Below are 115,343 nucleotides of genomic sequence, written 5' to 3' on the forward strand. Positions count from 1 at the left end.
CTTTAAAAGGTATCTTACTTGGAATCGGTTTTGACGGGGTGATCACTGATGATGAAGTAAAGGAACTCGATAACTGGTGTAGCCTGCACCATGAACTGATCAACCGCAACCCGTTTCAGGAATTTATGGTTACGATCAAAGAAGCTTTAACACAAACAGACCATAGAACGGAACTGATCAGCGACCTGTTCTGGCTATGCCAGAAATACGAATCAGATAGTTACTATTATAACCCCGCTACAGCAGATCTTCAAACGTTACAGGGGATTTGCCACGGTATTCTTGCTGACGGCATAGTCGAGGATAAAGAAGTTATCGCATTAAAGAAATGGTTTTATAACAATGGTCACCTTGCTTCTTATTATCCCTACGATGAGATCAGGAGTTTGGTCGCTTCTGTGTTAGCTGATGGAGTAATCGATGAAATAGAACGCAGGCAGTTGAAGGCTTACTTCAGCGAATTTGTTAAACTGACCGATACTGCCTTAACGGCAAAGATCAAAGCGGATACAGAAGGGGTCATGATCAGTGGTATTTGCTCCCACGATCCCGTTCTTGAATTTCCGGGAAAATATTTTTGCTTTACGGGTGTTTCGGTAAAAGCCAAGCGGTCTGATATTGAAAAACAGATCAAAATAATGGGCGGAAGCTTTAATGGTTCCGTTACAAAATCTACTGATTACTTGATCATCGGTGATGGCGGCAACCCCTGCTGGGCATACGCCTGTTACGGGAGAAAAGTAGAATCTGCCATTGACCTACGTAAACAAGGGCATAAAATATTATTGGTCAACGAAAACGATTTTTGGAAAGCAGTAAACTATTAATTTAAGCATGGGTGCATTTTCATTTTATTATTGTCCCCTTTCATAAAGTAAATGATATATTAGATTTCTTAAGGAATTGATGAGCCAGGAGTTGCATACAGATAACAATACTTTTGATGGAAATGGAACCGATGATAGCATCATAGACATTACGGGCCAGTCCACTGCGATCATTTACGGCCAGGGGGATTCGGGCGTTGTCAGGTATCCTCCGGGTGTTCCCGCCTGGAAACACCAATATATTTATTCGGCAAGGGAACTGGATGCGGCAACGCCCGAACAAACAGATTTCTACCGTCATTTTAAAAAATGCTTCCTGTTGCATACCGCGCTTGATCTCGAAGGCAACACCAATTATGCTTTTATCTTATTATTCGACCTGCTTGCTGATTTCAAAAGCCATCATGAGCTGCCAAAACTGGAGAAACAGCTCGTTAGCCTGGCCGTAAACTATCCAAAAACGCGGCCTTATGGGCTTTCGATGCTCGGTCTGGCCATGCAAGAGGCAGGTGATGTAACAGGTATAGAACGTATCCGGGATTTTCAGCAGAACCCGGCAGGCGACTATAGCCTGAAATTAGGGGATAAATTTAGAAAAAAGCTCTTGTTAAAAGACAGGGAGGTAGAACTGCTCAACAGGATATGGTACCCGGACAACAATTTTTGCAGCATGGATTTTTGCCTGCTGGAAACCGTTAAGCTTTATCTGCTGGTCATTGACGCGCTGGAACACCGGTATAGAAAGGAGGGTACGGTGGCAGCTGTGGAATATAATACGCTGGCAGATTTCATTACCATGCGAAAGATTGGGAACGCTATCAATGATTATAATTACAAGTATACCATTCTGTCTTCCCTAAACGATATTTATACCTTGATCTTTAGGTACGCCGAAAACACGCTTCGGGAAGCTTATGGCCATACAAGGAAGCTGAACACCGAGCTGCATGATAAGGATACCGAGATTGCAGAGCTGTATGAGCAAAAATTACTAAGTAAACTGAGGCTGCTTTTGCCGGTTTGGGTATTGCGTGTGGAGCAGCCGGATGAAGCGACAGAAATAGCCCTTTTTAGCCGTAATACCGCCCGTTGGAAAACAAATTTTGAGCTGATTGCCAAAAAACACGGGCATGACCATGATAAATTTTACCAGGACATCCGGGAACTTGCCCGGCTGAACCTGCAGAATCCTTCCGTGGAAATGATCTGGTTTGAAGCTGCCCGTTTCATCGCGAAACAAGACAAAATCACATCTTTAAGACTTTATATTCAATATATTTACCAAGACCTCAATTCCGAAACTTTTGATAACAGGAAGCTGAATAAGACGATACAAAAAAACTTATTCAGCACCACCACTCAATTAGAAGAATTCGAGGCCATCATTACGGAACTGGTCATGGCAAAAGACCTGGATAAGGCCATGGACGCAGCGACCCATTTATACCAGCCCAAACGCAAAAAGATCACCCTTGACCGGAATGCGATCAGTGAGATCAGCGAAAAACATTCCGGTACCGTGGAGCTATTGAACCGCTACCTCGAAGATGAAACGGATGCTTTAGTAACGCAGTCCCTGCCGGACGAAGAGATCGTGATAAAGATCAATTCCCCCGAACCGGCCGTACAAGTAAAAATTTATTTTGATACGCTTGCATTTACGGAAGTGCAATTAGAAATACTCAACCTGTTCCGCAAGGCTAATTTAACTCTGCCCATCGTTGAGCTGGAAGCCTTCGCGAAGGAACATGGGGTATTTAAAAATCAGCTGGTCGACTGTATCAATGAACTTTGTTACGAGCTGCTGGATGACATCCTCATTGAAGAAGAAGAAGATAACTATATCATAAACGAAGACTATTATAAAAACATATTGATCAAATGATTACAAATATTAAACCTAAAGAAGCTACGTCCATTATCAATTCGCTCATTGGCGGTGTCGTACCGAAGATCGGGGTCCAGCATATTACCGTTGGCCGTTCCGATGAGATCAACGCGGTCGTTGCCGCTTTGGAGGATGTAAAGAACGGTCATAGTATGGTGAAGTTCTGGATCGGTGATTTTGGATCGGGTAAATCATTTATCCTGCATCTGCTGAACACCGTGGCACTCAAGCAAAAATTCGTGGTGGCAAATGCCGATTTTACGCCCGATAACAGGCTGTACTCTTCTGATGGAAAAGGTACTGCGCTCTATTCCGCCATTATCGATAATATAGCTATCCAGACAAAGCCGGAGGGAGGGGCCCTGCCCACGCTCATGGAAAAATGGATGGAGCAGGTCATTATGAAAACTGCCGAGGAAAACAACATCCCCCTGACGGCTATCCGTGATGCGCAATGCATGCAGCTGATCCAGTCCAATATTATGAAAACGATCAATGCGATCACCGATGTTGGCGGGTTCGATTTTGGTACGGTAGTCATGAAATATTATGAAGGTTTTATAAAAGATGATGAAGGCTTGCGCCGTAATGCGCTGAAGTGGCTGAAAGGAGAATATACGACCAAGACCGAGGCCAGGCAGGACCTTGGCGTACGGGAGATCATCAATGACCTGAATTACTATGACATGCTGAAGAACTTCTGTAAGCTGTTCGTAAGTATGGGTTACAGTGGTTTTGTGATCAATCTCGATGAAGCGATTAACCTTTACAAGATATCAACCGCGGTCATGCGGGAAAAGAACTATGAAAAGATCCTGAGCATTTATAATGACTGTTTCCAGGGCAAGGTGGAAAACCTATACATCAATTTCGCGGGCACAAGAGAATTCCTGGAAAATGAACGCCGGGGATTGTTCAGTTACCAGGCATTGAAAACCCGGCTGGAAACCAATAAATATGAAACAGCAGGGGTGAGGGATTTTGCACAGCCGGTGATCCGGCTTTTACCGATCACCAATGAAGAGATTTTTGTGTTGCTGAAAAAGCTTAAAGAGATTTTCGATCTGAATTACAAAACCGAGATCAATTTTGACGATGACGATATGGCCATGTTCATGGAAGAGATCTTCAATAAACCGGGCGCGGACGAGTTCCTGACACCGAGGGAGGTGATCCGCGATTTTTTAAATATCCTGAATATCCTCCGGCAAAACCCAGGATTTGACAAAGGTAAACTGCTCGGCGAGATCCAGATCGCAGACGAAAGGCCTGATGATCAGCTATTGGAAGGAATAGAGGAGCTATAATGTCATTTGACCTGTTATCCGTTCCGATCCGAAAATACATCCGCGAAAAACGCTGGGAACAGTTACGTCCGATCCAGACAGCGGCCATCGCCCGGATCATGACCACCGATGATAATTTTATACTGGCCTCCAGAACGGCGTCCGGTAAAACAGAAGCAGCGTTTTTGCCGATCCTGTCTAAGGTGGATTTCAATAGCCGGGGTGTTGCGGTGCTTTATATATCTCCCCTGATCGCACTTATTAATGACCAGTTCGAACGTATTGAAAAGTTATGCCAGAACTTGGAGGTGACCGTAACCAAGTGGCACGGAGAAGCCAACCGGACGCTCAAGGAAAAACTGATCAAGGAACCACAGGGGATCGTGCTGATCACACCGGAGTCGATCGAAGCCATGTTTGTGAACCGGCCCCCTCATGTGAAACTGCTTTTTTCCAATTTGCAATATGTCGTGATCGACGAGATCCATGCTTTCGTCGGTACCGATCGCGGGGTACAGCTGAAGTCGCTGTTGTCCCGCTTACAGGATGTACGTGCCGGCCAGCCTTTTAAGATCGTTGGCCTTTCTGCTACGCTGGGAGATTTTAATGAGGCCAAAAGATTTACCGGGGACGAAGCGCGTACCAAAGTGCTGATTGATAAATCGCCGAAAGAAATAGACGCTCACTTTCGTTTTTTTGAAGCGGAGACCGCCGAATTACCATTGGCCTTACTCAAAGATTTATACAAGGAAACGAGGGACGCAAAAGTGCTGATCTTTCCCAACAGCAGGGGAAAGGCAGAAGAAGTAGCTGTTAAGTTGCTGAAGATCTCCGAAAGGGTAGGTGGGCATAAAAATTATTTTTCGCATCATTCTTCCGTTGATAAACAGGTCAGGGAGTACGTGGAGGAGTTTGCTAAAAGCAGCACCCTGCAGCACTTTTCCATCGCCTGCACTTCCACGCTTGAACTCGGAATTGACATCGGCTCCGTTGATGAAGTGGTACAAATCGATGCAACCCATAGTATCGCATCCCTGATCCAGCGTATCGGAAGGAGCGGCCGTAAGGATGGTGTGACAAGCAAGCTTTTTTTGTATGCGACCGAACCATGGAGTCTGTTGCAATCCCTTGCTTGCTGGCTGCTTTACAAAGAAGGGTTTATCGAGCCACCGGCCAATAGTGATCTTTCCTATGATATTTTACTACACCAGGCCTTGTCGATCGTCAAGGGCAGGTCGGGCATCGTTAAGGATGACCTGCAAACACAGCTGCTGCACAATTTTGCGTTCTCCGCAATCGGGACGGACGATATCGATGCAGTTATCGGGCACTTAATAAACCTGGACCTGTTGGAGCAGGTCGGGAGAGAACTGATCATTGGCGTGGAAGGCGAAAAGATCGTCAACCGCCGTGACTTCTACAGCGCTTTCAAGACCGAAACTTTCTTTAAAGTGGTCAACGCCGGCAATACCATCGGCGAACTGCCCTACAGCCCGGGAATCATCGAAGATGAAAATATATTGCTGGCCGCAAAAATGTGGAAGATCATTTTCGTGGATTTTGACGCCAAAAAGATAGAGGTCAAAAAAGCGATTGACGGTAAACCGCCGGTGTTTTTTGGAGGAGGCGGCAATATACATCACCAGATCCGTCGGAAAATGTACGAGATCGCCTACGGTCAAGAGCAATACGTGATCCTGGATGAGCCTTGTGCGCTGGAGCTAAAGAAGTTACGGAGTTTCTTTGCCTCCTTCGCCATAAAGGATGTGGACAGGCAACAGCCCTTGTTCCAGGAAAAAAAACAGCTTTCCTTATTTACATTCAGCGGATCCCGTTTGAATAAGACCATTAGCCTGTTGCTGGACATCAACGGGTTACAGCATACATTCAGCGATCATGACAGCTGTTTTCACTTTAATATCACCGGGCAGGAACTTCGGGAAAACTGGAAAAAGTTTACCGCGTTCCCTGGCTACATAGATGTTTTCCTTCAGCAACAATTGGAAGAGAAACCCGCCCTGCTGGATTTTTCCAAATGGGGCGTTTATTTACCGGATTACCTGAAGATCCGCTTGCTGAAACAAAAATATTATGACTTGGATGCCGTGAAACAGGTTAATGACTGGATACTTGTTGAAAACCTGGAGGTCAGCTGATGAAACATACTTTTACAGCCATCGATTTTGAAACGGCACAAAGTAAGCGTTGGAGCATCTGCCAGGTGGGGCTGGTAAGGGTGGAAGGCCGGCAGGTCATTGAAAAGCTCAACCTGCTTGTCTGCCCGCCGGGTAATATATACCACCCCATGAATACACAGATACACGGGATAGAGGCCAGGCACACCGCAAGGGCGCCGAGTTTTGCATCGGTATGGCCACAGATCCGGCACTTTATTGACGGGCAAACAGTAGTTGCGCATAACGGGGCATTTGATTTCAGCTGTCTGTCACAAACACTCAGTTTTTATGATATCCTTCCTCCCCTGTATGAACGGCAATGTACCTATAAAATATTTGGCAAAGGTCTAGCCGCCTGCTGTATAGAGCACCGGATTGCGCTTAAGCATCATGATGCTCTGTCTGACGCGATGGCTTGTGCAAATCTTTACGTGATCCATTTGGACAGAACAAGTTAGCAGCAGGAATAACGAATAATATATACCTATTAAAATAATAAAATGATCGGTTGGTCGATATTCTTTTTCTGTGTGTTGCTTCTCCACCTGACCCGGCGAAAACCGAAGGTGAAAGGAAAACAAGCGTCGTCAAAGTCGACAGCCTTCAAGACACAACAGCGGCAATCAAAAGCGAAGATCACTATAGAGCGATCCGGAAAAACTGAACCGAATTACGAGCAGTTGTCCGTTTTACAACGTCCTTCGCAGGAGCAAATCGCTCCGCCGGTAATTTACACTTCCATAGCGGTCGCGCCGATCAAGGCAGATCCTCCAGGCAGTGACGTCAAGGCTTCTGTCCCTGCGGATAGAGGTATCGCGATAGATCAGGTTATTAATGACTCATTGGTTGACCGGCTCATAAAAAGTGGTGTTATGGCTCCAGATCCGAATGATGAGCCACACAGGGTTGTTACCGCTTTTCTGAAACCAACAGCCGAGGAGGTCATTCCACCTCCGGAGGAAAAAGTAGTGGCTGAAAGGGCGCAGGTATTGATACCCCCTACTTCAGGTATTCCACCCTGGGGCCACACTTATATTTATTCACGTGATGAACTTCGGTCAGCAAAGCCGGATCAAAAAAAATTTTATCAGTATTATAAGAATCGCTTTTACGCCGGTGAATTTATCGAAGTTGGTGAGGATACCAATTATGGCTTTATTCTATATTTTGACCTGATCCATGAATATAAGACTCATCTTGATCTTGACCTGCTGGAGAAGCAATTCGGGCAGTTGGACAAAAGTTGCCCGAAGACGCATAGTTATAGCCAAAGTTTCCTCATTGCGAAGATGCGCGAATTCGGGGATGAAGAGGGGCTGGCACGCCTTGGTTATGTCGAGCATTGGCGGACCCGCTACGAAAAACAGCTTAAACTGAGCAAAAGCGACCAGAAGTATTATGATGCCATTTACCTTTCCGGTAATAGCTTTATTAATATCGACCAATGCGGACTTGAAACGTTGCGCCTTTACATCAGGTCCATCGGCATATTAAAGGCACAATATAAATTGGCCGGAGCAACAATGGGTGATAGCTTTCACCTCATCCTTGACCTGATTGCCCGTAAGGAGAATCGTTACCACCTGAACAGCCCAAACTATAAGTATACCGTCGAAAAATCAAACCAGCTTTACCAGATTATACTGCACTATTGCGAAAACCAGCTCCGGGATATTTATCGTCATAAAAGAAAGATAAACCTAGTCAGTGATTACCATCATAAAGAAGTCATTGACTTCATAAACGATCACCTGATCAGGTACCTGGAATCCGGTAAACTGGAACTGATCAAAGACATTCCGGCTCCTCTTGAAGCGACTATCATCGCCTTAAATGCGGTCAATATTACCCGCTGGAAAGAGCACATTGAATTAACAGAAGCACATTTTACCAGCGTCGGTAAAACTGCTTTTCTGCAACAGGTCGAACAGGTGATCATGGAGAACAGGGATAACCCATCCCTGGAAACAATATTCCTGGAGTTGTCCAAATTTCTGGCACCTTTGGATAAAATAACTCGTCTGCAATACCACCTCCGCTATGTGCTGCAAAACGCACTGGCCAAAAAGCTGGTACTCAAGCCAGTATCCAAGCTTGTACAAAAAACTGTTTTTGAAACAGCAACGCAATACCAGCGCTTTGAAGCCATTGTAAAAAAACTGGGGGAAACCATGGACCTGGATACAGCAATGGTAGCTGTATCAGCCATTTATACGCCTGTAAGAAAAAAGATCCTGCTGGATACCGAAGCCATTAGGCAAGTGGTCGCAGAGCATTCAGAAACCGTCGAGGTCCTGAATGAATATCTGAAAGACGAGGAGGATGTTATACAAGCACAGACTGTCCCGCATTTAACCGGCCCTGGTTCTATTGAAACCAAAAAGATCGGAACAGAAAAAACCGAAACAGAAAAAACGGATACACCAGCCTATAAACAGGAAGTAATTGCCTCCCTGAATCAAACCGGATTACAATTACTGGAACTTTTCAGGTCTAATAACCTGCAATTGAGTGCGATACGTATTAATGATTTTTGCCGGGACAACGGCTTAATGAAAGGCGCGTTGATCGACTCGGTAAATGAACAGTTGTATGAACTGATCGATGATGTATTGATTGATGAAACTATGGATGAAGGATACGCAGTTAACCCGGAATATTTTCAACTGCTGGTCATCTGAAAGTGAGTTTATCCTGACTTTAAAGGTCTGAAATATTCTTTGTTTTCCAAGGTTGGGCTTTGTTAATTTATCTTTTTAAGTATTAACTTTAACTAATGAAACTCCAAAGGCCTGCTATAGGTGATAAAATTGCTCAAATAACCCTTTACCAACAAAAATCACTTGATGAACTCCGAATGATAAAACCCCTTTGGGCGTATGGGGAAAATGCTGATAAAATGTTAGATTATGCCCTACATCCCAAAAATCAGGAATATGTTATATTTCATGTCTATCCTTCCGAATTAGTGAGAAGCACGGAATTTTATGAAGTGAGTATCGATAAATTATTTACTGGGGTATTACTAAATGATAGCCGGGTTGCCGGAATATTAAACCGCTGGGATTGGGATGAATTTGTAGATCCACCCACTGTTGATTTTTGTGTAAATTTTAAGGGTAAGCTGTCATTATCCGACGGAAGGCATCGGACGAAAATAACTTTCCTCCTCGGACACATAGAGATGCCCATTGCAATACACAATACCGAAATTGAGCAAATTTCAAATATTATAAACCTCAACAAAATAGAAGGCTGAATAAAAAAAAGCATGGTCTACAATTTTAGTCTTACTTCTGCTTAATCAGTATGTGTAATCCTCCTTATGCGCTTAGCTAAAGCAACCAGCGCCAGTGTTAACGTGCTCTTTTTCCCTCATACCATTCGAAAAAGCGAAAGGTCTCGGCCCTTGGGTAATGCTCGTCCCGATCCGCCCTGTCGGTCTCCAGTGACCGCGCATTGATGATCGCCTGCGGGATATTCTCCCGTAAATTGGCATATAGCCTCGCCGCCGCCTGGAAACGCTGGCTTTTATCATAACCTGGAATATACCGCTCCAATTGCTCACTCACCTCATCACAGTCGCCAAAGTGCTGGCCGGTAGGGCGGAAGTGCAGCAGCAACCACATTTCAAAGCAAGGATTATTTTCTAAAACGATCACCCCTTTACGCTCTGCGGCAATTTTTAGCCGCTGGTAAACCGCCTGCTGGCCCTGGGCAATGATCGCATCCATATCGATCAAGGCGTAAACCCGGCTATAATCCTGTTTTAAGCTGATCCCACGCTCCAGTACCCCCTTGAAACTTCCCGCCTTACGCGGATAATCGGGCTTGATATCAAGCCCTTCCGGCCGGTCGGTATCCTTGAGGTCGCTGAAATAGATCTTTTCCGTAAAGCCGTCACCCACCAGTGCTACCGTGGACCTGCCGGACCTTTTTTTGATTGGTCTACCCATATTATTTATTCATCAATGGGCTGCCCAGGTTCGGTTTTGCGCCTAACCGCCCCGCGCGGTAAGCATTGATCAGGCTCGCTCCTTTACGTAGAGTCGCACTATCGAAATCAGCCGCGGAATACAGATCAGCGGATCCATCGTCCTTTTTTTCAATAAACCATAGCGCGTCCCGGCGGATGAAATCCTCTTCTTCCAGTAAGGCGATATTATGTGTAGTGATCAGCAGCTGTGAAAAAGTCGCATTAGCCAAAAAGGTTTGCAGGAAATGTTTCATCAGGTCCGGGTGCAGCGAACTTTCCAATTCATCAATGAGCAATAAAGCCTCATCATGGATCAGACGGTACATCGGGCCACCCAAGGCGAAATAACGCTGGGTGCCACGGCTCTCCGCACTTAGCGGCAGTTCAAAATTCCCGGTACCCGTTTCATGGGTAAAAGCCACCTTACGTTTAAAATCGGAAAGGTCTAAACCGGAAAGGATACCATCTCTTTTTTTTGTCGAGAACGGCGTATTGACATGAGCCGGATACAGATGCTCATAGACAAAATTAGGCCGGAGTCTAGGCTGGTAACTTTTTTCCGGATCGGCAGCAACCTTGCTGATCTGGCGGTCGGCCTTACGCATAAACGCCGCTATCCATTCCGCGGCAGCCGGGTTATCCACGATCATATCCGCGGTTGTTTCTGCTAAATCCGTGTCGCTCGTGATCATACCCAGGAAAAAACGTTTCATCCAGGTTTGCAAGGTATTCAATTCCGGTATATCCACATTGGTCTTGGTAAATGCACCCATGACACTGTTATTGTACAAGGTATTGCTTTCCAGGCGGTCACGTTCACGGGCGGGAACACCGATCTGGCTACCGAACTGTAGTTTTACCACCTGTTTTTCCGCATCCGTTTCCCGGCTGAACAGCAAGGTTGGTTTCGCCGAATGGAAAAAAACGAGCCGTTCACTGCGAATCATCGTCTTTGTAAATTCAAGCGTATAAATATGCCGGATATTATTCGCGTAAAAAGCCAGTTCCAGTGAAGAGGTTTGCTCCAGGGGGGCCTCACAAAATAAGAAAGGCTCAAAATCAAGTTCTTCCGATTTATTAAAAAAGGGCTCCAGCCAAAGCAGGCGGATAAATTCGAACACCTGCAATACCGTTGTCTTACCCGAAGCATTCGCACCGTAGATATACAACAGCTTCAATAGCCGCCTGTCATCCGGCATAACGGTCACATAAGCCTCATCCGTATCGTCCTTCGGCAATGCTGATTCAAAATTAAGTTCCACTTCGTCTCGTATCGGTCCGAAATTTCTTATTTTGATATGGTTAATCATTATTTCACTTGTTTTTGCAATTTATATTCAAATATATAAAAAATATATTTGCCAATATCAATTATTAAAGATGGTTGCTCTATTGCTAAGATGTTGGGCATATTGTAGGTTTTGTGCTTAGTCAAGGAGAGGGAGAGTTCAGAACCTCATTGTTTACTAACTGACTATTGATAGATTGCGTTTGCAATCTGTTAACGCTCTACGAATGACGATAGAACAGTTTTGAAATCTTCTATCATAACGTTTAATCGGCTTAGATTAAACAATTTAAAAGAAATCAGCAAGCCGTGTTTTGGTTGAACCAAAACGGCTTGCTGGGTAAACCCGGGAGCGCTGCTTCACTTCGTTCAAACAGTTTAAAAAAGAAAAACACCCTGTCAGGTGCTTTCTGTTTAATTGCTAATTGGAAATATATTCCTGTATCAGCGGGTAATCCCTTTCCAGGTTGAATGAATAACTGATGCCCTTTAGGTCGTCCTTCCTTAAACCCTCAAATTTTACCATACCGATTTGCTGCTCGTTTTTAAAAGGTGCAAGCCAACAATCAAAACCACTTTTACTCTGCTTGCTTTGGGATTCATAGTGGCTAAATACAAGGTAAAGATTACCCTTGACATTCTTGTAGTAAAGCGGGCAGCCTGTATTGATCGTGCCCTTAATATCTTCAGTTTTTTTGAATCCCCATATGTTAAGCTTTGTTAGCATTTGATTCATCTCATAAGTATGACGGTAGTGTACATCATCAGCCATTTTGTATTGGTGAATCTCATCCTCGGTCAGAGTATCTTTCAGGTAATGCCGGAATAATCCGTTTTGCTTAAGTGGCGACATCCTGTAATACCATTCCAGCAAATCGTGCCTGCCAACGCCCTCGGGCCAATCGTTGAACTGAGCCGTTTCAAGAAAATCTTGAAAGTGATGTTTCATCACAATAACGGAGGTTGGTTCAATCTTATCGTTGTTCCTTTTGAACATGACTGTTTTGCTACCAATTGTACTTATTCCGAATCCTCCCTCTTTTAGCCATTGGTAGATATAAGCTTCCTGAGACGGACTGCACTTTGCGTCTGCCCGGAAGTTTCTACCCTTTCTTAAAGTAACAAAGTCTGATAGGTTGTGATGGTTTGCCATAGGTTTTATATATGATGCCTGTACTAAAGTAACTTGCTTGACGCAATATTCCCAATGGTGTTGAAAACAACATGGCCTTTTTGCTTATAGTTATTATTCGGTAGTACCGATACACTTGTCTAAAAGACGGAATAACAAAAAAGACCTTTAGCGTGGCGATTAATTTTGCCGGGAGGGTTTGTATGGCAAGACCAAGGTTAGCATAGGACATTAAATTATCAAAGCGGTTTACATTCCGTTTATCTGAAGCGGAACTTCTACGTATTAACCGGGCCGCCGAAATTTGCGGTAAATCCCCAGGAACAGTAATCCGTGAAAAACTTTTAAAAGGGGGGGCTTAGATTTACTAATAATCAAAATGTAAAAGCAATGATGGCGGGTCGAGTACGTTTTGCTTTAGCTTGAAATGAATATATTTTTAAAAATCCATCAAGTCTTTAAGCGGTATTTCTAATCCTATCGACAATTCAATAAGCGAATTAAAAGACATATTAATGGCACCCTTTTCATATTGCTGGATGTCAGCGTGGTCGATATTACATTTTGCTGCAAGCTTTCTTAATGACAGGCCTTTACTTTTGCGGAGTGATTGCAAATGAATACCGAATTTAATTAAATGAGCTTTATAATTTTCACTTGCCATTGCAGATCGGGAGAACTGCGGAAAGTTGGCTGTTTTAATAAAAAATAGTGTTGGGTTTCAACCCAACACGCGTTAACTTTGCATACAAAGTTTATTATGTCACTTTATTATTAAATTGAAAAAGAGCCAATTGTATTTTGCCATAGCTTTGATATTTTTATGGCTATTAATTTATGCCTCGATTAAATTAGGCATAAATATTTATTGAAATTTAAAGTCCAGAAGTTCTTTTGGTTGCAAATCTAAACCCTTTGCCAATTCAAATATTGTAGAAAGCTGAATATTTGTTTTACCGTTTTCAATTTTTGAAATTTGACTATCGTCAAGGTTGCATCTCATAGCCAACGATCTAAGTGAAAGAGCTTTAGCTTCACGTAGTCGTTTTAAATGTTCACCAAAAGTTAATTGTAAATCTTCGTAATTGCCTTTCAAGTCCTTTATTTAATGATTTTCTAAATTTCCTTGAATAAAAATCAAAAATTGCGGATTTAAAATACCGCAAATCATTCTTTTTATTATATTTGTTTTGCGATACTTCTATAAAATTTGAAGCATCGCTTTTGTCTCGTTTTAGAAACGTCGGAAATTTCATACCCACGAGACGTAAGTGAATGCCCATATCTATAGCCATAGGTGTGGGCTCGCTTATCGTGGGGTGGCCTCCGACGGCCTCTAAACGCGCTAAGTTGAGTCCAGCCTATGGTTTTTTGCGTTTGACTGGCACACCTAATTTTAAGAATATGGAAGCGGTCATTATAAAACCAAAATTTAGCTCAAGCCTCACTTTCAAACAAGTGATGGAAAGATTTTTCAAGGTGCATACGCCTGAAGAAATCCAGTTGCTTTTCTGGAAATTTTTTCAATGCTGGGTAACCCGGGATTGCAATATCAAAGCGAACCTATCTGATGAGGAAGTAGCTCAGTTCTATGATCAATTGATGGAGCTGATCACTGCCACTCATAAATTATATGAAGCGAATGTGGCCATGCCAAGGCCACAGGAAGGAGAGGATCGTGAATAACCATGCTGTTCAATCATGGGTTCTGCTGATCTCACCAGCTGAGTAAAGCAAACCGCTCCAAGCCTTATCAGGCAAACTAATAATCTAATTATTTAATCACCATAAAATTGAAGCTAAAAACCAGCTTCCGGGCTTTCTATTGCCTTTTCTAAAGCGATTAAAACCTGAAATGAGATCAGTTAATTCAGATAAGATCACTGGCCGAACTTTTCGGCCATGGCTTTATGAAACGCCTGGTTGCTGGTTTCTTGCTGATTATTAACCTTAAACGTATTCAATGAAAAAGTATATCATTTTGTCAGCCATTAACTTGTTTTGTGGATTGATCAAAGCCCAAACTAATATGCCACCTCCTGCCGGTTTAAAAGTCGGCGATCAGGTTCCCGATTTTACTATAAATGTTATAAATCAAAAAGGCCCCTCTCCAAAATTATCGGACTTCAGGGGTAAACTCGTGATACTGGATTTTTGGGCGACCTGGTGCTCACCATGTGTCGGTATGATTTCCAAAATGGATTCGCTGCAAACAAAATTCGCGGGTAGTATCCAGTTTATACCAGTCACTTCACAATCTGAAAAGATCGTCACTTCTTTTATGGCTCGTTACCGAAAAAATAAAGCTCTAAAAAACGATCTTCCTGAAGTTGCCGGAGATCAGGAGATTCGAAAATTGTTTCCTCACTTCGCATTACCTCACTATGTATGGATAAACGGGGACGGCATTGTCGCTGCGATAACTGACGACAGAAATATTAACGCTGAGAATATTAGTAATCTGCTGTCCAAAAAACATGTTGAGCTGTCTGTAAAAACTGACATCAGGATCCCGTATAACAGGGACAAACCATTATTCATTAACACGAATGGAGGTAATGGCTCCGCGTTTATTTATCACTCTATGTTTGCCGGTTACTCCCCGGGGCTTCCTTTAGGCTGGTACATCCCGCTGCCCGATAGTAATAAAATGGAAAAGGTAACCATGATCAACGGAGAGCCTTTGACATTATTTCAGCTTGCATACCGGGATAGGAGTAGGTTCAACCGCAACCGGGTACAGTTACTTTCCAAAGACTCTATGATCATTATGTGCCATTCCAATGAGCCGGTCATGGATTGGTTCCAGAAGCATAGTTATTGCTACGATTTGTATTTGCCTGCAAAATTGGCTAAAAACAAGTTCGCAATTTTTAAGGAAGACCTCAGGCGATTCTTTCCTGACTATGAAGCGAAAATTGAAAGGCAGAATAGAAAATACCTTGCCCTGCAGCGCACCTCTGCTGTAGACAAACTAAAATCAACAGGCGGCGAACAGGTATGGACACAAGATCAGTTCGGGATGACACTGCATTATCAAAATTTCACCAGGTTCTACTGGGAACTTGATAACTATTTTTTTTCCTTATCTCCTTTGCCCCTGGTAGATGAAACCGGTATCAAAGGCGCAATTGATATTCGGCTCGAGGCAAACATGAGCAATGTGGTTTCCTTGAATAAGGCACTCGCAAATTATGATTTGCGGATTGTCGAAAAAACCGGTGACATCGACATCCTTGTGATCAGGGATAAGGCCCGGTTATCCGAGTAAGTAACCAATCAATTTAAACCTTAAAAAATTAATAATGAAAATACTTATAATCGCTTTTATACTCGCTTTTACCTTTTTTGAAATTCGGGCGCAATCTCCGGTATTTGGTAAAGTGGTTGACAGTGAAAGTCGTCAACCGCTTGCTGGCGCCACAATAAAAGTCAGCAAAGCCAACCTTTCTCTAACGACTGACAAGAATGGCAATTTTCAGTTTACACCCGGCAGCGGTGAATTAAAGATTGCTGTCAGTTATATCGGATATGCACCTTCAACCATAACAGTTAACCGCGAAGGGCAAGATTCTATTATTATCCGATTGCAAAAGACGAACAATGAACTGAAAGAAGTCGTCGTTTCGACCGGTTATCAAAATATCCCAAAAGAGCGGGCAACCGGTTCATTCGAAAAGGTTAATAACGAATTGATTAACCGCAGGGTTAGTACCGATATCATCAGCAGGCTGGAAGATGCCGTCCCGGGTTTGGTGTTCAATCGTTCGACAAGCAATGCATCTTACCAAACACAAATTAGCATACGCGGGCAAAGTACCATCTTTGGCAAAGCTGATCCGCTTATTGTCATTGACAATTTTCCTTACGATGGGAATATTAACAATATCAATCCCAATGATGTTGAAAGTATAACTATTCTGAAAGATGCTGCCGCGGCCTCAATTTGGGGTGCAAAAGCCGGAAATGGCGTTATCGTAATCACCACCAAAAAAGGCAGGTACAGCCAGGCTCCGAAAGTATCGTTCAACAGCAACGTGACCATCGGGGAAAAACCGGACTTGTTTTACCAGTCCAGAATATCCACTCAGGCATACATTGAACAGGAAAAACTACTCTTTGGCAAAGGATTTTATAAACGGGATGAAACTTCAGCCAATAAAAACCCTCTTACTCCGGTCGTGGAATTATTGATCGCAGCACGGGACGGGAAAATATCCGCGGCGGAAGCAAATGCACAAATTGAATCACTGAAGGGCCTGGACGTTAGAAATGACTATAAAAAGTATTTGTTCCAACAGAGCGTACAACAACAATATAGCGTAAATCTGTCTGGCGGGACTACTAATCAAAGCTACTATGTATCGGCCGGTTACGATAAAAACATCGCTAACCTGGTAAATAATCAGTATAACAGGGTTTCAGTCAATGCCAACCATACTTACAACTTCTTTAACAACCATCTGGACGTAGGTACTGGAATCTCCTACATTCAAAGCGACAATATTGTAAACAATCAGGGAACAACCGGTATATACTTTTCATCTGCAAGCGGATCGCCATTGTATCCTTATGCGAAGCTTGCCGATCAATCGGGCAATCTGTTACCCGTAACCCATGATTACCGGTCATCTTTTATCACAACCGCAAATAAAGCAGGGCTGTTAAACTGGGAATATAACCCGGTTCAGGAAGTGAGAATTGCTGATAACCATGCCAAAACAACCGACTACAGGTTCAATTTAGATCTCGTATATAAGATCATACCCGGGCTAAATGCAAGCGCTCTTTATTATTATGGCCGGACTACCGGAATTAACAGTACGATTAATAGCCAGGATAGCTATTTCACGCGTGATCTCATCAACAAATTTTCCAGGGTAACCGGAACCGGGTCAATTATTTATCCCGTGCCATTAGGCGGCATAGCCAATTTTGGCAATTCTATTGCTATTGCACAAAATTTTAGGGGGCAGGTCAACTATGCGAAAAACTGGAATGGCAAAAGCGACTTAACCGCTATTGCAGGTTATGAGATTCGTGACACCCATACATCGAACGATCAGCATCGCGAATACGGTTATGATCCGGAACATGCGACAATCGGTAAAGTTGACTATGTAAACTTTTACCCGCTTTATTACAATGGCGGCTCCGCCCTGCAGATTCCAAATGGTGATTTCCTGTCAGATCTTACAGACCGTTACCGCTCTTATTATGCAAACATGGCTTACAATTATGATAACAGGTATACGGTATCTGCAAGTGGCCGGATTGATCAATCAAATTTATTTGGAGTAAAAACAAATCAAAAAGGAGTTCCGCTTTGGTCTGCAGGTGTCGCATGGAACATCTCCAATGAATCATTTTATCATGTTGGTTGGCTGTCTGTGCTGAAACTTCGCGCAACTTATGGTTACAACGGCAACGTTAACAAATCGGTTACCGCTTACACAACAGCCCGTTACAACAGCGGCATCGATAACCTTTCGGGGTTGCCCTACGCAACGATCACAAACCCGCCCAACCAGGACCTTGTATGGGAAAGAGTCAAGGTCATCAACCTGGGTGTGGATTTCCAGGCACTAAACAGGCGAATAAGCGGAACGCTGGAATATTACCACAAAAATGGCATTGACCTCATTGGCAATGCACCTTTTGCGCCATCGACAGGTATTACCGAATTCCGTGGAAATGTATCAAACAATAGCGGGTATGGATATGATGTTTCGATCCAAAGCCGAAATCTGACCGGTGGTTTTAAATGGACGACAAATTTTTTGTTTAGTAAAGCTGCAGATAAAGTAACTAACTATAAGATCAAGGCCGATGCATTAACATTTTTACAATTAGTATATCCATTCGAAGGAAAACCGCTCTACGGAATTTACAGTTTCAAAACAGCCGGGCTTGATCCTGCAACAGGAGATCCGCAAGGTTACCTTAGCGGTAAAGTGAGTAAAGATTACACGGCAATAATCAATGCGACAACACCGGATAGTTTGAAATTTAACGGACCTGCAAGGCCCACGATTTTCGGTAGCTTAAGAAATGCTTTCAGCTATAAAGGTTTTACACTTTCTGCAAATATAAGTTATCGATTTGGTTACTACTTCAGGCGCAGTTCCGTGAATTACGCAACTATACTTACCGGCCAGGGGGGACATGGTGATTTTGAAAAACGATGGATGAAACCCGGAGATGAAGCTTTCACGCAAATACCTTCCATGCCGGCTACAAACAACGGCAACCGGAATAATTTTTATATGTATTCATCCTCGCTGATTGAAAAAGCCGATCATATCCGTTTACAGGATATTAATCTGAGTTATTCCCTTAGCAAAGAAAAGTTCAAATGGCTTCCGGTAACAAACATTCAGGTATATGCTTACGCTAACAACCTGGGCATTTTATGGAAAGCGACAAAAACGTCACTCGACCCGGACTATCCTATCGCCCAGTTTCCTCCAGTGAAAACATATGCTTTCGGAATTAGAGCTGATTTATAAATCATAAAACACGATCATCATGAAACTTAAATATAATAAAAGGTCGGTAAGCATCATTTGCTATATAATACCAATCATACTATGCACACTTTTGATATCCTGCAAAAAAGATTTTCTGGACAAAAAACCCGATAAGGCTTTGCTGGTGCCCACTACTTTGCAAGACTTTCAAGCCCTGCTAAACAACCTCACTATTATGAATGCGGCTCCGTCTTTGAACATGATAGCAGGTGACGAATTTCTCCTGCCTGACGAAAATTTAGAATACCTCGATATCTCCGAAGTAAACAGCTATTCCTGGAATCCATATTTAGGCGCGCGGCTATTGGACTGGGAAACACCTTATCAGCAGGTTTTTTATGCAAACGTCATACTGGAAGGAGTGGAAAAACTCTCGCCCGATCAGTCATCACAACAGCAAAGAGATCAGATAAAAGGAAATGCTTTGTTCTTCAGGGCGAGAGCCTTTTATAACCTGGCACAGGAATTCGCAAAACCATACATTAAAGCTTCTGCTTCAACTGATCCGGGAATCCCATTACGACTAAAAAGCGATGTAAATGAGAAGTCAGTCAGGGCAAGTGTTCAGCAAACTTATGATCAAATTATCACAGATCTCAATGCTGCAAAAAACCTGCTTCCACAAAAACCAGCGCTGAACACTATGGCATCACAACTAGCAGTGAATGCATTGTTATCAAGGATGTATCTAAGCATGAATGATTACACGAATGCAAAAAAAGCGGCCGATGATTATCTCGCCGTGAATAATCAACTTATAAACTACAACACATTAACAGCGGCCGGCATCAACCCTTTTCCACAATCCATAAAAGATGGAAATCAAGAGGTCGTTTTTTACGGAGATTTGATTAGTGCGCTTTTTAACTTTTTCTCTCCTTACATCAATCCTGATCTTTACAATTCTTACGATCAAAACGACCTTAGAAAATCGCTTTTGTTTGCTGATGATGGTACAGGGAAGTATTCATTCGTCGGTGATTATACCGGGTTTGCATACCGGTTATTTGGAGGACTGTCCACCGATGAAGTTTACCTGAACCGGGCAGAATGTTTGGCGAGAAACAACGATTTAAATGCTGCGCTCAAAGACTTAAACTTCCTGTTGATTAACAGATATAAAACCGGAACGTTTACTCCGATAATGTCAACCAACGCTGACGAAGTCATTTCAATTATATTGAAAGAACGGCGTAAAGAATTAACAGCAAGGGGGATTCGCTGGTCGGACCTTAGGCGCTTAAACCTGGAAGATAAATATAAAACCACATTATCACGTATGATAAATGGTAGGCTTTTGTCATTGCCGCCGAACGATAATAAATATGTATTCCCTATACCTGACAATGAGATAGCCGGTAGCGGCATACCGCAAAATCCACGATAAAATAAAAGGGAGGCAATTGCCTCCCTTTTATTTTTTTAAGGCACCTGTACAAATGTGCCTGGTGTTGTGCTAATCGGATCAGATGGATCCATATTCGGGTTTTGGCCTTCCGGGTATTCGGCTTTACAAACAGGCGGCGTAAGGTTGTTACATAAATCGTTGCTATCAGCAATAACATAAGTACCATTTGCACGTTTCCCCCAAAAAACAGTGGCATCTTTGTGGAAATTTGTAGCGTAAGCTGCACCGGTACCTAATAAAATAGCGATAACAGCCAGATTGATTTTTAATCTTTTCATTTTGAAAGGACATTTTTATAAATCAAAAAACATCAAAAAACTTTAGTTGAAAATGTGATTACTGCCTACTCTATTTTACGGGTTTTCGGCATCTCCTGGTTGATCGTGCACGACCTTGCCGGCACGATCCATGGTTACCATTCATTAGTTTAATTGTCACCAGTTCTCCTTTCTTTAGTGAATAATTTTATCGCGATTGAAATCAAGGCCAAAACAGAAATATTAAAAATTAAGTGGGTCTTCCACCCCATGTGCTTAAGTATTCCGCCACAAGAGCAAGGGAATCTTTCCCAATAACCAAGGAGTACAAGGGAAATATAACCTGTAAAAAGCGCCATTAAGATGAATGAAATGATTAAACCGGCAAGTCTCGTTTTATCAAAAACAAGACTTGCAGCGGCAATTAACTCTACCTCTGGCAACGCGTAAATCAGCGTGTTGGCAACCCATAGAGGAAATGTTTGGTTATGCATTTGACCTTTGAATTCTTCAAATGTTAGCAATTTGCTTAATGCTGCATAAACCCACAGCAAAATCAAAAAAAACTCAATTACTGCCAGCCATTTGGAGTTTTGGAATATCATAAAACAAAGGTGTAGGAGCAATAATGACATAGAATGTCACTCGGGATTTTTTATGATATATTTTTTTTGAAGACGGTCATAAGTGATTTCATGACCCTGATCGCGGAGATGTGCAATCATTCTTTTAACCGTACGGACACTACAGCTGAAACGGTCCGCCGTAACCTCGAGCGAACGGAACCTATTCTTCCGTATCTGTTCTAATATATATGCTAATCGCTGTTCGTAGGTCCTGTAGTCCATTTTTCATGCTGCCGGTTTACAGTATGAAATTGCCTGTTTTACAGGAAGTAAGCTATTAGTTAAACTTATAAATTATTCGATATTTAGCTTTTCAATGTCACTGTTGTAGACATTGATATGTTCCGGGAGGTTCTCTTTTTTCCTTTTGATCGCGTCAGACCAGAATCGCCCGATCTTCCTGATCGTAAGCATAAAATTGTGATAATTGATGTAGGTACCAAACTTCGGCTTTGGCAGTAAAATAAAAGGAGAGATCTCAAGAATCTCGGCAATTTCATAGATCCTCTTAATCGTCAGGTCGGTTTCATTCCGCTCAAGATTGGAATAGGCAGCCTGTGATATATCCAGCATAAAAGACATATACTGCTGGCTGTAGTTCTTTGTTAAGCGCTGTATCCGTATTTTTTCTCCAATCGAATCCATATAAAAGTTTGCCAGGGTTTCCTATAAGCTAAGGTAATAAAATACAAGTTAACCTTTTAGCTATCGGTATTGCATTACGACAATTTCGTGTAATTCATAATACTGTGAAGAAACACAATTGTTTTACAATGGAAGACTTAACAGACAACATTGCGTCAGAGTTAAAAGGAGGGGCCAGTCAGTGCGCTTATAACATCGCAGTTTCCGCTTCAGTCGGAGGCCTTTTCGGCGGCGTTGGCGCTGCAGTAGGCGCGATCGCCGCGGCAACAGGCCCGTCCTGCCTCGGCTGGTGGTAAATCAGGTGCCGGGGCCAAACCCGGCACTTTCATGCCTTAAAAACCAAAGCGCACACCATACCTCCAAGCGCTCCATAAAAATGCACTTCATTGTTCACAAGCGGGTTGGCCGCTTTTATCTGGTAAAGAATTAAAAACACAATATAAATGAGTGCGGCGTACATATTTATCACACCCCCAATCAGCGGCATATAAAATGCGATGTGATAAGGTTGCAATATCATAAAACTCATCATACAGCCAAGAACGCTGCCAGAGGCCCCCGCACTTGAAAATTCGATATCATTTCTGTGCCTGAGAAAGGTAAAAAATGTCCCGCAGACACAGCTGCATAGATAAATAACAGCGAACCAAAAGCTCCCCATTGTATTTACGCTTCTCAAGTATTCTTCCAATTGGGATCCAACGGCAAACAAGGCGAATACATTGACGAAAAGATGCACCACATCATTGTGTATCAGATCTGAACTAAAGAGCCTGTAGTATTCTTTTTTCCTATTTACAGTAACTGGGTGCAAAATCGCTGCAAAAAACAAACGCTGATTTTTTAGTGCTAACAAGCTGCATGCAGTCATCGTGGCGATTAATAAAAGGCAAACAGGAGATTCCTGCGGATTGAAATTATTTGAACGGGTCATAGGTTCTCCCAAGTTAATTCACAATTACTTTAACTAATAACTTATCATTTCAACTTATAGGTAGTTGCACGATGGCAGCAGAATTTTACCAAAAATTCTATTGTATGAAAATCTGGAACAACTACCTGTTTAATTTTATTGTGCTATGCCTTCTTTCCTGCATACTCATCTGGCTTACAGATAAATTTATTTTAACCAGTGAATTTTTCAGCCGTAATGGCCAATATCTATCGGGCTCACCTGATCAGGAATTAATGGTGTATAACCTTTTACAAAAATGGATCTATGCATCAGCAATAACCTACCTCGCAGTGAGGATCATAGCAGTCAGTTTAATTCTTTATACGGCGCTCTACCTTTTAGAGGTTTCTGTTTCTTTTCAACAAGTGCTACGGATAGTAACGCTTTCTGAGTACGTCTTTTTATTACCCGCCGCTACAAAGTTCCTTCATTTTTATTTTTTAGAACCAGTATTTACACTGGAAGACTGGCACCGGTATTACGCGCTCTCCGCCCTGATGCTGGTGAGTGAAATTCCGGCAGACTGGCATTATGCACTGCAGGCTATCAATATTTTTGAAGTTGCATATTGGTTTTTACTTGCAGCAGGTATCCATAAGGAGACCGGTATGAACTACGACTCCAGCCTTAAAGTTGTAATTCGATTTTATCTCCCTGCCTTTCTGATCTGGATCTGCCTGCTGACATTTTCAGCGGTCATCTATTTTCCGGCGACATCTTAACATTCATCCAAATACCATTTACTATGAAGAATATCGGTTTTTACCAAAGCTGTTATGTCAGGCAGTCAAACGAAAACAATTGCGGGTTAGCCTGCATGGCGATGATTTTCCGGTTTACAGGGGAATATGAAGTATCTCATGAATTGGTAAAATTGATGGACACCAATTTTTCAGAATTGTCACTCCTGGAACTAAAAACATTAATGGAGAGATATAATCGCAAAAGCAGATGCGTCCGCATTGAAGCGGCCAATTTTAGATGTATTACCTCACCGGTAATACTACATACCGTAAATCCATATGGCGCATTTCACTTCGTTACCTTGTTCGTGGCCAAAAAACTGAATGGCCAATATTTTTACGTGATCGGTGACCCCGGGACCGACATTAAAATCATAGATGAATCGCACCTGTTATCCATCTGCGTTTCGAGGTCGGCGTTATACATTGTAGATATTGATCAAAGACATCAAAAAGGTGATTTCTTTTTATGGCGGAAAGCCTTCAATTGGAATTTGATCCCCAAACCCCTATGGTTCTTCATTCCCCTCATCCATCTTTTAAGTTTCATAATGGGCATAAGTTTATCAGCATTGCTTCAGCAACTGTTAACCGGCAAGGAAACCATCAGACAGCTCGGCTTCAGAATCGCGATCTTAACTCTTCTTGCCATTAGCATAGTATGCAAAGGGATTCTCAACCATATCAAGCAACAACTCCTAATCAGGGTGAACAAGATCATCAACTTGCAGCTAATAAATAAATTCGCGTCGTTACCCGTTCATCACAGTAACATTTCAAGACCCGTTGATAAAAGCATTCAAAAACATCTGATCATCATCTCCAAATATCAGCTTTCTATAAATGGCGTATTTTCAATCGCCCTTTCTGAAGGTCTATTGTTGGTTACATTGTTGGGCTGCCTGTTATATCTTGATCTGCTGGCTGCGTCTGTGACGCTGTTTTTTTCGGCATTTGCCTTATGTGTGGCCATAAAACGACTTCCTGATGACCTGCTTTTTGCCAAATATTTAAGTGACCTTCATGCTGAGTCGGAACAAGTTTTAATGAATTCCAACGCATTTCCGAAACGGGGGGCGCCTCATGACAGCCATCGGTTCGATACATTTTATGAAAGGTATATTAATGAAGCAGCAGCAAATGCCCGTCAGTTAAGTAGAACGATGTTTAACAATGAGGTTCTCGGCGGGATTAATATTATTGTTCTTATAGCCCTTGGATTTTTCACCGGCGATCATTCAGCACCCTTTATCGTCGGCTTAACCATTCTCGGGTACCTTGTTTTGATAATACTGCAACGTATAATCACTTCTTTACCCGTCATTTTTGATGGCGCACAGGCTGCGCATTCTTTGCAGCAATTATAGAACAGCTTACTCCAATAACAGCCCGTCTTAATCGGGACGGGACTGCTATGCCTATTCAATTCTATTATTTAATCATATAAATCATTGCTATGAAAACTGAATTCAATAAAATAAAATCGGAGCTCGAAGACGCACTGCTTGATGATAATGCATTCACAAACTCGGCAGATAAGCTTCATAAAGGTACTTCATTAATTCAGGAAGCCCTATTTACAATCAAGTTCAATATTTCGGAAGATGGCTTTGAAAGCCAGGACGATGAAATTGAATTCTTTAAAAATTTTAAGCCCGCGATTCTGTCGCTAAAGATCGGGCTAATATACCGGTACAACCTGAAATTGAATGAACCGGTCGGAACATCCGGAACTATTATAAAATATTACGAATCCGAAATAAAAAGCATCCAAAGCTTTTTTAGGATTAACTCATTCCATTACCAGTACTATAAGAACGATCTGACCCATATGGATTCCACTTATTTCCTCCGGAATAAAGGTCCTCTTGATTTGCCAACGGATGATATCAATGATCTTGATCCAAATTTCAGTACACCAATGAGTTTACTTTTTTCAAAATTCAAAGGTTATGAATCAATCCAGCAATTTGCCCTTGATCAAATAGCACGTGCAAGTGATGAGCCGACAAAGAAAGGTTCGGGAGAAAGTCTTAAATGGACAGGCGATTCAATCAATATTGTTGAATTAGCATATGGCTTATACCTCACGGGGCAACTCAACAATGGCAATGCAAGTTTAAATCAGATCGTGCGATGGCTGGAAGAAAACCTGCAAATTAAAATAGGCGTTATTCAGCGGCGATTTACCGAAATCGGTAGGAGAAAGCGCCTTAGTCAAACCAAATATATAGATCAGATGAAGGAAAAAATAGAGGAAAAAATAGATCAGGGCAATTCATAAGGATGAATTGAGATGTTTTTCAGATACACAGCGATTCGCTGTGTTTTTTTTATCGGTAGTACCGAAAAGCTACTGTAGTTGCCGTTTTTTCTACCCCCACATTTGTATCAACGAAACCATAAGGCTCAGGCCTTATACGGTTCTTTGACATTGGGGGACAAAGCATTATTCCGGGAGAAACGGAAAATTCTGCGAAGGTGAGATCATATCAAAATTCCGAAAACGCATAGGCAGGCGAGAGCCCGGCATGTAGATGCCGACGTGAGTAGTCCCGAAATATATTACCGGCAGAAGTGAATTACACGGGACCGATACCCGCTGCCGGTACAAAAGCTAACTGTAGCTAAGGCACTTTCGTCAATGAACAGGTGCCATTTTATTATTGCCGGATACCGGCTATCTGTTTAACTCAAATTTATTTTTTATGTCAAAGTTATTAACTGCCAGGGAGCTGAAGGAACAAGCCTCGTTGGTAGACCTCCTAAGCCGTTTAGGGTATCAGCCAGTCCCCAAACGAGGCCGTGAAAAAATGTACGTCAGTATGCTCCGGGATAGTGATACCAACCCCTCCTTTAGTGTGAATGACGATCTCGGTGTTTGGTTCGACCATGGTGCCGGGAAAGGAGGGACTATTATTGATTTCGGATTGGCTTATTGGAAGCATTTAAGCTTTAACGAGGTTGTAAAAAAGATCCAGGACGTTTGTGCCATCGAAATAGCGGAGCCAAGGGTTCGGCGGCCGAGAAAACCTGTAAAGGTCCAGCATGTTGTTGAAAAGGTACGGCCATTGGGTGCCCATCCGGCGATCACTGATTACCTGAAAAGTCGCGGCGTATTCGAGGTCGCCAGGTTTTACCTCAGCGAGGTCTATTACTTTATAGAGGATGAAAATGATGTACGCAAACATTATTTCGCTGCGGGTTGGCTGAATGAGCATAATTCCTGGGAAGTCCGTAACCGTTATTTTAAAGGATGTATGGGGCACAAAGGGATTACCGTTATTCCGGGGCATCCTAAAAAAGCAGCTTTATTTGAAGGTTTCCTGGACTTTTTAAGCTGGCGATATGATAACCCGGAGGCCGACCACACAATTATCGTATTAAATACCCTGACATTATTGCACCAGGGTATTAATAAGGCAAAGGCCTATTCCTCATTGGATATCTACTTTGACCGTGATAAAGCAGGTAAAGGTGCCAGCAGGGATTTTATAAAAGCATTACCCTATGCAACAGACCGGTCAGCTATATACGAAGGGTTTAATGATTATAACGATAAATTAAAAGCGCAGTTAAAAACTGTGGCCACCGAGCAAGAAACTAAAACGAATTTCTTTGCCAATGTCCGGGTTCCATTTGTGAGGTAACTATTGGCGGCAGTGCCGCCACTCAACTTCATAATTGGTGGGTAAATCCCAAATTTATAATCAGGATTTCCGTTGCTTTTGCAACGGCAAGATGTCTTTTTGTTTCACAAAAAGTCTCTTGCCCTTCCAGGGGGGAGATAAAAAAACTTCGCAACTCGTTTTTTCATGGAGCGTCTTAAAAAACTGAATGGGAGGCCCAAATTAGCGGGAGGTAAGCGGACTAAATTTATCAATGTCAGGTTCACTGAAGTGGAATATAAAGACGTTGCTGAATTGGAAAAGGAATTGGGTATTAACAAAACTGACCTGATCAGGATGCGGATTTTATCCGATGCGAAGAAAACGGTCATTAACTCGAAAGAACTGATCCGTCACCTGGATAAGGTGGGCGCCGAATTGGGCAGGATTGGTAATAATATCAACCAGTTAGCCAAACACGCCAATGTGCTGAGATTAAAGGGAGGGCTAAATCCTGGGATAATCCTGAAATTCAATGAACTGCTTGAGGATTATATCAAAGTCCAGCAACTGTTGGAGATTTCACTTCGCAAGATCATCAGGGCTATGGGCCTTTAAATCCCGTCCGGTTCTGTTTTTATAGCTATTACCACGTATGGTAATGGCCTGGAATCCCACTCTTTCCCTTTTTATGATTCCTATCGATCATATCCGTTGCCCTTTGCATCGTTACACCTTTTCAGTAAAGCCAATTCGTAATTGGGTGGAACGCACCTGCGAGGGGAACGTTCTAAATCTTTTTGCGGGCAACACCCGGTTAGCGGTAAACGAAACAAGGAACGACCTTGATCCGGCTATGCCTGCTGATTACCATCTCGATGCTTTGGACTTTCTCCGAAGCTGGACGGGACCGAAATTTCAAACAGTTTTGTTAGACCCGCCTTATGCCTACCGCAAAAGCATGGAACTCTATAAGGGAATCGTATGTAGCCCCTTTAGGCAACTAAAGGACGCCATCGGGGATTGCCTGCAGCCTGAAGGAATCGTTATCACATTTGGGTACCATTCTGTAGTTATGGGGAAAGGCCGGGGATATCAGATCGAACGGTTAGCGCTTTTTAGCCATGGAGGCGCAATTCATGATACGATTGCAAGTGTCGAAAGATTATTACCGGTTTCCGGGCCAGGTTAATTCAGAGCTTCAGAGCTATAAAGATATGCTGATAGGCTGATCCAAAGATATGCTGATCTCCAGCTATAAAGGTATCCTGCTCTAAAGCTACATTGTTCCAGCGATCACCTGATCTAATGATCGGTTGCTATAGCGATAGGTTGATACTTTGATCGGTGGCTACATTGTTACAGGGATCACCTGTTCTAACGATATACTGCTCTTAAGCTTTATAGCTCGCGAGATCTGTAGTTATACTGCTACACCGATAGTTAGATATACATCTTTTCATATCCCCCTCCTTTATGATCGCCCATATTCTTGAGAAACCCTCCAGGTCATTTGCCGGCGTTAAATACAATACGGATAAGGTTGATCGTAATACCGGCGAACTCATGCTGATCGCCAATTTTGGAGCCTTACAGGCCCTGGCAAATCCGCGCCTCCAGGATTTGGTGAATTACCTGTTAATGGTATCAGCCCAGAACAAGGTGATTAAAAATACCCAGTTCCATGCCGTGGTATCGGCGTCCGGCCGCAATTATAACAAGCAGGAACTCACAAAAGCCGCAGTCATGTGGATGAAGGAAATGAAATACGGGCTTCAGCCGTACCTCATCGTTTTTCATAAAGACACGGAGAACAACCATATACATATCGTAAGTTCAAGGGTAGGTAAGGACGGTAAACAGATCGACCGCGATTATGAACAGGTTCGGGCGGTAAAAAATATCAACAAAGTTTTAGGCTACGACTTTGCCATGCAATACCGGTTCAGTACCAAAGCCCAGTTTTACCTGATCCTGGAAAATCAGGGCTTTCTTGGCCGTGATTACCTGAATGAAAAAAAACTTCAGAAAAGGATCAATGCTTATAAACCGGATAAAGGCAGGATAGCAGAACTAAAAGAATTGTTCATTAAACACAAGGCTACCACGGCATTTGTAACTATGATGCAGGCACAATATAAGATAGATCTTGTATTCCATGGCTCCGAAGGGAAAAAGCCATATGGTTATACGGTGATCGACCACGCTACCAAACAGGTATTTAAAGGCAGTGAGATCCTTAATCTGAAACATTTGCTGGATGAGAGCGTCCATTATGATTTACCTGAAAAGCCGGCCGATACAGGTCTCCAGGGCTATTTGAGTCGGGAAGCTATTACTTACTATTCTGAATATACCCCGGAACCGTTGCACATCAGCCCGGTGATGATCTCCAATGATGTGGACGACCAGCAGGTATACGGCATGAAACGCCGCAGGCAAAGAAAGGCAAGAACTAATACCCGATAAGGGACAAAACCATGAAAATTTATGATCTGTTTATTTGGCAACCAAAAGGGTGGCGTTGGAAAAAGTACGCTCACCGTCCTATCAGGGAATTACCTGAGCCTAGCTAAAGACTGGCCCGTAACCATCATTGATATGGATTACCAGCAATCCATTTCGCAGAAATTTGAAAAGGCGAAAGTGCTGGAAAATCAAGAACCATATGATGTATTGCCGGCAAATCTGGAAAGCTTCCCGCCGTTAATTCCGGTGCTCACCAAAAATAAAAAGGATACGGTACTGATCGACCTGCCGGGTAAACTGGATGATGACGGCCTGATCCCGGTTTTTAGATCCGCTGACCTTGTGGTTTGCCCGTTTGCCTATGATGAATTCACTTTTGAATCCACCGTTTTATTTACCGTCGTCCTTAAAAAGGTAAACCCCAGTGTGGAGGTCGTATTTATTCCTAACCGTATCAAGGCCAACGTAAAGTTTGAGATCATGACGGAAGTGAATGAGCAGCTTTCCAGGTTCGGAAAGATCACCGCGATGTTACCTGACCGGATCGATTTTCAACGCATCACCACCTTTCAGACACCCCTGTCCCTGTATGGGATCATCACCCCGGTTTTTGAAGAAATATTTGCCGACCGCTTATGGAAAAAATGAAATCATTAGCCGACCAGCTGCGCGAACAAATGGTTAAGCCCGGCGAAAAACCGAAAGAAGTTAAACCGAAGAAAGCCGACGGAAAAAGCGATGAACCCAGGAAGAAAATAACCAAAGTTATTGATTCAGCCATACTGAAAGCCCTGAGCGAGTATGACAATTCTGATCATAAAACCCTGGTGCATTTCCGGTTTAATAAGCCGACTGTCGATTTCCTGAATCAATTTAAAATCGCAACGGGTATTGACGCCACCAAATTTGCGGCCTTTTCCGTCCGGCACCTCATAGAAACCAACCCGGAACTCAAAACAATTATCAAACAATTTATACAAAACTCAGAATTATGACTTGGTTAAAATTTGCCCTCTGGCTGCTTAGTATCTACTCGATATATTATGTCGCGCTCATCTTTTGGGACAAGCTGCAAACTAAACGCGGGGAAACCGGGAGTGACAAACATGAACTCACCTTTGTTGAGGAAATTAACCCTATTCAATCACTTGTAGAAGAATTAACCGGTTCCGGAAAGGAATCTTCCGTTGCTTTTTCAGGTGGCGTAAGCCTTAAACAGCTTTTCAATCTCGCCCGTGAGGAATCGGTCGAGTACATCAAATCCGTTAGCTTCTAATGAATGAAATTTTTCCTGTTAGCATGTTGCTGCTTTTTAAGCGCAGTGGCATTCGCTCAACCCGGCATCGCCGAGATGCAACAGGCTAAACAGGATCTATCATCATCCTTTTTTTCTGCCATTGATTTTTGTTTGGTCCTGGCCTGTTTATTCGGCCTGTTTGGCGGCCTTCGAATATACCATAACTGGCAGATGGGTAAGGATCGGATAGATTCGGCCGTTGCCGCATGGTTTTTTGCATCATTTTTTATGGTCCTGTCGGGCCCTTTTTTACGCGCATTGTTCGGGATCTGAATGCCTGTTTTTCCAAAATGCTTCATCCCACGAAGCACTAAAAGATTCCTGTCTATAAATCTTCAGAATTCAGATTCAATATGGATCTGTCCGGCAGTGTTTATCCTGCCGTCCCTATCGGGTGAAATTACCGGGGCGTTGTTCGTGATCTGAACGCTTTTTTAATATAACCGGCCTGCTCCCAGCTGGCTCTAAAAGATCTCCGCCTTTATTTTTTCTCCATTTTAATGTCCTCAAAAACAAAAAAGTTATGGGCTTCAGCCGTTTTGCTGGCCCTATCCATTCCCGTGTTCGCTCAAAGCGGCGTTAACGGCCTGAACACTGCAACCACTACCCTGAAAACTTACGTTGCACCCGTAACCAATATTACTTTGGTGATCGGCGGTATCGTCGGTATTGTGGGTGCCATCCGTGTCTACTCCAAGTGGAATTCGGGCGACCAGGACATCAACAAGGAGTTGATGGGCTGGGGAGGCAGTTGTGTCTTTCTCGTTGTGTCTGCTTTGGTGATCAAAGCTTTCTTCGGCTTGTAATCATGGCCAGGAAGTATCCTGTTTATAAGGGGCTGCAACGGCCCCTTATATTCAAGGGCTTCAAAGGCAAGTTTATTTATTGGGGAATCGCCTCCCTGCTGACCGGGCTTGTTTTTGGTGCTTTAACCATGTCACTGGTCAATATGTGGCTTGGCGCCATGGTACTGATCGGGTTTGTTGTCGGCGGATTGCTCTTTACTGCCAGCAAACAAAAAGGCGGCCTTCACTCTAAAAGCCGCTCTTCAAACATCTACATCCTTAATCATTATGGCCGTAAAAACCTTGTTTAACATCCCCTATGCGGGGGTGGATAAAGATGGGGAATACGATTTGCTCATTGGCCTTAACGGCGAATGCTCCGTTGTCATTCAACTGGTGAACCCCGTGATCCGTTACTCCGCTTATCCGGCAGGTTACGAGGAATTTCACCACCTGCTCATTAATGTCGTAAAAATATTAGGCGATGGCTACCTGCTGCAAAAGCAGGACATCATCAGCCGGTCCCCCTATAAAGGCCCACCTGCCGCGGAATACCTGCAGAAAAAGTACAACGCTCATTTTAACGGGCGGGAATGTATGCAGGTAGCTACTTACCTAACCATCACGCGCCAGGTAAAAAAAGGCGCGTTTTATGTTTATGATGGCCGCGTACTGCGGGACTTCAGGCAGGCCATCGGCAAAGTACTGGATGTGCTGCCATCAGCCAATGCGCTTAACGAGGGGCAATTAAACCAGTTGGTCTTACAGGTGCTGAGCATGGACTTTGGCAGCCCCAATATTGTCCTTGATAATCTTGCCCCATCTGAAACTGAGATCAGGATGGGCGACAGATCGGTCCGCTGTATCAGCCTGGTCAACATTGACAGTATAGATTTACCATCAGATGTTTCCTCACATATTGAGTTAAACGATAAGGAAAGTATGCGCGGGTTTCCCGTCGATTTCCTTTCATTCCTTTTTAAGGTGCCCGGCGTGGATGTAATCGTTTACAACCAGGTCATCGAAATACCAAACCAGGCGGTAACGCTCCGGAAACTGGAGCAAAAAAAGAAAAGGCACGCCGGGATTCCCGACCCGGCAAATCAATTATGCGTAGAGGACATCGATCTCCTGCTGAATGATGTGGCCCGCGAAAGCCAGCTGCTGGTCAATTGCCATTTTAATATCGTGGTGGCAGCTCCCGTTACCGCCATTCAAAAGGCGATCAATTTTATTGAAAGCTCGCTTTTTCAATTAGGGATCATCCCCAGTAAAAATGCCTATAACCAGCTGGAACTATTCCGGACTGCTCTGCCGGGAAACAGCGTAGAGTTAAAGGAATATGATTGGTTTCTCACAACCTGCGATGCAGCTGTCTGCTTTTTCTTTAAGGAATCCCTGCCGAGGGATGAACCATCTGATTTTTTGATCAGGTTCACTGACCGGCAGGGGATACCTGTTGGTATAGACCCTTCAGACTTACCAATGCGCTCCGGAAGGATCAATAACAGGAACCGGTTTTGCCTCGGCCCCAGTGGCTCCGGCAAGTCTTTTTTCATGAATTCACTCATCGAGCAATACATGCTTTATAACATGGATATGGTCATCGTGGATACCGGCCACTCTTATTCGGGCCTGTGTTCCTATTACAAGGGGAAATATATCACCTATACAGATAAGAATCCAATAACCATGAACCCGTTCCGCATCAGCGAGGCGGAATATAACATAGAAAAGAAGGATTTCCTTTGTACCCTGATCGGGGTAACCTGGAAGGGTGCCGAAGGAACTTTAAGCCCGGTGGAACGCGATGTGATCGCCAACGTAATATCAGCTTATTATAGTCAGTTCTTTACTGATAATGGCGATTTAAGTTTCAATACCTTTTATGAGTTTGCTCTTGAAAAGATCCCGCAGATCAAAACCGAAGAGAAGATCGTGTTTGATTTTGACGAGTTTAAATATGTCCTTAAAAAATTCTATAAGGGCGGTGAGTTTGCCCGGTTGCTGAATGAGGACACTGATAAATCACTGTTTACCGAACGATTCATTGTCTACGAAATTGATTCGATCAAGGAGAACAAGACCCTCTTTCCACTCGTCACGTTATCGATCATGGATGTATTCATCCAGAAGATGCGGTACCGGTCGAACAGGCGAAAGGCTTTGGTGGTCGAGGAAGCATGGAAGGCCATCGCCAGCCCGCTAATGGCAGGCTATCTCCTGTACCTCTACAAAACTGTCCGGAAATTCTGGGGCGAAGCCATAGTCGTTACGCAGGAACTGGGTGATATTATCGGCAATGCCGTAGTAAAAGATAGTATCATCAACAATTCCGATACCATCTGCTTGCTGGACCAAACCAAGTTCAGGGATAATTACAATGATATCGCTGCCTTGCTTTCTATTAATGAAACCGAAAGGCGAAAGATATTTACCATTAACCAGCTTGACAATACCGAAAATCGTGGCCGGTTCAAGGAAGTCTATATCCGGCGAGGTGCAGTCGGCGAGGTGTACGGCGTAGAAGTGTCCTTGCATCAGTATCTTACCTATACGACAGAAAAGCCGGAAAAGTCAGCCGTAGAGAGCTACACCAGCCGATTCGATTCTTATCCTGATGGCCTTGATGTCTTTATCAGCGATTTTAAAGAAAGCGGGAAATCCTTACCTGCCTTCATCTCACAGGTTAACCAAAAACAGCAACCATGAAAATCAACTTATTTAAACATTCAATTTTAACTATTATCGTTTGCTCGGGTTTTTGTATCGCCCATGCGCAGACCCTGACGATTGACCCTGCCGTATCCGCTGCCATCGCGGTTAATGCAGGTGTGATCAACGGGCAGCTGAATACCACAAATAATAAACTTGATCTCATCCAGAAAGGCCAGCTGGCCGTAACCGGTCAGTTGGTGGTCGTTAACGACCTGCAAAATAAGATCTATCAGGGGCTGAGCCAGGTAGCCTCGGTCATTAATAACCTGGCCACCATTAAAGAGATCGCGGAATGCGGTACCGACATTATTAAGGATGTGGAGGCCTCTATTAGATTGGCTAAATCGGACCCGGTATTATTGCTTTTTGCCGAACAGGGTGCCCGTGATTTCAAAACGCGGGCAACCATACTTGCCGGAGATGTCAGCGCCTTTGTTCTTAAAGGCGGCAATAACCTGATGGACTCCGGCGAGCGCGGCAGAATGCTTAACCACATCGCCGATGAAATGCGCATCCTGCGTGGTATTGCCTATGGTATGGACAGGGCCATGTATTGGGCTAAGATCAACGGCATATTTCGTTCACTCAACCCATGGTCAGAATGGCAAAACCAGGATGTGAGGATTGCCAATGACGTATTAACAAACGCTAAATACCTTAAACAAATCAAATAGTGTCATGAAGACTGTAATCTTGTTATTTACTACTTTGCTTTTGGGTGCGGCTACCGCCTTTGCACAGCATAAAATACTGAACATTCCCGCCCTGCATCAGCTGGTTAATGAATCTGAATCCGAAAACAAACTGCAGGTAAAAGCTAAGAACCAACAGGCGCTGGCGACCGCCAACGAACAGGCCAACCTTATCTTATTAACGAAAACGAAAAACATGTACCGCACTTTGCAACAGCGGTATAATACACTCGGCACCGCAATAAATATCGCGGACATCGGTATTTATGCAACACCAATGGTAAGCCGCATCATTAACAACCAGGCGCAGATTATCCGCTTAGTTCAGCAAAATCCAGCGTTAATAGCTATCGGTTACCAATCCGCCCTTCAATTTACCAGCCAGGCACGGAGCCTGGTTGCCTACGTGACCGGGCTCACCCTGGCGATTGGCGATGTTAATCAAATGAAAGCAGCCGACCGGAAGATGCTCTTTGATTATGTGATCTCCGAACTAAGCAATATCCAGGATCTGTCAGGCAATATGTTGAATATGATGCAGTATTCCAGCCTCGCCTTGCTGTTAAGGGCTGCAAACCCTTTTCAGAATTTCATTGATGCCGATAAGTCTATTAGCCGCGAGATCATTCAAAATGCCAAATACCTCAAATGAAAAACTTATCTATATCCGGCTTGATGCTATTGTGTTTTCATTGGGTACAGGCCCAGGAATATGTGATCGATTACCGGCACCTTGTTGCCGTTTCTCAAAATGCTTCGGTCAGAAGTGGTGCAGAGTTTACCCATGACCAGTACCTCGGCAAGATCAATAACAATATCAACGATCTCAATGCCAATGTTGGCTCCGTGGTACTGGCGCAATCCATGATCTATCAGGGACTTTCCAATGTTAATTCCGCCTTAAAAGATGGACTTGCCGTTAAAAACATAGCGGTGATCATTGCGGATATGACCGGTTATATCAACCAGGCCTTGCAAATGGCACGAACCGAACCCCATCTGTTAATCTTTGCCGGGAACATGGCTGCAGAAATGCGAACGAGGTCCCTGGCTTTAGTGACGGATGTTTCGGGTTATGTGCTCAAGGAGGGCAATAATGTTTTGGCAGACTATAACGCCCGTGACCAGTTATTACGTAAGGTAATCACCCAGCTGCAAATATTGGATGGCTTAGCCTATGGTACCTGGAAAGCCATGTATTGGGCGAAGGAACGGGGTGTTATCGCGTCTTTAAACCCATTTGCCAATTTTATCAGTCAGGATATCCGGATCGTTGATCAGATTATTCAAAACGCAAAATACTTAAGGCAATGATTATCAACTCGGAATACCCTTGTGTTTCTTAATTGCCGTTTAAAATCATCATTATTATGAAAAACTTCTTAATACCACTACCATTTATACTTTTTTCGCTGATACGGCATTGTTCCGGGCAGGTGCCCGCGCAGGATAAGGCCGTACGTTACCAGCAGGAACGCATGGTTTACCTGCAATGGGACAAAAATAAATTTGAACCTAAGGCGGGCTTTCTCAGTCTCAACCCATATTACTGGCTGACCTGGGGCTTGTTTCATCCGAGTTATCATAAAAAGGATTTGCGTCCGCTCAGTGCTACCGGCCCGCAAACCCAGCGCCTGGCGTTAGTTGGCGCTATGACCACCACGGATAATAAATATAAACTGCAGTCCGATACCGTGCGGAATACGGCCTTATCTGAAATTGCCAATCAAACCGGCCTTGTTTCGGATGTCGATCCCTTATGGCAATTGTACTACAAAAATGAACTGAAACCGGTGCTGAATAATTCAATGGCTTCCATTTTAGCCGGCCTTTCCCCTCAGGTCAGTACCAAATTGGTTGCTGAAGGTTTATATGGCTGGTACAAAAATGAACTGGATATGCTGAAAGAACGGGTCGATGCCGCACATTTAACCACTATGGATCGTGGCGCGCGCATTCTGGCTTATCACCGGTACCTGATGGAATACCGCAGGCTTGCCGGCGTCTGGGCCATCCGTACTTCATCCGCGCAAACCACCATAAATATGGCCGCACAGCAGCAAAAGCTACAAGCCGGTCAGGTGGCAGTCAGCAACTGGACGCCGCAAACGGACATCCAGATCGCCAAACAAGTTTTACAACACCTGCAATGAAAAAGAAAATATCCTTAGCTATTCTGCTCTGTCTCTGTACAACAGTTTTGTTCGCCCAATCCACCCCCAATCCGGATAATACCAAAACCCTGCAGTTCCTACAGGGTGACGGTGTTTACGAGGCCGGGATCATGGTGTTTTTAAAAGGCCTGAAAGACTCCGTATGGACACATTTTGACCTCTTTATTACCGATGCTAAAGCGCTTGCCGCCATTTTTATGATCATTTTTTTTGCGATCAAATCCTATGAAATGATGGTAGGTGACAAGCAACTGGAGATCATGCCCCTTATGCGACCGTTTGGTTTGGCCATGATCATTTTGTGGTGGGGCCCATTCGTTAAAATGATCGCTTTTCCAACTGAATTAGTGACCAATCAGACGGAACAAATGTTTAACAGTGAGCAAACGATCGTCAATAATTTAAGGTTGAACCGATCCAGCCTGATGCTCGCCGTTGCCAACTCCCTTTATATCTACCAGGCGCAAACCGAAGTGGCTGAAAAAGAAAGCGACACGTGGTACGGGCAGGCCTGGGATTCCGTAACCAGCACCGTCAAGGAAGGCATCAGCAGCGTGGTTTCCCCCTTATTGGAATTAAAGAACCGGCTTACCGTAGGCATGCAATTACTCTTTACCCAGTTGCTGGAACTGCTTGGAATATGGATCTTGCGTTTGGCGGTGTATATCATCTTTATGATACAGATCATTTATTCCTCCATCCTTATTATCCTGGGCCCGTTTGCCGTAGCCGTAAGTATACTGCCGGCCTTCCGCGATAGTTTCAGCACATGGATCGCCCGTTTCATATCTGTCAACTTATACAGCGGCATCGGCTACCTGATCATGTACCTGACGGGACTGATGCAGGAATATGCACTGACCTCGGAAATCAGTAAATACAAAGAGTTGGTCGGCGAAAACGGGATGAGTGCTAACCTGGAAAAAATGGCATGGTTTGCCGGAAACGGTATCCTTTCATTTGGAACGGTGATCATTGTATTCCTGATCGGCGCGATCTGTATGTCCACCGTTCCCAGTATCTCCACGTGGATCATCTCTACCTCCGGTATCAGCTCGGCCACATCCACTTTTGGCCGTAGCGCGGGAACTGTTGCGAGTATGGCCCGCAAAGCCACCGGTAGTTTTTTCTAACAGGTTCTTTTTCTCCTTTTCCTCTAATGTCAGGCTGACCCGCAAATGCGGGCCGGCCTTTTTATTTAACGTCATTTCTTATGATCATTAAAAATATTGAAGCCAAAATCAGGCTGGCGACATTCATCGCGGCCGGCAGCCTGCTTACCTCACTGGTCATTGTCGGTATGAATTGCCTTTATGCCTATAAGATGGTTTCCAATGCACAAAAAAGCATTTATATCCTGGATAACAATATCCCCATTCTGGCCAAACAAACTGATGTACAGATGAACCGCCCTGCTGAATACAGGGCAGATGTTGACCTTTTTCATTCCCTTTTCTTTTCCTTAACACCGGATGATAATTATATGGAATACCAAATGAAAAAGGCCATGTACCTCGTAGATGAATCGGGGATGCAGCAGTATAATAATCTGAAGGAGAATGGGTTTTTCAACTCGATCCTTTCTTCCAGCTCTGTACTGACCTTACAAACGGATTCCATCTCGGTGGATATGCCCAGGCACTATTTCCGGTATTATGGTAAACTTAAAATTGACCGCCGAAGCTCCACGGTTGTTCGTTCGCTGATTACTGAAGGTTACCTGAAAGATATTCCGCGAAGTGATAATAATCCCCACGGCGTATTGATCCTGAACTGGAAAACCCTTGAAAATAAAGACCTGCAAGATGTGGAAAAGAATACATTCTAACAGGGATCCCAGGGATACCCTGTACAGCGAAATACATAAGGAATTTGGCACTTATTTCGCGATTGCCGGGAACGCGGCCAAAAGGCTGGTGGCTGCCTATCCAAAGTTTTTTTGGGGCTGCATGATCTTCCTTTTGGCTTTATCATTTGTGTTGTCATTTACCATCTTTCGGAAACCCGAAAAAGGCAGGGTAACAGTAGTTAAAAAAGTCAACCCTGTGGAGGATGGATTTAGCCAGATCTCACAGGCCACCGGGAATATCCGCGAAACCATGAACCTTAAAAAGCTGGTGGATAGCCTGACCGCTAAAAGCCAGCTTTCTGCCCATGATAGCACCTTACTGGATAGCGCTCTTTCCCGCCTGTCCAAAATTCACCAATCACTAAAATAGAACTTATGAAAATTGATTTTAAGCAGCCCAAATATGTGCTGCCGCTCGTCTTTTTGCCCTTTTTGTGCCTTTTCTTTTATGTCTGGAACAGTGGTTTTTCAAAACCAAAGGCCACCATTAAAGAAACCATAGGGCTGAACGGGTCTGTAGGCCAGGTTTCGGCTGATGTGCGCAAAAAGCAGTTAGCGGATAAACTCGATGCTTATCGCAGTACCTACAAAGAAGCCGATGGCCTGACAGCCGTAAACGTGATCCCCCGTGAGACTTCAAGTAACCCCGCATTTAACAACGATTATTCGGACCGGCAAAAAAATAAGCTGGATTCCATTCAGCAAGCCATGAAATTAAAATTTGGCAACGGGAACCATCCCAATAGCAGACAGGAATCAATAACCGGCTTATCCCAGGACCGGCAGGTTGCCAAAGCGATCGAGTCCATGAACAGGAGACAGGCCAATCCGCCTCATCAGGTAGCTCCTGTTGTTAAAGAAAAAGATCCGATGGATGTTTTCAGGGCACAAATGGCCATTATGGATAGCATCAATAAACAAAATGATCCCGCATACAAGGAGGAACTAAAGAAAAAACAAGCCGCTGATATCGTTGCAAAGACTAAACAAAACCAGGTCAAACTTTCGGTTGCAAAAGCCGACGCGGTTTCCGCAGACTTTAATACCGTTTTACCCGAAAAGGAACCCGCATTTATTAGCGCGGTGATCGATGAAAATGTAACCGGGTTTGCAGGGTCACGCTTACGGCTGAAACTATTGGAAGATATTAAGGCAGGAAATAACCTGATCAAAAAAGGCACTTACCTTTTCGCGCAGATCAATGGATTTACCGGGCAGCGGGTAACGCTCAACATTACTTCCATCTTATATGATGGGAAGATCCTTCCGGTTAAGCTGGATATTTATGACATGGACGGGTTGCCCGGCCTGTACGTGCCGTCATCCGCATTCCGGGATTTCACGAAAGACCTGGGCAGTAATTCCATGCAGGGTGTAACCATAGACGGCAGTTCAGGGAACAGCCAGTTTATCATGAGCTCGCTAAGCAAGGTCTTTCAATCAACCTCATCGGCCATCGCAGACCTCATCCGCAAAAATAAGGCAAAGCTTAAATACAATTCATACCTCTATCTCATTGACCCCGATGCTTTGCAAAACGCGCAGAGCGGAGAGGCACAATTGAGCGGTGAACAAAAATAAAACGTTTCACAGCGCCCAGTTAAAACGCGGCATTTAGGCCTGCCGGATTTCAATAATTAAAAACTAATAAACATGAAAAAGATCTTATGCTATCTATTGGTGCTCTGCGCCCCATCCCTTTATGCCCAGGAAAAAATGCCCGTAGTTTACCTGCCGGAAAACCTGACCATACACTTTGTCTCGCCTGAGCCTATTCAATATGTGGATATTTCCACCAAAGACCTCGTTGGCGACCTGCCGCTTAAAAACGTATTACGTTTAAAACTACGGGATTCCCTCAAAACCTATTTAGGGTCGGTGGTTACAATTGCTGGTGAAAAGTTCATTGCGCAATACCATCTGTTACCGGGTTTTCCGGGTGTACCTACGGAGATCAATATCGTTCCTGATGACATGCACCCGCTGGACATTTCCGGAATCGGCCTGTCCCAAAATCAACTGAAAGGTTTGGCCCTTAGCCTCATCGCCAAAAGCCCGGATAAACGTATGGAAAAGGTTAAAGCCTTCGGTATTAAAGGACAGCTGAATCATGTATATACTGTTGGTGACTATATTTTTCTTGATATCAGCTATCACAATAAAACAAACCTGAAATATGACATTGCAGATTTCCGGTTTAAGGTGGATGATAAGAAAGTCACCAAAGCGGCCAATAACCAGTCTGTTGAAATTAAACCGGTGTTTGTACTGTTGAGCCCGCCAACCTTTACCAAAAATTACCGGAACATCTTTGTCTTTAAAAAGATGTCCTTTCCGGGTAATAAGGTACTTCATGCAGAGCTAAGCGAAAAGCAGCTTTCCGGCCGCATCGTTACCCTGAGTATTTCCTACCAGGACATACTGGATGCGGATACGCTCCCAAACTAATCCTATTATCATTATCATGACTGATTCCATAGCCTACGATTACGTAAAGCTTGTGTTGGAAGAAGAATTTTACAGGGCCTACCTGCGCTTTTCCAACAACGGGATTCTCCACTACGAGCTTACGAATATCCTCGAAGTCTGTGCGCCCCTCATCCTGGGCCTCGACGAGGACGACCGCTTCTTAAAATATGAAGTGATCGGCACCATCGCAAATTATTTACAGGAGGTTTAGTATGGCATTTAATCCGGTAAGGAAGATGGCAGATAATATATCGGCCATCCGAATCGCGCTGGATTTTTCCGGCCAGCAGCTCTCCGAAACAGAATTAGAAACCCTGAAGAAATATGCCGGTTTCGGCGGTCTCAAAGCGGTCCTTTTTCCTCCCGGGGACATTTGGACCTGGGGAAATTTGGGAGCATCAAAGGCCGACCTTAAGCTCTACCCGCAAGTGATGGAACTCCATGGCCTTTTGCAGGAAAAACTGACATCAAAGGATTACAAATCCGCTATTGATGCACTTAAAAGCAGTTCACAAACGGCTTATTATACGCCCGATTATATCCCTAGGGCGATCTATGCCGCTATAAAGGAGGCCCGTATTTTACCAAAACGATTATATGAACCAAGCGCCGGGGCGGGCGTATTCATAGAGGAAGCAGTGGCTGCATTTGAAGGATTGGAGCAGGTCAACGCGGTCGAAAAGGATATCCTCACCGGTAAGATCCTGGCCGCCTTATGTTCGGTATCTCCCGTACCCGTAGCCGTTCAGATCAAAAAGCTTGAAGAAACTGCTGCGACAGAAAAAGCGCAATTCGATGTGGTTATCAGCAATATTCCTTTTGGTAAGATCGCGGTTCATGACCCGGCCTATAATAAAAGCGGCATTTCATCAAAGGTGCATACTTATTTCTTCGCCAAGGGGTTGGATAAAATTAAGGATGGTGGCATTTTAGCCTATATTGTTACAGAGGCATTCCTCAATAATCCATCTAATGAAACGGCCCGTAAATACCTGTTTACCTCCGCCGACCTTTTAAGCGTAGCTGTGCTGCCTGCCAACCTGATGAAGGAAAATGCCAATGTCGAAGTTGGCATGCACCTGATCCTGGTACAAAAGAATGACCTAAAGGAAACCCTCACCGAAGCAGAAAGCCTGCTGATTGATACTATAGAAGTGGAAAACGCTTTTGGTAAATATCACCTGAATGCCTGGTTAGCCGATAAGAATGAATTGGTGTATGCCGACGAAATTATTGAGGGCACCAACGCACGGGGTAAAGCCTCCAGGGTCGCCTGGCAAAATGGCGAAATGCAGGATATCGTTCCTGCCCTTCAGGAGCAATTGGTAGCCGGCTTTGCCAATTTTGATTACGCCAGGTGGGAATCAATTTCTTTTGAGCATAAGGCAACGCAGCTTAAACAGTTTACCTTTTTACCGGTACCGCAACCGCCAAAATCAGTCGATACAAAAAGTTTGAGTTTTGGCCAGTTAGGTTTATTCGACGCACCACTTCAAACAGAGCAGGATAATAAAGCTATTGCTTATCTGGATGATCTGGATAAACAATTTGTGGATGCCGCTACCGTTCGCCAGATCAGCGTGATCCGCACCACTGCCAAACCCCTGCATGATAGTATTGTATTATTGACCGCGCGTGCCAAAACAAATAACAGGTATGCCTATAAGCTGTACAGCAACCTGTCGGAGATCTCTTTTCCCGGAAAATGGATGACGAGTGTTACCCTTGGACAGGAACTGGATGCGCTATCGGTGAAGCTGAAACATTTTGGCCATGATTACCGCTATGAAGGGGATACCAGTCTGGAACCGGCTTTTAAATTACAATCTGACAAACCCAAAGCTTTCACAGACCTGAAACCCTTTTATATCAAGGATACGCTGGTCATTTTTAACGGCAAGCTGGGCCTGATCGGGGAGCCTCAAAACTTCGAGGCAAAATTCACCGCCCTTGACCCGCAGCCCGAATTACCTTTTTACGAGGACTACCTGACTCTGCGGGATATATACCTGGAATTATCCGGGTATGAAAATGAGCATGAGATCCAGTTTCCCGAACTGCGTAAATCCCTCAATTTTTATTATGAGGGTTTTGTAGCCAAATACGGTGAACTGAATAAAAATGCCAACCTGAACCGCATCCTAAATGATGCGGCATTAGGCTTCAAGGTACTGTCCTCCCTGGAAGTCAGGGAGAATGAACAATTTGTTCGCTCCGATATCTTTTATGGGCCGCTTTTTCAGCAAAAAGAAATGCTGAAGACCGATGATCCTACCGAGGCGCTGGCTCGCTGCCTCAACGACACCGGCCGTGTTGATCTGACTATCATCGGGCAGATCACTGGTTTAACCGTGGATGAGATCATCCTGCAACTGGATAAGCAGATCCTGCAAAACCCGGAAACACTGAACTGGGAAACAACGGACAACTACCTTTCAGGTAACGTTGTGTTGAAACTTCAGGCGGCAGAAAGGCTGGCCGAAGAAGAACCGCAGAACTTACAGTATGCCAGGAGCCTTGCCGCTATCCGGCGTGTACAGCCGGAACGCATACCATTTGAAAGGCTTGATTTTAACCTTGGGGAACGCTGGGTGCCCGTAGCGTATTACCAGCGTTTTGCCACCGATCTATTTAAACTCGATACCAAAATTTCTTACCTGGCATCCATTGACGACTATAAGGTCAGCTATGCCAAAAAAGGCAATACGATCACCAATGAAGAGTTTTCGGTCACCCCGAAGGAAAGCAACAAGATCACCGGCCGGACTTTGCTGGAATATGCACTGCTCAATACGAATCCTCATTTTACCTACCCGGTGGAACAGTATGGCAAATTGGTACGGGTACCGGACACCGAAGCCATACAAAATGCGCACAGGAAAGTCGATAACATCAGGGCACGGTACCTGCTTTGGTTGCTCGAACTGCCGAATGAGGACAAGAAGTACTTAGAGACGTTATACAATGACACGTATAACTGTTATGCGCTGCGTGAGTATGACGGCAGCCACCTGACCTTTCCGGGCCTTGATTTCAAGACTTTAAAGATCTTAGACCTTTATCCCTCACAGCGAAATGCTGCCTGGCGGGTTATTCAAAACAATGGTGGGTTGATCGACCATGAAGTTGGGCTCGGTAAGACCCTGACCATGATCATCGCCGCCATGGAAATGAAACGGCTGGGGATCGTTCATAAACCGATGATATTGGCTTTAAAGGCTAATGTACAGCAGATCACGGACACGTTCCGGCTGGCTTATCCAAAAGCCAAAATATTGGCACCGGGCGAAAATGATTTTGAGCCGGCAAAACGTAAACGCATCTTTCACGAGATCAAAAACAACAATTGGGACTGCATCATTTTAACCCACGACCAGTTTGGCAAAATCCCGCAGGATCCTGCAATTCAGCGGCAGATCTTAGAGATCGAGCTGGACAATACGGAACTTGATCTATTGGCCATGCAAAGCGGCGGTGAAGAGATCACCAAAGAGAAGCTGAAAGGCTTAGAAATCAGGAAGGAAAACCTGGAGGCCAAGCTGAAAAGCGTGATCGATGCCATCGAAAACCGAAAGGATACCGGTATCAATTTCCGGGAAATGGCTATCGATCATCTATTCATTGATGAATCCCATAAGTTTAAGAACCTCACGTTTACCACCAGGCATACTAAAGTTGCAGGTTTGGGGAACATGGCAGGCAGTCAGAAAGCGCTTAACATGCTCTTTGCCATCCGTACCTTACAGGATCGTTTTAATACTGATCTGTGCGCGACTTTTCTTTCCGGTACTCCGATTTCCAACAGTCTGACGGAAATGTATTTGATCTTCAAATACCTCCGCCCGAGGGAATTGGAACGACAACGGATTTCTAATTTTGACGCCTGGGCCGCGGTTTATGCGCGAAAAACAGTAGATTTTGAATTTACGGTTACCAATGAGATCAGGGCGAAGGAACGTTTTCGCCATTTTATCAAAGTCCCGGAGCTCGCGCTTTTTTATAACCAGATCACCGATTATAAAACGGCCAAACATATCAATCTCGATAAACCCGAAATTGAAGAAACACTGGTCAATATCAAACCAACGCCTGACCAGCAGGACTTCATCAAGCGCCTGATGCAGTTTGCCAAAACGGGTGACGCCACCATTATTGGCAGGCATCCCCTGACAAAGGATGAGGACAAGGGGCGGATGTTGATCGCCACCAATTACGCCAAGAAAATGGCCGTAGATATGCGGCTGGTTAACCCGGATAAGTACGGCGACCATCCTGGCAACAAGGTCAATGTTTGCGCCCGGAATGTAGCAGATATCTATCATGAAAGCACGCCGCATAAAGGGACGCAGATCATTTTCAGCGATATCGGCACACCGAAGCCCGATGAATTTAATGTATATGATGCCCTGAGGGATAAGCTGGCTGGTGATTTCAACATCCCGGCTAACCAGATCACCTTTATACATAACTGGGCAACTGATAAACAGCGTAAAGAGCTGTTTAAAAAAATGAACGCCGGGGAGATCAGGATCCTCATTGGCAGCACCGAAAAAGCCGGAACAGGCCTGAATGTTCAGGAACGCATCGTTGCCATGCACCATTTGGATATCCCCTGGAAACCTTCTGAACTCGAACAACGCGATGGCCGTGGTGCCCGCCAGGGGAACTGGTTAGCCAAGATGTTTTATGGCAATAAGGTTAGAAATTTCATTTACGCGGTAGAGCAATCACTGGATAATTACAAATTCAACCTGCTGAAGAATAAACAGATCTTCATCAGCCAGATGAAAAACAATGAATTGTCCGTGCGCACATTGGATGAAGGGGCCATGGATGAACAGAGCGGCATGAGTTTTTCAGAGTATATCGCCATTTTATCAGGTGATACCTCGCTCTTGGAAAAGACCCGCCTCGAAAAAAAGGTAGCCGAACTTGAAGGTTATAAAGGTGCCCACTTCAAGGAAGTGTCCCGCAGCCGCTACCTGTTGGAAGACCTGGAAAAGAAAAGCCAGGAAACCCGATCCACTTTGGAGCTGGTTCGTAAGGATGAGGTGAGCTACAAGAAAGTCCTGAAACTCGACGAGGACGGCACCAAGCAGAACCCGCTTAAATTAAAAGATACCGAATTAGCAGATCCGGTTGCCATCGGTAATCACCTGATCGGCTTGTATAAAAACTGGTCGCCTGCTGATTATAGCCAGCCTGATCTTCATTTAGGAGAATTGTACAGTTTTGATCTTTTTATCAGGCGTAAGCTGCAAACTGTTGAAGAAGGTTTCTCCAGCAGGATCACTCATGTTACCTCCCTCTATGCAGAGAGTCGGTCAACAGGCATTAAATATATGCAAAATGGCGGTGCACCAAATATTGATAACCCTAAACACGCGGCAAGGTATTTTTTGGATGCGATCAACAGGGTGGTTGGCATGGCGGAGCGTTACGAAAAGGAATTGGATGGGATCAACAAACAGATTCCTGAAGTACGCGAGCTGTCGCTAAGGCCTTTTGACCAGGAATATGAACTGGCTTCTTTAAAAAAAGAAGTTGAAAAACTGGACATGGAGATCAACCAAAACATAGCCGAAAGGGAAAAACAGGCACAGGCCGCACAGCTTTCCATTGTAGATGCGGACGAACCCGTGGAGGAAGTTTCGGTAGGAATTAAACGTTAACACATCCTTAAAACTTTTTTATGAAAAAGATCAGAGCTTACACCAGACCTCGCCCCGTGATCCAATTGGGTGACACACTGTTTTTTGTTGACGCGCAATGGCTTTATTTTATCGAAGTCGCCAATCCGGAAAATAAGATCGATATGGGGGAGGCCCGTTCTTTTAAAGACCACATCGAATTATGGTATGATCCATTGATTAAGAATTGCTATAACGGCCCAATTGTCGAGACACCTCCCGAAAACATCCTTGTCTATTGGTTTCACTCCTTTAGCGCTTTAGACCCTGTGGGTGAGGCCGCAAAGCTCGATGAACTCAATCCGCAATGGCGGGTGAAATCAGACATCAAGCTGCCTTTAGCTGAAATAGCAGGCAGGTATTTTTTTGTAGATAAAAAGTATAGTTGCTTTTATGAAGTAAATAACTGCTGGAACTCAATTAGTTTCCAGGAGATTACTTGCCGTAAAAAAGCCAAGGGCTTCTTTATCAATCAGACTTACCAGAATACCGCTTTTCCACACGAAATGGCTGCTGCATCGAAGGCACCGATATGGCCGGAGCATATCGTTTTTGCTCCGATCAACGGAGGGGCTAAAGTGCATAAAATAGTAAACCGCTATTTACGGCGCAATCATAAGAATCGCTAACAGCATACTGCTGTAGCTAAGCTCTACAAGCCACCCACAAAAGCCGGTGGCATTTTTCATTTTAAAAACTTCATTTATGGAAGAAACCAGAGAGCAGCAAAAACTCCATGGGTTTCTGCAATGCGCCATCTATATATCCATAGGCTTGGAAGCTGCCATTTTTATTTACCACGATGCCCCTTTCTGGGGCATTTTTTTTACGCCACTGGATAAGATCAGCCACCTGGTCATTTACTCCGCCCTGGTTTATAGCAAGCTAACCACGTTTGGCCTCATCTGCCTGGTCAGCATCGGTACGCTGGCAAAAAAGAAAACAGACCTCGACCCTAAAAAGCATATCATCTATCCGCTTGCAATCGGTCTGTTTTTATTCTTCGGCAGCCTTGTTTTTGCGGGTCGTGCCTCCCCGGTGGCATTTGCCTATACCAGCTGGTATAACCTGCTTTACCTCGCTTGCTCTTTTGCCGGGGCGCTTATGGTGAGCATGTCTATGGACAACATCTCCAAGTTTATCAAATCAGGCCTGGGCAAGGATAAATGGAACACGGAAGCAGAAAGCTTCATGCAGCCGGTCAAGCGGGTGGATACCCCTTATTCGGTCAATATCCCCATGCTTTTCTATTACAAGGGAAAGGTGCGAAACGGCTGGATCAATATCTGTAATGTTTTTCGCGGTACCATGGTGATCGGCACACCCGGCTCAGGTAAATCGTTTAGCATTGTCAATCCCTTTATCCGTCAGCTCATCGCTAAAGAGTTCGCGGTATGTCTCTATGATTTCAAATTCCCCGATCTCGGGCATATCGCTTATTACCATTACCTGCTGGCCAAGCAGAACGGTAAACTGAAAGGCTTTGCCTTTCATGTTGTCAATCTCAACGATATCGAAAGAAGCCGAAGGATCAACCCCTGGCGGGCGGATTATATCCGCTCACTGGCCGATGCGGCAGAAACGGCCGAGGCATTGGTAGAGGCATTGAAAAAAGGCGACCGTTCCGGTGGCAGCGACCAGTTTTTCACGCAGTCTGCCATTAATTTCTTAGCATCCTGTGTTTATTTCATGAGCAAATACAAAGGCGGTATCTATTCCAGCTTCCCTCATGTATTGGCTTTGCTGAACCGCTCTTACGAGGAAATATTTAATGCGCTGACCTCCGAGCCGGAACTGCGTTCCCTGCTATCCCCATTTATGACAGCATATAACGCTAAGGCCTTCGACCAGTTGGAGGGTCAGATCGGTACACTGAAGATCTTTATCAGCCGTTTGGCGACAAAGGAAACCTATTGGGTATTCTCCGGCAATGACTTTGACCTGAAAATATCCGAGAAGGAAAATCCGGGGATGCTGGTACTGGCTAACGACCCGAATACCCAGAACATCAACTCGGCCTGCTATTCAATTATCATCAACCGCCTGACTAAGCTGATCAATACCAAAGGCAATTTGCCATCTGCACTGATCATAGATGAGGTACCTACTTTATTCGTTCACCGGGTGGAAAACCTCATTGCAACCGCCAGGTCGAATAAGGTAGCCGTATTGATGGGTTTGCAGGAATTGCCGCAGTTCAATCAGCAATATGGGAAAGATACTGCGGCGACCATAACAGCTGTTGTGGGTACCGTGCTTTCCGGCTCTGTCAGGAATAAGGACACTTTGGAATGGCTCGAACGCCTCTTTGGTAAATCCAAACAGATCGGGGAAGGCCTGTCCATCGACCGCAATAAAACTTCTACTTCCCTGAACGAAAAGCTCGAAGCCCTGATCCCGGCAGGAAAGATCGCATCGCTTAATTCCGGGGAAATGGTTGGCGTGATCGCCGCCGATGCACAGGAAAAGTTTACCGGGCAGTTTGAAACCTCCGCTGTAAACTGCCGGATCAATCTCGATATGGAGGTCATCAAACGGGAAGAAAAAGGCTATAAGCCCTTGCCGTCCTTTTATGATTTCGGCGGGAAGCTCGATGAAAAACTCCGGCAGAACTTTAACCATATCAGCCAGGAAATACAGGAAATGGTACTGGCATTCAAGCCCCCGGCACCAATTACACCCGCTAAAGCCACCATGAGAAAATGAAAGAAGAACCAAAGCAAATGCAGTTACCCCACTATTTGTTGGTACACCCTGACCTGAAAGATGACCCGGTAAATAAACAGAACGAGATCGGTTTTATTACGGCCGCCATCCTCAACACCGATGAATTTTATGTGGGTTTTGACGACCATCAGGTTGGATTCTACAGCGCTGATGCCCTGCTCACCTTCAAAGAGCCCGGCAACATCTATGATTTCCTGCATGAAAACGCGCTGACGCTATCCGTTGACGATTTTAAAGACTTGAAAAACATCGCGCTCTTATTAGATCATGGAACGGAAAAACATATTCGAACCGCAATGGAGCTGGTGAAAAAGAACGGTAACATTCACGATGCCGTGACCATTGGCTTAGACCGGTTTCTCGGAATAGATCAAACATGGGGCCTTAAAAGATAGGCCTTTACTGGCCGACCGGCCACCTGCAAAATCAAACAAACATTTAAAGCAATGAACATGAAACAGGAAGAAATCATGGGATTAATGGTCATGGTCAGCCCGGTACTCTGGACTTCTGACCACGCCGGCAAGATCGGCATTATTGAATATACAGACTTTGAAGCAGATAAAATAGGAGTAGGGTTTGAGGACGGGGAAGTAGATTTCTTCAGCGCTAAAACACTGTTTGTCCTGAAAACTACCGAAGAGTTAAAGTCATTGGCGGAAAAATACAAGTCCCTGCAATGGCCCCCGGTAGCTCAAAATCTGCAAACGCTGGCTTTGCTGCAGGCATCCGGATCGCCCGAACAACTGAAAAAAGCTTACATACTCATTCAGGACGACCCGGAACTCCATCGGGAGGCAACGATCCGCCTGAACGAGGCCATTGACCTCGCCCAAAGCCGAAAAACAGGCAGATAAATCTTAAACATTTTAATATTATGGAAAATCAAACTTTAGCCGGCACGCTCGTTTTGGTAAAGCCGGATTTGGAAATTGACCCTGGCGCGAAGCGGGGCCAGATCGGCGTATTAACCTATGCCAGGTCTGAAACAGAAAATTATGTACGGTTCCCCCGGGGCGGGGAAGCATTTTACCCTGCCGCGCAGGTCATGATGCTTAAAGATAAACAGGAGATCTTTAATGACCTGACCAGCAACGGCTCGTCCATGCCACTCGATGATTTTAAGGCGATGTACAAGATCATGCTGTTGCAGGACAGGGGCACATCCCAGGCCTTGTACGCTGCTTTAGCCATCGCCAGCGATCATCCCGGTTTACAGGAAAAAGTGTTGGATTCCATCAGCCCTGCTCAAAAACAGAAATTGGCGAAATCTTATAGCAGATGAAACTACTGATCAGCTTTTGCCTGGTCTGCCTACCCCTTAAACACCTTAAAATAAATTCCGAATACGGTTACCGTATTCATCCGCTTACCGGCAAATACGCCATGCATGCGGGTGTTGACCTCAAAGCCCAGCATGATACCGTTTATGCGATCCTTAGTGGTCTTGTCAGATCCTCCGGCTACGATAATGGCCTTGGCATAAACATCCGGCTGGATCATGGCGCGGTCGAATCCATTTACGGTCACCTCAGCCAAATTTTTGTAACACCCGCCGATAGTGTAACCGCTGGTGAGCCTATCGGCATCACCGGCGCTACCGGGCACGTGACCGGCGAGCACCTGCACTTCAGCATTTGCTACAGGCATCAATACATCAATCCAATTAAATTTTTATACAAACTGCTAAAAAAACAAGAAAATGAGCAAAACTTTCAAAGCACTGCCGATCCAGCTTTCAGACAAGCTGATCGGTGAAATCAAAGAGGGTAATTCCCTGTTTCAAAAACCGGTTAAAGAAAACGGCATGCCTGCCTTTGTTAAACCGATCAATCCCACCACCGGAAAAAGCTACAGCGCCATGAATGCGCTAATTCTCGGTATGCAGCGCCATGACGATCCCCGCTGGATGTCCGCAGATGCCGCGCGATATGCCGGCACCTGGGTAAAAGAAGGGGAGAAGGGGACATTGATCGAGTTTCCAAAGACCAGTGATATCCAGGCCATTCGCACCGCGGACGGTCAGCGAATTAAAAACGAAGAAGGCATAACCCAAACCAAAACCGTTGAATTTGACAAACCACAGCGTGGCCAGGCTTTCCTTTTCAATGGGAGCCAGTTAAAGGATATGCAGCCCCTGGAAGAATTTCTGGCTAAGCAAGATGAGGGGCAAACGCTGTCACCAAACGAGCGTGGGGCAAAGCTGATCGAAGACAGCAAAGCGGTGATCATCCACGGTGGTCAGGAGGCTTACTATGACAAGCATCGGGACGCCCTCATTATGCCCGAGCCGGAACATTTTGAGAACGAAACCAAATACCTGCAGGCGGCTATCCATCAGCTGGCGCATTGGAGCGGACATGAAGACCGTCTGAACCGCCCGATGGAAGGCAAATTTGGTTCCCTGGATTACGCCCGCGAGGAAATGCGTGCCGCAATTGCCGGCATCCTGATCGGCGGGGAACTAAAGATCGGCCATAACTTTGGCCAGCAGGCTGCCTATATGAGCACCTTTGCGAAGATCTTAAAGGATGAGCCTTTTGAAATTGTCAAAGCGACAAGGGACGCACAAAAGATTGCCAATCTTTTATTAGGTACCAGCCAAAAGCGCGAACAAAAACAAAGCTCGGAACCGGGGTTTAAAAAAGGTGACGAGATCGCCTACATGGACACCACTTATAAAGTCCTCGAAACCTATAAAACCAAAAGCATCAAAGTGGAAGATGCCGATGGCACCCGCAAGGTTTTAAAGCCGGATTATGGCCTTTATAAATCCCTGTTGGAGGCCAAAACCAACCCTCGTGAGCCGGAAATGGTAATAGAGGAAGAACAGGGTCAGTCCGAGGAACAGGGTCAGCAACATAAAATAGGCCGTTAAATGAACCCGATAATGTTTAAAGAAAATGATCTCCCGGTCAGGGACCTGGAGACTATCGGGCTGGCCTCAGGCGGTCAGCTCCTGTTAAATGTCGATGACCTGAAAGCTTTGCTTTCAGGTCATCGGACAAGCTTAATGGAATTGCATGACCTGGAAGCCGATAATATCAAGATCAAATCTATTAATGCCAAAATATCACTGAAGCCAAACGAAAAGGGCCAGCTTGACCTTTTGATCCACCCGATTTACCGCGATGCGGAAATCCCTGACCTGCTGACTAATGATGAAGCGCTCGGGCTACAAAAAGGTGAAGTCGGCAGCGTACTTCGGATCGCTCTCGACAACCACGGCCATAAAAAAGAAATGCTGATCGAGTTTGACCCGGAAACAAAGGAGTTTATCGTTTCGGATACGGAGAAGATCCTCGCCCCGGATATGGTCAATAATGAATTTCTTACACAGGCACAAAAAGAGAATTACAGGAAGGGCAGGGAAGTGCAGATACCGGACGGCACCCGTTTCAGCTATTCGGCCACTGATAAACACGGCATCCGGTCCAATAAACTGGCCCTGGTGGCATCTATCCTGATGGACGGTGGCTTATCCTATATGGTATTTAAAGGGCTGAATGCCTTATTCAACAAGAAGCGCGACCAAGCGGCGGCTGAGAAATTAAGCCCCGGGTATTACCAGGCGATCAAGGATATCGAGAACCAGCATGGGTTTAAGCCGCACGAGTTTGAACGTTCCCAATCCGGTAAAGGACGGTAAGGACAATGAATCATCTTTTAACAGGGCTGGGCATTCCTTCGGAAATTCAAACCTTTTTTGATGGAGCGGCCAATCTTTCCTTTAGTTACGGTGATCAGTTTGAACGTTATGGTTCAGGTTTTCATATTGTGCCCTCCACCCAAAATCTCTGGGTTGCCGGGCTGCCTAATGCAACCCATTTGATCATTACTTATTCAGTTATGGAAGCGATGGCGTTTATCACGCTTAACCGCCATCGTTTTCCACGGCTGGAGGCACTGGCATTTGTGGCTATCGGCAACAGGCTGCATGTAGAACAGGGGGATTGGATCAGGCAGAATTTTCCTGTGCGGACAGTTACCCTGGTTTTCGGCAAAGACCTGGTCGGGCATATCACCGATATCAAATTAGCAGCCGCAATTAAGAATATCCCGATTCGGATACGCTATAAGGACAACGAAATTCATGTTTACCGTGATCAGCAGTTAAGGGTTTTCAATCAGGAGCAGATTTCACTTCATGCCTTCCAGGATGCCTTCGGTATTCGTCCGCGTTTCCGAACCGGCAAACCGGCCCGATCATTAACCTTTTTAGACCAATTAAAACATGACGCAGAACGATGATATTCTATTAAGGCCGGCCATGCTGTACGCTTTTTTCAAAGTGCTTCCGCTGGTCATGCTGGCCCTGACGTTTCTCCTGCTGGCCTGGTACCTCTCGCCTTATTTTATTTTGTTTAGCCTTGCCATATGCGGCGTGGCCTGGTACCGGCTGCTTTATATTCGTAGTTTTAAATATTTGGTTAGCGCAGAGTATATCCTGATCACTAAGGGGATATTCTTTAAACGCATTGACCAGGTAGAGATGTTTCGGGTGAAGGATTATATTATTACACAGCCTTTTATTTTACAAATGTTTAAGCTGATGTACCTGACCTTAAAAAGCACGGATGAAGAAAACAAAGTTATCCGCTTTGAGGGTATCCCGGAATCCGGGATACTTGATACCATTCGCCAAAGGGTTTTGGCGGCCCGTAAAAACAACAATATTTACGAATTAAATTGATTAAACGCTTGTAAATTACTAATCCAATTAGTAATTTTAATTAATAAATTAATGTCATGAAAGCCATTGTCCGTAATATCTTATTAGCCTGTATCATTTCAACGTTCGCCTTTTTCGGGGCTGTTGGAAGGAAACATACCAGGGATAAAATGACTGATGCTCAAAAGGCGGAGGCGAGGAAGGAAACATTAACCTGCCTGGCAGTTGCTTTCATAGCTTGCGGTGCCTGTGCATGGAGGTGTAACGTTCTTTATAAAAGGTTAAATGAAGAGCGGGAGTACCGGCGCAGGTTTATTGATTATAGTCGTAACACCGCGTACAACAGGCATTATTAAATTTAATTATTAATTTGGCAACATCTTAAAAGCCGGCAACCCTGCTGCGCAATTGTGATAAGGTTTAGGTTGAAAGTCCCCGGCAGCGAGTGTTGGGGACTTTTATTTTTTACAGTTCACATAAATATAGTCCCTGTCGTTTCCGGCAGGGATTTTTTTGTTAGTGAAAAATCACTTTTCCGCAATGAAATTAAAGGTCAGCATTGCGGTCCGAACTTTAATACCATTTTTATGGCCAATAAAACAGTCAAAAAATCAACCACACAAAACAATGAGGTAAAAAAAAAGAAGTTCCCGAAATTGTCACTCGATGAACAAATAAGTGAAAATAATTCTGAGAATGATAGGGAAAGAAAGTTAAAATTGCTAAATTTAATAGCAGAAATAATAGTTGAGGCAACACTAAGAGATTTGTATGAAACGAGCAATTAGATACCTGAGATTCAGTAATCTTGGACAAAGTAATGGATCAATTGAGCGTCAGGAACTTTACACTGACCAATATATTGAATATAATGGAATTTTATTAGTTGATACATTTATCGACCGGGGGCATAGTGCAAAAACGTTTGATCGTCCCGATTTTAATAAATTAACGCAATTTATAAATAAACATCAGAAGGATGTGGATTATTTGATTGTCGATCAATTGGATAGATTCAGCCGCGATGCCGGTGAAGCCATGACCCTTGTCAAAAAGCTTCAGCGTAAATACAGTATCCAAATTGTGAGCGTTACGGAGGGAATTATTTTTGATTATGATACGCCCGGTAGTTACTTCCGAACTGGCCTTCAGCTCTTACTTGCTGAAGAGGATAATATTAATCGAAGTATAAAAATTCGTGGGGGTAATTACACCGCCCGTGCGAAAGAGGGTAGGTTTTTAAGTAATCTTCCACCATTCGGTTACAAAAAAGTTGGTGAAGGTAAAGAGCGGACACTGGAAATCGTAGAGGAACAGGCTAAAGTCGTACTCTTTATTTTTCAGAATTTTCTTCGGAATGTTCCTTTAAACATCATAAAGGAACAAGTATTTGAAATGGGCTTCAATCGCAAAGGCAATATGGCAATTGAACGGGTCCTTTCAAACCCTGCCTATGCGGGTTTGGTTAAGGTAAAACCGTTTAAGGAGTACCCCGGTGGAATTTTTCCGGCAAGACATGAACCTATTATCGATAAGTTGACCTGGGACACCGTTCAGAAAAAAATGGAAAAACCGGACAGAAGTAAAAAAACTCTTGATGATGAAATTCCACTGAGAGGTGTGTTAAAATGCCACTGTGGTCAGCCTTTGACCGGAGCCCCATCCCGAAACAGAAAAAATCATTGGTACTATTATTATAAATGTAAGTTTTCCAAGCACCTTAATCTCAGCGCCGTAAAGGCACATGATCAACTTCTTCAAATTTACGAACTCATGAGTTTGCCAATGAATGACATCCGGTTTATTAAAGAAAGCGCAGAAGCCTCTTTGAACAATAAATTTCGAGAGAATCAGGAGGCCGCTAAGCAAAAAAAGGGAGATTTGGAGCGGGTACAGGAGAAGCTTTATGCATTGGAGGAAAAGTGGATTAGTAACGAAATTGGTCGTGACACCTATGAACGTTGGTCATCAACTTACAATGGCGAAATATTCACCCTACGGGCCATCATTGAACGATTGAGCATAAATATGTCTGAAGGATTTAAATTGTTCCAGGACCATATCCACAAACTTAATGACATGAAGGGTATTTATGAATTATCGGATACAATTAAAAAACGCGCATTGGTTTCCACCGTGTTCGACAGCAATTTGTACTACCAAAATGGTATCTATCGAACACCGTCTATGCTCCCCGGATTGGATCATAACTGCCTGATAATGAAACAGAAAGGACTGCTTGAGATTGAAAAAAAAAGGGATAATCTGACGATTATCCCTTCGGGTGGAGCCGGAGGGATTCGAACCCTCGTCCAAACATGGTATAAGATAAGCTTTCTACATGCTTAGCTGTTATTTAATTGTAGGGATTATGGAAGGTTAACCGCTTACCTGTACCTTAATCCTTAGGTGCTTTGTTTCGCTTGCTTACCACACCTTTAAGCAGGCTATTTCCGTTTTTCGATGCCCCGGTTGCCGATCCAACAGAACAGAAAACCGGCGGGACAAAAGCTATGCTAATTCTAAATTAGGCAGCTAAGGCGTAGTTATTTTCGCCATTTGTAAGTTTGAGCGTTCAGATTTAAGCGCTAATTCACCCAACGCGCTGCATGCTTACTTATTTATCTCCATCCTGTCAATTCCGGTCGACCCCATTTTTTGATTTGGCAGTTTTTAGTTACCAGTTTGCAGATAATACAAAGGTACGATTTTTAGTTTGGAGTATCCAGTTTATAGGTTAACAAATTCCCTGCCAAAGGCTTTATCTGCCTTCTGCAAACTGTACACTGTCAACTGTACGGCCCGGATACACTTTCAACCCTTCTGCCAAACAAATCATTGCTTTGTTAAGGTCGTCGTTATTTAATACGTAGGCCATGCGTACTTCATTAAAACCAGCGCCTGGTGTGCTATAAAAACCTGTGGCGGGTGCCATCATAACTGTTTGGTTCTCGTAGCTAAAACTTTCCAGCATCCATTGGCAAAACTTGTCGGCATTATCTATCGGGAATTTGGCCACAACGTAAAATGCGCCACCTGGGTTAGGGCAGTAAACGCCGTCAATCTTATTAAGCGCACTTACTAAAGTATTGCGTCGTTTAGTGTATTCTTTATTAACGGTTTCAAAATATTCATCGGGTGTATCAACCGCGGCTTCACCTGCAATCTGCTCAACCATACCTGCAGATAATCTTGCCTGCGCAAATTTTAACCCGGCGGCCAGTACAGCTTTGTTTTTGGTTATCAGGCAGCCTAAACGGGCGCCGCATGCGCTGTAACGCTTACTCACAGTATCCATCACAATCACATTTTCATCCAGCCCAGCCAAATGCATTGGCGATATGAATGTACGCCCATCATAACAAAATTCGCGGTATGCCTCGTCAGAGAATAAGTACAGATCGTATTTTAATACCAATGCTTTTAAGGCATCCAGTTCTTGCTGCGAGTACAGATAACCTGTAGGGTTATTAGGGTTACATATAATTATAGCCTTTGTTTTTGGAGTGATCAGCTTTTCAAACTCGCTGATAGGAGGCAGGGCAAAGCCGTTATCTATGTATGATAATATTGGCTTAACTACAATATCGCTTTGGTTAGCAAAACCATTGTAGTTAGCATAAAAAGGCTCAGGAATAATTACCTCGTCGCCCGGGTCAAGGCAGGCCATCATGCCAATGGTTATGGCTTCAGATCCGCCGGTGGTAACAATAATATTTTCGGGCCCAATATCGTATCCAAGCTTATTATAGTATTCAGTAAGTTTTAAACGATAGCTTAAAGTACCTTCAGATGGGGTATAGGCCCAAACTTTAAAGCTGATATTCTTGATGGCATTCAGCATGCCTTCGGGCGTTTCAATATCTGGCTGGCCAATATTAAGATGGTAAACTTTTTTACCCTCAAGCTTAGCCTTGTCAGCAAATGGTGTTAGTTTACGGATAGGAGATGCAGGCATCCGTTGCCCTTTTTGTGAAATCTTTGGCATATGCAAAATTAGTAAAAAATAACAGCCCCCTCCAAACCTGCCATCGTATAGATAATGTTACTTAAAATATAGGCACAAAAAAGGCATCGGTAAAACCGATGCCTTGAAATTCTTATTTCCTACTTTAAAAGAAGGACGGGGTGAGCGTTTATCTACTGGCTACAGCCGGTTTTGCAACAACCTCGCCTACAATATTTAAGTATTTTGTAGGTGTTTTAGCATTTGATGTTACTACAATGGTTTTATTAAATGCTGATACTACAGCCGCGTTGTAAGTAATTTTGATTGTTCCTTTAGCACCCTTTAAAACAGGGGTTTTGGTATAATCAGCAATGGTACAACCACAGGTAGGTCTTACTTCGGTTAAAATAAGTGGTTCCTGTCCAACGTTAGTAAATTCAAAAACAGTTGTTACCGGTGTTCCTTGTGGTATTTTACCAAAATCGTGCTTTTCTTCATTAAATTTAAATTCAGCTTTTTGGTCATCCTGTGCCGATGCACTAAAAGCAAAACCTAAAATAATGGTGCAAAGTAATATTAGTTTTTTCATGGTTACCTGTTTGATTAATACAAATATAAAAGGTTTAATGTATATTCAAAACTAATGTAAAAACTATATGTTTACATTAACCAATACCGAAAACAAAATAGAATTTTATAATTTTACCGCCTAAACAAAATTTTGTATGCCCGAAACTGTATTACGCAATGGCGACACATCAAATGCTGCCGAACTCAGTTTTGACGATTTCAGGGAAATTGTGATAAATGATTATCGTGTTGGCTTTGAAAGCCGGCAGGCCAGTATTATTGGACGACGCGAAGTACTAACCGGAAAAGCCAAGTTTGGCATTTTTGGAGATGGTAAAGAAGTGGCCCAACTGGCTATGGCCAAAGCATTTCGTAAAGGCGACTGGCGCGCAGGTTACTACCGCGACCAGACTTTTATGTTTGCTACCGGTATGAGCAACTTAAAGGAGTTTTTTGCGCAGCTGTATGCTAATCCTGATATTGAAAAGGATCCGGCATCTGCCGGCAGGCAAATGAATTGCCACTATGCAACGCGTTATGTAAATGCCGACGGTAGTTGGGTAAACCAGGCCGAAACCATGAACTGCGCTGCAGATATCTCTACCACAGGCGGGCATATGCCCCGTTTGTTAGGGCTTGCTTATGCATCAAAATTGTATCGCCAGAATAAAGAGCTGGAATATTTAAAGAATTTTTCGATAAATGGTAATGAGGTTGCATTTGGTACAATAGGCAATGGTTCAACATCCGAAGGATTGTTTTTTGAAGCCTTTAACGCTGCCGGTGTATTACAGGTGCCAATGGCTATTTCTATTTGGGATGATGCTTACGCCATATCAGTACCCGCAAAGCTGCAAACCACAAAAGAAGATATATCTGAAATATTAAAAGGTTTCCAGCGTGATAAGGGAACTAATGGTTATGAAATATTTAAAGTACGCGGATGGGATTATGTTGCCCTTTGCGAAACTTACGAACGTGCTATAAAAATTTGTCGGGATGAACATGTGCCCGTACTGATACATGTTACCGAAATGACCCAACCGCAAGGCCATTCTACATCGGGCTCACATGAGCGTTATAAATCAAAAGACAGACTAACCTGGGAAGATGAGCATGATTGTCTGGTGCAGATGCGTAAATGGATGATCCAATCGGCTATTATTAGCGCCGAAGAGATGGATCTGCTTGAAAGCAACGCGAAAAAATATGTTCGTGAATGCCAGCGTGAGGCCTGGAATGAACTGGAGAACGAAATTAAAGCTGAAATGGCTATAGCTGTTGAGCTGATAAACCAGATGTCGCAGCAATCAGCACACAAAGAAGGCCTTCAATCTATAATTTCATTGCTGCATGCTTGTGTTGATCCCGGAAGGAGGGATACCATTGCTTATGTGCGTAAAGCATTACGCTTAACCATTGGCGAAAATACAGGTGAAAGAGAGGCACTGGTGAATTGGTTGAATGAAGAGAACGTAAAAAATAAAGAGCGTTTTAATTCCAAATTATTTAGTGATACACCGCAATCGCCATTATATGTGCCGGTTGTAGCAGCAGAATATGCTGATGACGCCCGTATTTTGGATGGCCGGGAAGTATTAAACGCCTGCTTTGATGCCAACTTTGAGCGCGATAAAAGCATTGTTGCCTTTGGCGAGGATGTAGGTTCAATTGGCGATGTGAACCAGGGCTTTGCCGGTTTGCAAAATAAATATTCTGATCTGCGGATCACCGATACCGGCATCCGCGAGGCCACTATTGTTGGACAGGGCATGGGCCTTGCTATGCGAGGTTTCAGGCCCATTGCCGAAATTCAATATTTAGATTATCTATTATACTCTATCACTGTTTTAAGTGATGATTTGGCCAGCTTAAGCTACCGTACACGAGGCGGACAAAAAGCACCGCTGATAGTGCGTACCCGTGGCCACCGTTTAGAGGGGATCTGGCATTCTGGTTCACCACTTGGTTTGATCCTGAACTCGATGCGTGGTATTCATGTTTGTGTTCCGCGCGATATGACACAGGCTGCCGGTATGTACAATACCCTGTTACGTGGCGATGAGCCCGCGCTTGTTATTGAATGCCTTAACGGTTATCGTCTAAAAGAAAAATTGCCTGCCAATGTGGGCGAATTTACCGTACCATTAGGCAAAGCCGAAATATTAAGAGAAGGTACCGATGTAACTATTATTACCTATGGCTCAACCCTGCGCATTGTGATGGAAGCAGCTGAAGAGCTGGAGAAAATGGGCATCTATATAGAGGTTATAGACCCACAAACCCTATATCCTTTTGACACGGAGAATATTTGTGGCAGATCTTTACAAAAAACGAATAAGCTTTTAGTGATTGATGAGGATATCCCCGGTGGAGGCTCAGCTTATATTCTGCAAAAGGTAATAGAAGCACAAAATGGATATTATTCATTAGATGCGCAACCAAAAACACTTTGCGCTGCCGAGCACCGGCCACCTTATGGGTCAGACGGCGACTACTTTAGCAAACCATCGTTAGATGATGTGATTGAAACGGTTTACAAAATGATGAACGAGGCAAACCCGGGCAAATATCCGGCGATATATTAGATCATCAGCTTTGACAATTTTTAAAAATTGTCAAAGCTGTTTGTTTAATAAGCAAACGATTAAATTTCAATTAAGCTAAACGCTTATTACATAAGTGTGGACATTTGGATAGGCGATAGCTTCTTACTGCCCGCTTAACTCTTTAACTTGCTTTTCTCCTGCGAACCTGTTAACAAGCATTGCTGCTGCGGTATCGCCGGTTGCGTTTAACAGTGTGGCTACCGGGTCAATTAAGGTGCCGATGATGATGGCCGGGGGCAACGCTTCAGGAGGGAAGCCATAGGCCGATATAAAAAGCAGCTCCCCAACATAGCCACCGTTAGGTATCCCGCCTTCAACAATACTTACCAGAATGGTCATGCCCAGGGCAATGATGATAATCTCGGCGCTGTCAAAGCCTTTGCCGAACATGGCAAAAACCACTGCCATTTTTAGTATGGAAGAGATACTCGAGCCATCCTTATGCAAAGTGCCAAAGAGCGGTATGGTTATCCCGGCAATTACATCAGAGATCCCCATTTTTTTGGCAGCATCAAGGTTGGCGGGGATAGTGGCGATACTGCTGCAGGTACCTACTGCCGTTGCCGATGGTATGATATTATTTTCCCAGTATCTTTTGATGCCTTTAACACCGCCCGCAATAAAGGCATATAAGCTGTAAAATACCGCATAATAAAATAGGCTGACACCATAACCGATGCCTAATATGTGAGCGTAGGTACCAAACAGGGAGGGGCCGAACACGGCTACCTGGTAAGCAAAGTAAGCGCCAAGCCCAATAGGCCCTGCCTTCATAATAATGCCGAACACTTGCTTAAATACTTCGTTACCGGCGTTTAAAAACTGGGTGAAGGCTTTTCCTTTTTCGCCGGCCTTAAGTGCGCCAAAGCCCACCAGTATGGCAAAGATGATCATGGCCAGCATATTCTTACGCGATAACAGGTTGAAAAACTCGCTGGTGGTAAAGAGTTGGGTTATCTCATCGCCCGATAGTTTCTTACCCGCATCCGCAGGCAAAGCGCCAGAGGTAAAAGCACTTTGTCCGACAGGGAACAGCCACAAAGCGAAGATCGTCAGCAAAGCTGCAGCAATGATCGTTACCAAAAAAACTGCCGACATCACGCCCATAATGCGGCTCAACTTTTGCGAACTCTGCATGTTGCCGATAGCCGACGCAATCGCGAAGAATACTAAGGGTATAACAGCAACAAAAAGTAAGTTCAGGAAGATATCGCCTATAGGTTTCAATATCTCGGCACGTTTGCCCAGCAGTATGCCCGCAAGGGTGCCGGCAATAATGCCCGTTATGAGCCATATCATTCCGCTATAATTCTTTATCCAGTTACTCATTTATTTAGCTGATGTGTTATAAAACGATTCACCGGGGAAGTTAATTAATAATATTCATCCCTGGTTAACTAAGCGTGGCCGTAGGTGTAAATTTTGTAAGATTTTCCTTTCCGCCGCATTCATGTAACTTATTTCTCTATTTTTGCGGATGCCTTACACAGGCTATATATTTAATAATTATGGATACTACTTTTTCAGCAATAGCAAACAACATAAAAACCCGTCGTACTATTAAGCCATCAACCATGAATGGTAATAAAATACCAAACGGGCATATCGCTTCTATATTAGAACTGGCAGACTGGGCACCAACACATGGTTTAACCGAGCCTTGGCGTTTTATTGTGTTTGAAACCCCAACCGAATTTTGTGCTCAGCATGCCGAAATTTATAAGCAGGCTAATCCCGGCGAAAGCTTTAATCCAACAACTTATACTAACCTAACTAACCAGGGCAACAATGCATCTCATGTGGTAATAGCCATCATGAAACGTGGCGACCTGCCTAAGATACCGGTATTTGAAGAAGTAATTTCTGCTTCATGCGCGGTGCAAAACCTTTTATTAGGTGCTACAGCTTTAAATATAGGCGCATTCTGGAGTACAGGCGGCATGGCTTTGAAACCTGCATTTGCCGAACATTTTGGTTTAGGGGCTGAGGATCAGGTATTAGGTGTTTTGTATTTAGGCTACACCGACCAGCAGCCCGAAGGCAAAAGGAATACTCCGATAGCGGAAAAGATCACCTGGCAGAAGTAGTTAATTTCTGATAAATTTCTTTCTTAAATAACTGGTTAATATTAACTTTATTGAAAATAATTTTCATTGAAGTGCGTAATTAGACTGGTGTGACAATATATTTGCCTTTTTTGCGTATATTTGTCTTTACAAGATTAACTAATAATATATCATTAGTTAGGTTGTTACCCATTTTAAACTAAAATATTAAACCCAGTATTTATGAGAAAACACTTGTGGTGGATTATTGGCGCTTTATTTTTATTTTCTATTACGGTTATCAGTTGGAGACCGGTAAGCGCAACAAAATCTACAATTACAAAGACATTAACTGCAAAGGAGTTTTTTGCACAATACGTGTCTGATATATACCAAACCGCTAATTTACAGCAAACAGGTTTGGATGTTAATGTATTCCAAAAAGCCGTTACAGGTTATATGAACCTTAAACTGGCTAATAAATTACCCGCTAACAGCAACGTTATTACCGTGGTAGATTTTACAAAATCGAGCCGTGAAAAACGTATGTGGATAATTGATATGATGAATAAAAGCCTGATACTCAATACCTGGGTTGCACACGGGCAGGGTAGTGGTGATGATATGGCTAATCGTTTTTCAAACAACAACGATTCGCACCAAAGCAGTTTGGGTTTTTACCTTACTGATGATGTTTATGTAGGTAAACATGGCCGTTCGTTACGTTTAGATGGCCTGGATAGCGGCATTAACAGCGCTGCGCGTGCACGCTGTATTGTTATTCACGCTGCAGATTATGTATGCCAGAACACTATTAACCAGATAGGCCGTTTAGGCCGTAGTTTTGGTTGCCCTGCAGTGTCGCCGGAGGTATCAAATCAGGTTATTAATACCATTAAGGGCAAAACTGTTTTGTACATTAACGGTAACGACAGTAACTACATGTCGAAGCTTTTAGATGATACAGCGCCTGCCAATTACTTAGCCCTGGGTGCTGATACCCTTCATACGGATAGCACAAGCGTAGCCAAACTGTAAAACAAAAATAAACTATATATAAAGAGCCCGGTGTCAATTCTGATACCGGGCTCTTTTTTTGATCACGAAAAATCACAATTTTTCTCTAATTATTTCTAAAAATCTTTGTTTATTAACTTTTTTCTATGATTAATTACAATGCTGCCAACTGATCATTTGTGGCCAAAAATTTTTGGAGGTGTTGATATAATATAACATCTAATCCGTAAACATCAGGGCGATATTGCAATGTACCTGTACTGTCTGCCCAGCAGGTTATGTAGGTAATATATACCGGCATTTTTTTGGGCACATCTATGGTAGTCGGCTCAGGGTTATCTTCGCTCATAGCCTTGGCAATTTTATCATAAGTAGCACCTTCGCCAAATATTGCTTTGGCTAAAGCCTGCGGGTCGCTTAGGCGTACACAACCATGACTTAAAGCACGCATTTTTTGATTAAACCCGTTTTTTGCAGGGGTATCATGCAGGTAAACACTACTGCGGTTATTAAACAGGAATTTGATCTTTCCTAAAGAGTTATCATCGCCGGGGCGTTGCTTAAATTCATATTTGTCTTTTGATGCGGTAGCCCAATCTATTGTTTCGGGGTCCTCTACCTTTTTGCCGTTTTCGTAAACATCAATATTTTTGTTTGATAGATAATAAGGGTCTTCAGCGGCTTCTACCATAATTTCTTTACTGGCAATACTTTGCGGTATGTTCCAAACCGGGTTTACCTGTACGCTGTGTATCATGCTGTTAAGCTGCGGTGTTTCACGGCTGAAAGGACGGTCTTTTTTGTCGCTTTCATCATATACGGCCAGGGTGTTGGCATTATCCATATTTCTGCCCTCGCCTACCACAACTTTCATGTTGAGGATAGATTTGCCATTTTGCATTACATCTAAACGGTAATCGGGGATATTAACAATAATGTATTCAGGCTCTCCCGGTTTGTTCTTCCACCTTAAACGTTCCATGTTAACCACTATATAACGCATGGTTTCTTCCTTACTTATACCTTTTGCCTGGCCACCGCCAGCCAATGCTCTTTGCAGCATCAGGTATTGCGGGTCTTTAGGCTGAATGCTATCCAGGTACGATTTCATGTTTTTTATATGAAAGATCTTTGACATGCTTGAGCTATCCGGGCGTTTGGTTGCGGTATAGTAACGGGCGTAAATTTTCCGCGGGCTCAAAATTCCGTATTGCAGGGCGTTTGAGTAGTTAATTAACGAATTGGCGGTTAATATTTCCAGTTCGGCTATATCACGGTAAGCTTCATCAAGGTTTTTGATAGCTTTTTTATCCTGGAATTTATCAACGAGGGCCTTAATCTGATCTGCTTTAAACATTTTAGGATCAAGCCCATGCTCATTGGCTTTTTCAAAATAGTTAGCCGTAAGGTCAACATCACCGTTAAAGATGTGGTCCATTACAAAAACCGGGTCATAGTTATTATGCTCGTAAAAAGCGTTGATCAGTTTCGGATTATTTATCCTGGCTTTCTCTTCACTCAGTACTTTTTTAAATACTTCGGCGAGGCCTTCGGGAGTGGCATCTTTAAAGACCTTATTTTGTGTTTTTAGGTAAAGTTGTTTACCCAGGTCCGACCGCTTTTTTTTACAGCTTTGGATAGTAAGTGTAAGCACGCAAAAAAGGAAAAAGAGCACCGGCAATGCAACTTGTTTAATATGGGGACGTGTCATTTATAATATCAGTTTAAACGATAATAGCAATAGCTATACCACAAACCCAAAATGGAAAGTAATTACCTTATTCTGATACGGTTGAGGTACCAGATCGGTTATATTTGATTATGGCTAAAAGTACCCTGCCCGAAGTATGGCTTCGTGGCCCTTTAAAAGGCACACCCGCTTTGTTACAACCAGTTGCGCATGCTTTATTGCAGGCCCGGGAGGAATTGGATGAATTAATGAATGGTTTCCCGGATGAATTACTATGGGAAAAAGTTGCCGGAATGGCATCGCCGGGCTTTCATTTGCAGCATTTAACCGGCGTTTTAGACAGGCTTTATACTTATGCCCGTGCAGAGCCTTTAACCAAAGAACAGTTAAATTATTTGACTGCAGAAGGCAAACCGACCAATAAAACATACACTACAATTGAATTAGTAAGTAATTTTAATAATCAGGTTGATAATGCAATAACGCAACTGCGTGGTACCGAAGAGGGGGTATTAACTGATTTTAGAGGGGTAGGCCGTGCGCAATTACCCTCAACCGTATTGGGCCTGTATGTGCATAGCGCAGAGCATACCATGCGGCATTTGGGGCAGTTGATTGTAACGGTGAAGGTATTGAGGAATAAATAAAATATGTGAACTGCTGTAAGGGTTTAGTAATTCGGTTACCTGCGTTGAGAGACGAAAAATATTACGTTTTTACCCGACTTACTTCTGTATTATCCTAATTGCCGTTTTAAGTGTTACACTGTTTTATACGCCATTTTCATAACCATGCATCGCCTTATACTCACGCTGCATTGCCCTTGCTGTTTGCGTGCTGCCATCGTGGCTCCAGCCGGGTGGCTTAATAAAGTACTTAATTTTATTGCTGATGCCGGGCGCGTGCTTAACATCATGCAGCAGGGCTTTCCACTCATGGAAGAGGATATTTACAGGGCCTGTATCTTCTGGTTGGTGAGTAAGGCCGTATTTTACAGGCTCGGCAGGGTCTTCTTCATAAAAGGTGCCAAACATCCTGTCCCAAAGTATCAATACCATGCCCATGTTTTTATCCAGATAGGGGATGTTTGATGCATGGTGCACCCTGTGGTGAGATGGCGTAACAAATATAAGCGCGTACCATTTTGGAAGCGGTATTTGATATTGTGTGTGTACAAGGTTGCCGTACAATTGGGTTACCAGGTAAGCATATAAAACATCAAGCGGAGTAAAGCCCATTAAGGTTAAGGGCAGGTAAAAGAAGGTGCGGTATAAAGGCTCAAATACAGTGGAGCGGAAACCTGTAGTAAAGTTAAAATGCTCTGATGAATGGTGCGTTACATGCATGGCCCAAAACATGCGGCAATAATGCCCGGTGTAGTGCAGCACCCAGTACAAAAAATCTTGCGTAACAACCAGCACAAACCAGTAAACAACCACATTACTAATATGGAATAACCGGTACTGATAGGCAAAACTTAAGATGAAAAACGCGCTGCCGTTAACAGCCAGGTTAAGGAAAAAGGCAAGCGTGGTTAAATAGATATTGGTAAGGGTATCGCGCTTTTCATAATAGTGGCGGTTTTCGCGGTAGCTTAACCACATCTCTACCAGGGTAAGCAGTACTAACAAACCTACCAGTACTACTACAGCTTCGTTACGTACATCTAACCGGGGCATTTTTTTACAATGTTGCGTAATATCTTAAACTATCACAAAGTTCGTCCTCCGTGCAGATATTATCAATACTGTATTGCCCAATGTGTGTCAATAAGGTACAGTTGATCAGGCCGTTTTGATTTTTTTTGTCTTTCTGCATTAGTCCGTATAATACCTTATGACAACTATCCTCTATTAAATGTTTTGGATATAAACTACTTAGCACACTGGTTATTTCTGCAAGCTCTGCATCAGGTAAACCAATTTTTTTATTTGATAACCAGGCCTCACAGATCATACCTATGGCTATAGCCTCGCCATGGCTCAGGTGGTCGTCATCATTCAATAAAGAATAGGTTTCAACTGCATGGCCAACGGTATGGCCAAAGTTTAATGATTTGCGGATGCCTTTTTCATTCGGGTCCTCAATAACTACCTCATTTTTTATTTCTACAGAACGATGTACCAGCTCGGGAGCAGGAACGGTAAGGTCACTTGTTTTTAGCTTGTTCCAATATGCGGCATCACATATCAGGCCGTGTTTAAGCATCTCTGCCAGGCCAGACAAGATTTGCCTTGAAGGAAGTGTTTTCAGGAATTCATCAACCATAAACACAGCTTTAGGCTGCGTAAAAGTGCCGATAATATTTTTTATACCATCAACATCAACTCCGGTTTTACCGCCAACAGATGCATCCACCTGTGATAACAGGGTAGTAGGCATGTGCACAAAATCAATCCCTCTTTTATAAGTTGAGGCCACAAAACCGCCCATATCTGTAATAACACCTCCACCTAAATTTATCATCAGGCAGCTGCGGTCGGCACCAAAGTCAATCAGCATTTTCCATATGCCGATACAAAAATCAATGGTTTTGCTTTCTTCACCGGCGTTTACTTCAATAATGTCGAAATTATCCAGCACATCTAACTGTGCCTTTACCAATGGCAGGCAATGCTCGCCTGTATTCTCATCCGTTAAAATAAAAACCCTTGAGTAATTTCCTTTTTTAACAAAATTAACCAGTTCGGTAATGCTGTTGTCAAAATATATGGGGTAATTATTGCTCTGTATCGTATCCATATTATATTACTTTGATCTGCTGACCCCTGAATTCAACAACATCGCCTTGTTTTACTTTCAGGCGTTTGCGGTAATCTACCTGGCCATTATATATTACTTCGCCGTGTTCAACTACTATTTGCGCTTCGCCACCGGTTTGTACCAAACCAGCCGCTTTAAGCAGTTGTATCATTGGTATATAGTCGCCTGTTACCTTAAATTCAATCATGGGTGGCAAAAATAAACTATTCATGGAATTAATGAGTTATCATTTTATAATTTTGCACGCTTCACAGAGTTAATAGTTCATGGCACATGATTATAGCATTTTATAAGTAATACATTTCTGCTGTTAACCATCAACTTGAACTATGAACGAAAATATACACATGAGTCAACAAGATAAATTATCATTCGAAAATACCGAGATCGCTTTCCGCCATTCTACTAACACTGATCTTAACCGGGCCTATTGGCTGTTCAGGGTTATTAATGTAAACTTTTTAGTAAAGATTGGTCCGCCGATAACCAATTTTGCCATAAAAATAGGCGTGCCCATTAAAGGGCTTATAAAAGCTACCATATTTAAACACTTTTGCGGCGGCGAAACCATTGCCGAATGCAACCAGACCATCAGAAACCTGGCAGATGGAGGTGTGGGCACAATATTAGATTATTCTATTGAGGGAGAGGATGACGAAACTGTTTTTGATAACACCCGCAACGAGATCATCCGCACTATTGAACGTGCATCGCAGGGTAAAGCCATCCCGCTTACTGTTTTTAAAGTGACCGGGGTTGGCCGCTTTTCATTATTAGAAAAACTGGATGAGGGATTGAAATTAAATGTGGATGAGCAAATGGAATGGCAACGGGTACAGGACAGGGTGTTAGCTATTTGCGAAATGGCACATTCTGAAGGTGTACCGGTGATGATTGACGCCGAGGAAAGCTGGATCCAAAAAACCATTGACAACCTTGCCTTAAACATGATGCGTTTTTTTAATAAAGAAAAAGCCATAGTTTATAATACTTACCAGCTATACCGCCATGATAAGCTGGCATCTTTAATAACAGATTACAGCATAGCCGAGGATGAGCAGTTTTTGTTAGGTGCTAAAATTGTACGCGGCGCCTACATGGAAAAAGAACGTAAACGTGCCGAAGAAAGGGCCTACCCATCGCCTATACAGCCGGATAAGGCAGCAACAGACCGCGACTATAACGACGCCCTTGTTTTTTGTGCCGACCATGTAGACCAGATAGCCTTTGTTGCCGGTACGCATAACGAAGATAGCTGCCGTTTACTGGCCGACTTATTGGATAAGAAAAATATTAACCACAAAAACCCGCATGTGTATTTTTCGCAATTGCTGGGAATGAGCGATAACCTGAGCTTTAACCTGGCCAATGCTAAGTACAATGTGGCCAAATATGTGCCTTACGGGCCAATAAAAGCGGTATTGCCATACCTGTTTAGGCGCGCGCAGGAAAACACAGCCATTGCCGGGCAAATGAGCCGTGAGCTGAGCCTTATAGTAAAAGAAAAGAAGCGAAGGGCAAATTAATAAGTTATTACATCAGTATCTACAGGTATGTAGCCGAGTTGCCTGCTCATGCTTACCACCTGCCCTTTATGATGAAATTCATGCGTGGTTACATGGGTGAAAACTTGTAGCGGGGTAGTGGTTACCATATCGCCTTTCCGGGGAAGGGTAACGGGTACATCCAGCACAGCGCTAAAAAGGTGTAAAAAATCATTTACTAATATATTCACCTGCTCAAAGGCTTGTTTTACAGCATAAAGGTCATGTTGATCTTTATTCCTGAAAAATGGGCGTTGATCCTGCATGGCGTAATGTGCCAGCCAAAAAACATAGCAATTGGCCACATGCATCATTTGGGTGATCATGCTCTCATTATTAAATGATGCTAATGGCGTTAAAAGCTTATCTGTGCTAATCCTTTCGCAGTAATTAAACAGCGCTTCGCGCGACCCAAGTATAAATTGGTATTGATGTAGTAATGTGTTATCCATTTGAAACGACAGCAAAAATTAATCCACTATTTTTTCAAGATCTTTATAAATTAAGGTTGGTCCGGTTGTTGAATTATCAATTTCGAGTTTTAAATTTCTGAGCTCAGCGCCGCCATAGCCCTTGCCCCAGGTGCGTTTTAGCCCCTCCAGCTTGGCCCAGTTGTTAACTAAAACAAATCCCCGCGCTTGCATATCTTTTGCACTGATGCTGATATCCAGGTAATCCCTGCCCTCTATCTTTACCAATTGATTAAAGATGAAGGTCATATCCCGGGCGTTTTTACCGGTTACCTGCCTGGCTAACTCTTGCTTATATTGTTTTGAGGATGGGTCAAAACCGGCGAAGATCTTATTCTTATTTGACGGTTTTACACAAGATGTGCTTATTAAAGCAAACAGTAATACAATTAAAATACTTGCGCGATTCATAAACCTGTGATTTTTTGGTTGGTATTTAAATGTAAGATACATTTATTTTTTTACTAAACCAGATGTTCCCTTTCGGCAAATGCGGCAATGGTATCGGGCGCGGTCATTAAGAAGGTTTGTATGCCCAGGGTTTTGGCCGCCTCCAAATGCTGCGGACTATCGTCAATAAACAAGGTTTCCTCGGGTTTAAGATCGTTCTCTTTTAATACCTTTTCAAAAAAATCAATTTCCGGCTTGCGTTTGCCAACCAGGTGAGAGTAATAGGTGCGCTCAAAAAGGTGTTCATTATCATCAAAACCGAAATCGGTTTTTAAGTAATTCATGATGTAGGTATAATGGATAGCGTTAATATTGCTCAGCAAAAAAGTGCGGTATTTGGCCTTGAACTTCAATAACAACTCGTGATTGCCGGGGGCAATACCTAACAGTAAACTATTCCAGGCGTCGGTTATTTGCTGGTCGGTTACGGCGGGGTTGCCTATCTTTTCCTTTACGTAAGCCCTAAACTCATGTTCGGTTACCTCTCCACGGTCAAACTTGTCAAAAATTTGGTCCTGTTGGCGATGACCGAAGAAATCTTCGGTATCAGCAATGCCCAATTGCTTAAAAGCCTCTTGCGCTTTGCGGAAATCGATACTAAATATTACGTTACCGTAATCGAATATGACGTTTTTAATGTTTTGCATTGGATAATTATATATGGCAAATATGTAAAAATGCCGGCACAGATAATTTCCTTTAAGCAGATAAAAAATAAAGCAGCTATAAAACAGGCTGTTATGCGCTTGTTTTAAAAAATGAAATCATTTTTGTAATTCCGGCTTCAATTTTACATATTTGCAATCTCGAAAATAGTAAATATTTTCAGCGCCTATAGCTCAGTTGGTTAGAGTAGAAGACTCATAATCTTTTGGTCCCTGGTTCGAGCCCAGGTGGGCGCACAAAGTAGACAATCTCTACACCTAAAAAACCCCTTAAATCGCTGATTTAGGGGGTTTTTTCATAAATTATACCTTGAATAACCCTTCCTAAAGCCAAAGTTCTCGTTACCTATCCGACTACCTGTTTTTTGTTTTTAACTTAGGTAACACAAATCGCTTCAATGAACTGAAATACAGATTATTACAACGTTAAAAGTTGATTCTTTATAGCCAATTTTTATTGTGTTTTTGTTACCTGTTGTGTTACCTAAAAACGGGATGAAGTATGAAACATTTAAACTTAACAATTAAGTTTTATGCAAACATCACAGTCATTTGGTATTCATTTTACAACCCGTCCGGACAAAGCGAAAGACGGAAAAGAACCTATCTATGCCTGCGTGACCGTAAACCGTCAACGTGTTTACATTGCTTTAAACCTAAAGATCATCAGCAGCCATTAAATAATAACGGGGGGATGAAACATATCATCCGGCTTAAAAAAATGGTAAATCTTGCACTGAATCTACAATGGATCACCAACGACCCTTTTGCAACTTACAAGTTGAAGATTCTGAAAGTTAATCGCGAGCAGTTATCTGAAAAGGAATTGGCGGCTGAAATTTAAAACAACTTGTCCATTCCTGACATCAGCCTCTTTTGTCTGAGATCTTCCGGTTACAACGAAAGTGAATAGAAGTATGAAAAAAATAAAAGAGAGTTTCATCGTCGATAAACCAATTTATAACCCGGCTCTTACCGAATGTACGGATATATGTGCTTATTTAATAAATTGAATAATAAAGCCGCCTTTAGGAGCCAGTGTATATGGCCAACTGGAACCGATAGGGGCTGTTTGTACGTTAAATTCCATTAACTGATCTTTTCCTTCTGATATGAGTCTGAACTTAGAAAAGCCTTTGCCTAATTTTTTAAGATCAAGGCTAACGGGCAGCTTATTATTGGTGCCATTTATACCCACAATATAATGAAGTGCGCCTTTTTGCCTGGAAAGTACTATCGACTTCCCTGGCTCAGCTATAATATATTCAGTTTTATCCCAGGTGGCAGGCATCTCTTTCAGCAAATTCTTAACCTGAGCAGGAAGCGAATCAAATACTTCTTTTGAATCTGCAAAATGAATAATGCCGGATGTGTAGATCATAGCCATAGCAAGCTCATGCACTGCTGTATTTACGCGCGGGAACTTCCTCATGGTTAATGCAAAAGGTGTATAGTCGGCAGGGCCTGCCACATTCCTGGTAAAAGGCAACACCGTGTTTTGTTCTGCAGCTTTATCGGGAAATCTCGGCTCATAAAAATAGCTCTCTGTTCCCAATATGGCTTCGGCTGTCATATAATTTGGCCAGGTACGGTGCCAGCCCCTCGGAACGGTAGTGCCGTGAAGGTTTACCAATAAATGCTCTTTAGCAGCATCTTCAAAAACCGATTGTATAGCTGCTAATACTTCCTGCCTGTCTGAGCACCAAAAATCTATTTTAACCCCTTTAACCCCCATTTCGGCCAGCTGCCTGAATCGTGCTTTCCTTGTTTCGGGATCAAAATATTCTGATGAATAACCCCAAACCAATGGTTGTACCCCTTTAGCTATGGCATGGTCAATGATCTTGCCTTCCCTGTTGGCTTTTTCCCAGCCGGCATCAAACAACGTATATTTAAAACCAAATGCGGCCGAAAGATCTGTAAACTCATCATAAATTTTGGGCGAATGATCGTCCGGGTGCGACCACCATGACCATGCAGCTTTACCAGACTCTATCCACGAAGCGTCTTCAATTTTTGAAGCAGGCGCCAGATCGGTGATCAAGGTTGATAGTAATATATCTCCGGCCGCATCGCCTATAATAATAGTCCGCCATGGCATAACCCATGGCAGGGTTGACTCGGGATAAGCATGTTCTTTATCGGCTAATGGAAGAGTATATTTCTCGTCTTTTTCGGCAAATGCAATTTGATAGATGCCACCTTTAGAATCCGGCTTTAAATGACAGCCGGGGTATGAACCATCTGTTCCAGACTCGGCGATCAGCACCCAGCTTTTGTTATCATTTACGTTGAAAAGAGCAGGCATACACCAACCCACAGAAGGATTACGTGAGCCAACGATAGGGTCGCCCGAATTTACATTGACGTAAAAATCTTCGTACCCCGGTTCATACTTGCCCGCCTTATTGTACGGCTCCAGCCAGCCTTTTGCATTTTGCGCTATATGAAAACCTGTAAGTTCATCTTTTATCACGCGCATTTTCTTGTCGCCATCCAGAAACCGGTAACGAAAGGCCACGCCTTCTTTTCCGGCAACCAGGTCAAGTATCATCAATGCCCCCTGTGCATTTTTAAAAGTTATACTCTTGTGTATTAAAACATGGTCTACACTTTTATTATTGGCTACCTTTAACTCATATTGTTCCCTTTTTTTCTGAACGGGCGAAATTTTAACAACTGATAATCCGGATGTGAAATCCTGATCATCGCAGTTCAGGCCAAGAGGGGAGTTGGCAATTATTGTTTTATTTCTCCGGGTTACGTTATAAGATAGTTTCCCATCGCCGGTTAACGATAAGGTAATTTTATTCAGTTGATCTTCGGATTGCACGTAGAGTGCTTTTGTTTGGGCAAGGCAATTCGCGGTTAAAAAAAATACTTCAAGCGCTATAAAGCTTAAAGCGTAATAAACAGATCTTTTTTTCATTGGTTGATTATAAATACGGGACATCATTATTCAGGATGTGCCTGGTCTGGTACAACGGCTTAATTTAAAATAACTATTATTATAAAAAAATGGACAATAAGAGTGTATCAATGGATATTATTATTACCATGCTTTAAAGCCAAACAATTCAAGTAATAATATTTGATAAGATGTACGGATTTCGACACTTCAGAATATTGTTGAAAAGGGCCTGAATGGCCATTTACAGCTAACATTTCGATTGTAATAGTGAACTTGATTTTTGAGTATAGATAAGAAAGGAGTTACAATGTCCATCAAAAAAACAGTCTGGGAATGGCTAATTAGTAGAAACACCCATACAAAATTTGGACACACGCGGCAGATTTAGAAGGCATGAATAGTTATGCTATTTGTTTTTCATTATTTTTCCCCATTCGGCTTGGGTTAGAATTTCTAAAAATTCATCGCGAAAGTGCCATGCAGATACATACCCGGCTGAGACAACGAAACTAATTACCCAAGTGGTCTTTGACTTCCATAATTTAAAGGCACAAATATCTGTCGCGGTTATAAAAGGACTTGTTTCGCCTAAATGTTGGTGTGAGGATGCTTTTATCGCATCTTTACCGCCAGTTCCCAGGGGGATAAGATTGTTATGAAGCTTTGTTCTTTTAATTATATCATTGTCTTTATCGAAATTGATCAGGTAATCATTTCCTAATAATACTTCATCCGGTGCGGTTTGCGCAGTGATGATATATACTCTTTTTGCCCCATTTTTTACAATAGGAACAAGATTTAAACTGGTATGTTGATAAGATTTAAAAAGCGTGTCGTTTAAAACAGCCTGTGCAGCTTTTGACCGGATGGTATAGAACTCTTTTTCATTTTCGGTAAATTTTCTTGTTGTAGTGTCTATACTGTATTTAGACGAGTCTAAACCATGATCGAACTTAACTGTCGCTAATACTACTGGATCCTCATTTTTAGAAAAAAAGATAGTGGTCATTCCTTTTTTAGTTTCATAAGAAAAGTATCCACCAGATAGAAGTTTCTTCCCGCCGAAATTGGAGGTGAAAATCTGTGTACTATGACCCGATGCCCATTCGTAATGATAAAGCATTTCCCCCTCTGCACTAATGCTATCAGCAATCTGTCTCAGCTCATTTTTTTGTGCTGTTGCGTTTTGCGCCATTATAAATAGGGTAATCAATGTAAACAGCTTTCTCATTAATGGTGAAAAGGTTGGTAAATATTTTGTGAATATAAATAACCTTGCGGATTTTGGATAACGTGGCGGCATATAGAACGAATGGTTGCAAATATGGTGCGGTGATAACACCAACCATAAGCTAAATTATTACAAAAGTAAGTTACGTTTTCAACAACGGTAGGATACCAAATATAGCCTTGTTATCTTTGATAAAACGATATTATGGAAGAGAAAATTTATCAATGCGACCAAGAGCTGGAAGCATTAATACTGAAACAGGGGTGGATTGAAACTACTGATGCAATCGATAGAAAGAAAGGCAAAAAGGAGTTCCGAAAAAGCAAAGGCGGCCGTATGCTAATGCGTTTTGATTATATCAACTTCGTGGTATATGAAAATAGTGTAGGTATTAACAGATTAGAAGGCCCCCGCATTGCGGAGGGAGATTTAAAGCTGTTGTTTTGGTACATCAACAGCAATCCCGCTGATAAAGACTACATTTCGGACGGCCACTTTGACCTGGACCGCACCCGTCAATGTGCCGAAACCATGGACAGCCTGCTCGGCTACTACCGCGAATTCAACCGTAGTAACCGAGAAAGCAAAAAGTTTGAACGGCTTTTGAATAATTTGAAGTCGGTCAACTTAAATTAATTGATACTGATAACGGCTACAGCTTGTTCGGCTTTTTCATGGCTTCCCTTACTGCCTCTTGTGCTTGTTCGCTTGGATTTCCGCTGAATGCCCAACGGATAAGGCCGGAAGCATCATGAAAAACGTTGATTGTAACTTGTTCGTTGACAGGTTCAGTTGTTGTCAAATGGCTTAAATGCACATTTTGTATTTGAAAAGCTGCATCAATCAATGAACGATTGTTAGCACTGAGTTCATAGGCATCAACTCCTGTAGGTTGCTTTTCTATGGAAAAAACTTCGATCTTCATAATTATTTAGGTTGTTGTTAAATGATAACTAAATGTGCCGCTTCACATGTTAATTCAACATTTATTCCAAAAGTTACGGCCTCTGACATGATATTGCTATGAATAACCAACTGCGGGGCACGGCTTTTATCAACGTAATCCTCCGTATTGACGGTAAAAAAGACAACCTTTTTTCCGGAAGGTTGTATCGTTGCGGCGAGGTCTAATACAGTTTCCCAGATCGCACAATCTTTAAACTCAGGTTTTTTCTTCGAAGGCGGTGACTTGGCGGCAACCCTGTTTAGCGCAGCATTAGCTATTTTTTCGGTGTTTAGAAATATACTATTATCTAAAATCCCGTCTGCAATGCTTTCAAATTCATTTACTAGCCCCTTGTTACCAATATGCTCCGATGCCAAACCGGTGGAAAAAATATGATTGATCATGTCAATACTATGGCCATGATAATCGGAAGTCAAATTTAAACTGTAATTGGTTTCGTCTATTGTTTTTTGGAAATGATCATTCCATTCTCTTATACTTAATTCGCTAAAAACTGAATAAATCGTCGAACTATCCATAAGGACTTTGATGGCAATATAGGATTTCAAGGTGCTTAACGTACCCTTGCGGTATGGCAGACGCAACAGATCTAATAACGAGCAAGAATCCCAAAAGAAAATCGGTTTGGGATCGGGTGTAAAGACAGTTTGGATAAAATCCTCGGCTGAGATGGGTGTTTTACTGAGACTGCTCATACTTGTCCAAGATTTGTAAAGCATATTCAAAATCCAAACCTAATTTCCAGGCCATATCATTATCCCAATTCTCGTCTTCTTCCAACCATCTGACCAATTCATCTGCGCTTAGTTCAATTTTATTTCTAAAGATCGCAATCACAAAATCGCTCCAACGTGCAAAATCGTGCGGGTTTGTGTTCCCGGTTGACTTGTTGGCACTTTTCGAAAATCGGTATAGCAAGGTATAGATATCATCGCCGACAATGTCTTGCATCAATTTTTCAGGACTGGTAATAACCGCATCAATGCCCATTTGCCGTGTCACCTCTTTTATTACGAGCCGATAAAATTCGCCAAGGATGAAATTGTATTCCGCATACGATAGCACTCTCGTTTTTATGGGTATGATATTGAAGATCTCAAATAAATTGTCATCACTTCTCATCCATAGATAAGCTTTTAAAACTTTACTTCCTAAATGCAATTCTGGTGTTTCAATGCATAACACCACATCGTCATTCATTGTGTTTTTTGAATAATCACGCTCAAATTCGACTTTATTAGCCCATCCTATGGTGGCCGCTTTCTTGATTACCTCAGATTTAAAATCTCCGGCCTTGCTATTGGGTAATAGTACTTTTATGCTTTGAAAAACTTCCATTATATTGAATTTCGATTTAAACAAAGGTATTTAAATTCGGCGCTCTTCCTTAGCCTGACAAATTATTAAAATTCAGCTAAATCGCTGTAAATCTTTAGGGTCAGGCATTAACGCAGCATCCGCAAGGAAATCAAAGCCCGCCTGCAAGGTTTCTTCTTTTAGTTTTGGAAAAGTTTTTTTGAGCTGTTCAAAACGCCGCCAATAGGCAGGCCGTAACCCTTGTGCGCATCGGGCATTAAAGCTCCCGCAACGGCAATGGGTAATTGGATGGCTGTACGCATTTGGGCAAGTGCACCTATTGCTCCCTAGTTTAATGAGCCAGTCTTCAATTTAACAGTCAGGTGAGAAATCATAAGAAGGTTTTTTATGCTTCTATAAAGAATCCTTTCATTCTTTTAACCTGTACGCTACAAAATATAAAAAATGAATTTGTAACACTTTAAGCTAATAAATTGTATACATATGGAGATAAAAACTATGGCAAAAAGCAAATTACTAAGAATGGACAATGTTGGCATCGTTGTAGAATCACTCGATGACGCCATCTCTTTTTTCACGGAGATAGGCCTGAAGCTCGAAGGGCGAGGCACAGTTGAAGGTGAATGGGCCGGGCGTGTTACCGGACTGGGTTCTCAGAACGTGGAGATTGCGATGATGGTTACCCCTGACGGCCACAGCCGGCTCGAGCTTTCGCGATTTATTACACCGCCTACTATCTCAGATCACCGTAATGCGCCTGTGAACGCGCTCGGCTACCTGCGCGTCATGTTTACTGTTGAAAACATTGACGAGATGGTATCCAGGCTCAGCAAGCATGGCGCTCAGCTCGTTGGCGAAGTGGTTCAGTACGGGGACTCGTATCGGCTCTGCTACATTCGCGGAACGGAAGGGCTTCTCATCGGGTTGGCAGAACAACTCGGAAATAAATGAGTAGTGAATGTTCCGTCTCAGCAGGTTCATTCTTTGTCCAAAACCAGGGGCTTTTATCGATAAAATGGCCAAGTGGCACTCATGATTTCACGCAGGATAAACTCAATTGTAATACACAGAAAAAAAGGCTGAGCTGAACTATTGATCCGCTATATTTTTGCGCAACGAATTGATATATTCCAAAGGAGGTACATTAAAGTACCTCTGGAAATTTTTATTAAACCGGCTTTGCGATCTGTAACCTACCATTTTAGCAATCTCGAACAATGTAAATTCATTTTGCGCAATTAGCCGGGCGGCGTTCTTAAGGCGTGTAAAGTCGATCAGTTCTTTGGGTGATAATGAGGAAAGAGAGCTGATTTTGCGATAGAAAGTAGGACGGCTCATATTCATATGTTCGGCCAACCTATCGATATCCATATCCGGATCTTTTATGTTTTTCTTAATGTATTCGTCCAGCTTTTTCAAGAAAGCTTCATCAGTTTTCGAATGGGCCATCACCCGTACATCTTCGAAGGGTGAACTTGCAAAATGGGTTTTTATTTTAGAACGGTTGGTAAGCAGGTTGGCGATCTGCAATTTTAGTAACTCCGGAGAAAATGGTTTTTCAATATAGATATCGGCACCAACCTCCAGGCCTTCAATACGGGCTTTATAGGTGTTTTTAGAAGTTAGCAATATCACCGGAATGTGGCAATATTCTACCTTTGACTTAACGAGTTCACAAAGCTCGAAGCCATCAATTCCGGGCATCATAATGTCTGATATAATCAGGTCCACCATTTCGTTATCCAGTATATTTTGAGCCATTTCGCCGTTTAAGGCTAAATGCAGTTTATAAGTATGGCTCAAAACGATTGATAAAAAATCCAGGATATCTTCGTTATCGTCAATAATTAATATCCTCTCGCTCATGCTTAGTCTATTTTTTTCCAACTGCCCAATTCAAACTCAAATTTTTGATGCACAGGTAAAGTTAATTCAAAAATGATCATGTTAGTATTTCCCGAAACCAAACTTAACGAGCCGTTATGCAATTCAGTTAAAGATTTGGCCAGTGAAAGTCCAATGCCTGTACCGGCCTTGTTATCACCGTGCAATCTGAAAAAAGGCTCGAATATTTGCTCGCTAAATTCAGCGGGTATACCCTTGCCATCGTTTATGAACCTGATCGAGAAATTTTTATCGGAGATGTTAAATGCCTTGATGCTTACTGTCACCTCAGATGCCGCGTATTTAATGGCATTAGAGATAAGGTTACCACATATTTTTACCAAAGCATCCCTATCCACAAAGGCGATCAATTGAGCGTCAGGCATGTCAGTGTTTAAACTTATGTTGCACTTTTTGGCCTCCTGGTTAAAGTTGGCAATCTGCCCCATTAGCAAATTGGTAATATTGGTATTTACAAAATTGAGGCCGAACTGATTCATTTCGGTTTTGCGAAAGTCAAGTAGTTGGCTGGTCAATTCAGTTAAACGTTTGGCATTTTTATCCACTATAAGTAAACTTCTTTTAACGTCAGGCCCCTTCGCTTTTTCAATGAGCCATTCAACCGGGCCGGCAATTAAAGTTAAAGGTGTTTTTATCTCATGCGCTATATTGGTGAAAAACTCAATTTTGGCTTCATAAATCTCCCTCTTTTTTTCATGTTCAAACAATTGGAGTTTAATTAAATTTTTACGCTCCAGGTGCCGATGATAATAGCGGATTGATAGGAACAGACCGATAGACGATACCAGCAGGTATAAAAAATAGGCAGTATAGCTTTTCCAAAATGGCGGCAGAATTTTAATGAAGAGCCGCCGCTCTTTACCGGTCCAACTGCCAATGTTACTTTCAGCCCGAACTATAAAGGTGTAGTTTCCAGCCGCCAGGCCTGTAAAATAAGCGTTGCGGTTACTGTTAAGGTATGTCCAGTCTTTGTCTAAACCCTTCATTAAATATTTATACCTTGTTACCTTGGGCGAAGAATAATTCAAGGCTGCAAACTCGATACTGAAATTATTTTGATCGTGGGTCATTACAATTGTATCCGTATATAAAATAGATTTGGTGAGTGGCCCCTCCTTGTCGTTAGGCACTATCTCTTTGGCGTTTACTTGAAACCCGGTAATATAAGTTGGTGGGCAGCTATCTTTTTGATCAAATTCCGCTGGGTTAAAAGCAATCATCCCCTTAAAAGATCCGAAGTACATTTTGCCATTAACATCTTTGTAAGCCGAATTATAATTAAATTGATCTGTTATGAGGCCGTTTGATCGGGTATAAGTCTTAAATTGTTCGGTACGCAAATCAAGACAGATCAGGCCTTTGAGCGAGCTGATCCATAAGTGTTTCGAATCATCTTCCAAAATGGAATATACGGTATTGGTGGGTAACCCATGTTCCGTCGTGAATTTTTTAACTGTTTTCAGGTCCGGGTCTAATTTTATTAAGCCACCCTCTGTGGCAAACCACATAAAGTGATTACTGTCTTCCAGAATACCACGCACCGCAAATTCGTTAATGATTTTATTCTTAACAGTGTCGCCAAAACGGATGTTACCATGTTGGCCGGTTTTAGGGTTATAATAAAAAGCCCCCTGGTCTACGCTACCGGTCCAGATATTCCCTTTAACGTCCTCTTTGATGGCAAAAACATACGAATTATAAGGTATTTGTTGAATCCGGCTAAATGTTTTAAGCTTCCTGTTGTACTTAAATAAGCCCGAACCGCCGTATGCCGTACCAATAAGTAAGGTGCTGTCCCTTGTAAGATAAATGCATAGAACAAAGTCACTAACCTTATCCTTCTTGTCACCAATGAGCTTAAAACGTTCAGTTATTAAGCCGGTGCGTATGTCCATTATTTCCATACCATGAAAAAATGGACCTATGAATAACTGATTACCTAAAGCCAGTAAACCGTGTATATTAGGATAAGATACATCTCCTTTCTTCCCGGTTGCGGTATAATTGGTAAATCTTTTGGTTTTTAAGTTAAGTTTATTGATGCCGGCGTCTTCCGTACCTATCCATAAGTTGCCCTTGTTATCAGAACAAATCTCTCGTACGGCATCGCCCGATATAGAATTACTGCCCGATAGCGGATAGTATTTTTCAAATTGCGCATTCTCTTTTGAATAATAATTTAGCCCGCCAAAAAAGGTGCCGGCCCACATGTCACCACGATTATCTTTAAATATTGTATAAACGGCATTACCTGCTATAGAATACGGGTCGCCAGCCAATTTGCGCAGATGTTGGCTTGTGTTGGTAGATAAGTTATAAATATAAATACCTGATTCAGTTGCTATCCAGTATTCCTGATCATTGCCCGCAGTAATATCACGCACATATACGTCGGTATTATCATTATTACGAAGGGATAAAGTTTTGATTATGCCGGTTTTAATATTATAACTTTTTAGCCCCTGCTTAAAGCACCCTACCAATACCTCGTTTTCATTGACAGGGAATATTTTGCTGATAGATCGCAAACTTGCCGGAATGCCCTGGTCAATTATCCTAACGCTGGCAATTGATTTGCCTTGTGGGTTATAGATGCTGATGACACCGTCGTTATTTCCCACCCATAAATTCTTACTGCGGTCAATGACCATACACGTTACCTGTATTTTCAGGTTCTCGATCTTTTTATCTGCCTGATTATACTTGTATAGAGAAAAATTGGCCGCAAACCATAACTTATTTTTGCTATCTATTAAAAGATGGCTTATATATGTTTGTGGGGCAATTTCAAGCGCGGTAAAAACTTCTTTGTAAGGATCATACTTAAAAATGCCCTTCCCTGTACCAATCCATAGCATTCCATTTTTATCCTCTGCAAGAGCGGTAATAATATTATTACCAATGTTGCCAAATTTGTTGTTTTTGTTTTTGAAAGTTTTGAATGTGTAGCCGTCAAAACGGTTTAATCCTCCCCGGGTCCCAATCCATATCAATCCTTTACTGTCCTGTATTACGCATGTAACGGAGTTGTGTATCAATCCATCGTCAACCTGGTAATGTTTAAAATAATATTGCGCATAAGAAGATGAAACGGCAAGCAGCCACATTAGACTTACTAAAGACAAATAATAGAAGAGGCGCATAATTAGTTAAACCAAATATAAATAAACAGTATGGCGAAAGTCTCCATTTCTAACTTTAAAAAAAGGGTGAGTTTAGCTAAACTATTTGTTCTCAACTTATAATCAACGCATTACGGGGCATTGCGTTACGTGGTGACTTGTAATTTGAGACAAATCGGCAAAAAGTTGAACAGATTATGCAGATGCCATTCGGTTATTTTGACCTGCAATAAACCAAAGAATAAACTTTTACTAAAACTTCCTTCAGCACAGATCCATCATCGCTATTTGCGGCGTACAATGTTTTATGAAAAAAATATTGTACGCAATGCAAAAGCGGAACTTTTTAAGGGACAAAACTGATTGATCATTAAGACCAAACCAACCAATGAAGAAAAATATAGCCCAACCAAACAGGCAATAATGCAACATACCGGCCGAGTTAAAAAGCCTCTGTAGTTAAGTGTTTTAAACGCACCTACAAAGGACGGGAATGCCCTATGCGTGTTACAAAGTGATTATAACCTAAATTAAAATTATGAGACACAAAGATCTACTCTTAAAAATCATGAGACTAACATTTTTACAGTTAGTTATTTTATTCTTCCTGCCAGGTAGTTCGGCAGGTAAAACCATCAATAAGCATGCTGAACCCCGAACGAACCTCCTGTTCGCACATGGCAATACAATTGCAGCCATTAGCATTACAGGAAAAGTAGTTGATGATAAAGACGGAGGACCTTTAGCCGGAGTTACTGTGAAAGTTAAAGGGACTAACATCGCAACTGCCACAAATGTAAACGGTTTGTATACAATTAATGTGCCTAATGCCGAAGCAGTGCTCGTTTTTTCATTCGTTGGATACGACGAAAAAGAAAAGTCTGTTGGCAGTGACCAGATCATCAATATCACGTTAAAAGCAACTCAAAATAACCTGAACGAAGTGGTTGTAGTTGGTTACGGAACACAGAAGCGGCAGTATATCACAGGGGCTGTTGTAAGGGCGAACCTGGATGCTTTCCGTGATGCGCCGAATACAAATATTGTGCAAAATTTACAGGGAACAGTTCCCGGGTTGAACGTGGGGCCGGTAACCATATCAGGTTCTACACCTTCAATTTCTATACGTGGACAAAATACCATCAGCGGCAATAGAAATGTATTGATCATTTTAGATGGTGTTCAGTATAATAATACGCTGAGCTCTATTAATGCTGACGACATCGCGTCAATAGATATCCTGAAAGATGCCAGTTCTACTGCTGTTTACGGCGCCCAGGCAGCCAACGGTGTGATGTTGATTACCAGCCGCAAAGGTTCAAATAAGCCCCGGATAAATTTTTCCACTTCCTATGCTACCCAAAACCCGGCCGGCAATACTCACCCGATGGAAAGGGATGAATACCTGGAACATGTGCGAAATTTGTATTATAATAAAGCATTCCTGGCGCCAGATTATACTACCCCCGATCCTGCTTTTAATCTTGCGCTATACGTTGAACGTACCCAGCGGGATGCGTCCAATAACCTGGTGCCAACGGATTTTAACTGGTACAAGGAAGGTACAAAGAATGGATTTATTAACGATAACCAGTTAAGTGTTTCCGGCAGTAGTGACAAGGTAAGCTATCTTTTGTCAGGCGCGTACACTAATCAGGCAGGCTACATTATCAATGATCTGTTTAAGCGCAAAAGTCTACGGGCAAACATTGAAGTTCAGCCGGAGAACTGGTTGAAGGTGGGGCTGCAGGCCTTTGGCTCGTTTGTTAATAACGATGGCGCGGAACCTTCTTTATCTGATCTGTACCAGTTTGCGCCATTAAACACGCCGTACAATCCTGATGGAAGTTTAAATCCATATCCCTTTAATACCAATCAAACCAATCCTTTCATGAGTTCTGATGTAAATGATTTTGAGCGGCATAATTTTTTATTCGCAAATATTTACAGTCAGGTTGATTTCCCATTTCTCAAAGGGTTGAGTTACCGGCTTAATTTTGGCAATAATGCACGTACAGATGAGCATTATTATGCCAGCATTTATGGTGCGGGATTAACCGGTTCGGCCTATAAAAACACTGAGCAATATTATGATTATACCTTAGATAATATCTTAACTTATAATAAGAGCTTTAAAAATCATAGCGTTACAGCAACATTACTGTATGGTGCTGTCCAGCGTAAAGACGACGCTACAGGTGCATCGGCCAACGGATTTACCCGTCTTACACTGGGTTATAACAATTTAAGCCTGGGTACTAATCAATTTACTACCTCAAATGCATGGTCTGAAGCGCTTAACTATCAAATGGCTCGCATCAACTATGCTTATGATGGCCGGTATTTGCTTACTGCCACTGTAAGGCGCGATGGTTACTCAGGGTTTGCGGCTAACAATAAATTTGCTGTTTTCCCGTCGGTCTCTTTGGGCTGGATATTTTCTGACGAGCCATTTGTGCATCTGCCATGGCTGGACAATGGTAAACTTCGTGTTTCCTACGGTGTAACCGGTAATCAAACTGCCCGCTATTATTCACTCGATCAGGTTTCAACTCAACCTGCTTACGTGTTCGGCGATGGCGGTACAACACAATATGGCCAATACGTATCTACATTGGCCAATCCGAACCTGAAGTGGGAACGTACCTTCGAAACTAATTTAGGGCTTGATTTTTCCCTGTTCAGGGGGCGTCTTTCCGGCACACTGGATTATTATGACCGGCATACCAGGGATCTGTTGTTCAGCGTACAGATACCAACTATTACAGGCTTCGGCAGTATCAATACAAACGTAGGTGAAATTTCAAATAAGGGCTTTGAAATATCGCTTACATCAAAAAATATCTCGGGGAAAGCATTTGCATGGAACACCACCTTTGCCTTTTCAAGAAATGTAAACAAAATAATCAGCCTGCTGGGCACCGGTGATCTTGTCTCCAGCAACTTGTTTATTGGCAGGTCTATTAACGCTGTTTACGGATACCGCACTAACGGTATCTACCAGGTTGGCGAAACGCCGCCTGCAGGTTTTTATACCGGCAACCTGCGTGTACTCGACATTAATGGCGACGGAAAAATCAATACAGATGACCGTACCATACTGGGTAGTGCGGACCCTGCCTTCCGTTTTAGCTTCCTCAACTCATTTGCCTATAAAAATTTCAGCCTCAATGTATTCCTTAACGCTGTACAGGGCGGCACAAATGGTTATCTGGGTAACAACTCACCTTCACTACAGTTAAATGATAACTCGGTGCGGTGGAATTATATGAGCGGTATCAATTTCTGGAACCCGGGCAATCCTAACGGCAAATACCCGATGTATACCAACTCTCCAACTATTAACCCATCGCAATATTTTAGCCGCAGCTTTGTTAGGCTGCAGGATGTAACGCTGTCTTATAAAGTGCCCGGTCAGTTTATCAAACGCCTTCATTTACAGAACTTAAATGTTTTTGCCAGCGGCAAAAATTTATACACTTGGACCAAATGGGAGGGATGGGATCCTGAAATAGCCAACGGTGGCCTCACCGTTAACGGACGCCCATTGCTGCTTAGTTATTCAATCGGACTTAACATGACGCTATAATTCAAATATTATGAAGAAGATATTTTTCCAAACCATTTTACTGCTTATCCTTATCTCCACTTTTTCATGCAAAAAGTCATTTTTGGATGAAAAACCGCTGGATTTTTTAAGCGGCTCAAATGCATATGCAACTTATGCGGATTTCAACATTGCCGCTAACGATCTTTATAGGGTTGTACGCGTAGAGTTTTATACCCGGGATGAGAACTTCCCTTTTGATTACATGTATGGGTGCGATATTGTTTATGACGGGCAGCCGGCAACAGCCCGGCATACCCCTATGATATCCGCTTATGGACCTACCGGAAGTATTCCGGGTACACATTGGTCTGCCTTTTATAAGATCATCTCTGAAGCAAATGCCATTATCAGCCGTGCGCCCACCTCAACTATGACTGATGCGGAAAAGATGCTCGTAATTGCAAAGGCCCGGTTTTTCCGGGGATTTGCCTATCGCTCACTGGCGTATCTGTTTGGAGGGGTACCATTGATTGTCGAAGAAGTCACCAGCCCTAAAACAGACTTTACAAGAGCTACTAAAGAAGCTGTTTATGCTCAAAGTATTGACGATTTGAAATTTGCTGTTGCCAATCTGCCCTCTATCAATACGGTTTTGGATGGCGAAATAAACAGTCAGGTTGCTGGCCACGTATTAGCAGAAGTTTATCTGGCGGCGGGGCAGTATCAAAACGCGGTTGATGCCGCGACTAAAGTAATTACCGATCCAAACGTGCACCTTATGACTTCGAGGTTTGGCGCCAAAGCAAATGTAGCCACTGGAAATGTATACTGGGATCTTTTTCAGCCGGGCAATCAAAACCGGAAAACGGGTGGGAATTTCGAAGGCCTATGGGTCATACAGCTTGAAACCGATGTTCCGGGCGGCTCTGCCGCATCAACGGGAATGGCCGGCAACTACCTTCTTGAACGTCATTGCGGGCCAAATCTGTCTCTGATTACATCACCTAATCCAAATCCCTTCCTGTGGCCGATGAATGATTTGACAGGTGGACGCGGAATTGGCTGGGCCATCTCAACCAAACACTTTAGCGACGAGATATGGGCAAGCGACTTTAACAACGATATCCGCAATGCCAATATCAATTTTGTAAGAAATTTTACGGCAACTAATCCTGCCTCATCATCTTATGGAAAGGTTATTTCAACCCAGGCACCAATAGCTGGTCTTACCGTTCCGTCCAGGCAGTTTTATGCTTATCAAGCCAAATGTACCACCCCGGGCGGCCATCCGCTTGGCCTAATCGCAAATGCTACTAACGGCTTGTTAAAATCTACGGCCGGTGGTACTTACCTTGATCAATACATGGTCAGGCTTGCAGAAACATACTTTATCAGGGCCGAGGCTTATATGAAGTTGGATAACTTTGCCGCGGCAGCTGCCGATATTAATATTGTAAGGGCACGTTCTAATGCCAAACCTGTCGCTCCGGCAAGCATTAATATAGACTATATCCTGGATGAAAGGTTGCGCGAATTAGGTTATGAAGAAAAAAGACGACTTACCCTGATGCGGTTAGGATTATGGTATGATCGCGTAAAGCGTTATAACCCGTATTATAGCGACGCTCTTCCGTTATACAATCTGTGGCCTATCCCGCAGTCAGAAATTGAGCGCAACAATACAGGAGAACTAACTCAAAATCCGGGATATTAATTAACCTGCACAATAGCAAACTCTAAAAGACAGCATACGCAGCGATGCGTATGTTGTCTTTACCCGCTCAATTGAATACAAACTCCTAATAAATAAACTGAAAAGATTGAGAACGCCATTTATACGCTAACAGCTTTTTATTTCTGATCGTATGACGCCCTGAGCCCCGTTCACATTTTATTAATAGAGACAAATCGGCAAAAAATTGAACAGATTTTACAAATTCCATTGGTTTACTTTGGTGTGTAACAAAGCCAAATAATAATCCGTACTGTAAATCATTTTACTAGTAATACCGTCAGTTGTTTTTTGCAGCACACAATAAACTTTTATGAAACTTAAACTACTTACCTTAATTATTGCGGGCCTAACTTTAACGGCGGCCACTTTTGCCCAGGTTAAAATAATAGATCCGGGCAAAGTATGGTCAACCGAAAAAGCGAACGAATGGTATAAGAAACAGCCTTGGCTGGTTGGCGCTAACTATATACCGGCCGGCGCTATAAACCAGTTGGAAATGTGGCAGGCTGACACTTTTGACGCGGGTGCCATTGATAAAGAACTGGGATGGGCAGAAGGGATTGGAATGAACACCATGCGGGTGTTTTTACATAGCCTGGCTTATAAAGCAGATCCGGCAGGCTTTAAAACGCGAGTCAATCAATTTCTATCAATTGCAGAAAAACATCATATTAAGCCAATGTTTGTTTTTTTTGACGATTGCTGGAATAAAGTTCCGCAAGTGGGCAAACAGCCGGAGAGAAAGTTAGGCATACACAATTCGGGCTGGATGCAGGATCCGGGCGACCCTGCCTATAAAGAAACCTCGACTTACCCGGCGTTGGAAATTTATGTAAAAGATATATTAAAAACTTTTGCGCATGATAAACGCATACTACTTTGGGACCTTTACAACGAGCCGGGAAACAGCGGTAAAATAGGCAGCAGTCTTCCGTTACTGATTAAAACCTTTACCTGGGCTCGCGAAGTAAATCCTGACCAACCCATTACTGCGGGTCTTTGGAACTGGAGCGACAAATTTAATGAACTCAACAGGTTTCAGTTAGCCAACTCAGATGTGATTTCATACCATTGCTATGATGACCCCGAAAGACATTTGCGTACCATTGAGATTCTAAAGTTTTTTGGCAAACCACTGGTTTGTACCGAATATATGGCCCGTACCCGTAACAGCACTTTTATAAATACTTTACCGGTTCTTAAAAAACAAAATGTAGTGGCTATAAACTGGGGATTTGTTGATGGAAAAACCAATACCAAATATGCCTGGGATACCCCAATGAAAGATGGTGGAGAACCCGGGGTATGGTTTCATGAAATATTAAAAGCAGATGGAACACCTTACAAAAAAGAGGAGACAGATTTGATTAAGAAACTGACGGATGCTAAACAATAAGCTATCCACTGACGGATAGTATTGAATCAGACGAAACATTTAACCGGAAGGTATGAATTTATTATTCAGTACCCCGGGCGATATAAAACAAATAAAATAACTACCAATTTCAAAGTTGATGAAAAAATACAGATTGATCTCCGCTGCCTTAGCAGCAGTTTTAGCAGTTAACATAGCATATGCACAAACCAATGATTCAAAAAAATCACCGGCCGGGGTAAATAATCTTAGCCCGGGTGAGCGCAAAGATGGTTTCAAGTTGCTTTGGAATGGCAAAGACGCTGCCGGTTGGCGTGCTATATTTAAAGAGCACTTCCCTGATAAGGGCTGGGAAATGAAGGATGGGATACTGACCGTGAAAGCATCAAACGGTAAGGAAGAAGGATCAGGCGGCGACATTGTGACGATTAAAGAATATTCGGCCTTTATATTAAAGTTTGATTTTAAGTTAACTGATGGCGCTAACAGCGGTGTAAAGTATTTTGTAACCGAACAGGAAAAAACCGAGAAATCAGGCATTGGTCTGGAGTACCAGGTATTAGATGATGACCGCCACCCCGATGCTAAATTGGGCAAAGCTGGCGACCGAAAGCTGGCTTCCCTTTACGACCTGATCCCTTCTAATAAACCTGCTTCTGTTATTAAACCTATCGGTGAGTGGAACTCGGGAGAGATTAGGGTGTACCCTAATAACCACGTTGAACACTGGCTAAACGGGGTTAAGGTGATAGAATATGAGCGTGGATCAAAGGAATTTAAGGACCTGGTAGCCATTAGTAAATATAAAAACTGGAAAGACTTTGGCCAGGCCGATAAAGGCCATATTCTGCTGCAGGATCACGGCAATACTGTTTCGTACAAAAACATCAGAATCAAAGAACTTAAGTAACAGCCGCCATGGAAGAGTCAAGAAGGGATTTTATTAAAAAAACAGCAATTGTAGCGGCAGGCACCTATGCAGGAACGCTCGGCATGTCTGCAAAAAGTTATGCCGGTATAATTGGTGCCAATGATAGGGTAAGGGTTGGTGTAGTGGGTTTTTCTGACAGATTTAAAGATACACTGTTCCCATGCTTTTTGAACCATAACAAAGAGTTGAATTTTGATATTGTCGCCCTTTCTGATCTGTGGAACTATCGCCGGGCTTTAGGTGTCGATCATATCAAAAGCAAAATTGGCCATGATATTACGCCCTGCAGGAACAACGATGAGCTTTACGCTTTAAAGGATCTCGACGCGGTAATTATCAGTTCGCCTGACTTTGCCCATGCTTCACATGCAATTGAAGCTGTAACCAACAAAAAAGATGTGTATTGCGAAAAACCTTTCGCTGAAACAATGGATGACAACCGCGCGGCATTAAAAGCCGTACGGTCATCAAAACAAATTTTGCAAATAGGGTCGCAACGCCGTAGCGGTCAAAATTACCAGGCCGCCGCCGACTTTATCAAACAGGGTAAATTTGGCGATATTACCATGGTTGAATTAAGCTGGAATGTAAACCAACCAGGGCGTTGGCGCCGCCCCGACCTCGTAGACAGGTTGAAGGAAGAAGATACCGATTGGAAACGGTTTTTATTAAACCGCCCCTATGAGCCGTTTAATCCGAGAATATACCTGGAGTACCGGCTTTTCTGGCCGTATTCATCTGGTATGCCGGGACAATGGATGAGTCATCAAATTGATACCGTGCACTGGTTTACCGGTCTCCCGCATCCGCGCAGCGTAACGGCGAACGGCGGCATTTACCAATGGAAAGATGGCCGTCGTAACTGGGATACCACTACAGCGGTTTTTGATTACGGGCCACTAGACGATATGACCAAAGGTTTTCAGGTAGTATTCACCTCCCGGATGCACAACGGTGAAGAAAAGCCGGCAGAGATCTACTACTCAAACGGGGGCGAACTCAACCTGATTACAAACACCGTATCTCCTCAGGGAGGGCTTGGCCCGAAGGCAGCCGCTGCCATGAAAATGCCACCAAACCTGCTTCCGGAAATTAAGTTAGCGGTGCCAACCCTGCAGGCTGTAGCGTCGGCCAATACCGGTGCAGATGTGTTAAGTTCAAACCATATGCGCAACTGGCTGGAATGTATCCGCAGCCGTAATGAACCTAACGCACCAGTTGAAGCTGGCTATCATCATTCCATTGCAAATATCATGTGCAATGCAGCCGTACATACTGGCGGGAAAGCTACATTTGATGATCTCAGGCAAGAAGTGATGGTTAATGGAAAGGTATTTAAATATTAAAAAAAATAGTTTTTATATTCTGTTGGTTTGCTTTTGGATAGCTCATATCTCTTTTTGTGCATTTTTAATGATAAGAGATGAACTATAATAACGGTAATACTAAATCAGGTCAGATTTCGCACAAAACAATTTAATTTGAGTAAACAAACAGTATTGTCAAGCAGTCGGATTTTTTGTTTGCAAAAAATCCGACTGCTTGCTTCCAATGTGAAAAAATCAACGTTTTCCGTTCTTTTTTTGCAGGGACGCCTGGATTAATTTGATACGGGCCTCAGCAGTTTTAGCTGCATTGATATAACGCGTTAATTTTGGCAGGGCGTTTACGTTGCCTATGTCAGGGTTAAGGATCGGTTTCCCTACTGTATCCAACAAAAATGAAAAATCGGTTCCTGCTGTCTTTTGCGTTGCTCCATGACAACCCTGGCAACCACCCATACTTAAGAGTTTACCTTTATAAAGCAAATTGGGGCGGTGATTATGAGGACTGTCGATGCTGCCGCCGTTGAAATGACTTAAGGTAATATCTGATTCGACAACATAATTGGAAAGAAAGAAATTGGTGGCCTTGTTGGCTGTATCGGGATAATTTACGGGCTTGGCCTGGACACCCACCAGCCTGTAGTTTTGCCAGATAGAGTTGGCCGGGAGCTTTCTGTGTACATAATCCGTGGCGGACTGGGTCACCTGGCGGATCGGGTCCCTGGAAGGGGTAATCAAATTTCCGGTTTCTTTGCCTTGTTTCAACAGCACATAACCCATGCTATCCGGGATTACATTGACATGCTCAAACGTTGCAAAAATGAACGCGGGGTAGTTTCTTGTTTTTTGAATGATATGTAAACCGATCAGGGCATAGGTCGCATTATGATAAATAACAGCTTTATTCGGGCCTTGTGTATAGTAGATGACCTTCCGGGTAAAAAATTTCGATGAGTCATCCTGGGGCGTTAGCATCCGCCAGGCTGCTTTTATCTCAATTGCACCGGTCTTTTTACCGCTGCTGCAAGGCAAACAAACTACTTTTGCAGAAGCAGGACAATCGCAGGTGTTATTATCGTTAGCTATGGTTGATGGGTTTGGATAGTAAGCGTGGTACCTGGCGATATTCTGCGCGGTACTGCTTGTAGCCTGTAGTAGCCGGGCCTTAGTTGGATAGTTATTCAAAATATAGTTGTATTCACTGCTGTTTACTTTAGCCTCATACAGCACCTGGTATCGCTTTTGATATAGGTTTACACGTGCATACATATCACATGATCCGATCTCATTATTTTCGTCGAGGTTGTTAAATAGCGTAAAACTTGTAGATGGGGTAGCCGGTGCCGGAGCATTACCGAAACTGTAATGCGGTGCGTTATTAAACGGCTGCATTTGATCGCTGTATGGCCTTAATTCTGTCCGGTGAGCAAACGTTTCCCAAACATTTAGCTCGGGGTAAGCGGCGCTGCTATCCTGATAAGACCAGGTACTGTCCGGGTAATCCCTTTTGCCGTTTATATTAAAGCTCGATTTCCAGTTCAGCGCCAGGAATTCTTCCCAGGCAAATTGTGAAAGTTCGCGCTCACCGGCGCCGGTGTCAAGGTCAGTTGGTGGTATCGGGTTAAAATTGATCTTGAAATTGGTATCGATAGGTGCTGTAGCTGTGAATTTTTTCGTTTTGTTATCGCATCTGAAAAGTAAAAAAAATGCCAGGCAGATAGCTAAAATGGTAAGTGCTTTTTTCATTAGTCTGTTTTAAATGGAAGGGTTAATTAATTACCTGCATAATGCCATTTTGATTGGTATCTGCTTGTTTTTCCGGCACGTTCGGCAGCGTGTTTTTAGCCTGGCCAAATAAATGCAGTGACCAGTAATCGTTCAGAAAGATATTTTGCGGGTCCCTCTTCGCTCTCAGCGCCATGAAATCATCCCAGCGGGGATATTGTGAACGAAAATACGTAGCCCAGTGCCCATAATCATATTCGGGCAGGAATTTGGCCCAGTGCAGCCTGAAAGGAATATTTTCTTTTTCCAATCGTTCCCAGAACTGGCTAAAGAAACCGTCGCGGGCAGCAGGGTTACCTTCATTTGTGCTGAACCAGAAAAAATCTATTCGGAACACATCACGCTTGTAAGCCGGGCTCAACCAGGAATTATTTTGTTTGCCTGCGTATAGTTCCGTTGAATAATAACCGGTCGCCTTGAATTTGTCCTCTTTGAACATTGTGTCCAGCAGTTGCATTGCGCGACGGGTGTCAGTAAGCGGGATCCAGATCTCGGTGAATTCGGTACCCATCATGATATCATTTGCGCCATTGTCCATAGGCAGGCTGCTATAAGTATAATCCATAAACAGCTGCGCCTTGCCTTTCTTAGTTAAAGGCTGGAGGATATCTACGACCACCGGGTAGAGCGCCCGCAGGATAGATGGAAAGGCCATCAGGAAAAAGGTAAGCAGGAAACCGAGGGCCTTTAAAATAAAGGTGAGGATGTATGCAAAAACTTTAGCAAGAAAACCACCTCCCCAGGAAAGCTCCGTCAGATGCCGGAACTCGGAAAAAGAGGGTTTAAGTTTTTGCCAAACTGTCGTGAATTTGCTATTACCGAGCATGGTGAAAAGCATTGATGCGCCAAGTTGCTCTACGTTACTGACAAGGTTATTATCGGCAAACTCTTCGTATGGCGCGGGGTCAAATACCGGCATTGCTGCGCCGCGGGAAGCTTCCCAGATCACCACCCGTTCTACTTTTTCCTGCGGCCACCATAGTATTCTCGAGTAGGGGGTTTTTAGCAAGTAATCTTGCAGTGAGGGTTTTTCCGGTGAACCCTCACCGAAAAGGTCTATCGGGCAATCCGGCAGCGCGGTAGGATACGTGATCTGCTGCCCGTATATAAAATAGTTAGGCTCCAGCTGGAGGCGGATCTTACTTACGATGCCTAAAAGCCCCAGGGAGAGCACAACGGCACCGAATTCATCCTGATCTTTGGTGAACCATTCGGCATGGCCGTTGCCGTCAATAATGGAGATGCCTATAATATTTTCGTCTATGCCATACCACAGGGACCCGCCCGAAGAACCGGTCATTAAAAAGCCGCTGACGGTTTGGTGCGAGATCCCGCCGAGGTCGCTCAGGGTAAAGCCTTTGGCAAATACCTGGTAGAGCAGGCTATTCTCCAAAGTAGATGTGCCTGTAGGGTCTTCCGGGTCGTAGCCCAGGTGAATGCCGGCCTCGACCTCGATGATGCCTTTTGCCTGGTCTATCCATTCCAGTTTCAAGTATTGGTCAAACATGATATTCAGGTTTGGCCCAATGGGTGGCTTCTGTTCAGACACTTCGTTTGGTAGTTGAGGCTCTCCGGCGCCAGGGTCGGTATAGATTGCCCTTGCAAGCGAGTGGGCGGCGCCGCGGCAACGTATCTCCAGATTTTCCTGTGAGGCTTTGTTAACGAGTGCAATGATCTGTGCTTCGGAGGTGGGATGGTAAAATCCATCCGCGCCTTTTTGTGGAACGGCTGTTGTCATGATATCGGTTTAGGTTCCTAAATGTAATCATAACATTACCGGTAAATTGTAATTATTTGAAAAACAGGTATTTCTACCTGCTTTTGACAGGGTAATTTTACCCTTTTAAGCTATGTATGCGTATTTAGATCTGTAAAGTTTTCGCCCAATTTTCTGATTCTTCGCAATTTCTCAATAAATTGGTCCGAAAAACTATTTGGGCCGGTAACCCGCAGAGAACGTATTTACAATAGAGCAGGGCGTCAATACAGGCAGGCGCTCCGAGGGAAAGGCGATGGGCTGGCCGTAACCAGCTGCTGACCACAAATGCATCTTTCCATCCCTTATCAAATACGGCTTATCTCCATATGTCACAAATGTGCCGTCCGGGAGTCTTTTTAGGGTTTCTTCATAAGTAACCTTCAATTTATCCTTGGTGATCCGTTCAGCATGGATAATTTCATCAATTTTTGTGATCGGCGTCTTCATGTTAAAACCATATTGCGGATTTCCTTTGAGCCAATACTCCTTAAAACGTTGATGATCCTGGTACCGGCACTGAAAACAGGGGCGATGGCCCGCGGAAAAAGCAGTTGCTTCGTCCAGGAAGAAAAGTTCCGTCCAGCGATCGGGCTGCATGACCTCCCGGTGCCTTCCCCGGAATTCCAAAACGCAGGTAATCCAAGCTTTTACTTTAAAAGGCCTTACTATCTCTTGTTTTGCGTTATGTAAAACACCCCTGTTACCGAGCCACGCACCCCGCGCCGGCGTTCTGATAATATTTCCATATGGATCAACTCTATTTTGCAGCATATTTATTGACGTACATCTGGTAACATCATCGGCATGAATTGGTTGCATATCAATGCCGAATGTTCCATATATGCATTAAAATAGTTGGTGTTTAGCATTCAAAAAATCAAGGTTAGATTGAAATATTAATATTGGTTGCGCCTTGGTTTAACGCATGCGTGGCAAAACTAGTCAAAAATCATCTTTTTATTTTATTCATACATTATTTGGAACACCAATCCGGCGGCTAAATAGATGAGTAAAATACTGTATTTTTACGCTTGAAATGGATCGAGCAGAATGATGAATAAGCCCACAGGAAACCAACCTGCAATTGAAACTAATGAGCCATTCCTCACGCTGGATATAGCGCAAATGGCACTTGATTCTGCCAATGTAGGAATTTGGATACTGCATGCAACATCTTGGAATTTCCTTCCCTCTACCCGCACTAAAGCTTTATTCGGGTTTTTACCGGAAGAAGAAATGTCCTTTGATGATGCCCTGTTAAAAGTAGACGACAAACACCGGCGGGCGGTTTTGGCTGCCGTGGAGAAGGCGATCAAACAACATAGCAATTTATATGTGGAATGCCCGGTGATCAGCCCGACCGAAAAGAAAAATCGCTGGCTAAGCATCACCGGCGGATTTAGCACATCCGATCTTACTAACAGCTATTTCTCCGGGATCGTAGTGGATATAACAGAACAAAAACAAAACGATTTGCGGCGGAGCAAGTTCATCGGTATGGTCAGTCATGAACTGAAAACGCCGCTAACCGCTTTGAAAGCGTATGTTCAAATGCTCAATAACTGGGCTAAAAAGCAAAAAGACAGTTTTACGATAGGTGCGTTGTCTAAAGTTGAGAAACAGGTTAAAAAAATGCTGAATATGATCAACAGCCTGCTTAACCTATCCGGCGCGGAGGCAGGAAAGATCCATTTAAATAAGCAAGAGTTTGATATGGACGAATTGATCCGTGAGGTAATTGATGAAACGTTGTTTATTACTTCTTCCCACAATATAACTATAGCTCCGGGTGACCGTGTCAGGGTAAACGCTGATCGGGATAAAATTGAGCAGGTGATGGTGAACCTGCTTAGCAATGCAGCGAAGTATTCCGGTAAGGAGGAACCCATTGAGGTCGCTTGTACGAAGGAAGAAAATACGCTCACTGTCAGCATCCACGATCAGGGTATGGGTATTTCACCTGATGATATTGAAAAGCTGTTCCTTCCGCATTATCGTGCAGAAACCAGGGAAACAGAAAAAATTGCCGGATTTGGTATCGGTCTTTACCTATGTTCAGAGATCATTCACCGTCATAAAGGCAAGATCTGGGTGGAAAGTGAACCCGGTCATGGGAGCACATTCAAGTTTACACTTCCAATAAATTAGGTAACACTGCCTTTGGGTGTTTTCTGAGAAGTCAGTAAAGCTCTTGATCCAAAAATGACGATGTGATCGATTAGGTCATTCCCAAAAAAGCGCGATTTTTATATCAGAGCCATTTCATTTAAAAAACAAAAAGGCTGGTTTATAATAAATTTTGTCACTTCCACTTTGGAATCCGGTAAATATTATCTTATTTAGCACAAACTTTAGGGGTGCCTTGTGCTGAGAAATACCCTTTGAACCTGATGCAGTTAGTACTGCCGAAGGGAAAAGTAGAACGACCTCTGTGTTGTTTACCAATCCTCTAACGGGTCCATTCCTACAGTTTAATTATTAAACAGGATGGAAATTACCGTAAATCAACAAAACTATTCCGTTTCCGATACTTGCTCTTTGCAGCAAATGCTTTCTGCTGTTCTTACGCAGCCGACCAAAGGCATCGCGATTGCAGTTAATCAAGAAATCGTCCCTAAAGCCAATTGGGCTACTTATCTCTTAAATCCCGACGATGATATTACCATCATTAAAGCAACCCAAGGCGGATAAAATACACAACCACCATATGAAAACTGAAAAAACACCAGGAGAACAAGTAATTAGCCGCACGCCATTCCCCGCGTCGCGCAAAGTCTATGTCAAAGGGCTGATCCATAATATTGAGGTCGCGATGCGCGAGGTAGGCCTGAGCGAAACCAAACTGCACGGTCGTTTTGGTGAAATAGAACACAATGCGCCGGTAACAATTTATGATACCAGCGGGCCGTACACTGATCCTAATATCGAGATAGATGTTAAACAAGGTTTGCCGCGCCTGCGCGAACAATGGATAATTGATAGGGGCGATGTAGAGCGACTGGGACATATTTCCTCAGATTACGGAAACCAGCGTGCCAATGATAAAAACCTCGATGCATTAAGGTTCGCTCATATTAGCAAACCTTACCGTGCTCAACCGGGAATGAATGTATCGCAAATGCATTATGCCAAAAAGGGCATCATCACCCCCGAAATGGAATATATCGCCATCCGCGAGAACCAGCGTATCGATCTCTTAAAAGAACAGCTTAACGGCCAGTACGATGTAATGTCGCACCAGCACCCCGGCCAAAGCTTTGGCGCCAATACACCAAAAGGATACATCACACCGGAATTTGTTCGCCAGGAGGTGGCCTCCGGCCGTGCGGTTATACCATCCAACATAAATCACCCGGAAAGCGAGCCCATGATCATCGGGCGAAATTTCCTGGTGAAGATAAACGCCAATATCGGCAACTCTGCCGTTACTTCCAGTATCGAAGAAGAGGTGGAAAAAACAGTATGGGCGTGCCGCTGGGGCGCCGATACTATTATGGACCTGTCGACCGGGAAAAATATTCACGAAACCCGTGAGTGGATCATCCGTAATTCACCGGTACCAATTGGGACCGTACCTATTTACCAGGCTTTAGAAAAAGTGAACGGCAAAGCCGAAGACCTTACCTGGGAATTATTCAGAGATACGCTGATTGAGCAGGCGGAGCAGGGGGTTGATTATTTTACCATCCATGCGGGGGTATTGTTGCGCTATGTGCCGCTTACCGCCAAACGCATTACAGGTATCGTGTCGCGCGGTGGTTCTATCATGGCCAAATGGTGTTTGGCTCATCATAAAGAAAACTTCCTGTATACGCATTTCGAAGAGATATGCGAGATCATGAAAGCTTATGATGTGGCGTTTTCGCTGGGCGATGGTTTGCGCCCCGGCTGTATTGCCGATGCCAATGATGCCGCGCAGTTTTGTGAGCTGGAAACCCTGGGCGAACTCACCAAAATAGCCTGGAAACACGATGTTCAAACCATTATTGAAGGCCCCGGCCACGTGCCAATGCACATGATTAAGGAAAACATGGATAAGCAATTGGTGCATTGCGGCGAAGCGCCATTTTACACTTTAGGCCCCTTAACTACCGATATTGCACCCGGATATGATCATATCACTTCTGCTATTGGCGCAGCCATGATCGGTTGGTTCGGTACTGCTATGCTTTGCTATGTTACACCAAAAGAACACCTGGGCCTGCCTAATAAAAAGGATGTTAAAGATGGTGTGATTACCTATAAAATTGCCGCACATGCTGCCGACCTGGCCAAAGGCCATCCCGGAGCTCAGTATCGGGACAATGCCCTCAGTAAAGCACGTTTCGAGTTCCGTTGGGAAGATCAGTTTAACCTGTCGCTCGACCCGGATACGGCAAAAGAATTCCATGATGAAACTTTGCCTGCTGATGGGGCCAAGATAGCTCACTTTTGCTCGATGTGCGGCCCTAACTTCTGTTCTATGAAAATTACGCAGGATGTACGCGATTATGCTAAAGAAAAAGGCATGGGCGAAGATGATGCCCTGGCGAGAGGAATGGAAGAAAAGTCAAAAGAATTTTTAAAAAAAGGCAGCGAAATTTACTTGTAAAATATGGACCTGATCGTGATTTCGAGCCCGACTGTTGTTGATGATGAAAGTACCATCATCAACAACCTGTTTCAGGCGGGATTGAAATACTTTCATGTCCGGAAACGCGATAACGACATCAACATGGTGAGGCAGTTGCTGAATAGGATCGCGCCACAGTTTCATGCCCGTATCTCGCTGCACCAGTTTCATCAAATTGCTAATGAATATGGAATACAAAGGCTGCATTATACCGGGCAGGCACGTATGCTATCAAACGCTCAAAAATGGCAGGTGCAAGCAAAGGAAGGCTTTACTTTAAGCACTTCCGTTCATGATATTACAGCACTGCATACCCTGGCACACTTTGATTATGCTTTTTACGGGCCTGTATTTAACAGCATATCAAAACCCGGCTACCAAAGCACGCTCCCGGCAAATTTTAAACTGGATAGGAGCAATATCAAAACCAAAGTAATTGCTTTGGGCGGGGTTGATGGATCCAATTTAACTAAGGTAAGGGCAATGGGTTTTGATGGTGCAGCAATATTGGGTACCATATGGAATGACCCGGATAAAGCGATATCCCATTTTACTGAATTAAAAGAAAGCCTGCCTGTTTAAACTAAATATAATGATTGATAAACTACACTATATCTCACAGCAACCCGAAAACGGATCGCACCTCAGCGCCATCCGGCAGGCTTTAGAGGCTGGGTGCAAATGGGTACAGCTTAGGGTTAAAAATCAGTCCGATGATCTTATCCTGGAATATGCGATAGAAGCTAACAGGTTATGCAACAAATATGGCGCTAAACTGATAGTGAACGATAGCCCCGAAATAGCGTTTAAGGCGGGTGCTTACGGTGTGCACCTGGGTTTACAGGATATGTCGGTAACCCGGGCAAGGAGCATAGTCGGCAAAAAAATGATCATCGGCGGCACGGCGAATACCTTTCAGCATATCCGGCAAAGGGTAGCCGAAGGGGCCGATTATATTGGCCTTGGGCCTTACCGCTTTACGGTAACCAAGCAAAAGCTAAGCCCTATTTTAGGCCTGCCGGGGTATCAAAATATTATGCAGCAGGTAAATGCCGCGCATATCAATATACCCGTTATTGCCATAGGCGGGATATTGGCCGATGATGTTGCCGCTATTATGCAAACCGGTGTTTATGGTGTAGCTGTATCAGGTGGTATCACTTACGCCAAAAACCGTGAAGGAATTGTAGAACAAATGTATCAGCAATTAAATGCCTCATCCCTTAAGCGGGTAGTTTAAAGCTGTAGATAAAAAAAGAAGATGTTAAAAATAGCCGATAAAACCTTTGCCTCACGTTTATTTACCGGAACGGGTAAATTCAGCTCTTCCGTTTTAATGGGAGAAGCTCTGCTTGCTTCTGGCTCAGAACTGGTAACCGTCGCCCTAAAACGTGTGGATATTAAAAATAACGATCAGGACGATCTGCTCATCCGCCTCAAATATCCTCATATTAACCTTTTACCCAATACATCGGGTGTGCGCAACGCAAAAGAAGCTGTTTTTGCGGCTCAACTGGCAAGGGAGGCATTGGAAACCAACTGGATCAAACTGGAAATTCACCCTGATCCTAAGTACCTGATGCCCGACCCCATCGAAACCTTAAGAGCGACCGAAGAGCTGTCAAAATTAGGCTTTATCGTATTACCCTACATTCATGCCGATCCGGTGCTGTGTAAACGGCTGGAAGATGCAGGTACCTCGGCCGTAATGCCTTTAGGTTCGCCTATCGGCAGTAACAAGGGGTTAAAAACGATTGATTTTTTAGAGATCATCATCAGCCAGAGCAATGTGCCGGTTATTGTGGATGCCGGTATCGGCTCACCATCTGATGCCGCCTGGGCGATGGAGATTGGGGCTGATGCTGTATTGGTGAATACCGCCATCGCTGTTTCGGGCAACCCTGTACAAATGGCAAAAGCATTTAAATTGGCTGTCGAAGCCGGACGAATGGCCTACGAAGCCAAACTGGCCTTGCCTGTAACCCATGCTGTGGCAAGCAGCCCCTTAACCTCTTTTTTAGATGAATAGCTTTAAAGATATCTTTGAAACCTATAACTGGGATGTAACCAAGGCGAGCATCTATGCCAAAACTGGCCGGGATGTGGAACGGGCCCTGTTGGCAGAAAAACGGACAATGGAAGATTTTAAGGCACTGGTATCGCCGGCGGCGGCGCCTTACCTGGAGCAAATGGCTACTATTAGCCAGCAATTAACCCTGAAACGCTTTGGCAAGGTGATACAGATGTATGTGCCCCTTTACCTATCTAATGAGTGTAAAAATATTTGTACCTATTGTGGTTTCAGCTATGATAATAAGGTGAAACGTAAAACGCTTTCTTCGATGGAGATCATGCAGGAAGTTAGCGTTGTTAAGGATATGGGTTACGATCATGTGCTTTTGGTTACCGGAGAAGATAATGAGAACGTTCACGTAGACTATTTTAAAAAAGTACTCGAGCTCATCCGTCCTCATTTTGCACATATTTCTATGGAGGTGCAGCCGCTGGATCTGGCAGATTATCAGCAACTAACGCCTTATGGTTTAAATACCGTGCTGGTTTATCAGGAAACCTATCACCAGGAAGACTACAAAAAACATCATCCCAAAGGAAAGAAATCAAATTTTGATTACCGCCTTGAAACTCCCGACCGGTTGGGCCTGGCCGGGATCCATAAAATGGGCTTAGGCGTATTGATAGGTCTGGAAGACTGGCGGACCGACTGCTTTTTTACCGCATTGCACCTCAGCTACCTCGAAAAAAAATACTGGCAAAGCAAATACAGTCTTTCGTTCCCGCGGTTACGGCCCTTTAGCGGTGGCCTGGAGCCTAAAGTAGAAATGAACGACCGCGAACTGGTACAGCTGATATGTGCTTACCGTATATTTAACCAGGAAGTGGAGCTTTCCATTTCAACCCGCGAATCGCCAAACTTCCGGAACAACATCATCAAATTGGGCATTACCAATATTAGCGCGGGCTCTAAAACCAATCCCGGCGGATATGCCGTTGAACCGGGATCGCTGGAACAGTTTGAGATCAGCGATGAGCGTAGCCCGCAACAAATTGCGCAAATAATTACCGCCCGGGGTTATGAGCCGGTTTGGAAAGATTGGGATAACAGTTTAGCCCTGTAATTATGTTTGAAGGCGAAGAATTAAAACGGTACAGCAGGCAGACCACACTCTCCGAAATTGGTTTACCCGGACAGGAAAAACTGAAGCGCGCCAAAGTGCTTATGATAGGCGCGGGTGGTTTGGGTTGCCCGGTATTACAATATCTTGCGGCGGCCGGTGTGGGAGAGATGGGTATTGTGGATGATGATGTGGTAAGCCTGAGTAACCTGCACCGCCAAATATTATATACCGCAGCTGATATAGGCAGATATAAAGCTGATACAGCCAAAGAGAAGCTTGCATTGCTCAATCCCTACGTTAAGGTTACGGCTTACAATGAGCGTTTTACTTCCGGCAATGCGCTAAGCATTTGCAATCACTATGATTTGGTTATAGATGGTTCGGATAATTTTGGTACCCGCTACCTGGTTAATGATACCTGTGTGGCACTAAATAAGCCATTAGTATTTGGTTCAATATTCAAATTTGAGGGGCATGTTGCGGCATTTAATTACCAGGAGGGCCCAAATTACAGGGATGTATTCCCAGAAGCGCCACCGGCTGATGAAGCGCCTAATTGTGCGGAGACAGGTGTACTGGGTGTATTGCCCGGAATTATCGGCACCTATATGGCTAACGAGGCCATCAAGATAATTTGCGGTATTGGCGAAACTTTATCCGGTAAATTAATGACGATAAACGCGCTGGATAATACCACCCGTGTTTTTAAAGTAGGAAAGCAGCAAAAAATTGCAACATCGCCGGATATCAACATTGCGGAAGATGCCCCGGCCATTCATTTTGAAATAACCATGGATGAATTGAATAACTGGCTAATCAGATCTCCCGGCGAAGTACAGCTTATTGACGTACGCGAAACTTATGAGTTTGAAGATTATAATATTGGTGGGATCAATATCCCATTATACGAGCTAAAAGAGCATATCAGGCTATTGCTCCCCAATAAAAAGCTGGTGTTCTGCTGCCAAACGGGGCAACGCAGTAAAATGGCTATTCAACTACTAAAACCCTTGTACAAAGGCCAAATGTACAGTTTAAAAGATGGCATTATTTAACCAGCAGTTCAGTTTTATATATGAGTAAATACAGATACCCGGTAGTGCTCAGTATTGCCGGATCGGACAGCGGCGGTGGCGCCGGTATACAAGCAGACCTTAAAACCATGAGCGCCCTGGGCTGTTTTGGTACTACGGCCATTACAGCAGTTACTGTACAAAACACTTTAGGAATTACCGGCATACATCCCATCCCGGTTGATTTTGTAAAAGCACAGATCAAAGCAGTAATGGATGATTTAAAACCATCGGCTGTTAAAATTGGTATGGTGCACAGCGCGGAGCTGGCCACGGCCATTGCCCATACGTTAAGTGGATACCCGGATGTGCCCATTGTTTTAGACCCGGTAATGGTGGCCACCAGTGGCGACCGTTTGATTGAAAACGATATGGTAGCAACACTGAAAAAAGAACTCTTTCCATTAGCTCGAATTATTACGCCAAATCTGAATGAAGCGGCCATACTGGCCGGGATGGAGGTTGGCACGCTTGACGATATGAAAATGGCAGCGGTTCTGATTATGCAATACGGTTGTAACGCAGTATTGGTTAAAGGCGGGCATTTAAAAGGGCCCGACCTGTTTGATGTTTACTTGGATAAGCATGGCGATGAGCGCATTTTTAGGTCAACAGCTATTGATACCCCAAATACACACGGAACCGGGTGCAGTTTATCTTCTGCTATCGCATCTTTCTTAGCGTTGGGAAACAATTTGAATACAGCAATAGCGCAAAGTAAACTATATGTTCAAAATACTATCGAGCATGGTAAAGATGTAAAAACCGGCAATGGACACGGGCCATTGAACCACTTTTTTGATCCTGAAAAATTAATAAAATTAAAGTTGGAATAAAATTATCCGGCAGGAGATGCAGATTCACCCGAACCCTTTTTTGAAAGGGATTCTTCAATAAGTTTTCTAAATGCTATTCGGGATTGGGCACACAGAAAGCCGTTCAGAAAGCGCAAAGCAAAACTTCCCTATCAGCGCTGGAAGCGACTCCGGGATGCTTTAATAGCGGGCATGTTGGCGTTAGCCCAATCGTACAATGTTATTAAATGAGGGACAAGCGTTTCACCAAGCGGTGTTAACGAGTATTCCACTTTAGGAGGAATCTCCGCGTACATCTTCCGGGTTACTAATCCATCTGATTCCAGGGTTTTCAAAGTGACCGTTAGCATCTTCTGAGAAATTGGTTCTATCATTTGGTGCAGTTCATTAAAACGTAAGATCCCATGATCCGCCAGCATGATCACGGTGCACATCGACCATTTGTCGCCCAGGCGGGACAGCACATCCGTAATTGGTGCTTTTTCCCGGCCTTCATCACATTTTCTTAAATTTTCTTTTTTCATATCACTTTGATTCTCAGTAATAGTTACCTCGCGGTAAGTATCTGATTTACAGGTGCCTTATTGTTTTTAACCAACTTACCAAATACCTTTGACTTACTTTAAGTAAGTTAATAGACAAAGTTAATTAAAAGTAAGATGAAAACCATATTAGTTACCGGCGCGACCGGACCGTTAGGTGAAGCAGTTATCACCACTTTATTAGAAAAGAAAGATGCATCCTCTGTCAGAGCGCTGGTAAGAGATGAGACAAAAGCCAAAACGTTAAAAGAAAAGGGTGTCAATATAGCCATTGGCGACTACAATGATTATCCTTCACTTGTTGAAGCAACGAAAGGGATTGCGACAGTAGTGTTGATATCTGGTAATGATCTTCAAAACAGGGCAAACCAGCATCTCCATGTAATTCGGGCAGCCAAAGAAAACGGTGTTGAAAAAATCATTTATTACAGTTTGCAGCGTAAAGATGACAGGGAGGATGGCGGCTTATTAGGAAACAAAACGGTTGCCCACATGATAACCGAAAAAGCACTCCTAACATCCGGTATCACTTACGTTATATTACAGGTAAGCCTTTATTCAGACATGATCCCACTATATGCAGGGCAACAAATAGAAGAAACAAAAACGATCTACCTGCCTGCAGAAAATGGAAAAGTGTCCTATGCCCTCCGCTCGGAATTTGGGGAGGCCGGAGCCATCATCGCCATTGATGAAACAGGGAAATATGATAACAAATTTATTGAGCTGACCGGCACTGAGGCAATCTCCTGGACAACCATTGCTGACATGCTTAGTGATATAACAGGGGAAACATTTAAATATATCTCGCCTGAAGTACCTGAATTTCTGGAAACTATGAAAAAAAACGGAACACCGGAATGGCTTGGTCCTGCGCTTGCCGAAATGCAGCAGGCTATAGCTCATGGAGAATTCGCTAAAGCTACGGATGACTTAGAAAATATATTGGGACGCAAGCCCCAAACGGTCTTTAATTATCTGAAATCTGTTTACAGCAAATCCTAATTAAATAAAACACATGAAAACTACAAAAATCACCTATTGGGTGTTAACGGGCATTATAGCATTGGGCAGCTTATTTTCGTCCTATTCGTACCTGACATCGCCGCAAATGGTTGCAACATTTCAACATCTTGGCTTTCCTTCCTATTTCCGGATAGAACTTGCCGTGGCCAAATTCCTGGGCGTCATCGTATTGCTGGCTCCTTTAACCGGAACGTTAGAACGGTTAAAGGAATGGACTTATGCAGCATTCACCATCGTTTTTGTATCGGCATTTATAGCTCACTCTTCAGTAGGGGATCCTATGGTCATGCGTGTTTTCCCGATCATTTTTTTAGTACTCTTAGCCGGATCATACATTACTTACCATAAAATAAAAGAAAATCATGTGCAATCTTAAAGCATTTTAAACTAGCCAAGTAATTAGCCTAATGACCAAACATCGCTGCGCTCGTAGGCGTTACTTTTCCTACCCTTTTATCCTTGCGTGAAACAAGTTCGCAGAGCTGTATGGCTGCACTTTCAAAATTATCGTGGCTGTCGCTGAGCAGTAGCCAGGCCATATCAAAGGCCTCGTCCAATACAAAGTCAGTGATTGCCGGTATCTCTGCTTTCAGGCTGGCGTGATCTTCCCGTTTGGTGGAGATCCAAATACCATTGTGTTGCGGGTTTTTGCCGGTCTTCCGGAAAATCAATACGATCTTTTTATCGAAATAGATATAAAACATACCAATAGCCGGCTTGACGATCACGCCGGCAGGCAGATAATCCAGCAGGAAATCATAAGGCATAGGCTTTTTCATGGCTCAGGAATTAATGCTATTTTCCAATGAATATGCAATATAGCTTACCTGCATGAAAAACAAAGAGCTTTTCATGCAGGTTGAATATCTGTCAGCGAGTGAAATATTGTCGCAATATGCCTCTAAAATGGCCTGAATGGCACTAACCCGGAGGAAAAAAATCATTTAATTTTGAGGTAGCTAAATAATTTGATAAAAAACAATTAACGCTTACGATCTTTAACTATATAACATCAAAACCATTTACCAATGTTACCCATCAAACCACACATCTGGTTCGACCAGGAAGCAAAACAAGCAGCTGAATTCTACGCAACCTTAATGCCTGACTCGGCTGTCAACTATGTCAATCATTTTCCAATGCCAGGCGGCGAATGCGAAGTAGTCGAATTTACCGTCGCCGGCCAGCCGTTCCTGGGTATCAGCGCCGGGCACAAGCTTGGGATCAATCCATCCATTTCATTCATGATCAACTTCGACCCCTCGCGTGACCCGGATGCCGCGAAGCATATTGACGAGGTTTGGAGCAAGCTGATTGGGGACGGAAAAGTATTGATGCCGCTGGATAGCTATCCTTTTAGTGAACGCTATGGCTGGGTAGCCGATAAATATGGCGTATCCTGGCAACTCATCCTGACTAACCCGTCCGGAGAGGAAAGGCCCGTGATCGTTCCATCGTTACTGTTCACCGAACCGGTGCCCGGTAAAGCTGATGAAGCCATCGACTTTTACTGCTCGGTATTTAAAAACAGCAAACGCGGTAACACCGCCCCGCGCACAGAGGATATGGGGCCGGATAAAGCGGGCACACTTATGTACGCTGATTTTTACATCGATAAAACGTGGCTGGCCGCTATGGATAGCGCGCATCCGCATGGGTTCGGTTTTAACGACGCGGTGTCGCTATTGATCCCATGTGAAACCCAGGAAGAAATAGACTACTACTGGTCGGCACTTTCGGCTGATGGTGAAGCCGGCCAATGCGGCTGGCTGAAGGACAAATACGGTGTATCCTGGCAGGTGGCTTCTACCGTCATGTTTGATGCGCTGAAGAACGGCAGCCCTGAACAGATTGCGCACGTTACGCAAGTTTTTATGACAATGAAGAAAGTTGATATCGAAACTCTGCAGCGTGCTTATGATGGTAAGTGATCAGTTAATTTGCTTATCTTGGTCTATGAGTATAACGGAATTCATCAGCGGAGCGCCTGAAGAAAGACAGCCCGTCCTTAACGCGATGCACGAGGCAATTATGGCGAACGACCCGACTGTTATCCCGGTTGTAAAGCCGATGATGGGTAAGGAAATGATTTTATACGAGGAACGTTCTTATATGAAGTACGGGCTGGCCAGTACAAAGAATTATATGTCGCTGCATTGCTTGCCAATGTATATGAACCCGGCATTGCATCAGCAATTTGAAAAGCTGTTGCCTGATGCTAAATTTCAGAAAGGCTGTATCAATTTTAAAGACGAAGCCGCTATGCCGGTAGCAGTCCTGGCCAAGCTTATTGCTGATTGTTCTGCTGTTAGTATCGCTGCGATGCTCGAAAAACGTAAAAATAAATCATCGACATAAATTCGATAAAATTTTCAAATCCTGAACTAAATAGTTCGGGTTTAGTCCGTATGGTGTAGGTAGGGCCCGAACCAAATGAACCACACAAGCATATGGTGAAATGCCACATGCTTGCGTGATACATGATAAAAATTAATCAACGTTAAATGTAACGCCTGTTAATTCTTCGGTCAATTTCCACAATCGTTTGGCACTGGCTTCTTCTAAAGAATACGGTTTTACGCCATTGGGTATTGATGGCTCAACAGCCAATTCAGCGATATCTGCATCTTCAAGATACACGCCGCCTATTTCGTTCAGTAACGGGCTCGTGGCAGCCCATATGGTTGTAGCCGCACCTTGCGGAATGGTTTTAAGTGAATCAATAACTTCCTGTACAGGATTTCCCTTATCATCCAAAAAACCAAATTGCTGTAATATTTCTACTGGAGCTTCTCTGGCTAATTCTGTTCCCCAAATATTGCCGGGGTGTATTGAATATACTCTTACACCAAATGATTTAGCACGGTTGTCCAATTCAAGCGAAAACAGATTGACAGCAGTTTTTGACTGCCCATAACCCTGTAATGTTTGATATTCATGATTTTCAAAATTCGGGTCGTCAAAATTGAAAGGTGCAAATTGGTGGCCCAAAGAAGAAACATTGATCACTCTTGCGCCATTCGCTTTTTTTAGCGCTTCCCATAACCTGGCAGTAAGCCGAAAAACCGAGAGATAATTGGTGGCGAGCTGCGATTCATTTCCTTTTGCATCGCGTCGTAACGGCACAAACATAATTCCTGCGTTGTTAATGAGCAAATGTAATGGCCTGCCCGAAGCCAAAAACTTTTCGGCAAAAGTGTCAATAGAAGCAGGATCTATCAAATCCAATTCTTCTATTTCAACATTGGTAATTCCTTTCAGGTTTTCCTTTGCTTTTTCTACATCTCTTGCAGGTACAATAATTGTTGCCCCTGCTTTTGATAGGGTTTTAACCGTTTCCAAACCAATGCCTGTGCCACCGCCTGTAACGATGGCGATCTTTCCTTTCAGGTCAATTCCTTTAATTACATCATTGGTAGTTGATGTTGCGTTAAACCCTGAACCAATTGGTTTCTGTAACGCTCCGTTATAATTATTTTTTTTCATTTTGATGACTTTCTTGTTAAAGCAATGGTAAATGATTTAAACCTCTCGCTATTCTTCAAACTCCTTGCTTGTTTTTGTTGTGCATTTATTTATTGAAAATTATTTCATCAGGCTGATATTTGTCATTCCTCCGTCTGAAAGGATTTCGGTACCAACAATAAAAGCCGAGTCATCTGATGCTAAAAATACCGCAGCTTTTCCAATGTCAGAGGGAAGTCCTTGTCTGCCTACAGGTGTAATATCTATCCAAATTTGTTTTACCTGTTCTACTTGTTCCTGCGGTACTATTTTACCAAATACCGGTGTATCAATGGAACCGGGCGACAGTGTGTTTACTCTGATTTTTCTTTCTAACAAATCAAGCGATAAACCTTTAGCCAATGATATAACCGCAGCTTTAGCCGCTCCATATATCGTCATTCCGGGTGCGGCACGATGTGCAGCGCTCGATCCGATAAGTATGATGGAAGCGCCGTCATTTAAATAAGGAAGTGATTTTTGTACAGTGAAATAGGCGCTTTTCAAGTTCAGATCCATGTAACGGTCATAATTTTCTTCCGTAACATCGTTTATTGCAGCCATTGGTACACCGTCTACAATACCGCCTGCATTAACTACCAATGCATCAATTTTCCCAAATTTATCAGCGGTTTTTTTAAATGTATTTTCCAGATCATTGATATTCGTGACATCACCTTTAATGCCGATAAAATCTGCACCAAGTTCCTTAACGGATTGGTCAAGTGTATCCTGATTTCTTCCGGTAATCGTACCAACCGCACCTTCATTTCTGAATGCCTCCGCAATGCCGAACCCAATGCCGCTATTGCCGCCTGTAATTACGGCCACTTTGTTTTTTAATTTATTCATTTTCTTATTTACTAGATGTTTGAGCTGCAAAGTTAGCCTAGTGATATATATTTTAGTAACTTTGTATCAAAAAGTAACAGTAACCTTGGGGTAACAAAGTAACATATGGAGTGTAAAACAGAGTTTCAAACAGATCGCAAAAAAGAAATGATGGCTGTCCACGATGCTATGGACGTACTGAGCGGGAAATGGAAAATCTATATCATCTCATCTATCTGCCATTATAACAAAAGAAGATTTTCCGACATTTTGAATGATGTGGTCGGTATTTCCAACAAAATGTTGAGCAAGGAATTAAAGGAATTGGAAATAAACAAATTGGTTGAACGTACAGTTTTAAACACGCACCCGGTAACTGTACAGTATGAACTCACAAAGCACGGCAAAACGTTACAGACCATAATTGACAATCTGACAGCCTGGGGAATAGAACACCGAAAGGAAATTACCGGGAAAAATTAAAATGCGCAATATTAGCTTGATAAATATCTAGCCCTGATTGGTGAATAAAATGCAGTTCAGAACTGTTTTCTACCCTTAAATAGTTATTTAAGGGGCTTCTTAAGTAATTACAGAGCATTTCGGTTAAAAAAACTAATGTGTTCGCTAACCTAATCTGGCAACAAATAAAAGTTAAATAATTAGACGGCGGTCAATAAATGTTCCTTTGCCGCCAGGTACCGTTCTGCATCAATGGCTGCCATGCACCCTGTACCTGCTGCAGTTACTGCCTGGCGATAAATGTGGTCCTGTGCATCGCCGCAGGCAAATACGCCCTCAATGTTAGTTTGGGTCGAACCGTTTTTGGTTAAAATATATCCGGTTTCGTTCATATCCAGCCAATCTTTAAATAATTCGGTATTAGGGTGGTGGCCTATGGCTACAAAAAAACCGGTAATATCAAGTACCTGGTGTTGCAATGTTTTATTATTAAATACCTCAACACCTGTAACTACCTGCCCGTCTCCCAGTATTTCTTTTGTTTCGGTATTATAAAGTATTTCAATATTGTTTGTGTTTTCAACACGGTGCATCATCGCTTTTGACGCGCGAAACTCATCACGCCTTACCAACATATATACCTTGCGGCATAATTTAGCAAGATAAGTGGCCTCTTCGGCCGCCGTGTCGCCTGCACCTACGATTGCTATATCTTGTCCGCGGAAAAAGAAACCGTCACACACTGCGCAGGCTGAAACTCCAAAGCCATTATATTTTTGTTCAGAATCAAGGCCAAGCCATTTTGCTGATGCTCCTGTGGAGATGATTACGGTATCGGCCAATAGCGTTGTTGTTTCATCTACTACCACTTTATGTGGCAAAACCGAAAAATCTACCGAGGTTACATAACCAAAACGAATATCGCAACCCAAGCGGGCCGCTTGCTTTTCAAAATTTTCCATCATTTCGGTCCCTTGTATGCCATCGGGGTATCCGGGATAGTTTTCCACTTCGGTGGTTTGAGTTAGTTGCCCACCGGTGAGCAAGCCGGTATATAAAACAGGTTTAAGGTCGGCCCTTGCCGCATATATTGCAGCAGTGTAGCCTGCTGGCCCCGAGCCAATTATTAAGCATTGAACTTTTTCTGGTATATCGTTTGTCATGGTCTTTTTAATTTGATATAGTAGTAAATAATGATCCTGAATTAATGAATAGAAAGCTTTTTACTTATCAAACGCTGCTTTAGCACATTTTAGCCAGCTTAAATATTCTGTTGCATCCGGCGTGTACCCAATGGGGGCATTAAGCAACTTCTCGTTGCTATTTAACACAGCGTAATAAGGCTGTGAAACCTGACCAAAGTTCTCCGACTCAAAAGTTGCCCATTTATCGCCGAGCGTAATAAGCTCCTTTTTGTTATTATCTTTTGTGGTATATGTTAACCTTTCGAGCACCGGCAGCTTCTTCCTGTCGTCCACATAGAGCGAGACGAGGATGTAATTCTCTTTGATGTAGTCTTTAATTTCAGGCTTGTTCCATACATTCTCTTCCATTTTACGGCAGTTAACGCAGGCCCAGCCTGTAAAATCTATCAGTAAAGGCTTGTTTAACGAATCAGATAATACCATCGCCCTTTCATAATCGTTTATCACGTTTGCTTCAAGCGTTTTACCATCGCTGTTGTTTTTTTCGTAAATACTATACGATAATGGGGGCGGGAAGCCACTCAGCAGATCTAAACTGATAAACCTGGAAGGCGTTACACCAGGTATAAGATAAAGCGAAAACAACAACGCAACCACGCCAAGCACTTTGCGCACCGGACTGATCTTTTGACCTTTGGTGTCATGAGGTAGCCTGATCAGGCCAAACAGATAGGCAGACAGACCAACGCTGATCAATAACCAGATACCTATAAATACCTCTCGTTTTAAAATACCCCAGTGCATAACCAGGTCTGCGTTTGATAAAAACTTCAAAGCAAGGGCTACTTCAACAAAGGCCAAAACTTTTTTAACGGTATCCAACCATCCACCGGATTTTGGAAGGGATTTTAACAGGTCTGGAAAAATGGCGAATAAACCGAATGGCAGGCCCAATGCCACGCCAAAACCCGCTAACCCCGCGGTAAGCTGCCATACCCCTCCACCCAATGAGCCAACCAGTAGCGAGCCTAATATTGGCCCTGTGCATGAAAAGGATACCAACGCCAGTGTGAGCGACATGAAAAATATGCCCCCGATATTTGTTAAACCGCTTTTTTCATCGGCCTTGTTGGTTAGGCTGCCGGGCAGTGTAATTTCAAAGAAGCCGAAGAAAGACAGTGCAAAGAACATAAAAACACAAAAGAATGCGAGATTTAAATACGCGTTTGTGGATATGGTATTAAATATCTCGGGGTTTACATTGCCTGCAATATGAAAGGGAACACTAAGCAGTATGTAAATTAAAAAGATAAAAAAGCCATATATAAACCCATTGCGTATAGCTGCTTTGCGGTTTGCCGAGCTCCTGGTAAAATACGATACGGTAAAAGGGATCATTGGGAAAACACACGGTGTTAGTAAAGCAACCAGCCCCCCTGCAAAGCCTAATAAAAAGATTCCCCAAATGCTGCTTTGTTTTTCTTCTTGTTTACCACAATTGGCCAACGGGTTTTTGAGGTCAATGGAAGTTAATCTGATGTTAGCATTGCCGGCCAGGAATTTAGCACCACCTTCAAGTGGTACATCAAATGCTTCTTCAACCGGATAGAACTCTTTAGCATT

113 protein-coding genes, 1 tRNA gene, 1 other RNA gene, 1 pseudogene and 1 riboswitch (2 of these 117 cut by a window edge) are annotated in these 115,343 nt (G+C 43.3%); of the genes and pseudogenes, 78 read left to right on the plus strand and 38 right to left on the minus strand.

Annotation, left to right across the window (positions count from 1 at the left end; translation table 11 throughout):
- The 7 genes from WC743_RS00315 to WC743_RS00345 form a co-directional block, all read left to right on the plus strand.
- Nucleotides 1–827, plus strand: partial view of a BRCT domain-containing protein gene (locus WC743_RS00315; RefSeq protein ID WP_373009718.1) — the 3' portion only. It extends 70 nt beyond the left edge of the window; 827 of the gene's 897 nt are visible here — the last part of the coding sequence; the start codon falls outside the window, past its left edge; its stop codon occupies nucleotides 825–827.
- A gap of 79 nt (nucleotides 828–906) precedes the next feature.
- Complete coding sequence (locus WC743_RS00320; protein ID WP_373009719.1) at nucleotides 907–2,712, plus strand: tellurite resistance TerB C-terminal domain-containing protein; 1,806 nt, start codon at nucleotides 907–909, stop codon at nucleotides 2,710–2,712.
- Nucleotides 2,709–4,022 carry an ATP-binding protein gene (locus WC743_RS00325; protein ID WP_373009720.1) on the plus strand — a complete coding sequence of 438 codons (1,314 nt, stop codon included), beginning with the start codon at nucleotides 2,709–2,711 and terminating at the stop codon, nucleotides 4,020–4,022. Before WC743_RS00320 ends, WC743_RS00325 begins: the two co-directional genes overlap by 4 nt.
- The gene (locus tag WC743_RS00330; RefSeq protein WP_373009721.1) at nucleotides 4,022–6,157 is read left to right on the plus strand and encodes a DEAD/DEAH box helicase; all 2,136 of its coding nucleotides are present in this window, start codon (nucleotides 4,022–4,024) and stop codon (nucleotides 6,155–6,157) included. The genes WC743_RS00325 and WC743_RS00330 overlap by 1 nt, the downstream gene beginning before the upstream one ends.
- A complete protein-coding gene (locus WC743_RS00335) occupies nucleotides 6,157–6,636 on the plus strand; it encodes an exonuclease domain-containing protein (RefSeq protein WP_373009722.1) in 480 nt (159 codons plus the stop codon). Before WC743_RS00330 ends, WC743_RS00335 begins: the two co-directional genes overlap by 1 nt.
- A gap of 108 nt (nucleotides 6,637–6,744) precedes the next feature.
- A complete protein-coding gene (locus WC743_RS00340) occupies nucleotides 6,745–8,859 on the plus strand; it encodes a tellurite resistance TerB C-terminal domain-containing protein (protein ID WP_373009723.1) in 2,115 nt (704 codons plus the stop codon).
- Nucleotides 8,860–8,954: 95 nt separating this feature from the next.
- On the plus strand, nucleotides 8,955–9,437 hold the full coding sequence (locus WC743_RS00345; RefSeq protein WP_373009724.1) for a hypothetical protein: 483 nt from the start codon (nucleotides 8,955–8,957) through the stop codon (nucleotides 9,435–9,437).
- Nucleotides 9,438–9,534: 97 nt separating this feature from the next.
- Here the strand turns inward: WC743_RS00345 and WC743_RS00350 are convergent, their stop codons facing one another.
- The 5 genes from WC743_RS00350 to WC743_RS00370 form a co-directional block, all read right to left on the minus strand.
- Complete coding sequence (locus WC743_RS00350) at nucleotides 9,535–10,134, minus strand: RloB family protein (protein ID WP_373009725.1); 600 nt, start codon at nucleotides 10,132–10,134, stop codon at nucleotides 9,535–9,537.
- Between the two features lies 1 nt (nucleotide 10,135).
- On the minus strand, nucleotides 10,136–11,464 hold the full coding sequence (locus WC743_RS00355; RefSeq protein ID WP_373009726.1) for an ATP/GTP-binding protein: 1,329 nt from the start codon (nucleotides 11,462–11,464) through the stop codon (nucleotides 10,136–10,138).
- 399 nt (nucleotides 11,465–11,863) lie between these two features.
- Nucleotides 11,864–12,595 carry a hypothetical protein gene (locus tag WC743_RS00360; protein WP_373009727.1) on the minus strand — a complete coding sequence of 244 codons (732 nt, stop codon included), beginning with the start codon at nucleotides 12,593–12,595 and terminating at the stop codon, nucleotides 11,864–11,866.
- Between the two features lie 418 nt (nucleotides 12,596–13,013).
- Nucleotides 13,014–13,238, minus strand: a complete 225-nt coding sequence (locus WC743_RS00365) for a helix-turn-helix domain-containing protein (protein WP_373009728.1) — start codon at nucleotides 13,236–13,238, stop codon at nucleotides 13,014–13,016.
- A gap of 201 nt (nucleotides 13,239–13,439) precedes the next feature.
- Nucleotides 13,440–13,670: a helix-turn-helix domain-containing protein gene (locus WC743_RS00370; RefSeq protein ID WP_373009729.1), complete on the minus strand. Its 231-nt coding sequence runs from the start codon at nucleotides 13,668–13,670 to the stop codon at nucleotides 13,440–13,442.
- 365 nt (nucleotides 13,671–14,035) lie between these two features.
- Here WC743_RS00370 and WC743_RS00375 point away from each other — a divergent pair, with 365 nt between their 5' ends.
- The 4 genes from WC743_RS00375 (at nucleotide 14,036) to WC743_RS00390 (ending at nucleotide 20,491) form a co-directional block, all read left to right on the plus strand.
- On the plus strand, nucleotides 14,036–14,260 hold the full coding sequence (locus tag WC743_RS00375) for a hypothetical protein (RefSeq protein ID WP_373009730.1): 225 nt from the start codon (nucleotides 14,036–14,038) through the stop codon (nucleotides 14,258–14,260).
- A 277-nt stretch (nucleotides 14,261–14,537) separates the two neighbouring features.
- A complete protein-coding gene (locus tag WC743_RS00380) occupies nucleotides 14,538–15,845 on the plus strand; it encodes a TlpA family protein disulfide reductase (protein WP_373009731.1) in 1,308 nt (435 codons plus the stop codon).
- 34 nt (nucleotides 15,846–15,879) lie between these two features.
- On the plus strand, nucleotides 15,880–19,083 hold the full coding sequence (locus tag WC743_RS00385) for a SusC/RagA family TonB-linked outer membrane protein (protein ID WP_373009732.1): 3,204 nt from the start codon (nucleotides 15,880–15,882) through the stop codon (nucleotides 19,081–19,083).
- A 19-nt stretch (nucleotides 19,084–19,102) separates the two neighbouring features.
- The gene (locus WC743_RS00390; RefSeq protein WP_373009733.1) at nucleotides 19,103–20,491 is read left to right on the plus strand and encodes a RagB/SusD family nutrient uptake outer membrane protein; all 1,389 of its coding nucleotides are present in this window, start codon (nucleotides 19,103–19,105) and stop codon (nucleotides 20,489–20,491) included.
- Between the two features lie 35 nt (nucleotides 20,492–20,526).
- Here WC743_RS00390 and WC743_RS00395 read toward each other — a convergent pair whose 3' ends face one another.
- The 5 genes from WC743_RS00395 to WC743_RS00415 form a co-directional block, all read right to left on the minus strand.
- Nucleotides 20,527–20,790 (minus strand): DUF6520 family protein, encoded by a 264-nt coding sequence (locus WC743_RS00395; RefSeq protein WP_373009734.1) that lies wholly within the window; start codon nucleotides 20,788–20,790, stop codon nucleotides 20,527–20,529.
- 149 nt (nucleotides 20,791–20,939) lie between these two features.
- Nucleotides 20,940–21,374, minus strand: a complete 435-nt coding sequence (locus WC743_RS00400; RefSeq protein ID WP_373009735.1) for a MauE/DoxX family redox-associated membrane protein — start codon at nucleotides 21,372–21,374, stop codon at nucleotides 20,940–20,942.
- Nucleotides 21,375–21,410: 36 nt separating this feature from the next.
- A complete protein-coding gene (locus tag WC743_RS00405; RefSeq protein ID WP_373009736.1) occupies nucleotides 21,411–21,617 on the minus strand; it encodes an HTH domain-containing protein in 207 nt (68 codons plus the stop codon).
- Between the two features lie 72 nt (nucleotides 21,618–21,689).
- Nucleotides 21,690–22,040, minus strand: coding sequence for a helix-turn-helix domain-containing protein (locus tag WC743_RS00410; protein WP_373009737.1), 351 nt, complete (start codon nucleotides 22,038–22,040; stop codon nucleotides 21,690–21,692).
- A gap of 325 nt (nucleotides 22,041–22,365) precedes the next feature.
- The gene (locus WC743_RS00415; protein WP_373009738.1) at nucleotides 22,366–22,974 is read right to left on the minus strand and encodes a rhomboid family intramembrane serine protease; all 609 of its coding nucleotides are present in this window, start codon (nucleotides 22,972–22,974) and stop codon (nucleotides 22,366–22,368) included.
- A gap of 104 nt (nucleotides 22,975–23,078) precedes the next feature.
- Between WC743_RS00415 and WC743_RS00420 the strand changes: the two genes are divergently transcribed.
- The 38 genes and pseudogenes from WC743_RS00420 to WC743_RS00605 form a co-directional block, all read left to right on the plus strand.
- The gene (locus tag WC743_RS00420; RefSeq protein WP_373009739.1) at nucleotides 23,079–23,717 is read left to right on the plus strand and encodes a hypothetical protein; all 639 of its coding nucleotides are present in this window, start codon (nucleotides 23,079–23,081) and stop codon (nucleotides 23,715–23,717) included.
- A 23-nt stretch (nucleotides 23,718–23,740) separates the two neighbouring features.
- On the plus strand, nucleotides 23,741–25,105 hold the full coding sequence (locus WC743_RS00425; protein ID WP_373009740.1) for a cysteine peptidase family C39 domain-containing protein: 1,365 nt from the start codon (nucleotides 23,741–23,743) through the stop codon (nucleotides 25,103–25,105).
- Nucleotides 25,106–25,194: 89 nt separating this feature from the next.
- On the plus strand, nucleotides 25,195–26,022 hold the full coding sequence (locus tag WC743_RS00430; protein WP_373009741.1) for an RteC domain-containing protein: 828 nt from the start codon (nucleotides 25,195–25,197) through the stop codon (nucleotides 26,020–26,022).
- Between the two features lie 424 nt (nucleotides 26,023–26,446).
- Entirely contained in the window at nucleotides 26,447–27,388 is a 942-nt protein-coding gene (locus WC743_RS00435) for a toprim domain-containing protein (protein ID WP_373009742.1), read from the plus strand.
- A gap of 165 nt (nucleotides 27,389–27,553) precedes the next feature.
- Nucleotides 27,554–27,964 (plus strand): plasmid mobilization relaxosome protein MobC, encoded by a 411-nt coding sequence (mobC, locus tag WC743_RS00440; protein WP_373009743.1) that lies wholly within the window; start codon nucleotides 27,554–27,556, stop codon nucleotides 27,962–27,964.
- A gap of 145 nt (nucleotides 27,965–28,109) precedes the next feature.
- Nucleotides 28,110–28,538 (plus strand): hypothetical protein, encoded by a 429-nt coding sequence (locus WC743_RS00445; protein ID WP_373009745.1) that lies wholly within the window; start codon nucleotides 28,110–28,112, stop codon nucleotides 28,536–28,538.
- Between the two features lie 284 nt (nucleotides 28,539–28,822).
- Complete coding sequence (locus WC743_RS00450) at nucleotides 28,823–29,815, plus strand: relaxase/mobilization nuclease domain-containing protein (protein ID WP_373009746.1); 993 nt, start codon at nucleotides 28,823–28,825, stop codon at nucleotides 29,813–29,815.
- A 21-nt stretch (nucleotides 29,816–29,836) separates the two neighbouring features.
- Complete coding sequence (locus WC743_RS00455; RefSeq protein WP_373009747.1) at nucleotides 29,837–30,463, plus strand: ParA family protein; 627 nt, start codon at nucleotides 29,837–29,839, stop codon at nucleotides 30,461–30,463.
- On the plus strand, nucleotides 30,451–30,810 hold the full coding sequence (locus WC743_RS00460; protein WP_373009748.1) for a hypothetical protein: 360 nt from the start codon (nucleotides 30,451–30,453) through the stop codon (nucleotides 30,808–30,810). The genes WC743_RS00455 and WC743_RS00460 overlap by 13 nt, the downstream gene beginning before the upstream one ends.
- Nucleotides 30,807–31,091, plus strand: coding sequence for a hypothetical protein (locus tag WC743_RS00465; protein ID WP_373009749.1), 285 nt, complete (start codon nucleotides 30,807–30,809; stop codon nucleotides 31,089–31,091). Before WC743_RS00460 ends, WC743_RS00465 begins: the two co-directional genes overlap by 4 nt.
- Nucleotides 31,092–31,094: 3 nt before the next feature.
- Complete coding sequence (locus tag WC743_RS00470) at nucleotides 31,095–31,385, plus strand: DUF4134 family protein (protein ID WP_373009750.1); 291 nt, start codon at nucleotides 31,095–31,097, stop codon at nucleotides 31,383–31,385.
- A gap of 227 nt (nucleotides 31,386–31,612) precedes the next feature.
- Entirely contained in the window at nucleotides 31,613–31,918 is a 306-nt protein-coding gene (locus tag WC743_RS00475) for a DUF4134 domain-containing protein (RefSeq protein WP_373009751.1), read from the plus strand.
- Nucleotides 31,919–31,920: 2 nt separating this feature from the next.
- The gene (locus tag WC743_RS00480; RefSeq protein ID WP_129568335.1) at nucleotides 31,921–32,208 is read left to right on the plus strand and encodes a plasmid transfer protein; all 288 of its coding nucleotides are present in this window, start codon (nucleotides 31,921–31,923) and stop codon (nucleotides 32,206–32,208) included.
- Nucleotides 32,186–34,609 (plus strand): TraG family conjugative transposon ATPase, encoded by a 2,424-nt coding sequence (locus tag WC743_RS00485; protein WP_373009752.1) that lies wholly within the window; start codon nucleotides 32,186–32,188, stop codon nucleotides 34,607–34,609. The genes WC743_RS00480 and WC743_RS00485 overlap by 23 nt, the downstream gene beginning before the upstream one ends.
- On the plus strand, nucleotides 34,606–35,289 hold the full coding sequence (locus tag WC743_RS00490) for a hypothetical protein (RefSeq protein WP_373009753.1): 684 nt from the start codon (nucleotides 34,606–34,608) through the stop codon (nucleotides 35,287–35,289). The genes WC743_RS00485 and WC743_RS00490 overlap by 4 nt, the downstream gene beginning before the upstream one ends.
- Nucleotides 35,290–35,293: 4 nt before the next feature.
- Nucleotides 35,294–35,959: a hypothetical protein gene (locus WC743_RS00495; protein ID WP_373009754.1), complete on the plus strand. Its 666-nt coding sequence runs from the start codon at nucleotides 35,294–35,296 to the stop codon at nucleotides 35,957–35,959.
- Nucleotides 35,956–36,621: a hypothetical protein gene (locus tag WC743_RS00500; protein WP_373009755.1), complete on the plus strand. Its 666-nt coding sequence runs from the start codon at nucleotides 35,956–35,958 to the stop codon at nucleotides 36,619–36,621. The genes WC743_RS00495 and WC743_RS00500 overlap by 4 nt, the downstream gene beginning before the upstream one ends.
- A gap of 56 nt (nucleotides 36,622–36,677) precedes the next feature.
- Entirely contained in the window at nucleotides 36,678–37,460 is a 783-nt protein-coding gene (locus tag WC743_RS00505) for a hypothetical protein (protein WP_373009756.1), read from the plus strand.
- Entirely contained in the window at nucleotides 37,457–38,614 is a 1,158-nt protein-coding gene (locus tag WC743_RS00510; RefSeq protein ID WP_373009757.1) for a plasmid transfer protein, read from the plus strand. Before WC743_RS00505 ends, WC743_RS00510 begins: the two co-directional genes overlap by 4 nt.
- An 80-nt stretch (nucleotides 38,615–38,694) precedes the next feature.
- Nucleotides 38,695–39,309 (plus strand): conjugative transposon protein TraK, encoded by a 615-nt coding sequence (gene traK / locus WC743_RS00515; protein WP_373009758.1) that lies wholly within the window; start codon nucleotides 38,695–38,697, stop codon nucleotides 39,307–39,309.
- Entirely contained in the window at nucleotides 39,287–39,700 is a 414-nt protein-coding gene (locus tag WC743_RS00520) for a hypothetical protein (RefSeq protein WP_373009759.1), read from the plus strand. Before traK ends, WC743_RS00520 begins: the two co-directional genes overlap by 23 nt.
- 5 nt (nucleotides 39,701–39,705) lie before the next feature.
- On the plus strand, nucleotides 39,706–40,911 hold the full coding sequence (traM, locus tag WC743_RS00525) for a conjugative transposon protein TraM (protein ID WP_373009760.1): 1,206 nt from the start codon (nucleotides 39,706–39,708) through the stop codon (nucleotides 40,909–40,911).
- 72 nt (nucleotides 40,912–40,983) lie between these two features.
- Nucleotides 40,984–41,778 carry a DUF4138 domain-containing protein gene (locus WC743_RS00530; protein WP_373009761.1) on the plus strand — a complete coding sequence of 265 codons (795 nt, stop codon included), beginning with the start codon at nucleotides 40,984–40,986 and terminating at the stop codon, nucleotides 41,776–41,778.
- A gap of 16 nt (nucleotides 41,779–41,794) precedes the next feature.
- Nucleotides 41,795–42,010: a hypothetical protein gene (locus tag WC743_RS00535; RefSeq protein WP_373009762.1), complete on the plus strand. Its 216-nt coding sequence runs from the start codon at nucleotides 41,795–41,797 to the stop codon at nucleotides 42,008–42,010.
- A 1-nt stretch (nucleotide 42,011) separates the two neighbouring features.
- Nucleotides 42,012–47,471, plus strand: coding sequence for a helicase-related protein (locus tag WC743_RS00540; protein ID WP_373009763.1), 5,460 nt, complete (start codon nucleotides 42,012–42,014; stop codon nucleotides 47,469–47,471).
- 20 nt (nucleotides 47,472–47,491) lie between these two features.
- Nucleotides 47,492–48,118: a hypothetical protein gene (locus WC743_RS00545; RefSeq protein ID WP_373009764.1), complete on the plus strand. Its 627-nt coding sequence runs from the start codon at nucleotides 47,492–47,494 to the stop codon at nucleotides 48,116–48,118.
- A gap of 76 nt (nucleotides 48,119–48,194) precedes the next feature.
- Nucleotides 48,195–50,195: a type IV secretion system DNA-binding domain-containing protein gene (locus tag WC743_RS00550; protein ID WP_373009766.1), complete on the plus strand. Its 2,001-nt coding sequence runs from the start codon at nucleotides 48,195–48,197 to the stop codon at nucleotides 50,193–50,195.
- A gap of 17 nt (nucleotides 50,196–50,212) precedes the next feature.
- A complete protein-coding gene (locus tag WC743_RS00555) occupies nucleotides 50,213–50,611 on the plus strand; it encodes a hypothetical protein (RefSeq protein ID WP_373009767.1) in 399 nt (132 codons plus the stop codon).
- 51 nt (nucleotides 50,612–50,662) lie between these two features.
- Nucleotides 50,663–51,073 carry a hypothetical protein gene (locus WC743_RS00560; protein WP_373009768.1) on the plus strand — a complete coding sequence of 137 codons (411 nt, stop codon included), beginning with the start codon at nucleotides 50,663–50,665 and terminating at the stop codon, nucleotides 51,071–51,073.
- 20 nt (nucleotides 51,074–51,093) lie between these two features.
- Nucleotides 51,094–51,501, plus strand: a complete 408-nt coding sequence (locus tag WC743_RS00565) for a hypothetical protein (protein WP_373009769.1) — start codon at nucleotides 51,094–51,096, stop codon at nucleotides 51,499–51,501.
- Complete coding sequence (locus WC743_RS00570; protein ID WP_373009770.1) at nucleotides 51,498–51,974, plus strand: M23 family metallopeptidase; 477 nt, start codon at nucleotides 51,498–51,500, stop codon at nucleotides 51,972–51,974. The genes WC743_RS00565 and WC743_RS00570 overlap by 4 nt, the downstream gene beginning before the upstream one ends.
- A complete protein-coding gene (locus WC743_RS00575) occupies nucleotides 51,919–53,094 on the plus strand; it encodes a zincin-like metallopeptidase domain-containing protein (protein WP_373009771.1) in 1,176 nt (391 codons plus the stop codon). Before WC743_RS00570 ends, WC743_RS00575 begins: the two co-directional genes overlap by 56 nt.
- On the plus strand, nucleotides 53,095–53,865 hold the full coding sequence (locus WC743_RS00580) for a DUF4099 domain-containing protein (RefSeq protein ID WP_373009772.1): 771 nt from the start codon (nucleotides 53,095–53,097) through the stop codon (nucleotides 53,863–53,865).
- A 5-nt stretch (nucleotides 53,866–53,870) separates the two neighbouring features.
- Complete coding sequence (locus tag WC743_RS00585) at nucleotides 53,871–54,467, plus strand: hypothetical protein (RefSeq protein WP_373009773.1); 597 nt, start codon at nucleotides 53,871–53,873, stop codon at nucleotides 54,465–54,467.
- The gene (locus tag WC743_RS00590; protein ID WP_373009774.1) at nucleotides 54,451–54,909 is read left to right on the plus strand and encodes a PH domain-containing protein; all 459 of its coding nucleotides are present in this window, start codon (nucleotides 54,451–54,453) and stop codon (nucleotides 54,907–54,909) included. The genes WC743_RS00585 and WC743_RS00590 overlap by 17 nt, the downstream gene beginning before the upstream one ends.
- A 56-nt stretch (nucleotides 54,910–54,965) precedes the next feature.
- Nucleotides 54,966–55,244 (plus strand): hypothetical protein, encoded by a 279-nt coding sequence (locus WC743_RS00595; protein ID WP_256539465.1) that lies wholly within the window; start codon nucleotides 54,966–54,968, stop codon nucleotides 55,242–55,244.
- Between the two features lie 231 nt (nucleotides 55,245–55,475).
- Nucleotides 55,476–55,676: a hypothetical protein gene (locus WC743_RS00600; protein ID WP_373009775.1), complete on the plus strand. Its 201-nt coding sequence runs from the start codon at nucleotides 55,476–55,478 to the stop codon at nucleotides 55,674–55,676.
- Nucleotides 55,660–56,448: pseudogene (locus WC743_RS00605) on the plus strand (recombinase family protein); the annotation flags it as partial. The gene WC743_RS00600 and the pseudogene WC743_RS00605, both read left to right, overlap by 17 nt.
- A gap of 722 nt (nucleotides 56,449–57,170) precedes the next feature.
- Here the strand turns inward: WC743_RS00605 and ssrA are convergent.
- The 3 genes from ssrA to WC743_RS00620 all read right to left on the minus strand — a co-directional run bounded on the left by ssrA (nucleotide 57,171) and on the right by WC743_RS00620 (nucleotide 59,426).
- Nucleotides 57,171–57,541, minus strand: a transfer-messenger RNA (tmRNA) gene (gene ssrA / locus WC743_RS00610).
- A 108-nt stretch (nucleotides 57,542–57,649) separates the two neighbouring features.
- Complete coding sequence (locus WC743_RS00615; protein WP_373009776.1) at nucleotides 57,650–58,876, minus strand: pyridoxal phosphate-dependent aminotransferase; 1,227 nt, start codon at nucleotides 58,874–58,876, stop codon at nucleotides 57,650–57,652.
- A 148-nt stretch (nucleotides 58,877–59,024) separates the two neighbouring features.
- A complete protein-coding gene (locus tag WC743_RS00620) occupies nucleotides 59,025–59,426 on the minus strand; it encodes a DUF1573 domain-containing protein (RefSeq protein ID WP_373009777.1) in 402 nt (133 codons plus the stop codon).
- 136 nt (nucleotides 59,427–59,562) lie between these two features.
- On the opposite strand from WC743_RS00620, the gene WC743_RS00625 reads away from it, so the two are divergent.
- Nucleotides 59,563–61,995: a thiamine pyrophosphate-dependent enzyme gene (locus tag WC743_RS00625; RefSeq protein WP_373009778.1), complete on the plus strand. Its 2,433-nt coding sequence runs from the start codon at nucleotides 59,563–59,565 to the stop codon at nucleotides 61,993–61,995.
- Nucleotides 61,996–62,118: 123 nt separating this feature from the next.
- On the opposite strand, the gene WC743_RS00630 is transcribed toward WC743_RS00625, so the two are convergent.
- Nucleotides 62,119–63,345, minus strand: coding sequence for a dicarboxylate/amino acid:cation symporter (locus WC743_RS00630; protein ID WP_373009779.1), 1,227 nt, complete (start codon nucleotides 63,343–63,345; stop codon nucleotides 62,119–62,121).
- A 179-nt stretch (nucleotides 63,346–63,524) separates the two neighbouring features.
- On the opposite strand from WC743_RS00630, the gene WC743_RS00635 reads away from it, so the two are divergent.
- Together WC743_RS00635 and WC743_RS00640 are read left to right on the plus strand one after the other, a co-directional pair.
- Entirely contained in the window at nucleotides 63,525–64,103 is a 579-nt protein-coding gene (locus tag WC743_RS00635) for a nitroreductase (protein ID WP_373009780.1), read from the plus strand.
- A gap of 201 nt (nucleotides 64,104–64,304) precedes the next feature.
- Entirely contained in the window at nucleotides 64,305–65,099 is a 795-nt protein-coding gene (locus WC743_RS00640; RefSeq protein WP_373009781.1) for a murein L,D-transpeptidase catalytic domain family protein, read from the plus strand.
- A gap of 133 nt (nucleotides 65,100–65,232) precedes the next feature.
- On the opposite strand, the gene WC743_RS00645 is transcribed toward WC743_RS00640, so the two are convergent.
- Entirely contained in the window at nucleotides 65,233–66,789 is a 1,557-nt protein-coding gene (locus WC743_RS00645; RefSeq protein ID WP_373009782.1) for a L,D-transpeptidase family protein, read from the minus strand.
- Nucleotides 66,790–66,899: 110 nt separating this feature from the next.
- Between WC743_RS00645 and WC743_RS00650 the strand changes: the two genes are divergently transcribed.
- Entirely contained in the window at nucleotides 66,900–67,415 is a 516-nt protein-coding gene (locus WC743_RS00650) for a DinB family protein (RefSeq protein WP_373009783.1), read from the plus strand.
- A gap of 123 nt (nucleotides 67,416–67,538) precedes the next feature.
- On the opposite strand, the gene WC743_RS00655 is transcribed toward WC743_RS00650, so the two are convergent.
- From WC743_RS00655 to WC743_RS00665, 3 genes are read right to left on the minus strand one after another with little or no spacing between them, the layout of a single operon-like run.
- Nucleotides 67,539–68,447, minus strand: a complete 909-nt coding sequence (locus WC743_RS00655; RefSeq protein WP_373009784.1) for a sterol desaturase family protein — start codon at nucleotides 68,445–68,447, stop codon at nucleotides 67,539–67,541.
- Between the two features lie 4 nt (nucleotides 68,448–68,451).
- Nucleotides 68,452–69,510 carry a 3-dehydroquinate synthase gene (aroB, locus tag WC743_RS00660; RefSeq protein WP_373009785.1) on the minus strand — a complete coding sequence of 353 codons (1,059 nt, stop codon included), beginning with the start codon at nucleotides 69,508–69,510 and terminating at the stop codon, nucleotides 68,452–68,454.
- Between the two features lies 1 nt (nucleotide 69,511).
- Complete coding sequence (locus tag WC743_RS00665; protein ID WP_373010270.1) at nucleotides 69,512–69,718, minus strand: RNA-binding S4 domain-containing protein; 207 nt, start codon at nucleotides 69,716–69,718, stop codon at nucleotides 69,512–69,514.
- A 142-nt stretch (nucleotides 69,719–69,860) separates the two neighbouring features.
- On the opposite strand from WC743_RS00665, the gene WC743_RS00670 reads away from it, so the two are divergent.
- Nucleotides 69,861–71,057, plus strand: a complete 1,197-nt coding sequence (locus tag WC743_RS00670) for a proline dehydrogenase family protein (protein ID WP_373009786.1) — start codon at nucleotides 69,861–69,863, stop codon at nucleotides 71,055–71,057.
- Here WC743_RS00670 and WC743_RS00675 read toward each other — a convergent pair.
- From WC743_RS00675 to WC743_RS00685, 3 genes are read right to left on the minus strand one after another with little or no spacing between them, the layout of a single operon-like run.
- Nucleotides 71,054–71,527, minus strand: coding sequence for a DinB family protein (locus WC743_RS00675; RefSeq protein ID WP_373009787.1), 474 nt, complete (start codon nucleotides 71,525–71,527; stop codon nucleotides 71,054–71,056). The two genes, WC743_RS00670 and WC743_RS00675, sit on opposite strands and share 4 nt — an antisense overlap.
- A gap of 18 nt (nucleotides 71,528–71,545) precedes the next feature.
- Nucleotides 71,546–71,956 (minus strand): hypothetical protein, encoded by a 411-nt coding sequence (locus WC743_RS00680; RefSeq protein ID WP_373009788.1) that lies wholly within the window; start codon nucleotides 71,954–71,956, stop codon nucleotides 71,546–71,548.
- Nucleotides 71,957–72,009: 53 nt separating this feature from the next.
- Nucleotides 72,010–72,642 carry an HAD family hydrolase gene (locus WC743_RS00685; RefSeq protein WP_373009789.1) on the minus strand — a complete coding sequence of 211 codons (633 nt, stop codon included), beginning with the start codon at nucleotides 72,640–72,642 and terminating at the stop codon, nucleotides 72,010–72,012.
- A 181-nt stretch (nucleotides 72,643–72,823) separates the two neighbouring features.
- Here WC743_RS00685 and WC743_RS00690 point away from each other — a divergent pair.
- From WC743_RS00690 to WC743_RS00700, 3 genes are all read left to right on the plus strand, one after another.
- A tRNA-Ile gene (locus WC743_RS00690) sits at nucleotides 72,824–72,897 on the plus strand.
- A 296-nt stretch (nucleotides 72,898–73,193) separates the two neighbouring features.
- Entirely contained in the window at nucleotides 73,194–73,340 is a 147-nt protein-coding gene (locus tag WC743_RS00695; RefSeq protein ID WP_373009790.1) for an Arm DNA-binding domain-containing protein, read from the plus strand.
- Nucleotides 73,274–73,504 carry a phage integrase SAM-like domain-containing protein gene (locus WC743_RS00700; protein ID WP_373010271.1) on the plus strand — a complete coding sequence of 77 codons (231 nt, stop codon included), beginning with the start codon at nucleotides 73,274–73,276 and terminating at the stop codon, nucleotides 73,502–73,504. Before WC743_RS00695 ends, WC743_RS00700 begins: the two co-directional genes overlap by 67 nt.
- Before the next feature lie 153 nt (nucleotides 73,505–73,657).
- Here WC743_RS00700 and WC743_RS00705 read toward each other — a convergent pair whose 3' ends face one another.
- On the minus strand, nucleotides 73,658–75,589 hold the full coding sequence (locus WC743_RS00705; protein ID WP_373009791.1) for a glycoside hydrolase family 97 catalytic domain-containing protein: 1,932 nt from the start codon (nucleotides 75,587–75,589) through the stop codon (nucleotides 73,658–73,660).
- Between the two features lie 388 nt (nucleotides 75,590–75,977).
- The gene (locus WC743_RS00710) at nucleotides 75,978–76,802 is read right to left on the minus strand and encodes a hypothetical protein (RefSeq protein WP_373009792.1); all 825 of its coding nucleotides are present in this window, start codon (nucleotides 76,800–76,802) and stop codon (nucleotides 75,978–75,980) included.
- Nucleotides 76,803–77,006: 204 nt separating this feature from the next.
- Between WC743_RS00710 and WC743_RS00715 the strand changes: the two genes are divergently transcribed.
- On the plus strand, nucleotides 77,007–77,438 hold the full coding sequence (locus WC743_RS00715) for a hypothetical protein (RefSeq protein WP_373009793.1): 432 nt from the start codon (nucleotides 77,007–77,009) through the stop codon (nucleotides 77,436–77,438).
- A gap of 16 nt (nucleotides 77,439–77,454) precedes the next feature.
- Here the strand turns inward: WC743_RS00715 and WC743_RS00720 are convergent, their stop codons facing one another.
- The 4 genes from WC743_RS00720 to WC743_RS00735 form a co-directional block, all read right to left on the minus strand.
- Nucleotides 77,455–77,727, minus strand: coding sequence for a hypothetical protein (locus WC743_RS00720; protein WP_373009794.1), 273 nt, complete (start codon nucleotides 77,725–77,727; stop codon nucleotides 77,455–77,457).
- Nucleotides 77,728–77,744: 17 nt separating this feature from the next.
- Nucleotides 77,745–78,464, minus strand: coding sequence for a PIN domain-containing protein (locus tag WC743_RS00725; protein ID WP_373009795.1), 720 nt, complete (start codon nucleotides 78,462–78,464; stop codon nucleotides 77,745–77,747).
- On the minus strand, nucleotides 78,448–79,107 hold the full coding sequence (locus WC743_RS00730) for a hypothetical protein (protein ID WP_373009796.1): 660 nt from the start codon (nucleotides 79,105–79,107) through the stop codon (nucleotides 78,448–78,450). Before WC743_RS00730 ends, WC743_RS00725 begins: the two co-directional genes overlap by 17 nt.
- 158 nt (nucleotides 79,108–79,265) lie before the next feature.
- Nucleotides 79,266–79,388: a hypothetical protein gene (locus WC743_RS00735; protein WP_373009797.1), complete on the minus strand. Its 123-nt coding sequence runs from the start codon at nucleotides 79,386–79,388 to the stop codon at nucleotides 79,266–79,268.
- A gap of 181 nt (nucleotides 79,389–79,569) precedes the next feature.
- Between WC743_RS00735 and WC743_RS00740 the strand changes: the two genes are divergently transcribed.
- Nucleotides 79,570–80,037: a VOC family protein gene (locus tag WC743_RS00740; protein ID WP_373009798.1), complete on the plus strand. Its 468-nt coding sequence runs from the start codon at nucleotides 79,570–79,572 to the stop codon at nucleotides 80,035–80,037.
- A 138-nt stretch (nucleotides 80,038–80,175) separates the two neighbouring features.
- On the opposite strand, the gene WC743_RS00745 is transcribed toward WC743_RS00740, so the two are convergent.
- Complete coding sequence (locus WC743_RS00745) at nucleotides 80,176–80,952, minus strand: response regulator (RefSeq protein ID WP_373009799.1); 777 nt, start codon at nucleotides 80,950–80,952, stop codon at nucleotides 80,176–80,178.
- A gap of 2 nt (nucleotides 80,953–80,954) precedes the next feature.
- A complete protein-coding gene (locus tag WC743_RS00750; RefSeq protein ID WP_373009800.1) occupies nucleotides 80,955–84,116 on the minus strand; it encodes a two-component regulator propeller domain-containing protein in 3,162 nt (1,053 codons plus the stop codon).
- 565 nt (nucleotides 84,117–84,681) lie between these two features.
- Here WC743_RS00750 and WC743_RS00755 point away from each other — a divergent pair.
- The 5 genes from WC743_RS00755 (at nucleotide 84,682) to WC743_RS00775 (ending at nucleotide 93,050) form a co-directional block, all read left to right on the plus strand.
- The gene (locus WC743_RS00755; RefSeq protein WP_373009801.1) at nucleotides 84,682–87,702 is read left to right on the plus strand and encodes a SusC/RagA family TonB-linked outer membrane protein; all 3,021 of its coding nucleotides are present in this window, start codon (nucleotides 84,682–84,684) and stop codon (nucleotides 87,700–87,702) included.
- 10 nt (nucleotides 87,703–87,712) lie between these two features.
- A complete protein-coding gene (locus WC743_RS00760; protein ID WP_373009802.1) occupies nucleotides 87,713–89,377 on the plus strand; it encodes a RagB/SusD family nutrient uptake outer membrane protein in 1,665 nt (554 codons plus the stop codon).
- Nucleotides 89,378–89,708: 331 nt separating this feature from the next.
- Nucleotides 89,709–90,794, plus strand: coding sequence for a 1,4-beta-xylanase (locus WC743_RS00765; RefSeq protein ID WP_373009803.1), 1,086 nt, complete (start codon nucleotides 89,709–89,711; stop codon nucleotides 90,792–90,794).
- Between the two features lie 118 nt (nucleotides 90,795–90,912).
- Nucleotides 90,913–91,683, plus strand: coding sequence for a DUF1080 domain-containing protein (locus WC743_RS00770; RefSeq protein ID WP_373009804.1), 771 nt, complete (start codon nucleotides 90,913–90,915; stop codon nucleotides 91,681–91,683).
- Nucleotides 91,684–91,691: 8 nt separating this feature from the next.
- On the plus strand, nucleotides 91,692–93,050 hold the full coding sequence (locus WC743_RS00775; RefSeq protein WP_373009805.1) for a Gfo/Idh/MocA family protein: 1,359 nt from the start codon (nucleotides 91,692–91,694) through the stop codon (nucleotides 93,048–93,050).
- A 216-nt stretch (nucleotides 93,051–93,266) separates the two neighbouring features.
- On the opposite strand, the gene WC743_RS00780 is transcribed toward WC743_RS00775, so the two are convergent.
- The 3 genes from WC743_RS00780 to WC743_RS00790 all read right to left on the minus strand — a co-directional run bounded on the left by WC743_RS00780 (nucleotide 93,267) and on the right by WC743_RS00790 (nucleotide 97,344).
- Nucleotides 93,267–94,775: a hypothetical protein gene (locus WC743_RS00780; RefSeq protein WP_373009806.1), complete on the minus strand. Its 1,509-nt coding sequence runs from the start codon at nucleotides 94,773–94,775 to the stop codon at nucleotides 93,267–93,269.
- A gap of 22 nt (nucleotides 94,776–94,797) precedes the next feature.
- Nucleotides 94,798–96,552, minus strand: a complete 1,755-nt coding sequence (locus WC743_RS00785) for a D-arabinono-1,4-lactone oxidase (protein ID WP_373009807.1) — start codon at nucleotides 96,550–96,552, stop codon at nucleotides 94,798–94,800.
- Nucleotides 96,553–96,744: 192 nt separating this feature from the next.
- Nucleotides 96,745–97,344: a hypothetical protein gene (locus WC743_RS00790; protein ID WP_373009809.1), complete on the minus strand. Its 600-nt coding sequence runs from the start codon at nucleotides 97,342–97,344 to the stop codon at nucleotides 96,745–96,747.
- Nucleotides 97,345–97,623: 279 nt separating this feature from the next.
- Here WC743_RS00790 and WC743_RS00795 point away from each other — a divergent pair, with 279 nt between their 5' ends.
- The 9 genes from WC743_RS00795 (at nucleotide 97,624) to thiD (ending at nucleotide 106,231) form a co-directional block, all read left to right on the plus strand.
- A complete protein-coding gene (locus WC743_RS00795) occupies nucleotides 97,624–98,721 on the plus strand; it encodes an ATP-binding protein (protein WP_373009810.1) in 1,098 nt (365 codons plus the stop codon).
- Nucleotides 98,722–98,916: 195 nt separating this feature from the next.
- A riboswitch (TPP riboswitch) is annotated at nucleotides 98,917–99,004 on the plus strand.
- 56 nt (nucleotides 99,005–99,060) lie between these two features.
- Nucleotides 99,061–99,264, plus strand: a complete 204-nt coding sequence (gene thiS / locus WC743_RS00800) for a sulfur carrier protein ThiS (protein WP_373009811.1) — start codon at nucleotides 99,061–99,063, stop codon at nucleotides 99,262–99,264.
- A gap of 16 nt (nucleotides 99,265–99,280) precedes the next feature.
- Complete coding sequence (gene thiC / locus WC743_RS00805) at nucleotides 99,281–101,164, plus strand: phosphomethylpyrimidine synthase ThiC (protein ID WP_373009812.1); 1,884 nt, start codon at nucleotides 99,281–99,283, stop codon at nucleotides 101,162–101,164.
- A 3-nt stretch (nucleotides 101,165–101,167) separates the two neighbouring features.
- On the plus strand, nucleotides 101,168–101,767 hold the full coding sequence (locus tag WC743_RS00810; protein ID WP_373009814.1) for a thiamine phosphate synthase: 600 nt from the start codon (nucleotides 101,168–101,170) through the stop codon (nucleotides 101,765–101,767).
- Nucleotides 101,768–101,777: 10 nt separating this feature from the next.
- Nucleotides 101,778–102,425 carry a thiamine phosphate synthase gene (locus WC743_RS00815; RefSeq protein WP_373009815.1) on the plus strand — a complete coding sequence of 216 codons (648 nt, stop codon included), beginning with the start codon at nucleotides 101,778–101,780 and terminating at the stop codon, nucleotides 102,423–102,425.
- A 21-nt stretch (nucleotides 102,426–102,446) separates the two neighbouring features.
- Entirely contained in the window at nucleotides 102,447–103,214 is a 768-nt protein-coding gene (locus WC743_RS00820; protein WP_373009816.1) for a thiazole synthase, read from the plus strand.
- On the plus strand, nucleotides 103,207–104,322 hold the full coding sequence (gene thiH / locus WC743_RS00825; protein ID WP_373009817.1) for a 2-iminoacetate synthase ThiH: 1,116 nt from the start codon (nucleotides 103,207–103,209) through the stop codon (nucleotides 104,320–104,322). Before WC743_RS00820 ends, thiH begins: the two co-directional genes overlap by 8 nt.
- A 2-nt stretch (nucleotides 104,323–104,324) precedes the next feature.
- A complete protein-coding gene (gene moeB, locus WC743_RS00830; protein ID WP_373009818.1) occupies nucleotides 104,325–105,377 on the plus strand; it encodes a molybdopterin-synthase adenylyltransferase MoeB in 1,053 nt (350 codons plus the stop codon).
- 20 nt (nucleotides 105,378–105,397) lie between these two features.
- Entirely contained in the window at nucleotides 105,398–106,231 is an 834-nt protein-coding gene (gene thiD, locus WC743_RS00835) for a bifunctional hydroxymethylpyrimidine kinase/phosphomethylpyrimidine kinase (protein ID WP_373009819.1), read from the plus strand.
- A gap of 131 nt (nucleotides 106,232–106,362) precedes the next feature.
- On the opposite strand, the gene WC743_RS00840 is transcribed toward thiD, so the two are convergent.
- The gene (locus tag WC743_RS00840) at nucleotides 106,363–106,734 is read right to left on the minus strand and encodes a winged helix-turn-helix transcriptional regulator (protein ID WP_373009820.1); all 372 of its coding nucleotides are present in this window, start codon (nucleotides 106,732–106,734) and stop codon (nucleotides 106,363–106,365) included.
- A gap of 135 nt (nucleotides 106,735–106,869) precedes the next feature.
- Between WC743_RS00840 and WC743_RS00845 the strand changes: the two genes are divergently transcribed.
- Entirely contained in the window at nucleotides 106,870–107,757 is an 888-nt protein-coding gene (locus WC743_RS00845; RefSeq protein ID WP_373009821.1) for an SDR family oxidoreductase, read from the plus strand.
- A gap of 13 nt (nucleotides 107,758–107,770) precedes the next feature.
- Nucleotides 107,771–108,154 (plus strand): DoxX family protein, encoded by a 384-nt coding sequence (locus tag WC743_RS00850; RefSeq protein ID WP_373009823.1) that lies wholly within the window; start codon nucleotides 107,771–107,773, stop codon nucleotides 108,152–108,154.
- A 28-nt stretch (nucleotides 108,155–108,182) separates the two neighbouring features.
- Here the strand turns inward: WC743_RS00850 and WC743_RS00855 are convergent, their stop codons facing one another.
- Nucleotides 108,183–108,557 carry a hypothetical protein gene (locus WC743_RS00855; RefSeq protein WP_373009825.1) on the minus strand — a complete coding sequence of 125 codons (375 nt, stop codon included), beginning with the start codon at nucleotides 108,555–108,557 and terminating at the stop codon, nucleotides 108,183–108,185.
- Nucleotides 108,558–108,806: 249 nt separating this feature from the next.
- On the opposite strand from WC743_RS00855, the gene WC743_RS00860 reads away from it, so the two are divergent.
- Both WC743_RS00860 and WC743_RS00865 read left to right on the plus strand, forming a co-directional pair.
- Complete coding sequence (locus tag WC743_RS00860; RefSeq protein WP_373009827.1) at nucleotides 108,807–109,709, plus strand: VOC family protein; 903 nt, start codon at nucleotides 108,807–108,809, stop codon at nucleotides 109,707–109,709.
- Between the two features lie 25 nt (nucleotides 109,710–109,734).
- A complete protein-coding gene (locus tag WC743_RS00865) occupies nucleotides 109,735–110,136 on the plus strand; it encodes a DUF1801 domain-containing protein (protein WP_373009828.1) in 402 nt (133 codons plus the stop codon).
- Between the two features lie 132 nt (nucleotides 110,137–110,268).
- Here WC743_RS00865 and WC743_RS00870 read toward each other — a convergent pair whose 3' ends face one another.
- Entirely contained in the window at nucleotides 110,269–111,264 is a 996-nt protein-coding gene (locus WC743_RS00870) for an SDR family NAD(P)-dependent oxidoreductase (RefSeq protein ID WP_373009829.1), read from the minus strand.
- Between the two features lie 99 nt (nucleotides 111,265–111,363).
- Nucleotides 111,364–112,134, minus strand: coding sequence for an SDR family oxidoreductase (locus tag WC743_RS00875; protein ID WP_373009830.1), 771 nt, complete (start codon nucleotides 112,132–112,134; stop codon nucleotides 111,364–111,366).
- Nucleotides 112,135–112,239: 105 nt separating this feature from the next.
- Here WC743_RS00875 and WC743_RS00880 point away from each other — a divergent pair, with 105 nt between their 5' ends.
- Complete coding sequence (locus tag WC743_RS00880) at nucleotides 112,240–112,596, plus strand: winged helix-turn-helix transcriptional regulator (RefSeq protein WP_373009831.1); 357 nt, start codon at nucleotides 112,240–112,242, stop codon at nucleotides 112,594–112,596.
- Nucleotides 112,597–112,775: 179 nt separating this feature from the next.
- Here the strand turns inward: WC743_RS00880 and trxB are convergent, their stop codons facing one another.
- On the minus strand, nucleotides 112,776–113,738 hold the full coding sequence (trxB, locus tag WC743_RS00885; RefSeq protein WP_373009832.1) for a thioredoxin-disulfide reductase: 963 nt from the start codon (nucleotides 113,736–113,738) through the stop codon (nucleotides 112,776–112,778).
- Between the two features lie 60 nt (nucleotides 113,739–113,798).
- Nucleotides 113,799–115,343: the 3' portion of a protein-disulfide reductase DsbD family protein gene (locus WC743_RS00890; RefSeq protein ID WP_373009833.1), read on the minus strand. It continues 402 nt past the right edge of the window; 1,545 of the gene's 1,947 nt are visible here — the last part of the coding sequence; its start codon lies beyond the right edge, outside the window; its stop codon occupies nucleotides 113,799–113,801.

The organism is Mucilaginibacter sp., from assembly GCF_041660805.1.
Classification (GTDB): Bacteria; Bacteroidota; Bacteroidia; order Sphingobacteriales; family Sphingobacteriaceae; genus Mucilaginibacter.

What these genes read in the sequence shown, in the direction of transcription:
- WC743_RS00465 (WP_373009749.1), top strand. Translation starts at nt 30,807, where the DNA reads ATGACTTGGTTAAAATTTGCCCTCTGGCTGCTTAGTATCTACTCGATA.
- WC743_RS00640 (WP_373009781.1), top strand. Translation starts at nt 64,305, where the DNA reads ATGAGAAAACACTTGTGGTGGATTATTGGCGCTTTATTTTTATTTTCT.
- WC743_RS00665 (WP_373010270.1), bottom strand. Translation starts at nt 69,718, where the DNA reads ATGATTGAATTTAAGGTAACAGGCGACTATATACCAATGATACAACTG.
- WC743_RS00875 (WP_373009830.1), bottom strand. Translation starts at nt 112,134, where the DNA reads ATGAATAAATTAAAAAACAAAGTGGCCGTAATTACAGGCGGCAATAGC.
- WC743_RS00865 (WP_373009828.1), top strand. Translation starts at nt 109,735, where the DNA reads ATGAGTATAACGGAATTCATCAGCGGAGCGCCTGAAGAAAGACAGCCC.
- WC743_RS00345 (WP_373009724.1), top strand. Translation starts at nt 8,955, where the DNA reads ATGAAACTCCAAAGGCCTGCTATAGGTGATAAAATTGCTCAAATAACC.
- WC743_RS00600 (WP_373009775.1), top strand. Translation starts at nt 55,476, where the DNA reads ATGGCCAATAAAACAGTCAAAAAATCAACCACACAAAACAATGAGGTA.
- WC743_RS00590 (WP_373009774.1), top strand. Translation starts at nt 54,451, where the DNA reads ATGACGCAGAACGATGATATTCTATTAAGGCCGGCCATGCTGTACGCT.
- WC743_RS00860 (WP_373009827.1), top strand. Translation starts at nt 108,807, where the DNA reads ATGTTACCCATCAAACCACACATCTGGTTCGACCAGGAAGCAAAACAA.
- WC743_RS00555 (WP_373009767.1), top strand. Translation starts at nt 50,213, where the DNA reads ATGCAGTTACCCCACTATTTGTTGGTACACCCTGACCTGAAAGATGAC.
- WC743_RS00415 (WP_373009738.1), bottom strand. Translation starts at nt 22,974, where the DNA reads ATGACCCGTTCAAATAATTTCAATCCGCAGGAATCTCCTGTTTGCCTT.
- WC743_RS00820 (WP_373009816.1), top strand. Translation starts at nt 102,447, where the DNA reads ATGTTAAAAATAGCCGATAAAACCTTTGCCTCACGTTTATTTACCGGA.
- WC743_RS00815 (WP_373009815.1), top strand. Translation starts at nt 101,778, where the DNA reads ATGATTGATAAACTACACTATATCTCACAGCAACCCGAAAACGGATCG.
- WC743_RS00635 (WP_373009780.1), top strand. Translation starts at nt 63,525, where the DNA reads ATGGATACTACTTTTTCAGCAATAGCAAACAACATAAAAACCCGTCGT.
- traM (WP_373009760.1), top strand. Translation starts at nt 39,706, where the DNA reads ATGAAAATTGATTTTAAGCAGCCCAAATATGTGCTGCCGCTCGTCTTT.
- WC743_RS00480 (WP_129568335.1), top strand. Translation starts at nt 31,921, where the DNA reads ATGGCCAGGAAGTATCCTGTTTATAAGGGGCTGCAACGGCCCCTTATA.
- WC743_RS00745 (WP_373009799.1), bottom strand. Translation starts at nt 80,952, where the DNA reads ATGAGCGAGAGGATATTAATTATTGACGATAACGAAGATATCCTGGAT.
- WC743_RS00500 (WP_373009755.1), top strand. Translation starts at nt 35,956, where the DNA reads ATGAAAAACTTATCTATATCCGGCTTGATGCTATTGTGTTTTCATTGG.
- WC743_RS00520 (WP_373009759.1), top strand. Translation starts at nt 39,287, where the DNA reads ATGTGGAAAAGAATACATTCTAACAGGGATCCCAGGGATACCCTGTAC.
- WC743_RS00330 (WP_373009721.1), top strand. Translation starts at nt 4,022, where the DNA reads ATGTCATTTGACCTGTTATCCGTTCCGATCCGAAAATACATCCGCGAA.
- aroB (WP_373009785.1), bottom strand. Translation starts at nt 69,510, where the DNA reads ATGGATACGATACAGAGCAATAATTACCCCATATATTTTGACAACAGC.
- WC743_RS00430 (WP_373009741.1), top strand. Translation starts at nt 25,195, where the DNA reads ATGAAAACTGAATTCAATAAAATAAAATCGGAGCTCGAAGACGCACTG.
- WC743_RS00655 (WP_373009784.1), bottom strand. Translation starts at nt 68,447, where the DNA reads ATGCCCCGGTTAGATGTACGTAACGAAGCTGTAGTAGTACTGGTAGGT.
- WC743_RS00470 (WP_373009750.1), top strand. Translation starts at nt 31,095, where the DNA reads ATGAAATTTTTCCTGTTAGCATGTTGCTGCTTTTTAAGCGCAGTGGCA.
- WC743_RS00725 (WP_373009795.1), bottom strand. Translation starts at nt 78,464, where the DNA reads ATGAGCAGTCTCAGTAAAACACCCATCTCAGCCGAGGATTTTATCCAA.
- WC743_RS00855 (WP_373009825.1), bottom strand. Translation starts at nt 108,557, where the DNA reads ATGAAAAAGCCTATGCCTTATGATTTCCTGCTGGATTATCTGCCTGCC.
- traK (WP_373009758.1), top strand. Translation starts at nt 38,695, where the DNA reads ATGATCATTAAAAATATTGAAGCCAAAATCAGGCTGGCGACATTCATC.
- WC743_RS00880 (WP_373009831.1), top strand. Translation starts at nt 112,240, where the DNA reads ATGGAGTGTAAAACAGAGTTTCAAACAGATCGCAAAAAAGAAATGATG.
- WC743_RS00580 (WP_373009772.1), top strand. Translation starts at nt 53,095, where the DNA reads ATGAACCCGATAATGTTTAAAGAAAATGATCTCCCGGTCAGGGACCTG.
- WC743_RS00560 (WP_373009768.1), top strand. Translation starts at nt 50,663, where the DNA reads ATGAACATGAAACAGGAAGAAATCATGGGATTAATGGTCATGGTCAGC.
- thiC (WP_373009812.1), top strand. Translation starts at nt 99,281, where the DNA reads ATGAAAACTGAAAAAACACCAGGAGAACAAGTAATTAGCCGCACGCCA.
- WC743_RS00730 (WP_373009796.1), bottom strand. Translation starts at nt 79,107, where the DNA reads ATGGAAGTTTTTCAAAGCATAAAAGTACTATTACCCAATAGCAAGGCC.
- WC743_RS00400 (WP_373009735.1), bottom strand. Translation starts at nt 21,374, where the DNA reads ATGATATTCCAAAACTCCAAATGGCTGGCAGTAATTGAGTTTTTTTTG.
- WC743_RS00680 (WP_373009788.1), bottom strand. Translation starts at nt 71,956, where the DNA reads ATGAATCGCGCAAGTATTTTAATTGTATTACTGTTTGCTTTAATAAGC.
- WC743_RS00475 (WP_373009751.1), top strand. Translation starts at nt 31,613, where the DNA reads ATGTCCTCAAAAACAAAAAAGTTATGGGCTTCAGCCGTTTTGCTGGCC.
- WC743_RS00455 (WP_373009747.1), top strand. Translation starts at nt 29,837, where the DNA reads ATGATCTGTTTATTTGGCAACCAAAAGGGTGGCGTTGGAAAAAGTACG.
- WC743_RS00375 (WP_373009730.1), top strand. Translation starts at nt 14,036, where the DNA reads ATGGAAAGATTTTTCAAGGTGCATACGCCTGAAGAAATCCAGTTGCTT.
- WC743_RS00350 (WP_373009725.1), bottom strand. Translation starts at nt 10,134, where the DNA reads ATGGGTAGACCAATCAAAAAAAGGTCCGGCAGGTCCACGGTAGCACTG.
- WC743_RS00810 (WP_373009814.1), top strand. Translation starts at nt 101,168, where the DNA reads ATGGACCTGATCGTGATTTCGAGCCCGACTGTTGTTGATGATGAAAGT.
- thiD (WP_373009819.1), top strand. Translation starts at nt 105,398, where the DNA reads ATGAGTAAATACAGATACCCGGTAGTGCTCAGTATTGCCGGATCGGAC.
- WC743_RS00320 (WP_373009719.1), top strand. Translation starts at nt 907, where the DNA reads ATGAGCCAGGAGTTGCATACAGATAACAATACTTTTGATGGAAATGGA.
- WC743_RS00395 (WP_373009734.1), bottom strand. Translation starts at nt 20,790, where the DNA reads ATGAAAAGATTAAAAATCAATCTGGCTGTTATCGCTATTTTATTAGGT.
- WC743_RS00620 (WP_373009777.1), bottom strand. Translation starts at nt 59,426, where the DNA reads ATGAAAAAACTAATATTACTTTGCACCATTATTTTAGGTTTTGCTTTT.
- WC743_RS00535 (WP_373009762.1), top strand. Translation starts at nt 41,795, where the DNA reads ATGACTGATTCCATAGCCTACGATTACGTAAAGCTTGTGTTGGAAGAA.
- trxB (WP_373009832.1), bottom strand. Translation starts at nt 113,738, where the DNA reads ATGACAAACGATATACCAGAAAAAGTTCAATGCTTAATAATTGGCTCG.
- WC743_RS00565 (WP_373009769.1), top strand. Translation starts at nt 51,094, where the DNA reads ATGGAAAATCAAACTTTAGCCGGCACGCTCGTTTTGGTAAAGCCGGAT.
- WC743_RS00735 (WP_373009797.1), bottom strand. Translation starts at nt 79,388, where the DNA reads ATGCGTACAGCCATCCAATTACCCATTGCCGTTGCGGGAGCTTTAATG.
- WC743_RS00460 (WP_373009748.1), top strand. Translation starts at nt 30,451, where the DNA reads ATGGAAAAAATGAAATCATTAGCCGACCAGCTGCGCGAACAAATGGTT.
- WC743_RS00510 (WP_373009757.1), top strand. Translation starts at nt 37,457, where the DNA reads ATGAAAAAGAAAATATCCTTAGCTATTCTGCTCTGTCTCTGTACAACA.
- WC743_RS00435 (WP_373009742.1), top strand. Translation starts at nt 26,447, where the DNA reads ATGTCAAAGTTATTAACTGCCAGGGAGCTGAAGGAACAAGCCTCGTTG.
- WC743_RS00585 (WP_373009773.1), top strand. Translation starts at nt 53,871, where the DNA reads ATGAATCATCTTTTAACAGGGCTGGGCATTCCTTCGGAAATTCAAACC.
- moeB (WP_373009818.1), top strand. Translation starts at nt 104,325, where the DNA reads ATGTTTGAAGGCGAAGAATTAAAACGGTACAGCAGGCAGACCACACTC.
- WC743_RS00425 (WP_373009740.1), top strand. Translation starts at nt 23,741, where the DNA reads ATGAAGAATATCGGTTTTTACCAAAGCTGTTATGTCAGGCAGTCAAAC.
- WC743_RS00390 (WP_373009733.1), top strand. Translation starts at nt 19,103, where the DNA reads ATGAAACTTAAATATAATAAAAGGTCGGTAAGCATCATTTGCTATATA.
- thiS (WP_373009811.1), top strand. Translation starts at nt 99,061, where the DNA reads ATGGAAATTACCGTAAATCAACAAAACTATTCCGTTTCCGATACTTGC.
- WC743_RS00770 (WP_373009804.1), top strand. Translation starts at nt 90,913, where the DNA reads ATGAAAAAATACAGATTGATCTCCGCTGCCTTAGCAGCAGTTTTAGCA.
- WC743_RS00420 (WP_373009739.1), top strand. Translation starts at nt 23,079, where the DNA reads ATGAAAATCTGGAACAACTACCTGTTTAATTTTATTGTGCTATGCCTT.
- WC743_RS00360 (WP_373009727.1), bottom strand. Translation starts at nt 12,595, where the DNA reads ATGGCAAACCATCACAACCTATCAGACTTTGTTACTTTAAGAAAGGGT.
- WC743_RS00720 (WP_373009794.1), bottom strand. Translation starts at nt 77,727, where the DNA reads ATGAAGATCGAAGTTTTTTCCATAGAAAAGCAACCTACAGGAGTTGAT.
- WC743_RS00410 (WP_373009737.1), bottom strand. Translation starts at nt 22,040, where the DNA reads ATGGATTCGATTGGAGAAAAAATACGGATACAGCGCTTAACAAAGAAC.
- WC743_RS00505 (WP_373009756.1), top strand. Translation starts at nt 36,678, where the DNA reads ATGAAAAACTTCTTAATACCACTACCATTTATACTTTTTTCGCTGATA.
- WC743_RS00645 (WP_373009782.1), bottom strand. Translation starts at nt 66,789, where the DNA reads ATGACACGTCCCCATATTAAACAAGTTGCATTGCCGGTGCTCTTTTTC.
- WC743_RS00355 (WP_373009726.1), bottom strand. Translation starts at nt 11,464, where the DNA reads ATGATTAACCATATCAAAATAAGAAATTTCGGACCGATACGAGACGAA.
- WC743_RS00765 (WP_373009803.1), top strand. Translation starts at nt 89,709, where the DNA reads ATGAAACTTAAACTACTTACCTTAATTATTGCGGGCCTAACTTTAACG.
- WC743_RS00405 (WP_373009736.1), bottom strand. Translation starts at nt 21,617, where the DNA reads ATGGACTACAGGACCTACGAACAGCGATTAGCATATATATTAGAACAG.
- WC743_RS00710 (WP_373009792.1), bottom strand. Translation starts at nt 76,802, where the DNA reads ATGAGAAAGCTGTTTACATTGATTACCCTATTTATAATGGCGCAAAAC.
- WC743_RS00670 (WP_373009786.1), top strand. Translation starts at nt 69,861, where the DNA reads ATGAACGAAAATATACACATGAGTCAACAAGATAAATTATCATTCGAA.
- WC743_RS00675 (WP_373009787.1), bottom strand. Translation starts at nt 71,527, where the DNA reads ATGGATAACACATTACTACATCAATACCAATTTATACTTGGGTCGCGC.
- WC743_RS00365 (WP_373009728.1), bottom strand. Translation starts at nt 13,238, where the DNA reads ATGGCAAGTGAAAATTATAAAGCTCATTTAATTAAATTCGGTATTCAT.
- WC743_RS00550 (WP_373009766.1), top strand. Translation starts at nt 48,195, where the DNA reads ATGGAAGAAACCAGAGAGCAGCAAAAACTCCATGGGTTTCTGCAATGC.
- WC743_RS00685 (WP_373009789.1), bottom strand. Translation starts at nt 72,642, where the DNA reads ATGCAAAACATTAAAAACGTCATATTCGATTACGGTAACGTAATATTT.
- WC743_RS00380 (WP_373009731.1), top strand. Translation starts at nt 14,538, where the DNA reads ATGAAAAAGTATATCATTTTGTCAGCCATTAACTTGTTTTGTGGATTG.
- WC743_RS00775 (WP_373009805.1), top strand. Translation starts at nt 91,692, where the DNA reads ATGGAAGAGTCAAGAAGGGATTTTATTAAAAAAACAGCAATTGTAGCG.
- WC743_RS00575 (WP_373009771.1), top strand. Translation starts at nt 51,919, where the DNA reads ATGAGCAAAACTTTCAAAGCACTGCCGATCCAGCTTTCAGACAAGCTG.
- WC743_RS00850 (WP_373009823.1), top strand. Translation starts at nt 107,771, where the DNA reads ATGAAAACTACAAAAATCACCTATTGGGTGTTAACGGGCATTATAGCA.
- WC743_RS00790 (WP_373009809.1), bottom strand. Translation starts at nt 97,344, where the DNA reads ATGCTGCAAAATAGAGTTGATCCATATGGAAATATTATCAGAACGCCG.
- WC743_RS00325 (WP_373009720.1), top strand. Translation starts at nt 2,709, where the DNA reads ATGATTACAAATATTAAACCTAAAGAAGCTACGTCCATTATCAATTCG.
- WC743_RS00450 (WP_373009746.1), top strand. Translation starts at nt 28,823, where the DNA reads ATGATCGCCCATATTCTTGAGAAACCCTCCAGGTCATTTGCCGGCGTT.
- WC743_RS00760 (WP_373009802.1), top strand. Translation starts at nt 87,713, where the DNA reads ATGAAGAAGATATTTTTCCAAACCATTTTACTGCTTATCCTTATCTCC.
- WC743_RS00595 (WP_256539465.1), top strand. Translation starts at nt 54,966, where the DNA reads ATGAAAGCCATTGTCCGTAATATCTTATTAGCCTGTATCATTTCAACG.
- WC743_RS00385 (WP_373009732.1), top strand. Translation starts at nt 15,880, where the DNA reads ATGAAAATACTTATAATCGCTTTTATACTCGCTTTTACCTTTTTTGAA.
- WC743_RS00785 (WP_373009807.1), bottom strand. Translation starts at nt 96,552, where the DNA reads ATGACAACAGCCGTTCCACAAAAAGGCGCGGATGGATTTTACCATCCC.
- WC743_RS00495 (WP_373009754.1), top strand. Translation starts at nt 35,294, where the DNA reads ATGAAGACTGTAATCTTGTTATTTACTACTTTGCTTTTGGGTGCGGCT.
- WC743_RS00540 (WP_373009763.1), top strand. Translation starts at nt 42,012, where the DNA reads ATGGCATTTAATCCGGTAAGGAAGATGGCAGATAATATATCGGCCATC.
- WC743_RS00795 (WP_373009810.1), top strand. Translation starts at nt 97,624, where the DNA reads ATGATGAATAAGCCCACAGGAAACCAACCTGCAATTGAAACTAATGAG.
- WC743_RS00755 (WP_373009801.1), top strand. Translation starts at nt 84,682, where the DNA reads ATGAGACTAACATTTTTACAGTTAGTTATTTTATTCTTCCTGCCAGGT.
- WC743_RS00650 (WP_373009783.1), top strand. Translation starts at nt 66,900, where the DNA reads ATGGCTAAAAGTACCCTGCCCGAAGTATGGCTTCGTGGCCCTTTAAAA.
- WC743_RS00870 (WP_373009829.1), bottom strand. Translation starts at nt 111,264, where the DNA reads ATGAAAAAAAATAATTATAACGGAGCGTTACAGAAACCAATTGGTTCA.
- WC743_RS00490 (WP_373009753.1), top strand. Translation starts at nt 34,606, where the DNA reads ATGAAAATCAACTTATTTAAACATTCAATTTTAACTATTATCGTTTGC.
- WC743_RS00845 (WP_373009821.1), top strand. Translation starts at nt 106,870, where the DNA reads ATGAAAACCATATTAGTTACCGGCGCGACCGGACCGTTAGGTGAAGCA.
- WC743_RS00335 (WP_373009722.1), top strand. Translation starts at nt 6,157, where the DNA reads ATGAAACATACTTTTACAGCCATCGATTTTGAAACGGCACAAAGTAAG.
- WC743_RS00530 (WP_373009761.1), top strand. Translation starts at nt 40,984, where the DNA reads ATGAAAAAGATCTTATGCTATCTATTGGTGCTCTGCGCCCCATCCCTT.
- WC743_RS00705 (WP_373009791.1), bottom strand. Translation starts at nt 75,589, where the DNA reads ATGAAAAAAAGATCTGTTTATTACGCTTTAAGCTTTATAGCGCTTGAA.
- WC743_RS00615 (WP_373009776.1), bottom strand. Translation starts at nt 58,876, where the DNA reads ATGCCAAAGATTTCACAAAAAGGGCAACGGATGCCTGCATCTCCTATC.
- WC743_RS00740 (WP_373009798.1), top strand. Translation starts at nt 79,570, where the DNA reads ATGGAGATAAAAACTATGGCAAAAAGCAAATTACTAAGAATGGACAAT.
- WC743_RS00545 (WP_373009764.1), top strand. Translation starts at nt 47,492, where the DNA reads ATGAAAAAGATCAGAGCTTACACCAGACCTCGCCCCGTGATCCAATTG.
- WC743_RS00570 (WP_373009770.1), top strand. Translation starts at nt 51,498, where the DNA reads ATGAAACTACTGATCAGCTTTTGCCTGGTCTGCCTACCCCTTAAACAC.
- WC743_RS00625 (WP_373009778.1), top strand. Translation starts at nt 59,563, where the DNA reads ATGCCCGAAACTGTATTACGCAATGGCGACACATCAAATGCTGCCGAA.
- WC743_RS00485 (WP_373009752.1), top strand. Translation starts at nt 32,186, where the DNA reads ATGGCCGTAAAAACCTTGTTTAACATCCCCTATGCGGGGGTGGATAAA.
- WC743_RS00695 (WP_373009790.1), top strand. Translation starts at nt 73,194, where the DNA reads ATGCAAACATCACAGTCATTTGGTATTCATTTTACAACCCGTCCGGAC.
- WC743_RS00630 (WP_373009779.1), bottom strand. Translation starts at nt 63,345, where the DNA reads ATGAGTAACTGGATAAAGAATTATAGCGGAATGATATGGCTCATAACG.
- thiH (WP_373009817.1), top strand. Translation starts at nt 103,207, where the DNA reads ATGAATAGCTTTAAAGATATCTTTGAAACCTATAACTGGGATGTAACC.
- WC743_RS00840 (WP_373009820.1), bottom strand. Translation starts at nt 106,734, where the DNA reads ATGAAAAAAGAAAATTTAAGAAAATGTGATGAAGGCCGGGAAAAAGCA.
- mobC (WP_373009743.1), top strand. Translation starts at nt 27,554, where the DNA reads ATGGAGCGTCTTAAAAAACTGAATGGGAGGCCCAAATTAGCGGGAGGT.
- WC743_RS00780 (WP_373009806.1), bottom strand. Translation starts at nt 94,775, where the DNA reads ATGAAAAAAGCACTTACCATTTTAGCTATCTGCCTGGCATTTTTTTTA.
- WC743_RS00715 (WP_373009793.1), top strand. Translation starts at nt 77,007, where the DNA reads ATGGAAGAGAAAATTTATCAATGCGACCAAGAGCTGGAAGCATTAATA.